Origin of the sequence: Streptomyces alanosinicus (assembly GCF_014650595.1) — a bacterium.
GTDB lineage: Bacteria > Actinomycetota > Actinomycetes > Streptomycetales > Streptomycetaceae > Streptomyces > Streptomyces alanosinicus.
The window spans coordinates 1-114293 of the sequence record NZ_BMVG01000019.1; the positions used below are offsets into that span (position 1 = coordinate 1).

Consider the following 114293-nt stretch of genomic DNA (forward strand, 5'->3'; position numbering starts at 1 on the left):
CTGCCCCACATGTCACCGCAACATGCCGGAACCGATACCAACCTGACCAAGCACTACTAGAGCCTGTCTCTTTGATCACCTGCGGGCCCAAATGAGGATGGCCGCAAGGCGGAGAGCAGCCTGGTAGGCGACGGCGAGTTTGTCGATTCGCATGGCCGGGCCACGCCACTGCTTCAGACGACTGTGCACCGTTCAACGGTGTTGCGTTCCTCGTATGCCTCGGCGCTGAAGCCGGGCGGGCGGCAGCCGCGTGGGCCGCGCCGCAGCCGGTTGCGAATCTGGTGTATCGGCTGCGGGAGGACCGCGCGGATACGCCGGTCGCGTAGATGGGTGCGGATCGCACGGGAGGAGTACGGGCCATCCACGATCGCTGAAGGCTATCCGCCATACATGGGAAGGGCTTCGCGGTCCGCTTAGCGGAAGGACGATCACCTGCGCGCGATTTGCTGCGGATCCTCCATTATCATGAATATGTACGGCTTGCTACACGCATGGACCGGGATGGTCGGAGGGCGGATAAATGCCTGAGACTGTTGAATCCGGAAACAAGTCGCGCACTGCGCTGACTATCGGCTTGTCGCTGATGTCGCAACATGAGGGCGATTTGCCGATGCTCGATGACCTGGATCCGCTGTGCGAGGCTCCCGCCCACGCCGCGTCCGTGTCCGAGGTACTCAGCGAGTTCGGTTACGTTACAGCTCCACAGTCCGACAGCGCCGCAGACCCCGGCGAGGAAATTCGCAAAGCTGTGACCTGCGCTGACACAAAAGTATTGGTCGTGCATGTCGTCGCGCACGGCCGACTTGCCGAGACTGGTGACCGCGACCTGCACGTAGTGGGTAGCGATGGGCAGGATCTGGACGATCCAGTCTCCGCTTGGATTAGCCTGATCGAATCGCATCGCGGCAAGCCACGTCCTTTGACGCTGTTCATCTTGGACTTGTGCCACTCAGGCGCCGCAGCGACTTTGCACTGGCATCAGGAGATGCCGGTGGACTGCCGGCGTGCCTGGGTGATTGCCGCCTCCGGACGAGAGGGCAAGGCGTTCGATTACCGGCTGAGCCGAGCGACCGCCGAGGTACTGCGGAAGTATCGCGACGAGACCCTGCGAGTGGACGCTTCCTATTCGCATATTCCACTACCGACTGTCGTTCATGAGATCGCCCGCGTGGTGACTAAGCTCAACGCGGCTGAGGGCTTCAAGCAGCTGATTGAGGGCAGTCGGGTCCCGTTCTTCACCAGGGACCTGGACCTGCCGTTCTTCCCCAACCCTTGCCACCGGCCTCAGGAGAGCGCGCTGTCGCATGTCGACGCCGGCGTCGCCTCCCTACTGGACGAGGCCTTCGACCCCCGGCATTTCATGCTCCGCGGCGCTGGCACAGAGCCACTGGATCGCGGCGTGGGGCAAGGCTACTTCCGCGGTCGGGAGCGGGAGGTCATCACGCTGACTGGCTGGCTCAACGGCCAAGGCCCAGGTTTCCGCGTGGTCACGGGCAAACCCGGCGTCGGTAAGTCCGCGCTGCTCGGCGTCCTGGTCTGTGCGGCACACCCTCAGCTGCGTGATGTCACGCAAAGCCTGTGGTTTTCACTGCCGGTCAAACCGGCCCGCAACGACCGGCTGGCCGTAGTCCACGCTAGGCGCCGTGACCTGGAGCAGATCGCTGACTCGCTCGCCCGCCAACTGGGCGCAACTGAGCAGGACCGTCCGTTGGGCGGGTGGGACGCATATAGCCTGATCCAGCTCACGCAGGCCACCGCCAGCGCCCCGTACACGCTGGTGATCGACGCCCTGGATGAGGCGGAACGGCCTGAGGACATTGCCCAAGTCCTGCTCCTGCCTCTGGCCCGCGCTGCTCTCACCACTACCTCGGGCCTGCGGCTGCTGGTCGGCGCCCGCCCCGAGCCGCGCTTGACCACCCTGATAGCCCTGGCTGATGACACCGGAGGGTTGCTCAACCTCGACCACGCGCAACCTTCGGACATCGACCGGGCCCTGAGGCAATACGTCGGTGACCTGCTCGCGGTCGACACGCCCTACGCCGCATGGGAGGCGGCTGGCGCGGCGGCAGCCCTCGCCGAAGGCATCGCAGCCCGCATGACCGGCATCAATGACCCCAACCGAGATCAAGAGGAGACCAAGCCTCTGGGGTGGGGCGAGTTCCTCGTCGCTGGCCTTTACCTGCGCCACGTCCTTACCCTGCCCACCCAGTACGACCCCGTTGCAGCTCGCGACCTCGGCCTCGCCGCTCCGGTGGACCTGCCCGAACTCCTTGAACTCGACCTCGCCCGCCGCACCGACCAGCCGTACCTGCGCCCTCTCCTGACGGCCTTGGCTCATGCCGAGGGCCTCGGCATGCCCGAGCGGGTCCTCGCACACGTCACCCCTGCCTTCGTCCCTCCCGGATCCGGAGAAGACCCACTTCCGATCGATGGCGTCAGGGCCGCCCTTGCGCAGGCTCGCTTCTACCTGCGCCGTGACGTCGACATCGACGGCACCACCCTGTACCGGCTCTTTCACGAAGGACTCGCAGAGCACCTTCGGGCCTTCCCGCATGGCTGTTCTGGCGAGGAACAGACCCCATGAACACTCACACACCCATGCCGTACGCCGAGCATGTCTACGGGCGTCTTCTGCAGTCCATGCCCGTGGCAGACGATGGCAGGCCCGCCTGGCAAGTGGCGGATCCCTACTTGGTGCGGCACGCTGCTCAGCACGCTGCGCACGTCGGCAGGGCGGACGAACTTCTGCAAGACACCCAGTTCCTCATATACGCCGACCCAGAGGCGGTCAACGCGATCCTCCATGAGGCAAACACCGACCGCGAACAGCTAGCCGCTGCCGTCTACCGGACCTCGTATACCGTTCACCGCCTCCTTGCGCCCTTTGAACGCCAACAGATTCTCGCAGTGGACGCCGCCCGATTCCGCGCCAGGGAACTCGCCGATGCCTTCGCCCACAAGGCCGACTGGGCACCCTTGTGGGCCACCGGCTCCCAGGTATCAGCAGCAAATACCGCCGTCCTCACTGGCCACACTGGCCCGGTGCACTCAGTGGCGACCGCGGTCATGGACGGCCGCCCGGTCGTGGTTACCGGGGGCGAGGACTGCACAGTGCGGGTATGGGACCTGACCATCGGCCACACCATCGCCGTCCTCACTGGCCACACTGGCCCGGTGCACTCAGTGGCGACCGCGGTCATGGACGGCCGCCTCGTCGCGGTCACCGGGGGCGAGGACTGCACAGTGCGGGTATGGGACCTGACCATCGGCCACACCATCGCCGTCCTCACTGGCCACACTGGCCCGGTGCACTCAGTGGCGACCGCGGTCATGGACGGCCGCCTCGTCGCGGTCACCGGCGGTCAGGATGATGCGGTGCGGGTGTGGGACGTGACCAGGGGCCACCAGGTTGGCGCCCCTCTCACCGGCCACACCGGCCCGGTTTACGCGTTGGCGGCTACGGTCGTGGGCAACCGCCCCGTCGCTGTCGCCGGCAGCGAGGACTGCACGGTGCGGGTATGGGAGCTGGCCACCGGCCACACCACCGTCGTCTTCACTGGCCACGCCGGCTCGGTGTACGCGGTGGCGGCCACGGAGCTGGGCGGCCGCCCCGTCGCGGTCACCGGCGGCGGTGACTACGCGGTGCCCGTGCGGGTGTGGGACTTGGCCAGCGGCCACGAGGTCGGCGCCCCTCTCACCGGCGACACCGGCGCGGTGGTCGCGGTGGCGGCCAGGGTCGTGGGCGGCCGCACCGTCGCCGTCACCGGCACCGGCAGGGTGTGGGACTTGGACACCGGCCACCAAGTCGGCGAGCTCCATTTTGCCAGCCACGCTGGCTCGGTGTACGCGGTGGAGGTCACGGAACTGGGCGGCCGCCCCGTCGCGGTCACCGGCGGCGAGGACTGCACAGTGCGGATATGGGAGTTGGCCAGCGGTCACCAGGTCGGAGAGCCCCTCACTGGCCACGCCGGCTCGGTGTACGCGGTGGCGGCCACGGAACTGGGCGGCCGCCCCGTCGCGGTCACCGGCGGCGAGGACTGCACAGTGCGGATATGGGAGTTGGCCAGCGGTCACCAGGTCGGAGAGCCCCTCACTGGCCACGCCGGCTCGGTGTACGCGGTGGCGGCCACGGAACTGGGCGGCCGGCCCGTTGCCGTCACCGGGGGCTTTCAAGACATGGTGCGGGTATGGGACCTGGCCAGCGGTCACCAAGTCGGCGCCCTGCTCACCGGCCACAGCGACTCCGTGCGGTCGGTGGCGACCGCGGTCGTGGGCGGCCGCCCCATTGTCGTCACTGGGGGATTTTTCAGCATGGTGCGGGTGTGGGACCTGGCCAGTGGTAACCAGGTCGGTGAGCCCCTCACTGGCCGAGCGGGCTCGCTGTACGCGGTGGCAGCTACGGAGTTGGATGGCCGCCCCGTCGCGGTCATCGGCAGCGACCTCGACGAGGCGGTGCGGGTGTGGGACTTGGCCAGCGGTCACCAGGTCGGTGAGCTCCTCACGGGCCATGCAGGGTCGGTGTACGCGGTGGCGGCTACGCTTGTGGGCGGTCGCCCGGTCGCGGTCACCGGCGGCGAGGACCGCACCGTGCGGGTGTGGGACCTAGCCACCGGTCACGAGGTGGGCGAGCCCCTCACCGGCCACACCGCCCCGGTGCAGGCGGTGGCGGCTACGCTTGTGGGCGGTCGCCCGGTCGCGGTCACCGGCGGCGAGGACCGCACCGTGCGGGTATGGGACCTGACCACAGGCGCTTGCATCACCGCACTGCAGCTGGCTCGAAAGCCGAGGTGCGCAGAGATCCTGCAAGACGGCACCGTCGTGCTTGGCATGGAACACGAGGTCATCGCGCTCACGCTGGCACCGCTGCTCAGGAGACATCCATGAGCATGCATAGACGCGCGCCGTACGCTGAGCAAATTTATCAGCGTCTTCTGCAATCCATGCCGCTGGCCGACGATGGCAGGCCCGCCTGGCAAGTGGCGGATCCCTACCTGATACGCCACGCAGCCCAGCATGCCGCACACGCCGGCAGAGCAGACGAACTCCTGCAAGACCCCCAATTCCTGATCCACGGCGATCCCGACGCGGTGAACGCAATCCTCCGCGAGGCAGCCACTGAGCGCACACGGCTCGCCGCGGCCGTGTACCGGACGTCCTTTCCCGTCCACCGATCCCTTGCGCCCTTTGAACGCCAGCAGATCCTCGCCCTCGACGCCGCCCGATTCCGCGCCAAGGAACTTTCCGCGGCCTTCGCCCGCAGGGCCGACTGGGCGCCTTTGTGGGTGACGGGCTCGCAACTATCAGTAGCAAACACCACAGTCATCACCGGCCGCCCCAACTCGGTCGTCTCGGTGGCCACCACGGTCGTGGGTGGCCGCCCCGTGGCCGTCACTGGCGGGAGCCTCGACGGCACGCTGCGGGTATGGGATTTGGCTACTGCTCACAACATTACTGTCCTCAAGGGGCATACCGGCCCGGTGTACGCGGTGGCGACCACAAAGTTGGACGGCAGCCCCGTCGCCGTCACCGGCGACCGCGACAACTCGGTGCAGGTGTGGGACCTCGCCACCGGCAACCAGATCGGCAACCCCCTCACCGGACACACCGACTCAGTCACCGGAGTGGCGACCACACTGCCGGACGGCCGCCCCGTGCTGCTGAACGGCCACCCCGTCGCCGTCACCAGCAGCTACGACAACACGGTGCGGGTATGGGACCTGGCCGCCAGCCACCAGTTCGGCGACCCCCTCACCGGACACACCGACTCAGTCGCCGGAGTGGCGACCACGCTGCTGGACGGCCGCCCCGTCGCCGTCACCCACAGCGCCGACTGGACGGTGCGGGTGTGGGACCTGGCCACCGGCCACCAGATCGGCGGTCCCATCGGCCGGCCGCGTTCGGCCACACGTCGCCGGCTTGCGGCAGCGCGCCCAGGCCGGCCCGCCCACACAGGCGACTCGGTGTGGGCGTTGGCGACCACGCTGCTGGACGGCCGCCCCGTCGCCGTCACCGGCAGCTTCGATAACACGGTGCGGGTGTGGGACCTAGCCACCGGCCACCAGATTGGCGACCCCCTCAGCCGCACTCAGGCGGAGGCGGTGGCGACTGCCGAGCTGGATGGCCGCCCCGTCGCCATCACGGGCGACCATGATGGCACGGTGCGGGTGTGGGAGCTGTCCGCCAGCCACCAGGTCGGCAACCCCCTCACCGGACACACCGACACGGTGTGGGCGTTGGCGACCACGAAACTGGACGGTCGGCCCGTCGCCGTCACCGGCAGCGCCGACGCGACAGTTCGATTGTGGGACCTGGGCGCTGGTCACCAGATCGGCGACCCCCTCACCGGCCACACCGACACGGTCTACTCGGTGGCGACCACGGTCATCGACGGCCGCCCTGTCGCCGTCACTGGCAGCCGCGACTGGACGGTGCGTGTCTGGGACCTGGGCACCGGCCACCAGATCGGCGACCCCCTCACCGGCCACACCAACACGGTCTACTCGGTGGCGACCACGGTTATCGACGGCCGCCCTGCTGCCATCACGTGCAGCGCCGCCGACACCTTGCGAGTGTGGGACCTGGCCGCTGGCCACCAGATCGGCAGCCCCCAAACCGGCCTGTCCGCAGTGGCGCCTGCGGAGCTGGACGGCCGCCCCGTCGTCATCACCCGCAGCGCCGACTGGACGGTGCGGGTGTGGGATCTGGCCGCCGGCCACCAGATCGGCACCACCCTCAGCCACACCGACAATGTGTACGAGGTGGCGGCCACGGTCGTGGACGGCCGCCCCGTCGCCGTAACCCGCAGTGCCGACGGCACGGTGCGCGTACGGGACCTGGCCACCGGACACCAGATCGGCGACCCCCTCACTCGCCACACCCATGACCTCTACACGGCGACTGTCGTAGACGGCCGCCCCGTCGCCGTCACTGGCAAGGCCGACGGGACGGTGCTGGTATGGGACTTGGCCACCCGTACGTGCCCGACCGCCCTGCGGCTTCCCCAGAGGCCATTCTGCGTCGAGATCATGCAGGATGGCACCGTCGTGCTCACCATGGACTGTGAGGTCATCGCACTCACGCTGGCACCACTGGTTAAGGGACGTCCATGAGTATCGCCGCGAACCAGCCCCTCAGTATCGTCGCCGTACACGGTGTGGGGTATCACAATCGCCTCGCCACAGCCGAACAGGTACGCGAAGCCCAACGCAACGACTGGACCCGGTACATCGCCAACGGGTTGGGACTGCCCACGAGCCGCTTCGACCTGGACTTCGCCTACTACGCGGCAGTGCTCAGCACCGGCCCGACGGCCCAGGGGCCAACCGACACCGAGGAACTGGAAGACCCGCTGGCAAGGGAGCTGTTGGCGGCGTGGCTCGAGGAACTGGAAGCCCCTCGGCCAGTTGCGCAGGGAGGGCTGACACTGCCTCTGCGCTATACCGCCTCCTGGGTGGCGGAGAAGTTCAGCCTGGGTGAACAAGCCACACAGTTCTTCATCCGGGTGTTCTTCCGCGAGGTGGCCGCGTATCTACGGGACGACGATGATCCGGCACGTGGGGCTGCCCGTAAAGAGGTTGAGACCCGGATAGACCAGCATCGTCCCCGGGTCGTGATCGCCCACTCATTGGGCACAGTCGTCGCCTATGAGGCACTCCATGCGCGCCCCGATCTTGGCGTGGAGCTTTTGCTCACCTTGGGCTCCCCTCTCGCCATGCCCCATGCCATCTTCGACCGTCTCACCCCCCGCCCCACCGGATCACCATCACCGCTCGGTGCCCGCCCCTCCAACGTGGCCCGATGGGTCAACATCGCCGACCCGGGAGATCCGGTAGCCATCCCGCCTCACCTCGCCCGCGCTTTCAGGGGCGTCGCGTTGGACCTCACCACCCCCATCCACGAGGCGTTCGGGTTCCACCACGCCAAGAACTACCTGGCCTGCGCGACCACCGCAGCCACATTGGGGCCCTACCTCGGGGCTTAGCGTGTCTCTTTGAGGGCTGGTCAGTTGATCGGATGTATCTGTCCGATTAGTGATCGCTGATGCGATGTGGAGCAGGATCGAGCCGCCGATGCCGGCCGATCCAGTTCGCGGACGGCGGTGGGCCGACCACCGCCGCACGCTCGAAGCCATCGAACTCGCGATCGCCTACCAGGCTGCACTCCACCTCGCGAGCATCCCCATCTGGACCCGACGCTGACCAAAGAGTCAGAGCCTAGTCGAGACCCCCAGTCTCTTGGATGTGCGCGACGAAGGCCGCCACGATCCGAGGAGGCGTGGCGTCGGGGAGGAGTGTGTGCTCGATGCCTTCCTCGATCCCCCACCCCGTGTTGAACATGACCGGGATGTCAGCCGGTGCCACGTTGTTCCGGAGCCACAGCGCAAAGCGCGCCGCCGAGTGGGCGTTGCAGTCCAGTACGGACACGCCCTCGGGTTCCAGGCTGGCCAGGCCTTCCAGGCCCTCGTCGTCGAGAGTGATCCCGAAGATCATCGACGCCCCGCGGACCGGTCCGTATCCCCCGTCATCGACACGGGTGAACGTGTCTGGATTCCGCTCCCGCAGGCGCGCCTGGAGTTCCTCGAAGGCAAGGCCCCAGCTCCGCCCGTGCGGTGGCGTGAAGACGAACATGGTGCGCAGTTCCGCGATCTCTTCCGGTTCCATGATGCTTCCTGTGCGTGCGGGCGAGGCCAGCCGCTGGTGCTCGTAGGGCTGGAGCCATCGATGCGGGACGTCTCACCCATCAGGTTCTGTCGATAGGCCCAAGGCGCTGCCGCCAGGGGTGGTCCGGGGAGGTTACAGCGATCGAGTCCGATAGCCATACGCGTTGTGGTTCGTCCAGTAGGGGAAGTACGGCTTCGAAGTCAGTTTCGTCCTTGTCCCGTGTCGCCTTCGCCTTGTAGAAGAGCTGCACCTCCGGCGCCAGGTAGGGGATGCCGGTCGGGCTAGTCCGCCCTACTCGCTCGAGCGGAAGACGAACCCGCCGGGTGCGCCGCGAGACCCAATGGGCGCCCTCGGCCTCGTCCAGCATGAGCTGCACTGACCAGGGCGCCTCAGGCGTGCGCCGGCACCAAATGTCGTGGAGGGGCTGTTCGAGAGCCTCTCCGGAACGCCATGGTCGTAACCACCCCACGCCAGGTGGGTCCGCGACGTGCATGTCCCAGTCGCTCAGCATGTCTCGTACGAGAGTTTGGTCGCGGCGGAGGACCAGGACGTCGAGATCGCCGTGCGGGCGTAGCTCGCGACCAACGGCCATTTCGATCGCGTACCCGCCGGCGATCCACCACGGGAAGTCGGCCTTGGCGAACATGACGGCCAGGTCTTCGGGACGGGCCGGCACCCAGCGCCCCAGTTCGTGACTACTCACCCGTCCATGCTCTCAGGGGACGAGGCTCGGGAAAGGAAGCCCGACGAAGCCGGCGAAACTGAACGGTGAGTTATGGGGTGAGCCGGTTCGGTCCGCGGAAGAGGAAGGTGGCTTCGCGGATCGACTCCAGGCCGAGCATCACCATCAGTACCCGTCCCAGTCCCATGCCCAGGCCGCCGTGCGGCGGGCACCCGTACCGGAACGCGTTCAGGTAGTGCTGCATCGGCTCGGAGCTCATGCCCTTCTCGGCGGCTTGCCTCAGCAACACCTCGTAGCGGTGCTCGCGCTGGGCACCGGTGGTGACCTCCAGTCCCTTCCAGAGGAGGTCGAAGCTCAGGGTCACGCTCGGGTCGTCGGCCGGCCGCATGTGGTAGAAGGGCCGGATGCTCACGGGGTAGTGCGTGATGAACACGAACTCGTGGCCCATGGCCTGCTGGACGTGGGTGCTGATGCGTCGCTCGCCCTCCGGGTCCAGGTCCTCCTTGACGCCTTCCGGGTCCCAGCCGCCCTCGCGCAGAATGTCGTGCGCCTCGGCCATGGTGATACGAGGAAAAGGCGTCACAGGGACGGTGATCTCCACGCCGCACTGCTCTCGAAGAGCCGCGCCGTGGGCGTCGGCCACCCTGGCGATGGCATGGGCGAGCATCTCCTCCTCGAACGCCATGACGTCCTCGACGCCGTCGATCCATGCCAGCTCGACGTCGACGCCGGTGAACTCGGTGGCGTGCCGGGAGGTGAAGGAGGGCTCGGCGCGGAAGACGGGGCCGATCTCGAAGACCTTCTCGATGCCGGCCGAGATGGCCATCTGCTTGTAGAACTGGGGCGACTGGGCCAGGTAGGCGCTGCGGCCGAAGTATCCGAGCTCGAAGACTTCGGCGCCGGACTCCGAGGCGGTGCCCATCAGCTTGGGGGTGTGCATCTCCGTGGCGCCCTGCGCGTAGGCGTACTCGCGCATCCCCTGCTCCAGGGTGGTCTGTACGGCGAACATCAGCTGAGCGGCGGGACGGCGGCGCACGTCCAGGAACCGCCAGTCCAGCCGGTGTTCGATACCGGTCTGTTCGTCGATCGGCAGGGGAACGGCGGCCGGGTTCAGGACCTCGACGGCCTCTGGGACGAGCTCCAGCCCGCCGAGCTTGACCTGAGCGGCGTCCGCGACACGGCCGGTGATCTTGACGGCGGACTCTGGGGTGAGGGCGTCGAGCTGGACTTCCAACAGCCCGCCGCCACGCTTGTGGGTCACCTGCACCAGGCCACTGTTGTCCCGGACGATCACGAACTGGACCTTGCTCATCAGGCGCAGGGTGTTCACCCATCCGCAGACGGTGACGGTACGGCCGATGTGTTCTCGCAGGTCGGAGACGTGGACGCGGCTTTGGATCATTTCGGTCCTCCGAAGGACGGTGTCATGATCCCTTGGGAGTGCGGGCGAGAAGGGCAACTCGCGGTACCACCGCACTTTCGCCGCCAGGTGGCGGCCTCATTTCGGGCCCGGTGACGGGGGCCGGCCGGCGGGGCATTGGGCCATCAGAGGGGGCCGTTCCTCCCCGCGCTCGGGAGGGTCTTCACCTCGGGGCGCGAGACCGCCTTCCCAGCTGCCGGCGGCTCTCTCGGCCCGCGTGATCCCTGGCTAATCGTCTCCGTCAACGCGTTGCCCGGAAGGATACGGACGCCGCGATCACGTCCGCAATCGAGAAACGGTTCGGACTGTCGGGCGCCCAGGGGCGCTCGGATGGCCACACGGCCTTGAAGCTATCGCTGTACCGCTGGAACCACTTCCCGCCGTCGGAGTTGCTGAGCTGGAGTAGCGGATTGGCGCTGGCCGGCTGGCCCCAGATGTGGGGCTGGAGGGAGTTTTCGGCCGCACACCGACAGGGCTGCGTCACCATCATGCTGGACCGTCTAACCTGCGGAGCATGATTCGTGCGGTGGTATTCGACGTGGGCGAGTGTCTTGTTGACGAGACCCGGGAGTACGGGACGTGGGCGGATTGGCTGGGGGTGCCGCGGCACACCTTCTCGGCGATGTTCGGGGCGGTCATCGCGCAGGGGCGCGACTACCGGGAGACGTTCCAGGAGTTCCGGCCCGGGTTCGACCTGACCGAGGAGCGGGAGAAGCGCGCGGCTGCCGGTAAGCCGGAGTGGTTTGGCGAGGGAGACCTGTACCCGGACGTGCGGCCCACGCTGGCCGGACTGCGCGAGGCGGGGCTTTGGGTGGGCATCGCCGGGAATCAGACCGTGCGGGCTGGCGGCCTTCTGCGGGGGTTGGACCTCCCTTCCGACATGATCGCCACCAGCGATGACTGGGGGGTGTCGAAGCCGGATGTGAAGTTTTTCGAGAGTGTCATCGAGGCGACACCTGCCGAGCCGGGCGAGATTCTGTACGTCGGTGACCGGCTCGACAACGACATCCGCCCGGCTGTGCAGGCGGGGCTTCTGACGGCCTTGATCCGGCGCGGCCCCTGGGGGACGATCCAGCAGCGTGACCCCGATGCGGATGCGATCACGACGATGCGCATCGACTCGCTTGCGGAACTGCCGGAGAAAATCGCCAAGTTCAACGCTGAAGGGCGCTGACCGTCGTGCTCCAGTCGTAGAGACGATCATCGAGGTCCCGGACGCATCGCTCGTTCTGCCAGGGGGCGAGCGTGCGCCGGACTTCGCGGATACGGTCCATGCCCATGGCGTACCAGGTGATCGCCAGCTGGTCGAGGGCCTGGATGGCGTACCTGCATGCCTCCTCCGGTCTTCCCTCGGCAGCTTCGACCGAGGCGAGATCGCCGAGGACGACGGTGCGCTGTTTGTCTGACTCGGGTGGCAGGCCGTCGAGCACCTCGTGAAGCGTCTGGCGCGCTTGTGGCAGGTGGCCGGCCTTCAATTGCGTGTTGCCTTTGAATGCGGCCAAGCGGACAGGGCTGAACCAGTCCAGCCATTCAGGAGTGGCGTGTTCGGAGCCTGTGGACAGTGTGTCTTCGGCATGACGAATCAAGCGCAGCGCCGCGTGTGGATCTCCGCAGCGGGTCTCGCATTCCGCTTCGACAGCATCCAGCCACGCCCAGAGCTCCGCTGATGCCTGTCCGCGGCGAGCGTAGGTACGAGCGGCCATCATGCGCTCGACTGCTGCCTCCCGGTCCCCCGCCCAGCCCGGGATGAAGGCCATGTGCGCGAGGACGGCTGCTCCGAGCCGCGGATCATCCGCTTCAGCGGCGGCCTGCAGGGCCCTCAGGAGGGTCTCCGAAGCATGGTCCGGCTGTCGTAGGTCGAAGAACTCGATACGACCGACCAGGAGGTAGGACTCGGCCAGTGCGGCCGCGAGGGTCCGGCGGGCTGGGTTGGCCGTCTCTGCAAGGAGGGCGCAGCCGAGACGAGCGTGTTCCAAGACCGCTGGGTGCAACACGGCAGGGGCCACGGACCAGTACAAGTGCCGATGTGAGCGTGTGACGGCCTCAAAGTCCCTGCCGACGGTCGCTGGCTGCGCCGTGGTCCCGCCTTGAGCGGGGACAGTCGCCAGCCGGGCTCCGGACAGGGGCGCGCGAGGGGTGTGGTCGATCGCCGCGCCGGGCTGGGGCCGCGTGCTTCCCCACGGAGGGGTGAATCCGAGGTCCTCCATGCTCTGGCCCAGGAGATGGGTCAGGACTCGGTGTACATCTGGCTGCGGCCAGGGCGGTGTGGCGGACTCCCAGCGCCGGATCTGCCGGACGCCGACAGCAAGTCCTCTGATGCCCAGCGTAGGCGCCGCCTTGGTGATGGCGTCTGCCAACGCCTGCTGGGAGTTGTATCCGGCGGCCAGGCGGGCGGCCTTGAGTCTGGTGTTGCCTGCGGGTCGGGACATGGGTCTCCTCCGGAGCGAGCTCTCGTCAGAGAGTGACACGCGATGTCCTCTGGCGACGCAAAATCATCCTCCAGGCCACACCAATGACCTGTACAAGTCCCTTTGATGACCTGTCAGAGTCCTCGAATAGGACCTCATGAGTCAGCATGATGTCACCGCGTCACAACGAAGCCATGTCCCACCTGGCTGCTCTGCACACCGCGGGGGCGCCAGGCTGGCGACAGGGGCGGCACCTCCGTGTCTTGTTGCCGCAGATCTGTTCAGCGCCGCCACACCAAGACCTCCCGAGTGGGGCGGCACTCACCGTTCTCCGGTGTACGCACGCGGTTGTTCCAGCACATCCAGCCGGAGAGTGCACGTTTGCACCGGTTCACCGATCAACTGATGGAGCCTCGTCATGCGCAATTCGGCGACCAGAACCCCCGTACCGACGGGGCCGTCCGCGATCACCACACACCCGTCGGACGACATACTGGCTGGCGCTTCCAACAGGCGAGGTTCCGCACTTCAGGCTGCATGCTCGACCGTCGAGGGCACAGCGCCTCTGGAGATTCACTGGCACGCCTTCCCGGGCGACCACGGGCGGTCAACGCCCACCCCTGCCGTAGATGCAGGCTTAGGGCATGACACCCGCCGGTGCCGGCACTGCCAATGCGTTCTCAGCCGGTACAACGAGGAGCCATACTGCAGCAGTTGCGTACGAAGGACGCGGTACCACCCTAGGCCCGCCCCCCGCGTGGCAAGCGAAGTGTGGTCCAGTACCGACGTTCAGGAAGCCTTGTTCGCCCGCGACTTCGGCAGGTTATGTCAACTGGTCCGCGTGGCTGGCCAATTACGGCAGAGCGACATGGCTGAGCTCACTGGGCTGAGCCAAGCATTCCTGTCCATGCTTGAGTCAGGTGCACGACGGTTAACCAACATCGACAAGATCATCGAGCTACTTGCAGGCCTCGACACTCCAGCAGCACTCACCGGCCCCATGCTCCGAATGCCGAACTCGAAGGGCGATGAGCCCGATGAGCGGCATGGCCTGTGCGGGTGACTGGGTAGCGTGCACCTGGCAGGTGAAGACCTCCAGAGCATCGGCCAGCGAGGCGGGTCTGGAGGTCTTGTGCACCTCTTGGAATGTGCGCTTCAAGGCTAACAGTCCCGGCAGCGTGGCCCTCGGGTACGGCTTTCGCCACTGCGGCAGCTATTCTGCTATGCCCCGGACGGTGGAGCATGAGGAAGGAGGCCGTCGTGGCAAAGCCGCTGATCGTGGGCCGCAAGGAGTTCGCGAAGATCTACAACGTTGCGCCGACGGCGGTCAGCGACCGATGGATCCCGGACGGGATCCTGTCCTACGAGGACGCCGTGATCGTGTCGGGCAAACCGTTCTGGCCGGGGGGCTTGGCGGTGGACTTCGCCTTGCCGCCGGGCAGCCGTGGCCGGCAGTTGGATGAGAAGCTCCTCGCCGAGCTGGAGAAGGAGCAGAAGGCGACGGTCCGCCCGAAGAAGAAGGGTGAGCTGCCGCCTCTGGTCGGCCTTCAGGAGTACGGGGCCCTGTTCGGTGTCAGCAAGTTCATCGCTGCGAATGCCCGCAACCGGGGCGGCGGAATGCTGCCAGCGGAGGACTATCTCCTCTCGGGCTCTCCACTGTGGCTGCTGGACACTGTTCTTGAAGCCGCGGAGTCGACGATGGAGAAAAGCCGCGGCGGGGTGTGGCAGTTGCAGCAGGATGTGGTAGACGCGCTGCGAGAAGGCCGGTACGACGGGCCAGGGTCGGTGATCGCAAAGCGAGGTAAGGCCGCCGTGAGCGAGTCCTGACTTTCACAGCAACCCGAAGCCCGCTCAGACCTCAGGGGTCGCGCTGGGGAGTTGACCCCCTCCATGATCATAGTAGAATTAACATTACAAGGTGAGGGGTGGCCACGCGGTCAGATTCTTCACGTGCAGAATAGGCTGCGATACATCGATCAGGGAGGGAAGTGATGACGGTACAGCTGGAGCTGCCCATCGCAGCCATTCGCCAGCCCCAGAATCCGGGCGACAAGCTGACGATCCAGGAGCGATTCGAGGAGTTTCACCAGCTCAACCCCTGGATCCTCACGCACCTGGAAGGCCTCACCGCCGACTGCGTCGAGCGCGGACTCAGGCGCATCGGCATCGGGATGCTGTTCGAGGTTCTGCGCTGGCAGTACGGCATCGCCACTCACGGAGAGCCCTGGAAGCTCAACAATGACTTCCGCTCCCGCTATGTGCGGCGCCTCATCGAGCTGCACCCCGAGTGGTCCCCCTTGTTCGAAACCAGGAAGATCCACACCGCCTAGAAATAGGTGAGTGCTCATCTTTCGATAGCTCTTGGAGATGTTCGTGTCCACCATGGCGGTGCCACCCCTGCGCACCCGCAAGCCCACCGGCATCGTGCCGTGGCCCAAGATCCTCATCGAGGGCCACGAGAAGGCCGGCAAGTCGTACGTCGCCGCTCAGTTCACCGGTTCCAAGAAGACCGGCCAGGCGTACTGGCTGGAACTCGGCGAGGACACCGCTGACGAGTACGCCCAGGTTCCGGGCGCGGATTATCTGCTGATCGACCACAACGGCACCTACCGCGACATCCTCGGCCAGATCGAAGCCGTCCACGCCGAGGCCAAGCGAGCGGCGGCCGCGAAGGAGCCGCCCGTAGTCCTGGTGATCGACTCGATCTCTCTGCTGTGGCGGATGCTCGTCAACTGGACCAATGAGCGCGCCCGGCGCTCCCCCAAGGGACAGAGGAAGCTGCGGCAGGACCCGGACGCCGAGGTCAAGCCCACGATGAACCTGTGGAATGACGCCTATGAGCGGTGGGCGGCCGTCATGTATCTCGTACGTACCATGCCGGGCATCGTCATCTTGCTGGCCCGGGGCAAGGAGATCGCCGCCGTGGACGGCAACGGCGACCCGATTCCGAACACGAAGGACTGGCGTGTGGAGGGGCACAAGTCCCTCGCCTACGACGCGACGGTGTGGGTGCGGCTGCAGCGTGACAGTGATCCGCAGATCATCGGGGCGCGGTCGCTGAAGTTCGAGGTGCCGCGCAGCGGGCAGCCTAAGACGCTGCCGGACTTCACCATCGAGCGCCTCGTATTCGATCTGATGGGCTGCTCCGTCCACACTCAGCCCAGGGTCACCCCGGAGCTGAGCGGGGATCTCGCGCAGCGGTGGTTGCCGAAGGTCAAGCAGGCCGCCAAGGACGGTCTGGATGAGCTGAAGAAGCTGTGGACGGAGGCAAGTTCGGACTCGGATCTTTCCCGCGAGGAGATCCGGGTCGTTAAGGCCGCGATCGAGCGGCAGGCCGCGGAGTTGAAGAACCCCGAGCAGCTCACCGATCCGACCAGCGACGCCGCGAAGCTCCGGGCCGCTGCCGCCGCCGCTGAGCAGGACTCGGCCGCCGAGGACGCCGTGGATGAAGCGCCGGCCGACGAGTTCACGGCTGCCTGAACGACCTCTTGTGACCTCAATTTTCTTGCCGGGGCCCGCTGCCCACGTGGCCGGGCCCCGGCATGCCCTCTTGGAGTTCCGTGTGAGCACGCAATCCTTCGCCCCGCCTGCGTCAGTGTCGATCTGGGACGCGGCGCACGCCGCTGACGCTCGTCGGCCCCGCTCTCGCCAGAGGCAGTTGGGCGCCTCGGACACCATCTGCTCCCGCAGAGCCGGATACATCCTTCACGGCGTGGAGCGCACGCACAGCCCGGATATGCGTGCAGCCATCCTCGGCACCTACATCCACCAAGGTCTGCTCGAGGACGCACGTCGTGAGTACGGTTGGCTCGTCGAGCGCACTGTCACCGATGAGGTGCTGCGCGGCCACATCGACATCGTCCAGCTCGACGCTGCGACCGCCGCGCGGCTTCCCAAGCGCCATCGGCCTGTTCAGCCCGCCGACGTCGTGACGGTGGAGGACGTCAAGACGAAGTCGGGTCGGATCTGGGACCGCGTCGTCCGCTACGGCCCGACGGCGGCCGAGATGCGGCAAGTCCTCTTGTACGCAGACCTGTTGCGCACCGTCGGCTTCGCCGACGTGCCTGGCCAGCGGTACCTGCACCGCCTCGGCCCGATCGACGTACAGCACATCCGCTTCAGGTTCGTGTGCCGCGACACCGGCGAAGAGCACGTGCAGGAGTTCGCCTTCGACCCGTGGCTGGCCACCGAGGCCCGCTGGTGGGTGGACCGCGTCCTGGAAGCTCCCACGCCTGAGGATCTTCCGCGCGATCACGACGGCCCCGGTTTGAGCGTCATCTGCGATAACTGTGCGTTCCGCGGCACCTGCTGGCCTGGTGTGCCGCCGGGGATGCCGGCCCAGACCATTCTCGTGCACGACGACGCCGACCGCGCCCAGGCGCTGGCGGACTATGTGCGCGGCCACGAGATGTATCGGGAGGGCAAGCGCCTGAAGGAGAAGGCGCGGGCAATGCTCGCCGACTCTCCGGAGGGCCGCTACGGCGACAACGAGCTCGGCTGGAGCGGCGGCAACCCCAAGCAGGAGGTGGATGTCGCGGCGATGGTGGAGCAGTTCGAGGATGCCGATCTCGTCGTGCCGATGCTGCCTGATGCCGAGGCCATGGTCGAGGTCCTGCGTCGGGCCGGCATGACGGTCCCGATGCGCAAGGCGGCTGGGCAGAGGACGCCCCGCTCCATCAAGGTCAGCCCAGCCCGCCCGACCGCCTGACGGCCCTTGTAAGAGCCCCGCGCCCTTTACGCGGGGCCTGGACCTCTGCTGTTGATCACTAACTCTTCTGCACCGCCCTGGAGGCTCTTCCGTGACGATCCTGCGCCGCCACCTCAGCACTGGCTTCACTGTGCTGCCGACGGCCACCATCGAAGACTCACGGCTGTCGTTCCGGGCACGGGGCATTCTTGCGTTCTTGCTGGCGAAGCCGGACAACTGGAAGGTCCGCTCAGAGTCGATCGCCGCAGCGGGGCAGGAAGGTCGGGACGCTGTACGCAAGGCCCTGCGGGAGCTGCGGACGTACGGCTACTACCGGGTGGTGACTGAGCGGCTGGACGACGGGACGCTGGTGCGGGTTACCGAAGTGCATGACACAGCGCAGGAGTGGGCGTCCGAGGAGTACAGCCGACAGGTGGGTCGGCGGGTTGCACGCAGGCTGCAGCGAGACATGAAAGAGGCCCCCGCCGACGCGGGCGAGGAAGACGAGCAGGCCGAGGACGGGTTTTCAGGCGTCGGTGAACCAGGCGTCGGTGAACCAGCCGCCGGTTCTTCAGGCTTTCTAGTTAGTAACCAGAACCAATACACAGAGAAGAACCCCCCTACCCCCACAGCTGGCGCTGCGGGGGAGCCTGACGATGCCGCGGTTGAAGAGGGCAAGCCGCCGTCGTGTCCAAGGCATCTGGATGGGCTGGGGCGTTCGTGTCGTGGCTGTGGGACGAGTCCGCGGCAGATGAGGGAGCGCGAGGAACGGGCAGAGAAGGAGCGGTTCAAGTCCCGTGAGCGGGAGGCGAATGAGCGGGTGCTGGCGCAGGTGCAGCGCAAGCCTGGGGTGGAGGGGCTGTCCGAGGTGGCTCAGCAGCAGCTCGCGCAGATGAGGGAGGTGAGGCGGGCGGCTGCTGTGCGGGGCGAGGGGGTAGAGTCACCCCGGCAAATAGGTTGATGTAAAACTGAGCCTCCGAGTGGCGGCTCGATCGACTTGCCGCCCCCATCAGACAGAGTAGAATTAATCATATGGACAGGAGGGGCCTGCTGACCACCTCTTGGAGGCATTGTGATTGCAGCATCGATCACCGGCGGAATGGCCGAGATCGCCGAAATGGATCCCACTTGGGCACCGATCAGGCTCGGCGCACTGAAGGTCACCAGTGCCGGCGACAAGGTGACGGCGTGGGGTCGTCGCGACGACGGCCTGACAGTGAGGGCTCAACACCTCCAGGGTGAGGACTGGGTCGCGGTCTCACTGACACCGAGGGAAGTTGGGCGGCCTGTGAGGACAGGGCTACTGATGCGGGAAGTCCCCGACTATGCGCGAGTGCGACTGAACGACCTGGTGCGCCAGCTCCAGGGCAGGCTCGGGGAGCAGTTCGACGAATCCCTGATGGTACGACAGGGCTGACCTCTCGATGGTTGCGCATCGCGAAAAATAGGCTGATGTAGAACACCAGCAGGATTGGATCGGATACTCATGCTTGATGTCGCCGCCGAGGTGGCCACCATCCGTGCCGCCTACGGGCCGGACGAACGGCGCGTGCTCGCCGCGTACGGCGACGTCCACGCTGCCCTTGAGGCGGCGGGGCTGCGTCCCTACGTGGAGACGCGCGGCGGGCTGGCGGTCTGTGCTTACGCCGAAGACGGAACGCTGCTCGTTCTCGCCTGCGAGGACGCCCTGCCGCTGAATCGCGACGCGCTGACGGGCTGGCATCTCAGCCATGTTCCCGAGGATGAGCCAGGCGCCGCGTGGCGGTGCGTTGTCTACGACTCCGTGCCTGCGGACCCCGGTAGTGGTGAGGTCGGCGACCTGCGCCTGCTGCCCCTGGTCGACGCTGCGAAGGCACACCTGGCCACATGCTCGCGCACTGCGAGGGCCGCATGAAGCTGACCGACGACGACGTCCAGATGGCCGTGCGCGACTTCTTCACACCCGCCCGGCTCTTGGAGTTCATCGACCTGCCTGATCCCCTCGCCCGCATCCGGTGGGGCGAGAAGCAGTTCGATGAGAGTGGGCACAGGCATAGCGTTCGGCGCCTTGAAGGAGAGCCGGACGCCGGCTGCGTGACGCGCTGGTCGGTCACGCCCGGCGGGTTCCGCTACGAAGTCGATGCTCCTGGTGGAATGCGGTCCGGTTTCGTGTACTGGCATGACGTCTACCAGGTGGTGAATTTCCATCTCACCCCGGTGCGTTACGGCACATTGCGTGCCGCCGTCGAGGCTGTGGCTGCACACGACGCCGCGTACCTGCCGGGCCCGGTGCCGTTCAGCACGCCCGAGGCGTGGGCGGCGTACTTCCATCGTCCCTGGGCGCGGCGGGCCAGTGAGCTCGCGCTCAAGGCCGCTGCCGCGCTGGATGCCATCTGTCCGGCCGTCAAGGCCCAGCCCTCTTTGTTCTGATTCCACGCGACCGCGAGAAAGCTCCGATCTGTGATCACCTCCACTTCTTCCGCAGCCTGGACCAGCGCCGCTCCGTGCGCCGGCGTCGACGGGTACGTGCCCAGTGAGGAGCTGATGCGCTCCAAGCCTCGCGAAGTACTGGAGGAGTGCGTGCCGCTGCTGGAGGGTTGCGTTGAGCTCTGCCCGTTCGTACTGCGGTGCTACGAGCGGGTGCGACCGGAGGCAAGCCGGTTCGACGGGGTGTGCGCGGGCCGCATGTGGGTCAACGGGAAGGTGGTCGCAACCGCCGAGGGCGCGCCGGTGCTGCCGAAACTCTTGTCGCAGGCGGGTACGTGCGGGACGAGCAGTGGGGTGAAGGCGCATCGGCGGCTTGGGGAGCCGTTGTGCGGGGAGTGCCGGGTTACCGCTCAGCGGGCCGGGGTGCGGCGGGCGGGTGCGGCGAGCATCCGCAAGCGGGCCTCGCGCAGTGACCGCCGGACTCGCGTCGCATCGTGAATCGACGCATCAGCAGGCAGCTTCCGAGGCTCTGACCTGCATAAACGCGATTGACACCCCCTCCATGCATAGTAGAATTAACTTCAGTTGGGAGAGGGTCCTCCCAACCACCGCTTGGAAGTACGAGATGAGGAACTACCCCCCATGCACACGATGACGCCGGATCCACTCGCCGTTCTTCAGGTCGCCGCCGACCACAGCATCTCCGAGGAGCAGGCCGCAACCGCCATCGAATGGGCAGCCCACATGACCGTGCACGCATGGGAGAGCTACGCGGACACGCTGGGCCTGGCCAAGCACGACGGCGATGCAATGGAGGCATGGTTCCGCTCCCTCCCCCCGGGCGCCCAGAACGCCGTCCTGGACGACGCGGTCACCGTAGTGGTCGGTGCCGACAACGTGCTCGCCGAGATCTACCGCAAGCAGGACGCCAAGCAAGCCAGCCACAGGCGCGTCATGCGCACCAACCGGCCGCGCGTACACATCCGCTGACACCCACGCGATCACCGGCCCGCCTCGAAGCGAGGCGGGCCGCCTGCTGCCGTCACTACCGGCGCAGGAGAGGACGGCTGGCTGCTCTTCCGCCTGCCCGCGCACTGACCGACAGCCCCGGGACCGCACCGTAATGCAGCCCCGACCGACACACGCGTGTACCTCTGGAATCCCGAAAGACGATCAACACCGTGCTCGACAAGCACCTGCCACTGGACGCCGCCGCCGACATCATCGGTGAACTCGGCTTGAACGGCGGACAGATCAGACACACCAACAAGACCATGCAGCGCATCGTCCGCAACGCCTGGAACCGGCTCCCCGCAGCACGACGGCCGTCCACCTTCGATGAGTTCGCCGACACTGTTCCGGCCCACCACTGGGCGCTGATGTTCGAGGTGTGCGCACTCAGCGGACTGGGTCGCACCAACGAAGCATGCGCACTGATCAGCACAGCCCGTCGCCTTCGAACCATCCACAGCGACTGCGCCCGGTGACCGGGCAGATCAAGACCCGGCACCCTCTGCCGAACGGCACCCGCGTCACCCACATCAACCAGGAGTGGGCCCGCCGCCTGCCAGGCGGCACCGCCACCATCCTCGACCGCCAAGGCCCTTGGCCGGACGGCTCATGGGAGTACCTGGTGCGCACGACCGGTGACTTCTCGCGCCAGCCGAGCCCCGACAACCCCGAGTCCCGTACGACGTGGTGGCCGTCCTACGCCACCACTCCCGCAACAACGAATCGGATACCCATGAACGACCGCACACCCGCCACAGACAGCACCGAGCAGGAGGCCCGCTCGCTCCACGAGTTCCTCACCCACGGCCTGACAACCTTCGGAGGAGACGCCCAGCAGGCCCGCATCACCTACGGATTCTCGTCGCTCTGGGCTTTCAGCAGCCCGGAGGTACGCCGGTACCTGCTGCTGCTCGTGGCCTGGGAAGCGCGCGACACTGCCGCGAACGACAACCAGTACCCGTCGACCGCTGGCCAGTATGCGCAGGCGTTCACCCAGTACGCCGCAGAGTGGGCCCGGCAGAATCCCGGCAGTACAGCAGATGCTTTCTGCACGGGCCAGCACTCGGCGTACATCGCCGCTGGTTCCCTCGCTTTTGACCGGGACGACCTCGAGGTGTCCCTTGAGACCGCGCTCCTGCTGTCAGCTCGTGCGCCCCAGACGGGGGCCGGGCAGTGAAGACGGGCGACCGCGTATGGCTGCGCGGCAACCCTGGGCGTCACCTGTCCGACGCTCGCGGTGACGCCATCGCCTTTCTTGTCATCGCGATCGAGACCCTGCCCGGCCATGGCACCTGGTACCAGCTGCACACCGCGCACCCTGCCGCGCAGGAGATCTTCGGCGGCTGGCACACCGGCCTGACTCTCACCCGCATACCCCTGACTGACAGGTCTTCGGGCGCCGCAGCGCCGAGGGGGGTGAACGCCGAACTCGCGGCTGCCGCACCCCCGTAACTCCGATCTGACCTGGGCATTCGCACTCGACCCCACCCCTACCCATAGTAGAATAGTTATTACGAGGAGGGGGGTTGAAGCTGGGCTCCACTTCACCCCCCTCGCCACACCCCAGCGCCCGAACCCGCAGAGGTCCACGAACTGCTCGGCGCTGCGCTTCTTCAGAAAGCACTCCATGCCATACGACACCAGCCTTGTCCCCGCACGTCTGCTCACACTCGCCACCGATACCGCGACCGCGCTCGGCCCCGAATGGTCTGTGACCGGCCTGCTGAGCACCGCGATCCTTGTCCATCCCTTCGGCCTGCGCATTCAACTGCGCCTGCACGCAGACGGCTTGCGCATCAGCGCCCTCACCGCCATGAGCAGCACCCCTGGCAACCCTGACGAGATCAGGGCGACGGCGCCGATCACGGAGGCGACGGGTCACAAGGCAGCGGAACTGATCCATACTCGGGTGCTGCCGCCCCTCGGCCAGCGCGACGCCCACGCGGCGCTGCGGCTGTTGAGCCTGCCCCCTGCGTAGCGCCGGCATACCGGCCGTCGCCCAAGCTCAGCGGGATTCCGCCAGCATCGTCCTGAAGAACAGCGACGACGGCGTCCCCGTCATCAGTGTTCACATCCTTGCCCCCTACGACGGCACGGTGGCGCTCTTGCTGGACCAGCTCCCTGTCAGCTGGGCCATCCGCTGCGCCCGGGCGGCTCTGCCCGAGCCGTCCGCCGCCCCCGAGCACGCCACGGCGGCGGACTTCGATCCCCCAGTGCATGCCGTGCTCGACGCGCTCCCTGTGCTGCGCGCCGCGCCGTCGCTGGCCGGGCCCCGATTCACGATTCTGTGCGCCCCTGACCAGCAGGTCACGGTTCGCCACGACGCTAACGCCGCAGATCCCACCGCACCGATGGCTCTGTTTCTGCCGACGGCCCCGATCGCCACGGCTTACGCCGTGCTGCGCGCGTACACCGCATGACCGCCACCTATGGATCAAGGAAAACATGACTTACGAAGCACCCCGAATAGCCCCTCGCAACTGGCGCACTGAACAGGATCTTGGCGCCTATCTCGCCGGGCTGAGGCCTTCGGCCCGCAATGTCACCTCGGCCGCCCTCGCTGTCGCCCGTATCGACGAGCTCGGCTGGGCGCCGCTGGGCGGCTATCCGGGCAGCGACGTGCTGTGGCCGGTCGCCTGCCTGATGTGCGGCTGGTCCGGCACCCGCTTCTACAGCCACCTGCGCAGGGCACGCCCGGCCATGCGGCACCGCGGCTGCCTGCCGCAGAGCGAGCATCCGAGCCTTCTTTCGGCGCTATCCGCGTACGCGGCAGACACCTGCCGGTGCCGACGGGGGCACCCCACCACCGTTCATGAAGTGGCGGACGTCCTTGTCGCCCTTCAACGCGCCGTACGCGAGGACGACCACGGCCAAGTCGTCGCTCATGTCCGTGCGCTCACCGGTCCATGCCCGGCCACTGCAGCCCGCGCCCAGGCCGTGCGAGCCCTCCACAAACCCCCGAAGTAGCCGCCATCAAAAAGGAGTTGGTTTCCATGAACGAGTACGAGCGCGGCGATCGTGTTGCCGTCCTCTACCTGTCGAAGACGAACGGAACCTGTCTGGCGTACAACCGCACCGTCATCGACGTCGAACCGCACGAAAAGCACGGTCAGCGCATCTGGGTCAACATGCCGGCCGATGCCGCGAGCGGCAGTCCGCACGACTTTTTCGCCAACGACCACGAGGGCATCTGGCCCATGGAGGACGAGCCGATCGAAGAGCAGCTGCCGGTGCGGCTGGCCGCGAACCTGGACTGGTACATCGAGGCTGCCGCACCCAGCTCCAGCCGCCTCACGTGGCCTTCTGGCCGAGGGCATCTGCCGGTCCGGGTCTCGTTCACAGAGAAGGCCCGCGCCCTGCACGCCCGCATGGCCTGGCTCTACATGGACCAGTTGCGCGTCGCCGATCCGCGGGCCTTCGAGGAGTGGGTGGCCCGGTATAAGCCGCTCTCCGCTTCCCAGTAGGTGCAGCCCGTGCACCGGCCAGCCAGAACAGCACAACCAGCAAGGAGAACAGAGGCACATGCGGGGCCTGTGGAAGGTGACGTACGCGCACCCGGAACGCACGAACACGACGTGGAACTACCTGATTCCGGTGTGGGACGCCCGGACGGAGAACGCCGCGCGGGAGCGCGCCCAGGCGCGGCACGACGGGAACGTGGCCCACATGCCGGCGCGGATACGGGCGGTCGAGGCCTCCGAACTAGAGGTGCTGGCAGTGGTCTTCCGGCCCGCGGTGCTGTCTCGGGAGCGGGCGGTGGCCTGGATCGCACTGCAGCAGCACGGGGCGATCACCGAGCAGGGGTGGCCGCTCGCGCAGGAAGGCCAGGAGCGTGGTCGTGACGAGTGGTGGCGTGGCGATGTTGGCGAACTCCACATGAATCTGCGTGAACGAATCCACGGGTTCGGAGTATCGGTGGCCGAGATCCTTCAGGTGCCGGACACGGCCGCGTCGGCAGCCTGGGCCGTCGAGGCGCACACTGACCGCTTCGGTCGGGTGTGGTGGGACAGAGTCCGAGCCGAGATCCACAAGGCGGGGCTGTCCTGGCTGTGGCAGACCCCGTACGGCATGGCCTGGATCGACCAAGCCTAACCCGGCCGCCCCCACTTGACCTGCATGTTCGCAGTTGACCCCATCCTTATACATAGTAGAATTAACTCAACAAGGGGGAGGGAGAACCTCCCTTCGACCGTTACGCCAAGCACAGAGAAGAGACCGTTCGTGAATCGCGAAGAGCTGCTCAACAGCTGCCGCTGGAAGGTCAGTTACAGCTACGCCTGCACTTGCCGCCCGCAGTGCTACTGGACCACCATCCGCGGTCGCCACAGCAACTCGGTCGGCACGTTCCTCAACAACGGGGAAGAGCTGCTGGGGGCGGAGGCCGCGGCGGCGCTCATCGCCCAGCGGTTCGGTCACCAGGAGATCGCGGATATCCGCATGTGGCAGGAGAGCGCCGAAGAGCGCGACGCCCGCCTGGCGCGGGATCGCCGCGAGGCGGCCATGGCGGCCCGTGGCATCCACTGGGCGATGGGCGGCGCCAACTAGGAAGTGCATGCGCGCCGTTCAGGCGCCCCTCATGCCACCCCTGCCCGCTCCCCACCTCCCTGAGAGCGGGCCCCTGTCTACCGGCACCCCTTCACGGAAGGTGACTTCTACGTGACTCAGCAGCTCGACTTGTTCGCAGAGGTAGCCGAGCCGATACCCGCTGCGTTCACCGCGGCACCGAAGCCTGCGCCGTCCACACCGAAAGCCACGGCATCGAGGCAGGTGCGGACGGCCGCACCCTGCACCCCGCGCATCAGGCGGGCGCCCCGCCCGCACCCGGTGAGCGATCCGCACCGGCGCGCCCTGGAGATCGGCGAAGCGGTGGCCGAACGGTGGCACAACCGGCACGGCGGCACCGCCATCGAGGTGCCGATCGGCGTGGTCGCGACCCTCGCCCTCATCAGGGAGAAGGACGCGAACGGCCCGGACCTCAAAGCACAGCTCCTCTCCCAGGACGGCCCGCAGCTGATCGCGATGCTCCGTGAGATCTGGTCGATGCACTGGCTTCACCGGCCCGACCTGATCGAGCGTGCACGGATCCTGCACGAGTGGCTGAACGATGACGTCGACGAGTACCGGATGCACGCGGTGCGCGCTGTCGCCGAAACCGCCCTCAAGCGCGGCCTGTTCGACCTGACCGCACACGAGGACCCATTCCTGCGCTCGGCCACAGACGTGCTGTCGCCGGTGATGATGTGCCTGCGTTCCCAGGGCGCCCGGCAGGGGCTCGGCGAGTATCACACCCCGGCGCCGGTCGCTGACGCCATGTCCGAGGTGCTCGCTGCGGGACAGATCATGGAAATCAACCTCGCAGCCAATGAGCCGCGTACGGGAGAGCACATCCATGACCCATGCGCCGGCAGCGGAGGGCTGCCGCGCTCGGCCGCGCAGTACATCCGCGAACGCGGCCACGACCCTGCGGATTTCCAGTGGTCGATGGTCGACATCGACCAGATAGCCGCCGCCTGCGCCTCGGTGAACGCGATCATCTGGGGCCTCGGCCCTCGTGTCACCGTCGCGTGCGCCGACGCGCTGGCAAACCCGAACGCAGTCCAAGACGCAATGAGGGAAGCGCGGGCCGTCTTCAAGCATCGCGACGAGGCACTTGGCAAGGCTCGGCTCATCGCCGCCGTCCGCCAGGTGCAGCAGCTGGTGGATACGGCCCTCATGCACGCCGCCTGAGCCCACCCCACCCCCTGTGACCTGCGTAAGCGCAGTTGACCCCACCCCCATGCATAGTAGAATTAACTCAACAGTTGAGGGGGAAGGCCCCAGCCTCAGCCCGATCAAGACCAGGAAGCCGCCGTGCCCGACACCGTCCACACCCTGCTCGTCGCCACCGACGGCACGATCACAGACCTGCACCTGAGCACGAACGACACCGCCCAGCTCACTCAGATTCACCGAGCCCTCGGAGACGACGCCGAGGCCCTCCACTACGTGCACGGCACGGACGGCGCAAACACCGTTGCCTTCGTCGCCGAGATCCGGGAAGGCCAGCCGCCGAATCTGTACGCGGCCCTCGCCCTGCACTTCCTCCTCCCCCAGGCCGCCATCACCGACGTCCGCGGCCCCGTCGTCTTCGCCGGGTTCACCCGGGAGGGCCGCCTGGCCAATCTGAGCGAAGACGCGGTCCGCGCCATCCGCGCCGTCGAGCCGGAAATCCCCGGAACCTTCCCCGCCATCGTCCGCACCGCCCACTGACTCACCGCGAACAGCAGCACCCCGAGATTTACGCACCTCTTGGAACAGGAGCACACCCGTGACCAGCACCGACACCATGGCGCCTGACACCGTCGACACCAACGGCGTGGAAGCGGAAGCCGACGAGGAAGCGCAGGCGACCATCCTCAGCGAGATCGACCTGTACTTGCTGTCCAAGCCCATCGCCGAAGCCCTCGGCGACGGCTGGAGGGAAGACCCCGAGGACACCCCCGCAGGCTTCGCGGACAAGTCGATTCGCCTCATCCACCCCGACGGCCGCTCCATCGGCGTACGGCACCTGTGGCAGGGCAAGGCCGTACAGACCTTCGCCATCGGCGGCCCTGCTCCCAAGCGATCGGCCGGCCCGGAGCGTGAGAACCGGCTGCCCAAGGGGATCCGCTACAGCAAGGGAGTCTGCTTCACCACCCACTCGCCGCTTCAGGAGATCCTCACCGTCATCCGCACCAGCCTGCTGCCCGCCTTCGACGGCCACCGGCCCCGCCTGCGCGCCGACGGGACACCGATCCCGCCCGCCGTCGAGGCTCCCACCGAGCAGAGCCAGAACGCCACGGCCGGCACGGCAGAACCCGCCCAGAACGCGGACACCGCCCCGCCGACGACCAAGAGCAACGCGAAGTCCACCGGCCGGGTGAAGGGCACGGGGCACCGCACTGCGTCGGCGAAGCGCACCACCAAGCGCCGCACCACCCCTGTGACCGCCTGACTCCGCCGACAACGCATCCCGGGCGGGCGCAGCCGCCGTGTGCCCGCCCCTGGCGTGAAGGACCACGACCATGAGCACCACCACCGACGCCCGTCCCGCCGCCGTCGAAGGATTCACCGGCCGCTTCGCCTGGGTCGACCCCCACGACCTGGTCATCGACCCGTACAACCATCGCAAGCACCGCGACGGCGGGGACGACGAGGACACCACACAGCCGGATGCGGAACTCCAGGCCAGCGTCGACGAACTCGGCGTCCTCACCCCGCTCGTGCTGCGCCCGCAGACCGGTGAGCACGAGGGCAAGCTCGGCATCATCTTCGGGCAGCGCCGAAACAACGCTGCCTTGGCCGCCGCGAAGAAGGCCAAGGCGAAGAAGAAGCCCTACCGGCTCATCCCGGCGATCATCCGCGACGATCTGACCGGCGTGGACGACGCGGCGCTGACGGTGTCGTTCATCGAGAACAAGCACCGCCGCCAGGCCACGATCCGCGACGACATCGACGCCGCCAAGCAGCTCTCCCTCATGAACATCCCGAAGACCCGCAAGAACCGGCATGCCCGCGCGATGGGCTTCAAGCCCGCCGAACTGGCCGCCGCCACCAAGGCATCCCAGCTGTCCGACGAAAACCTCACCGAGGCGGTCGACGAGGGCTTCAACCTGGTGGAGCTGGCCGAGTTCCAGGAAGTCGAAAGCGTCGACGATGCCTTGTGGACCCTGCGGCGCGCCAAGAGCCGCGACATACGGGAGGGCAACCACAAGCGCGGTCACTGGAAGCACGCCCTGGCCGAACTGCGCGCCGAGAAGGAACTCGCCGACACATGCGCCAAGCTCATCCAGGAGCTGACCGCCGAGGAAGTCACGGTCGTGGACTGGCGCTGGAACTGGTCGGGCACCAGCACCCGCCCGCTCACCGATCTCCTTACCGACGACGGCCAGCCCCACACTCCCGACACTCACCAGGACTGCCCCGGGCATGCGGCCTGCGTTGACACACGCGAGGCCGAGGTGATCTGGCTGTGCACCGCCTGGAACCGGTATGGCCACCCCCTCACCCCTCAGGCAGCCAAGAAGGACAAGCAGCAGACAGGCCCGGACAAGGAAGCGGCCAAGGCCGAGCGGCGGCTGGTGATCGAGAACAACAAGGCATGGCGGCAGGCCCGCACCGTGCGCCTGGACTTCATCAAGGACCTGTGTCACCAGCCCGAGGCCAGTATCCGAGTGTGGCCACTGATCCTGTCCATGATCACCGGCACCAGCTACGCGTACGACAACTTCATCGATCGCAAGCGCACCGATCTGCCCGCACACTTCCTCGGCGTCGAGGACCCCAACAAGGACCGCTCCCAGTGGAACCGCGTCAGCGATCCCTTTGGCCAGGTGATCACCCGCACCAGCCCCGCCAGCGCCTGGCGCATCCTGCTCGCCCACGTCGCAGCCGCCCACGAGAGCGAGCACATGGACGACGCGGCCTGGCGTAACCACATCGACCCACAGACCGTCGCCTGGCTGACGTTCCTCGAGGCGGAGGGCTACGCGCTCAGCACCATCGAGGCAGAGACGGCCGCCAAGGGGCGCGCCCAGCAGCAGGAGAAGGCGCGGCAGGACGCCGAGCGTGAGCAGCCCACCGCCAACACAGACCCGGACGAGGCCCACGCGAAGGAGCTGGTGCCGGCCGCAGCCTGACTGCCCCATGGGAGGCCCGCCACACGGGGCCTCCCATGCCCAGCCATCCCTGCCCTGCTCCCGCCTCGAAGCAATCGCGACGCGCACTCGGCGAGCCACCGCTGACGCCGTCACGCATGAACAACACGGAACGCCTATGAAGATCAATCGCCGCAAGGCCACCTGGTACCCGAAGATCTCCTCATCCACCTTGCAAGCCGTCACCACCAGCAGCGCATGGACCCAACGCCTCGAAGACGACGCAGTCGTGCCCACCAAGTTCGCCCTGCGTAACCCGCACATCGTCGACGCCCTGCCCGACGGCCAAGTCTTCGTACGGCACGTCAACCTGGTCACTGTCCATGAGGGCCGCCAGCTGATCACCGAAATGACGCCCGGCTACGCCCAAGACCTCGGCCACATGTTGATCGACCGCAGCGCGCAGGTCCGCTTGGCCAACCACACCCACGCGGACGGACACACCAGCGACCAGCAGCCGCTGACCTCCGCAGTCGCCGCTCACAAGCGAGCACAGCAGGCCGCCGTCGACCGGGCAGTGGAACTGGTCCACATGGTGTGGCCCAGCCTCCAGCTCCGGTACCGGCAGCACCTCGCGCTCGACAGCAAGGGGTTCGGCCGCTGGTACATCGTGATCAACGACGAGGGCGCGCGCGCACGCGTCGAAGCCCGCGGCGTACCGGCCCGGGCATGGGGCACGTTCGTCACCGAAGCCGTGGATCGCGCGTGGTTCCACAAAGGCCGCTTCCGCGGGGCGGACGACTGGGCACGGGCACGGCCCGGCCAGTACGAGGCGCAGTCGCACCGCGCCCAGTACAGCGACCGCCTACAGATCGGCGCCGACGGCGAGGCGATTGAACTGGTCCTGTACGCCGTGGAGGTGCGCAAGCTCGCCCGCGGACTGACGCACATGCTCGCCGGCGGACGGTCCGCAGATGGCCAGGCGATCTAAAAGGCGCCAGGCCGCCTCTTCTCCCCCACACCAAGGACACACGATCATGCCCTCCAGCGACCGCACCATACGTGTCGGCACCATCGACGTCACCGTTCGCACCAGCAACAGGACCACGCTCGCCGTCACCGTCACCCGGCGAGGCGGCATCATCGTCCACGGCCCGCACACCACGACCGATCTGGACGCCGCCGCCCTCGTCGAACGGCGCCGCTCATGGATCTACCAGCGCCTCACGCACCTCGCCGAAACCGCACCCGACGACCCGCTCAAGGAACTCGCCCCCGGCTCAGGATTCAACGTTCTCGGCCGACTGCACCGCCTGCGAATCGTCGCCGACAGCGACCAGAACAAGCCACTCACCCAGCTGCGGAACACCCCGACCGGCGGCTGGCTCCACGTCCGACGCAGCACAACACTAAATCCGGACGAAGCACGGTGAACCCTCATCAACTTCTATGCCGAAACCGGCCGCGAATGGCGGGAATTAAACCATCCGCAGTTCGCCACACACATCCCAAACAAGGACCTAACAGTCACCTTCTCGACCCGCATGCACACCACCTGGGCCCGCCACCACCCAAGGCGCGGACTCACCCTGCACTGGGCCACAGCCCAACTCCCGCCCACCCTCCTCCGCGAACTCATCCACCGCACCCTCAACCTCCACACCATCGCCAGCAACCACGACCTCAACAAGGCACTCCGCGCACTCTGGCTCGGCAAACTCACCACCCCCACCAACCCGGACCCCCGAACCCGCCTCACACCAACACGCCAGGACAGCTGCCCTGACTGCTCCGCCTCACCCGGCACACTCCACGCCGACCGATGCGACATCGCACGCTGCGCCTTCACCGGCCTCCAACGCACCCACTGCCATCCCGGCAACACCTGCAACACCGTCTGGACCGGCCAAATACCCGGCGAAGCAGAATGCATCGAATACGGCTTCTACTGCCGCATCGGCCCGGGCGGCTACGAACCATGCAACGCCGATGACGCCGACGCCGCCCCCGACTACAACCGGCTGTACCGCGACTGCCGCTGGGACCCCACCACCCAACGCATGACCTTGCCCTCACCACCCGCTCAGAGCCGCCCCGACGCCCCGCGACGAGGAAGGACACCAGCCGTGACGGCGAGCATTCCGCGCGCCACCGTACTGCGGCCGGACCTTGAATGACGCTCACCGCCGTGCCCGAGGGCGCCGCGCCCGGAGCCAACTCCACCAGCACGGCCGGGCTTACGCACCTCAGTCGGACAGACAAGGAACCCATCCCATGACCGCACCCGACGCCTACAGCAAGGGGGATCGCGTCACCGTCCTCGGCACCGCCGGTACCGGCGCCGACACCATCGGAGCCATCGCCGGACCCGACGCCACCGGAACCATCTCGGGCCCCTTCTACCGGGACCCCTCGACCCTGCCGTGGCCGGGCGGACGGAGTAGCGCATTCACCCCAAAGAGGGCACGTCGTCGGTAAGCTGCCGTAGCCTCACGTTGCTCCGGAGGCCCAGCATTCACTCGAGTTCGCTCATCGTGACGGCGATTCCTGAATCGACCAGCGTGGATCTTGTTCCTCAGTGGATTCGGACATCAAGGGCCTGAGGACGTTGGTGGACTGCTCGGGTCGCAGATCTTGATCGTTTTGGGCTTGCGGCCGGCTCGTCGGCGCCGCCAGGATCGGCTGCATGATCAAGGGTGTGATGTTCGACTTCTCCGGGACCCTCTTCCGGATCGAATCGGCCGCGCAGTGGCTGCGCGCGGTGGCAACGAAGGCTGGTCTGGACGTGCCCGAGGGTGAACTCGACGCGTGCGTCAGCCGGCTGGAAGAGTTCGGCGCTCAGCCCGGAGGGGTTCCTCCGCGCACAGTGCCGCCCCACCTGGAGGCACTGTGGCGGGAGCGCGATCTGACCGCCGAACGACACCGGGCTGCCTTCACAGCCCTTACCCGGGAAGCGAAGCTGCCTGCGGCCGACCTGGCCGAGGCCCTGTATGAACGTTCCCAAGTGTCCGGGGCATGGCTGCCTTATCCCGACACCGAGGAAACCCTCCGCGCCCTACGCGCGCGAGGCATCCCGGTCGCTGTCGTCAGCAACATCGGCTGGGACATGCGCCCTGTCTTCCGCGACCACGGTGTCGATGCCCTCGTGGACGCCTACTTCCTCTCCTTCGAGCGCGGTGTGAAGAAGCCCGATCCCCGGATCTTCCAGATGGCGTGCGACAAGCTCGGAGTGGCACCCGGCGATGCACTCATGGTGGGAGACGAGCCTGTTGCGGACGTCGGCGCTGCCACGCTGGGGTGCCGGGTCCACCTAGTCGAACCGTTGCCCGTCGACCAGCGACCCGGCGCGCTGGCCGAGGTGCTCCAGCTCCTCTGACGCGGCCCGACCGGGGCGACTTTCGACGCGATGTTGAGGGCCCGGGGACCGAACACCGTCCAGTCCTCGGGCTCGATACCGCGCAAACGTACCCGCTTACCAGTCCAGAACGAAGTCATCCCCTATCCGATCACGCCGCAAGATGCGATGCGCGGGCCCTCCTGACCCTGGCCTGAGCTGTCTTGTCGTACCAGTGGAGCCAGATCAACTTGGTACGTAGCCCCGAAACCCTGGTGCGCTGGTGCCCAAAGAAGTGCTTACAAACATCCGGAGCGACCGCGTGTCTTTGGCGAGATGAAACGGTCGCTCCGGGACCACAAGCCGGCGAGCTGCGGCTGTATGGCGGTCCACCTGCGGTGTCCGGTGCGCGGTCGCAGGGTCCAATTCCGACCGTTGGAAACGCCGTGCCGCTCATACCAAACGGTGTTCATGCCGTACATGAGCATGGTCAGGCCGTTGCCGTTGAACAGGGTCAGGTAGCCGAGGTTGTACTGACCGAGCAAGCCGTCCACGAAGTGGCCCACGTCGTCCACGCCGTCGCCCGGGAGGTTGCGGTTGCGCACGAAGGGGTCGGGACACATGAAGACCGGCAGGCGCCCGTAGCCCTCCCAATCGACCATCGGGTAGTCGATGGCCTGAGCAACCCAGCCGATCCGGTCCTTTCTGCTCGCGTCCGCGACATGCGAGTCCCAGGACTTGAACTCAACGCCGAGCGCCACCTGCGGGTTCTTCCAAACCTGCGCGTCGCGCGGCCTGAGCACTGCGTCGATCCGGCACGGGCGTCCGGTGGGGTGCCTTCCGGGTACCTCGCGCTGAATGTGAAACCAGGGAGCCAGCCGACGTAGTACGGCCTTGGCCAGCGCGGCTTCATCGGCGAAGCCCGCCAGGGGCACCTGCTCACCAGCGAGCGGGTAGCCGACGGGCGGTCCGAAAGGGGAGGGCTCCCCTGCGAGCGGTTGGAACGAAGCAGCTGCCCGCTGGAGAAGTATGGCCGTCTCCTCGCTGGTGTCCGTGGTCACTGAAGGGTCCTCCCACGTCGTTACGGTCCGGCAGGCCAGGCTGCGGAAAGACGGCTCCAACATGAAGTACATGAAGTAAGGGGTGCCCCCGCCAGTTGCAGCCTGTGGGCGCAGCAAACCTAGTCAACTACCCATCGTTCGACGGCGTTTGGCACCCGGCTGGAGCCCTAATGTGATCGTGGAGCCTGCTTCGCGTCCGCTCTGGGAGACGGGCAGACTTGGCTGCCGCCTCATTGACAGTTCCGCCACGCTGTCCCCCAGCAGTCTCCTGCGCCAAGGCAGATGGCGAGCATGGCTACGCCGTCCTACTGACACCCAGGTCGTCTCGGTCTCGCAGAGGTTGGTCTGGCTCAAGGCCCTCTCGCTCGTCCAGCACGACAACCGCCTCCTCTTGACCACGATGGGTCGACGATGCAACATCCGCCCAGACATCGCGAACTCAAAGCGGCAGTCAACCGAATCCTCCACCATTCGCCACCTGCGGCTGCGGACACGCCCCAGGCCCGGCTCGCGTGACGTGCTAGTCCCGGGGGATGCCCGGGGGACAGGCGGGGGACAGAAGGCCAAGGACGATCAAGGGAGGAGACGGAAAGACAGGGAACAAATCCGTCCAGACCGGCGGCAATGTGTCGACCGTCAGGCGCCACTTCACGAGCCATCAGACCCCCCGCTGCCGCAGCGTAGACCCCCCTCTCCCCTTCACCACCTCCAGCTGCGCGTGGATCCTTCGCCGCAGGTCAGGGACGTGGCTGACGATGCCCACGCTCCGGTCCCGCTCCCGGAGGGAGTCGAGGACGTCCAACACCTCGTCGAGGGTCTGGTCGTCGAGGCTGCCGAAGCCCTCGTCGATGAAGAGGGTGTCGAGGCGGACGCCGCCGGCCTCGTCGGTGACGACGTCCGCGAGGCCGAGCGCGAGGGCGAGGGAGGCGAAGAAGGTCTCGCCGCCGGACAGCGTCGCGGTGTCGCGTGCGCGGCCGGTCCAGGCGTCGACCACATGCAGCCCGAGCCCGCTGCGGCCGCGGCCGGTGCGGTCGTCGGAGTGGACGAGGGTGTAGCGGCCCGAGGACATGCGCTGCAGCCGGGCGGTCGCGGCGGCGGCGACCTGCTCCAGCCGGGCCGCGAGTACATACGACTCCAGGCGCATCTTGCGTTCGTTGTCGGCGGAGGTGCCCGCGGTGAGGGCGGCGAGGCGGGCGACCCGGTCGTGCTCCTCACGCAGCGGGGCCAGGCGGCGTACGGCCTCGGTGGCGTGCGCGGAGAGGCGGTCCAGTTCGGCGCAGCTGCGGGCGGCGGCGTCCCGGGCGGAGGCCGCCGCCCGCAGCCGGTGTTCGTCCCTTGTCGCCCTGTGCTCGGCCGCGGCCGGGTCGGCTGCCGGGCGCTGGGCCGCGGCCGCGGTGTCGGCCTCCGCGAGCATCGCGCGTACGGCGGCCTCCTCCGTCTGCCAGGCGTCCAGGCGCTGCTGCAGCTCTCGGTGGGCCGCGGCGTCCAGGAGGGCGGCGGCCGCGGCCTGCGGAGTGTCGAAGCCGGCGCGGTAGGCGGCGTCGGCGAGGCGGGCGTCGGCGTCCTTCAGCCGCTGGGCGGCGTCCTCGGCGGTGCGTGCGGCGTCGGCGGCGTCGGTCAGCAGCGTGACCTGCCGTTCCAGCTGTGCGGCCCGCGCGGCGACGCTGCCGGAGCCGCCGCGCGCCATGGCCAACTCGCCTTCCAACTGGGCCTGTTCACGCTCCAGGGTCTCGCGCCGGGTGAGCCGGGAGGCGGTCCGCACGGCGGCCTGCTGGCGGTCGGCGAGGCGCTGCTCGCGTTCGTGCTCGGCGCGTCGCAGCTCCTCGTGGGCGGCGTGCAGGGCGGAGGCGTCGCGCCGGGCGCGGGCGTACTCCTGCTCCGACTCGGCCGCTGTCGCTTCGAGTTCGGCGGTGGGTGTGTCGCCGGCCTCGGCGGTGGCGGCGGCCAGGGCCTCGCGGACGACGCCGAGCCGCCGCGCGTCCTCGGCGCGCCGCTCCTCGGCGTGCTGGTGGGCGGCGAGGGCGCGGTCCTCGGTCGCACGGTCGACGTGCCCGGCGACCTTGCGGGCCGGTGCGGGGTGTTCGGTGGCTCCGCAGACGCTGCAGGGCTCGCCCTCGGTGAGGTGGCCGGCCAGCTCGGCGGCGATGCCGTTCAGGCGCTGTTCCTTGAGGTCGAGCCAGTGGGCGCGGGCGTCGAGGGCGCGCTGCTCGGAGGCGAGCGCCAGGCGCTGCGCGTCCCGCAGGTCCGCGGCGAGCGCGTCGCGGGTGCGGGCCGCGCCCAGCCGCCTGCGCAGGGGGTCGCGCTGGACGGCGAGCTGCTCGGCGCGGGTGGCGGCCTCCTGGGCGGCGTCGACGCGGGACTGCAGGGCGGCGCGGGTGGCGTCCCAGGCGGCGAGCCAGGTCTCGGCCTCGCGGAGTACGTCCTCGTCGGCGCGCTCCTGGCGGTCGAGCCCGGTCCGCTCCTCGGCCAGGGCACGGAGCCGCTGCTCGGCGCGGCGGGCCGCGTCCAGGCCGCCCAGTTCCCCGGCGGCCCGGCGGGCGGCGGAAGCGAGTCCGGCGGCACCTGCGTCGGCGTAGGAGTCGGGGAGCATGCCCCGCGCGTGTGCCTCGGCCCGGCCGGCCCGGCGGTGCTCCGCCTCGGCGGCCTCCCGCAGCTCCAGCGCGGGCAGGGCGGCCTCCGCCTTGCGGGCCCGCTCCATCCGCTGCCGGTCCTGCTGATGGGCACCCGCCCGCTCCTGGAGCCGCTCGGCGCGCTGCCGGGCCTCGGCGGACCGGCGCTGCAGCCGGGCGAGTTCGCGTACGTCCTCCAGGGCGCGCCGGGTCCCGGCATGGGCGGACTCGGCGGCGGTGAGGCGGCAGTGGGCGACGGTGAGGTGTTCGCGGGCGGTGGCGCGGGCGACGGCGGCGGCGCCGAGGACGGCGGCCGCCAGGCCGGGATCGCCGGGGGCCAGCTGGGGCAGCTCCATGGCCTCGCCGGCCTCCTGCTGCATGCGGTGGGCGTCGGCGAGCAGCGCCGTGTCGCCTTCCCGCACGCGTGCCTCGGTGGCGCGGCGGCGTTCGGCGAGGCGCTTTTCGACGTCGGCGAACCGCCGGGTGTCGAAGAGACGGCCCAGCAGCCGGCCGCGGGCCTCGGCGTCGGCTCGTAGAAAGCGGGCGAAGTCACCCTGGGGCAACAGCACGACCTGGCAGAACTGCTCACGGCTCATGCCGAGCAGTTGGGTGATCTCCTCGCCGATCTCCTGGTGGGAGCGGCTGCGGTCCTTCCAGGCACCGGCCGTGGCGTCGTACTCGCGCAGCCAGGTCTGGGCCTTGTCCACGGTGGTGCCCGTGCCGCGCAGTTTGGGCCGCTCCCAGGGCGGCTGCCGGGTGATCTCCAGGCGGCGCCCGGCGACGGTGAGGTCGAGGCGGATCTCGGTGCGGGTGCGCGGCTCGGCGTGGTCGCTGCGCAGGTTCATGCCCTGGCCGCTCTGCCGGGCGCCGGGGGCGGTGCCGTACAGGGCGTAGCAGACGGCGTCCAGGACGGAGGTCTTGCCGGCGCCGGTGGGGCCGTGCAGCAGGAAGAGACCGGCGGCGGACAGGGCGTCGAAGTCGACGCTGCGGGAGCCGCCGAAGGGTCCGAAGGCGGTGATGTCGAGCCGGTGCAGCCTCATCGGGCCACCTCGCCCGCGGCGTCGTCGGCGCGTACGGCGTCGAACGCCTCGCGCAGGACGGCCCGCTCGCGGTCGCCGGGGACGGCGCCGCGCACATGGGCGACGAAGTCCTCGGCGATCTGCTGGTCGCTGCGGCCCGCGAGGCGCCGGGCGTACGACGCCGAGGGGTCGTCCGGGGTGCGCTCGGGGGCGAAGACGAGGCTGAGGGTGTGCGGGAAGCGCTCGGTGAGCCGGGCCATGGGGTCGGCGGGGCGGACCGGGTCGGTGAGGGTGGCCTCGATCCAGGCGTCCTCGTGCCGGGCGAGGTCCGGGTCGGCGAGGAGGCCCTCCAGCCTGCCCCTGATGCGGGCGAGCGGGTGGGGCACCGGGCAGTCGAGGCGCTCGGCGGTGACGGAGCCGTCGGCGCCGAGGTCGATCAGCCACATGCTCTTGCGGTGGTCGGCCTCGGAGAAGGAGTAGGCGAGCGGGGAGCCGGAGTAGCGGACGCGCTCGGTGAGGCTCTGGCAGCCGTGCAGATGGCCGAGCGCCGCATAGTCGACCCCGTCGAAGACCCCGGCGGGTACGGAGGCGACCCCGCCGACGGTGATGTCCCGCTCGCTGTCGCTGGCCCGGCCGCCGGTGACGAAGGCGTGGGCGAGGACGACCGAGCGGGTGCCGGGCGCGCGGGTGGCGAGGTCGGCGCGGACGCGGTCCATGGCGGCGCCGAGCACGGCCTCGTGGCCGGCCTCGTCGACCGCGAACTCGTCCTTCACCAGCGCCGGTTCGAGATACGGCAGGCCGTAGAAGGCGACGGCGCCGTGGGCGTCGGCCAGCAGGACCGGGGTGCCGGCGGAGGCGGGTTCGGTGCGCAGGTGGATGCCGGCGCGGTCGATGAGTCCGGCGCCGACGCCGAGCCGGCGGGCGGAGTCGTGGTTGCCCGAGATCATCACCGTGGGCACGCCGAGGTCCGCGAGGCGGTGCAGGGCGTCGTCGAACAGCTCGACCGCGGCGAGCGGGGGGACCGCGCGGTCGTACACATCGCCCGACACGACCACCGCGTCCACCGCGCGCTCGCGCACGGTGGTGACGAGGTGACCGATGAACTCGGCCTGGGCCCCGAGCATGCTCACCCGGTGGAAGGCCCGGCCGAGATGCCAGTCGGACGTGTGCAGGAGTCTCATGATGCCCGAGACTAACGGCCGGGTCTGACATCGCGGACGGTTGTTCCCGTAGCGGCGACTGTGTTCCCGTAGCGGCGAATGTCCCGTAGCGGAGAACACTGCGGCCCCGGTAGCCGCTTGCGGCGAGGGCCGACGAACGGTCGGATCGCTCAGCGACGGATCAGGTTCGGCTAATTTCAGCCAATGTGAGAAGAAGCACTCCGGCGCCGCTCGATCTCGCCTAGATTGACTGCCCTGTTCGGGGCGGGATTTCGGGGGAACGCGATGGATCCGGTGACGGCCGTGGCAGCGGCGGGCGTGGCGCTTGTGGTCAAGGGAGCGCTGGAGACGGCAGGGCAGGAGGCCGGCCGCTCGGGCTGGGCCGGCGGTGCCCGCCTGCTCGAACGGATCCGCGCGCGGTTCCGGGGCAATGCGGACGCGGAGAACGCCCTGGACCGGCTCACCGGCTCCCCGGACGACGAGACCGCGCAGCAAGCCCTTGAGCGGCAGCTCGCCGCCCACATGCTGCTCGACCCGGACTTCGAGGCGGAGATCCGCCGGTTCGTCGACGAGGCCGTCGCCGCGCAGGGCCGGTCCGGTGCCCAGATCAGCGCCGCGCTCATCAAGAACGCCCAGGTGTTCAACGGCAAGGTCGACGTACAGGGGAACTGGACGACGTCGTAACGCCACCCCTGCCGCCGGACGGGCCGGACGCCCGTCGCGCGGCCGCGTATCCGTCTTCTCTCTCCCCCACGTGGCCCCGAGCACGCGCGCGCGAGGCGTCCGCCCTGTGCACGACGGCCACCGCACCGCCCGCACCGCTGATTCGAAAGCCGAAGAAACCCGATCATGAGCGAGGCCAGCGTTTCCGCAAGCCCCCGGTCCTTAGCCGGCGCCGCCGACCGCCCGGGCGATCCGCCCCCGCACAAGGAAGGGGAACCCGCCGAACCGGGCTCCGGCGCGGAGGCGGGTAAGGCGGAGTCCGCGAAGGACCCCACGGCGCACACCGAGCCCCCGCGCGGGGACGTCGAGGAGCACGACGGCCCGGTCAGCGAGAAGGACGCTCTGCGCTCCCTGGCCGAAGGCAGTCGACGTGACGACGCCGAGCGGTCCGAGGCACTGCGCGCCGGGGCCATCGCCGACGAGATCGCCCGGCGGCTGAACGCCGACACCTCCGGGACCCGCATCGGCACGCTCGCGCTGTTCAACGCGGACGTGAGCTTCGGCGGCGGCTTCCACACCGGCGGTGCCCGACCCGGCGGACCGCGGCCGGGGGGCGTGTCCGTGCTCGCCATGGCCGCCGCCGACATCGCCGACCACACCGAGCTGTTCGTCGCGCCCGAGAGCTACGGCGAGGCTCTGGACGCCCTGTGCGAGCAGCGGGTGCTGGTGCTCACCGCCGCGCCGGGCAGCGGCCGGGAGGCCGTCGCCGTGAACCTGCTGGGGGAGGCACTGGCCATGGAGGGCGGCGGTGCGGGCTGCCACCTGCTGCTGCGACCCGCGGCCGTGCTGGAGGCGGACTGGGAACCACCGGTGAAGAACTCCGGCTATCTGGCGGCACTCGACGACGGGCCGGGCGCCGACTCCACGGTCACCTCCGCCTTTTCCGGAGGGCACGCCCCCGGCACGGTCCAGTGGGCCGCGATCGTCGCCGCGCTGCGCGCCTCGGGCTGCTTCCTGATCCTGACCGGCGGTCACGACCTGGATGTCCTCGCGGCCGGAACGGGCGGCGACCAGGTGGCCCGGCACGCGCTCGTCCCGGTCGACCCCGTGGCCATCGTGGAACGGCGGGTGCTCGGCCACGGCGGCACCCCGGACGCGTACGCCGATCTGCACGGGCTGCTGGAGCGCACCGGTGCCGCGACGGCGCTCCGGGAGCAGCCGACGGCCCGCAGCGCCGCCCGGCTCGCCTCCGTGATCCGCGCGGACGGCGATGTGACGGCCGAGGTGGCCCGGCTGCGCGATCCGAGCGAGCAGGTGCGGGACTGGTTCAACCGGTACCGCGCACCGGACGCGGTGGCCTTCGCGCTGGCGGCCGCCGTGCTCGAGGAGTGCGGCTACCTCACCGTCGCGGATGCCGCGGTGCAGCTGCGGCGGGCCCTGGTCGCACCGGAAGCCGCCCCGCCCGACCTCCGGTTCGGGGACCGGCTCGGCCACGAGCAGCAGTGGATCCGGCTGGACGCGCCCGCCGAGGGCGGCTTCGCCCCGCCCCGCGTCCGGTTCCGCAACGCGCTGCTCAGCCAGGCCATCATGGCCTACGCCTGGAACCTGCTGGACGGACGTCGCGACGCCGTGCTCGGCTGGCTGCGCGGCCTGCTGAACCACCGTGACCTGCAGGTGCGGGCCCGAGCCGCGGTCGCGGCCGGCGTGCTGGCACGGACCGATCCGCAGTACGCGGTGCACCGGTTCCTCACGACCTGGGCGGGCAGCACTTCCTGGCCGCTGCGGCAGGCCGCCGCCACCGCCCTCGGTGTGGCGGGCAGCCACCCGGAGACGGCGGACGCGGTCTGGGAACTGCTGCACCAGTGGGCGCGCGGCGACGCCTCCGCCCACCAGCGCCGGCTGGCCGGCACGGCGGCGAACGCGGTGGGCGGGCTGCTCGGCCGTGCCGCCCCGGACCGGGCCGTGGCCGTCCTGCGCGGCGCGCTGGACCGGGAGGACGACTGGGGCACCCTGCCGTCGGTGGCCTGGGGCGGCATCCACCTGATCCACCAGGGACAGACCACGGCGGTCCTGGAGGCCTACCTGGACTGGTCCGCACCGCAGGACCTGTCCCCCATGGTCGTCAAGTCGCTGTCGGCGTTCGTGTTCGCTGTGTCCCAGCCGTACGAGAAGCCGGTCATCGACACCCCCGATGACCGCGGCCACACACGGGTGCCCGGCGTGCCCGTCCTGCTCAGCGACCTGCCTCGGTACCACGACCGGCTCACCGAGCTGTGGGTGCGCGCCCTGGCCCGCCGGCCGGTGCAGGACTCCGCGCTGGAAGCCCTGCACGCGTGGATCGACGACTACGCCGACAAGACCCCGGGCTCCCTGCACGCCATCGGCGCGCTGCTCAGCTCTGTCGCCCGCCGGCCGGGACAGCACGGCGAGCGGCTCACCTGGTGGCTGGAGAAGTGGGCCCACGACCGGGACAAGCCCTCGGCGGGCTCCGCCCGGCTGCTCCGCACACTCGACCGCGCCCGGTGACGGCCACCGCGCAGACGCCGCCCGCGACAGCGCCCGAAGGAGAGGGTGAGACATGCAGGAAGAGACCTACGACCCGGTCCTGAGCTGCGACGACGTGCCCAAGTGGCGGCTGGTGAACCCGCTGCGGCCGCCGGCTCCGGGCCGGGCCCTGGTCCTCGTCCGGGACAGCGGCCCCTCGCTGACGATCCGCAGCGGCGAGGAGATCCCCTCGGCGCGCTTCGGGTCGTACCGTGCCGTGTTCACCGTCGACATGACGGAACACCGGCTGATCCTGGACATCCCGCTGCTCAGTCGCGACCCCACGTTCTCGTTCCGCAGCCGGGTGGACCTCGTGTGCCGGGTCGCCGACCCCGCCCAGGCGGTCGCGCGCGGCATCCGCGACATGAGCGGCGCGCTCTACGGCTATCTGCGCAAGCGGCTGCAGTCGGTCGCCCGGGACTACGACATCGCCGAGTTCCATGAGACGGAGACGGCGCTCAACTCCGGGCTGGCCGGGTTCAGCGGCGACGACGCTGTCCGGCTGCGCAGCATCCAGATCGAACTCCTCGTCGACGAGGAGGAGATCGCCACCAGCGGGCGCGCGTACCGGGACGTCGTGCGCGAGACCCGGCTGGAGGGCATGCGCCGCAGACGGCACTTGGACATGATCCGCGAGGAGGGCGTCGACGGTCTGATCGCCGAGATCATGGAGAAGGAGGGCCCGCGCGCCGCCCTCGCCTGGATCGAGAAGGGCGAGGCGGAGAAACGGGAGGTCCGGCGCGAGGTCATGCGCATGGTCCTGGAGCGCGGCGACGCGGACCGGGAACCCTTCGAACAGGCCAAGCTGGAACGCGCCGTGCTGGAGGAGGTGCTACGGGACGGCGACGGCCTGTTCGATACGGCCGCCCGGCGCGGGCGGCTGAGCGGCAGCCTCGCCCGCGCCTTGGAGCCCGGTGCCGACGACCGTGCCGCCGGGCGTGACGAGCACCGGGGCGGGCACGGCGGGGAACGCGAGCCGCTCAAGGGTGAGGTGCTGCGGGACCGGTACGACGACGGCGACCGGGGCGCCGGCGGTGCCCGTCCGCGGGAGGAGAGCGCGTCCGGCTCGCGGCTGTCCGGCACCGGCGGCCGCCGTCCCCATCGGGAGAGACCCGCGGGACCGCCCGAGGACGAGCCGCTGCCCGGCACCGGGGGCGGTCGGGTGGCCGACGACCGCCATGCGGGGGCGGACCGCCGGGACGAGCGCCGTGCGGACCGTGGCGCGCCGGCTGATGATCACGACGACCGCCGTACGGAACGCGGTACGGCAGCCGACCACCGCGACGGTCCCCGCGTCGGCCGCGGCGCAGCAGCGGATCACCACGCCGAGCGATCCGCCGACCGCGCCACGGCGGACCGGCCCGGTGTCCGCGGCACCGGAGGCGGAGCGGGCGGCACCGGAGGCGGAGCGGGCGGCGACCGCGCCGACGACGGTACGGCCGAGCGCCGTACGGACGGCGCCGCCCCCAGGGTGAGCCGCGTACGCGGGACCGCCAAGAGGCACCGCCCAGACACGTCCGACAGCAACGGGGAGCGCCGATGAGCGGGCACCAGGAGCACACGGCACAGCCTCCGGCCCCGGTCGGGGCGCCGACGGGGTACGTCCCGCCCGGGCAGGGGTCACGAGCCACCGCCCAGCCGTACCCGGCGTCCGCGTGCGCGTTGTCCCCGGCCGTCGCCGCGCCGCCGGACGGCGCGCGGCCCGGACCGGGCGGCCGACCGGTGCCCCAGCGGATCTGGTGCGTGGACCACGACCGGATGGGACTGCTCGCGATGTCCGTGTGGACCGAGCGGGTGCCGGGGCGCGGCGAGGACGCGGAGCCGTTCGTCGCCCACCACATGGACAGTGGCCAGGGCATGCTCGCGGTCTTCGACGGGTCGGGCGGGGCCGGCGCGGCTCCCGTCTGGCAGGCGTCCGACGGGGAGAGCCGTACCGGCGCCTGGGTGGGCGCGCGGGTGGCCCGGCTGGCCGCCGACCACTGGTTCCACGATGTCGCGGCGGAGGGCGAACCGGCCACGCCGGAGACCCTGTGCAGCTATCTGCAGTTCTTCCTCGGCAGGGCACCGCAGCGCCGGAGCAAGATCAGCGGCACCATGCGCCGCCAGCTGCCCACCACCCTGGCGGCCGTGCACTACCGCCTGGTGTGCCCTCAGGCCGAGCCGCAGCTGGAGCTGCAACCGCTGTGGGCCGGTGACTCGCGCGCCTACGTGCTGCGTCCCGGCACCGGGCTGCAGGTGCTCACCCGCGACCACACCCGGGAGAGCGACGCCCTGGAACTACTGCGCACGGACCCACCGATGACCAATCTGGTGTGCGCGGACCGGGACTTCGAGATCGACGGCCAGCGGCTGATCCATTCGCTCCCGTGTGTACTGGTGACGGCGACCGACGGATTCTTCGGCTATGTACACACCCCGGCCGACTTCGAGACCCTGCTGCTGAGCACCCTGCAGGACGCCGCCACGGTCGAGGAGTGGGCCGACCTCATCCGCCGGGCGGTACAGGCCTGCACCGCGGACGACGCCTCGCTCGCCCTCGTGGCACTCGGCTACGGCGGCTTCAAGGATCTGCGCGGGCAGTTCGCCGCACGTCTGGAGGAGCTGACCGACCGCTATGTCCGCACCCGGCCACGTGGCCTGGACCGTCTCCCCTCCGCCGCCGGCGGCGGGCCGGGGTCCGGCGCTTCGGCCGCGTCGGAGGATCTCGCGGATCTGCCGGCCCGGGTCCGCAGCTGGCAGGACAGCACCTGGCACGCCTACCGCCCCGGCTACGAGACCCATCTGCCTCCGGCACTCGAGGAGTACGCATGAAACAGGGCGATGTCATCGGGGGCTACCGCATCATCAGCGAGCCCACGAACGCCAACGGCGGTAAATGCATATGGGCGTTCGGCGAGAAAGGGGGGCACCAGTACTTCGTCAAGCGGTTCCTGGAGCCCAAGCGGCCCCGTGACGACGCGGCGGACTCGCCGAGCGTACGGATCCGGCGCCAGCTGGCCCGCGAGTTCGAGGACCGGCACCGCACGATCATGGATCGGCTGCGCCCGGACGCACGCGGCGGCGGCAATCTGGTGCTGGCCACCGACTTCTTCCACGAGGGCAGCACCTACTACAAGGTCACCGAGCGGATCGACACCACCAGCCTGGAGAAGCCGCAGGCTCTGGAGCCTCGCAACAAGACGGTGCTGCTCAAGACGCTGGGCAACAGTCTGAAGCAGCTGCACGACATCGACGTCGTGCACGGCGACCTCAAACCGCTGAACGTCCTGGTGCAGAAGCGGGACGGCGCCGCGTTCCACACGGCGAAGCTGATCGACTTCGACGACTCCTACGTCTCGGGGAAGCCGCCGGAGCCCGACGACATCGCGGGCGACTCGGTCTACGGCGCCCCGGAGTGGCGCCGCTACATGCAACGCGACGACTCGGTCGGCCCCCAGCACCTGACCTGCGCGGTGGACGTCTTCGCGCTCGGACTGATGACCCATCTGTATCTGACGGGCGAACTGCCGCACCACGACAGCCGGTACGGCTCGCCGGCCGACGCGGTCAACGCGGGTGACAGCCTCGACCTGGACACCCGGCTGTCGGACGAGATCCTGGGCCTGCTGCGTGCCATGACCGCTCGTGCCCCGGGCAGCCGCCCGCGGATCGCGACGTTCCTCAAGGCGCTGTCCGACCCGAAGGTGTGCACCCTGCAGCATCGCCGACCGGGGACCGGCAAGGCCAAGCCCGCCGCGGGCCCGCCGACTTCGGCGCCGGGATCCGCGAAGCCCTCCGGTCCGGGCGCGCGCACCAGCCGGATCAAGGCCAAGAACCTGACCTCGGCATCGGGTCCCCGTCCCAAGACGCCCCCGCCGGAGCGGCCCCGCACACCCACCGAAGCCGACAGACCCGCGACGCCCGCGGCCCCTGCGACGCCCTCGACCCCTGTGGCTCCCGCGACTCCCGCGTCGCCGGCGCCGCCCCCCTCGCCGGCCGGCGACGCCCCGGCGGAACGCACCTCCCGCGTGCGCATCAACCTCGGCGACCGGCGCCCACGCCCTGGCTCGTCCTGACCCCGGTTCCACCGGCGAACGACGCACCCCGCCCGTACCACCCAGGAGACTCCGTATGAGCAACATCGAGCAGTACCAGGGGAATCTGCAGTACGCAGTCGACATCGTGCTGTGCATCGACGCGACGGGCAGCATGTTCCCCGTGCTCGACAACGTGAAGTCGAGTGCGCTGCAGTTCCACGACCGGCTCAACGACGTGATGGCGAAGAAGGGCAAGGCGATCAGCCAGCTGCGGCTGAAGGTGATCGCCTTCCGCGACTTCGGGGACGACTACTCGAACGCCATCCAGCAGACGGGCTTCCTCCACCTGCCCGAACAGGCCCGGAGCTTCGAGGAGTTCGTGCGCGGCATCGACGCCACGGGCGGCGGCGACATCCCCGAGTCGGGTCTGGAGGCGCTCGCACTGGCCGTCAACTCGCCCTGGGAGCAGGGCCTCGACCGCAGGCGTCATGTCATCGTGATGTTCACCGACGCCCCGGCGCATGCGCTGGGCAAGCACGCCTCCGCGCAGTCGTATCCGGCAGGCATCCCGGGCAGCCTGGACGAGCTGTTCGAGCAGTGGGGATACGCACGCAGCCAGACCGCGGTGATGGAGCAGTCGGCGAAGCGGCTGGTGCTGTTCGCACCGGACCAGGCGCCGTGGTCCGATCCGATCGCCGAGGAGTGGGACCTGACCCTGCACTTCGCGTCCAAGGCCGGCCAGGGACTGGAGGAGTTCGAGATGGACGAGATCATCGAGACGATCGCGAACAGCCTGTGAAACTCGACCTGCCTGACTTCGAGCTGAACTGCGACGAAGCGGGCCGCCTGACCTTCTTCTGGCACCGTTACGGCAAGGTCAGTTCGCACGTGGGCAACTGCTCCCAGCTGCGGTTGCTGCCACAGGGCTCGGACGGGCTGTCCCAGTGGGTCTTCCATCTGCGTTTCCCCGAGGGGCCGACACCCGGATTCGTGATGGTCCGGGTGGACGTCCCCGCGGACCGGCAGGAGGAAGTGCAGGTCTTCACCGACCTGCTGCGACGGTGCTTCAGCATCCCTGAGATCCCCGAGGTGCCCGAGCCCGCGACCGACACCGCCGAGGAGTCCGGGCTGCAGCGGGTGCCGCTCGACACCGCGGAGTGGCTGGCCGCGCCCGCCTCCAGCGCGTCCGAGGAGCTGTTCGCCACGGTGACGGCCCGCGTCGACGGCGCCACGGGCTGACCGCACGGCCGGATGAACACGAGCGAGAAGGGGGCAGCACGACGTGGCGGCATCGGCCAACTGGCGTTGCGCGGACTGCGACACGTTCAACGCGCCCGCGGAGACGTCCTGTACGACCTGCCGCGAACCCCGGCGTGACACAACGCCGCCGCCGAGCAGGTCCGGGCCGAGGCCGGGGTCGAGGCCGGGGCCGAAGTCTGCCGCGACGCCGGGGCCGGCTTCCGGCGCGAAGCCGAGGCCGGAGCCGGGCGCGAAGCCCGCTGCGAGGAAGGCGGGGGCCGGCGGAGGTGCCGCACGCCCCGCCGCCAAGCGGCCCGGCGGGGCCGGACGCCCGCCGGGCCCTTGGCGCTGCTCCGACTGCGACACGAACAACGCGCGTACCGACCTGTCGTGTCTCGGGTGCGGTACGCCCTGGAAGAGCGCGCGGAGAACCACCCCGAAGCCGCCGTCGTCCGGGAGCACAGCCGCCAAGAAGCCGGCGCCCGGCAAGACAGCGCCGAGCAAGAGCACGCCTCGGACCACGCCGCGCAGTACGTCCTCCTCGTCCTCTTCATCCTCCTCGTCGTCGTCGTTCTCGACGCCCCGGACCACGCCGCGCAGCACCCCCTCCTCCCCCTCGACGCCCCGGAGCACACCGCGGGCGTCACGTCCGGGTGCGTCCGGAGCGACAGGCGGGCGGGCCGGCACGACGCCGGGCCCCTATCGGCCGCGCACCGAGGAGGGCGTCTTCTTCCCGTCGGCCCCCACCACCGGCTACCGGCCGACGGCACCGCACGTCCCGCCTCCGCGTCCGGCGCCGGTCCGCACCCCGCCTCCCAGAGCGCGGTACGCCCCGCCCGCCAGGAAATCCAGTACCGGTGGCTGCGTGAGCGGCTGCATCGGGGTCTTCTTCGTGCTCGTCCTCCTCGGCCTGGTGTCCCGGGGCTGCGCCGACTCGTCGGGATCCGGCGGCTCGAGCGACACCGGCACCCGCAGCGCGCCGTCCTGCCCGGACCGGATCGCCGCCGAACTGCCCGACGGGGACGGGGCCGAGCTGGTCCAGGCGTTCCGCACGAAGAACAAGCAGATCACCCTGTGCCGTACGTCGGCGGGATCCCTTTACTACTACGGCGAGTTCAGCGACGGCCGGGAGAAAGGCATCGCCATGGAGGCGGAGACGACGAGCGACGGTTACGAGGCCCGCAACGGCGAGTACCGCTACGTCATCCACGGCAGCGCCGTGACGGTGTACGAGTCGGGCAGGCGGATCGGCAGGGAGCAGCTGGCCCCGGAGCCGTCACCGTCCTGACTCACGCGTCGCCGTACGCCTCCCCGCCCAGTTCGAATCCCGCCGTGCCCGCCGTCGCGTCCGCGAGCCAGGCGCGGAAGGTGTCGACGTCGGCGTCGGGGAGGCTGATCTCGATGGTGACGGCCTCGTCGTAGCGGACGTCGCGCACCTCGCGTCCGGTGGCGCGCAGATCGTTCTGGACCTTGCCGGCGCGCTGGTGGTCGACGGTCACCGTGGCCAGCCGGAAGCGGCGCCGGGTGAGTGTGCCGAGGGTGTCGAGGGCCTCGCCGACGGCGCCGCCGTAGGCGCGGATGAGTCCGCCGGCGCCGAGCTTGACGCCTCCGTAGTAGCGGGTGACGACGGCGACGACGTAGCGCATCTCACGGCGCAGCAGCATCTGGAGCATGGGGACGCCGGCGGTGCCGCCCGGTTCGCCGTCGTCGCTGGCCTTCTGCACGCGGGCGTCGGCGCCGATGACGTACGCCCAGCAGTTGTGGGTGGCGTCGGCGTGCTCCTTGCGCACGGAGGCGATGAAGTCCTGTGCCTCCTGCTCGGTGGCGGCCGGGGCGAGGGCGCACAGGAAGCGGGAGCGGTTGATCTCGGTCTCGTGCACGCCCGCGCGGGCGACTGTGCGGTACTCGTCCTGCATCCGGTCAGCCTATGCCGCGCGGGGAGCGGGGCATGCGCGCGTGGCGTCACTCCTTGCCGCCGCGCGGCACCGTGAACGAGGTGAGCAGCCCCTCGCCCGGGGCGAGCGCGGGCCAGCCGGCGCCGTGCCAGGACAGGACGGCGATCGCGGACGTGGGGAACTTCGTCCGCACCCGGTCCAGGGTGTCGTCGAGTCCGTCCCGCGCCAGCTCCAGGACCAGCTCCTCCAGCCCGGGGTTGTGCCCGACCACCAGCAGCGTCTCCACCTCGGGCGGCGCCTCGCGGACCACCTCCAGCAGCTCCGGTACGTCGGCCCCGTACAGCCGCGGGTCGTAGCGCACCGGCGGCGGGGTGCCCCACTCGGCGGAGGCCAGCTCCCAGGTGCGGCGGGCACGCTCGGCCGTGGAGCACAGGGCGAGGTCGGGCAGGCAGTCGGACGCGGCGAGAGCGCGTCCGGCGGCCGGGGCGTCGCGCAGACCGCGCGGCGCGAGCGGTCTGCGGTGATCCTCGACGCCCTCCGGCCAGGCGGACTTCGCGTGCCGCAGCACGATCAGCCGGCGCAGCGGGCCGGTGCCCGCCCGGGTGATCATGCGAGGCTCCCGAGGTCGCGGGCGAGGTCGAGGGCCAGCAGCCGGTCGGCGTAGACATATGTCTCGAAGCGGGCTCCGTCGGGCAGGCCGGGGGCGTCCGCCACGTCCCGCAGCACGTCCAGCACGGCGGGCAGGTCCAGATCGTCCTCCCACGCGGAGCGCAGCCGCGCCCGCACCGTGTCGGGCACCGGCCGCGACGGCTGCCGCGCCCACCCGGCCACGGCCCGCCGCCAGCGCGCCAGCCGCCCCGCGGCCGCCTCCAGCGCGTCGGGGTCCAGTCGGGCGGGTTCACCGCGCGGAACGGAGAGCAGGGCGAGCCGGAGGGCGGCGGGGTCGGCCAGCAGGGCCGGGAGCACCGGGGGCGTGGCGGGGTGGGCGGCGGGCCACGGGGGGTGACCGGTGGTGTCGGGTTCGGGCGCGTGGGTGCCCGCGGGCAGCTGTGTCCACTCCGCCGGCGCGACCTCCACCACCGGTCCGCCGCCAGGGACGTCCGTGCCCTCGGCCGCCACCTGGATCGCCTGCGCCTCCCCCAGTCCCGACGCCAGGTCGTGGCCGTCCTCGAAGGGGCGGATGGACAGGGCGGTCGCCGCTGTGCGCAGTTCGGCGTGCCGGCGGGGGGCGGACAGGATCGTCCAGACCGGGGTGCCGCCCAGTTCCAGGGCGCGGACGAGGAGGTCGGCGGTGAGCAGTACGCGCAGGGCCGTCGGGTCGAGGCCGGAGGCACGGGCTTCGATGCGGGTCAGGCCGCGGCGGGCGGGCGCGGCGGGGACGGGCTCACCGGTTCGGGCGTCGAGGATGTGCAGCACGGCCCGAGCGTAGGCGGGCGGACGGCCGTACGCGGGCATCTTGCGCCGATTCCGGACATGGCGGCGGGACGGGAATCCGGACCCGTCGGGGTGCTGTTGCCGTGGGGGACAGTTCCCCGCAGCCCGAGGAGGGGCCATGTACGGCGACGAGGCGACGGTCCGCAGGATCCTGACCGAGCTGGGCGACACCTGGGCGGTGGTGGGCCTGTCCGCCAACCAGAGCCGGGTCGCCCACCGGGTGGCGCTGGTGCTCCAGCGGTACGGCAAGCGGATCGTGCCGGTGCATCCCCGGGCCGAGACGGTGCACGGCGAACCGGGCTACGCCTCCCTCGCGGACATCCCGTTCGACGTCGACGTGGTAGATGTCTTCGTCAACAGCGAGCTGGCAGGCGCGGTGGCCGACGAGGCCGTGGCGAAGGGGGCGCGGGCGGTGTGGTTCCAGCTCGGTGTCGTGGACGAGGCCGCCCACGAGCGGACCCGGGCGGCCGGCCTGGACATGGTGATGGACCGCTGCCCGGCCATCGAATTTCCCCTGGTGAGGTAGCCAAGCTCAGCGAATCTCTCCTTCTACTTACAATTCTGCGCTGAATATTGACATTCGGAGTAGGCATCTGACCTGTGACAAGCCCGTGACCGCCTGTGGGCCCAAGACACCTAAGATCCTGGGTCAAGTTTTGGTTAACACTCTTTTGCTGGCTCGGAAAGCGTCTCTAGCCTATGGCGACCTTGCTCGTTAATGCTGCGTTTATGTTCTGAGAGGCCACTTGACATGGCGAATGTCGACCAGGCTGCACCGGTAGCCACAAGCGACACCGGAGGTCTGCGCCGGGACGTCGGACTGATCGGTCTGATGTGGGCTTCGGTGGGCTCGATCATCGGGTCCGGCTGGCTCTTCGGTGCCGAGAAGGCCGTCGTGGCCGCCGGCCCCGCGGCGATCATCTCGTGGGTGATCGGTGCGGTCGCGATCGTGCTGCTGGCGCTGGTGCACGCCGAACTCGGCGGTATGTTCCCGGTGGCGGGCGGTACCGCGCGCTACCCGCACTACGCCTTCGGCGGTCTGGCCGGGATGTCCTTCGGCTGGTTCTCCTGGCTGCAGGCCGCGACGGTGGCCCCGATCGAGGTCGAGGCCATGATCGGCTATGCCAAGCACTGGCACTTCGCCGACGGGCTGCAGAACGCCAACGGCACGCTGACGACCAGCGGCATCGTCGTCGCGGTCCTCCTCATGGCGGTCTTCGTCGCGGTGAACTTCCTCGGTGTCCGCATCCTCGCGCACACCAACAGCGCCGCGACCTGGTGGAAGATCGCGGTCCCGCTCGCGGCGATCTTCATCATCGCGATCGGCAACTTCCACCCCGGCAACTTCACCTCCCAGGGCTTCGCGCCCTTCGGCGCCAAGGGTGTCCTCACCGCGATCAGCTCCAGCGGCATCATCTTCGCGCTGCTCGGCTTCGAGCAGGCGATCCAGCTGGCCGGCGAGAGCCGCAACCCCAAGCGTGACCTGCCGCGCGCGACGCTCGGCTCGGTCGCCATCGGCTCCGTGATCTACCTGCTGCTCCAGATCGTGTTCATCGGCGCCCTGCCGCACGCCTCCTTCGCGAAGGGCTGGGCGAACCTGGCCTACGCCGGCATCAGCGGCCCCTGGGCGGGTCTCGCCTCGCTGGTCGGCCTGGGCTGGCTGGCCTGGGTCCTGTACGCCGACGCGATCATCTCTCCCGGCGGCACCGGCTTGATCTACACCACCGCCACGTCCCGTATCTCCTACGGCCTGGCCAAGAACGGCTACGCGCCGAAGATCTTCGCCAAGACCGACGCGCGCGGTGTGCCGTGGTTCGGCCTCGCGATGTCGTTCGTGACCGGTGTGATCTGCTTCCTGCCGTTCCCGAGCTGGCAGACGCTGGTCGGCTTCATCACCTCGGCGAGCGTGCTGATGTACGCGGGCGCTCCGCTGGCCTACGGCGTCTTCAAGGACCGGCTGCCGAACCACGACCGTCCGTACAAGCTGCCCTTCGGCAAGTTCATCTCGCCGCTGTCGTTCGTGGTCGCCAACCTGATCATCTTCTGGTCCGGCTGGGACACCCTGTGGCGCCTGGGCTGCGCGATCCTGATCGGCTATGTGCTGCTCGGCTCGTACGCCGCCTACGCGATCAGCAAGGGCCTGCCCGACGCGCCCCGGCTGGACTTCAAGGCCGCGCAGTGGCTGGTCCCCTACCTGGCGGGCATCGGCATCGTCTCCTACCTGAGCACCTTCGGTGGTACCGGTGACCTGCCGCTGTGGTGGGACATGCTGGTCGTCACGGTGTTCTCGCTCGGCATCTACTTCTGGGCCAAGGCGACCGCCTCCCGGCCCGAGGCGATCGAGCGCAGCATCGAGGAGGTCGTGGTCACGGACGCCCCGGCGCACTGACCCCGCTCCTTTCCCGGTGTCCCGTCGGCCGACCACGGCTGACGGGACACCGTCATAATGCCGGGGTGATCTCCCCCTCCCCCCACCTCGCCTCCGCGCCCGAGGAACGCCGTACGGTCGTCATCGTGGGCGCCGGGCCCGCCGGGCTCACCGTCGGCGCCATCCTGCGGGCCGCCTCCGTCGACTGTGTCGTCCTGGAGACCGAGAGCAGGCAGTTCATCGAGACGCGGCCCCGCGCCGGTGTCATCGAGGAACGGGCGGTGCGCGAACTGGACCGGCGCGGGCTGGCCGACCGGCTGCTCCGGCGCGCCGAGCAGCACGGCGTCTGCGAGTTCCGCTTCGGCGGCGAACGCCACCGCTTCCCGTACGCCGAACTCACCGGCAGCCATCACTACGTCTATCCGCAGCCGCTGCTGGTGACGGACCTGGTGCGGGAGTACGCCGACGTGCGCGGCGGCGACATCCGCTTCGGCGTCCGCGACGTCATGCCGCACGACCTGGACACGGACCGGCCCGCGGTGTCGTACCGGTGCCCCGAGTCGGGTGAACGACGGCTGCTGCGCTGCGACTTCGTGGTGGGCAGCGACGGGGCGCGCGGGGTGACACGGGACGCGCTGCCCGCCGAGCGCCGCCGGATCGTGCGGCGGGACGACGGCATCGGCTGGCTGGCGCTGCTCGCGGAGGTACCGCCGTCGACGGACTGCGTCGTGTTCGGCGTCCATCCGCGCGGTTTCGCCGGGCAGATGCCCCGCAGCCCCGAGGTCACCCGGTTCTACCTCCAGTGCCCGCCCGGCGACGATCCGGGGAACTGGTCGCACGACCGGGTCTGGACCGAGCTGCGCGAGCGGCTGGCCGCGGCCGGAGCGCCGCCGCTCACCGAGGGCCGGCTGGTCGAGAGACGCGTCCTGGACATGCACCACTACGTCGTCGAACCGCTCGTCCACGGGCGGCTGTACCTGGCCGGGGACGCCGGTCACCTGGTCGCGCCCATCGCCGCGAAGGGCATGAACCTCGCCCTGCACGATGCCTTCCTGCTCGGCGACGCGCTCAGCGCGCACGTCACCCGGGGTGACGACAGCGGCCTGGCGGGCTACTCGGCGGCGAGTCTGCGCCGGGTCTGGGACTACCAGGAGTTCTCGCAGTGGCTGTCGGACATCTACCACGGTGTCGCCTCGGGCGATCCGTTCCGTGCCGGTACGACCCTGGCCCGGCTGCGCCGGCTGTTCACCTCGCCGGCCGCGGCGGCGGCCTTCGCCGAGCAGTACCTCGGCACGGCGGCCGCCTACTGATCCGCGGTGTGCCGATCGGCGAGGTGGTGGTCCGCCGTCTTCAGGGCCTCCTCCACCAGCCGGCGCAGATGGCCGTGCGGGAGCGAGTAGATCACCCGGCGGCCCTCCTTCCGGGTCCTCACCAGGCCCGCGAGCCGCAGCCGCGCCAGATGCTGGCTGACAGCGGGGCGGGCCGCGCCGCACGCCTCGGTGAGCGTGGTGACATCGGCCTCTCCTGAGGTCAGGGCGTGCATCAGGGTGAGCCGGGTGCGGTCGCCGAGCAGGGCCATCAGCTCGGCGGCGAGCGCGAACTGTTCCTCGCCCGGGGTGCGCGGATGCGCATGGTGTGCAGGTGACAGGTGCATGCGTGCGCTCATACGCACATAATGGTCCTGTGGGCGCCCCGCGTCCACTCCCGCACACCGGAAGGGGACCTACGTGAACGACCGGCACACGCGCGGGGACGGGCACGGGCACGGCCATCGCCAGCACGAACACCACGACCACCCGCACCCGCACCCGCACAGCAGCCGTACCCGCGCCGCCGCCCTGCGGCACCGCCTCGCGCATGTCCTCACCCCGCACTCCCACGACAGCGCCGACAAGCTGGACCCGGCCATGGAGGCCTCGGCGCGCGGGATGCGGGCGCTGTGGGTCTCGCTGGCCGTTCTCGGGCTGACGGCGCTGGTGCAGGCGGCGGTGGTGACCGTCTCCGGGTCGGTGGCACTGCTCGGGGACAGCGTGCACAACGCCGCCGACGCCCTGACCGCCGTACCCCTCGGCATCGCCTTCGTGCTGGGGCGGCGGGCGGCGACCCGCCGGTTCACCTACGGCTACGGGCGCGCCGAGGATCTCGCGGGGCTGGTGATCGTGCTGACCATCGCCGGATCGGCGGCCTTCGCGGCCTGGACGGCCGTGGGGCGGCTGCTCGATCCGCGCCCGGTGACGCAGCTGCCGGCGGTCGCGGTGGCCGCGCTGACCGGGTTCGCCGGCAATGAGTGGGTGGCCCGGTACCGGATCCGGGTGGGCCGGGAGATCGGCTCGGCCGCGCTCGTCGCCGACGGGCTGCACGCGCGCACCGACGGATTCACCTCGCTGGCGGTGCTGGTGGGCGCGGGCGGGTCGGCCCTGGGGTGGCAGGCGGCCGACCCGGTTGTCGGGCTGGTGATCACCGTCGCGATCGTGCTGGTACTGCGGGACGCGGCCCGGGAGGTGTTCCGGCGGATGCTGGACGCCGTGGATCCGGCGCTGGTGGACCGGGCCGAGCGGGCGGTGCGGGCGGTGCCGGGCGTGCGCGAGGTGGGTGAGCTGCGGCTGCGCTGGATCGGGCACCGGCTGCGGGCCGAACTCTCGGTGGTGGTGGACGGCGAGTCGACGCTACGGCAGGCGCACGCCGTCGCCGTCGAGGCCGAACACGCCCTGCTGCACGCCGTGCCCCGGCTCACGGCCGCCCTGGTGCACGCCGACCCGGCCCCGGCCCCGGGTGAGCGGGACCCGCATCTGGCCCTGGCCCACCATCTGACAGCCTGACTGGACACCGTCAGCGCACCGGCGGCACCGAGACGGCCATCACCATCTCCATCGGTACGTCGGCCTCGTTGCCGTAGGTGTGCTGGGTGCTCGCCTCGAAGGTGGCGCTCGCGCCGGTCGGCACGAGGTGCTTCACCCCGTCCACGGTGAGGGTCAGTTCGCCGGCCGTGACATGGACGAGTTCCACCGTGCCCGCCGGGTGCGGCTCGGAGGGGCTCTGCTCGCCGGGCATCAGCCGCCAGTCCCACATCTCCAGCGGGCCGGGGGCTTCCGTGCCCGCGAGGAGGCGGTTGTAGCTGCCGGCATCCGTGTGCCACAGCCGTACGGCCCGCTCGGCGGGGACGATCCGGACGGTGGGGCCCTGTTCGTAGTCGAGCAGGGTGGTGATGCTGATGCCGAGCGCGTCGCCGATCTTGACGACGGTGCCGATGCTGGGGTTCGTCCGGGCCTGCTCGATCTGGATGAGCATGCCGCGGCTGACCCCGGCCCGCGCGGCGAGCACGTCCAGGGTGAAGCCGCGCACCGCACGCCAGTGCTTGACATTGCGCGCCAGGGACAGCGTCAGCAGTTCGAGGTCCGACACATCACGTCCATCGAGAGGGGATTCAGCATATTGAATGGGCGAGTTCATCGACATGAACTGCGGTGGGGTGTACCCGATCGTTCACCGAACTGTACTCGCAGGCCATCGCGGCGACTCGGCACGGTCGTCGGCGGATCAGCCCTCGCTGTCCAGCTCCGCGAGCCGGGCCATGGCGTCCTCGTCCAGTTCCGCCAGCGCGCGCAGCCCCTCGGGGGTCATCCCGTCCGGGATCGGCACCGGGGCCGGGGTCCGCAGCGGCGGCCGCCAGCCCTCCTCGGGCGTCCAGCGCCGCACGACCCGGGCGGGCGCACCCGCCACCACGGCATGGTCGGGCACCGTGCCGCGCACCACCGCACCGGCCGCGACGACCACGTTCCGGCCGATCCGCGCGCCCGGCAGGATCACCGCACCGGTGCCGATCCAGCAGCCGGGCCCGATCTGTACGGGTTCCATGCGCGGCCACTGCCTGCCGATCGGCTGGTGCGGGTCGTCGTAGGAGTGGTTGGTGGAGGTGACGTAGACGTACGGGCCGAAGTAGCAGTCGCTGCCGATGGTGACCGTGGTGTCCGCGATGACATGGCTGCCGCGGCCGAGGACCACGCCGTCGCCTATGCGCAGGATCGGGTCCGGGCCGAGGTCCAGGTCCGGCATCAGGCCCGCGGTCAGCGTGACCTGCTCACCGATGATGCAGTGGGAGCCGAGGTGGATCCAGGGCTCGCCGAACACCGTGCCGAGCGGGAAGGCGAGACGGGTGGCTTCGCCGATCGAGCCGAAGCGGAACCCCGCCGGGTGCTCGGCCGTGACGGAGCCCGTGCGCTGGACCCAGGCCCAGGCCTGGTGGACGACACGTTGCGCTATGCGGCGTCGCCGGAATGAGAACGTGTTCTTCCGCTGGGGCACGGGGTTACGTTACTAAGCGGGCGCTTTCGGCAAGAGGGCCGCCGCCTGTGATCTTTGCCCCAACCCGTGTCGTACCGTGCGGGGTACTTACGACACGAGGAGTGCGGTCATGACGCAGCAGGCGCTGATTGTGGGCATCGGCGGCAAGGAACCCCAGGTCGATCCCGAGGCGTTCGTGGCGCCCACGGCCGCGGTGATCGGGGATGTCACCCTGCGTGCCGGGGCCAGCGTCTGGTACGGGGCGGTCGTGCGGGGTGATGTCGAGGCGATCACCGTGGGCGCGGGCGCGAATGTGCAGGACAACGTGACACTTCATGCCGATCCCGGGTTTCCGGTCTCGATCGGCGAGCGGGTTTCCGTCGGGCACAACGCCGTCGTGCACGGCGCGACCGTCGAGGACGACTGTCTCATCGGGATGGGGGCGACGGTGCTCAACGGTGCGGTGATCGGGGCGGGATCGCTGGTCGCCGCGCAGGCGCTGGTGCCGCAGGGGATGGTCGTGCCGCCCGGGTCGCTCGTCGCCGGTGTGCCGGCGAAGGTCCGGCGGGAGCTGAGTGAGGAGGAGCGGCAGGGGGTGACCCTCAACGGCACGGTGTACACGGAGCTGGCGAAGACGCACAGGGATGTGCATCACACCGCCCCGAGCCCCTCGGGGAACGTCACTCCCCGGCGCTGATCGCTTCCGCTTCCCGGTCGCTGTGCTGCTGGGCCTTCTTCGCCTTGCGCTTGACGATCAGCAGGGAGGCCAGGCCGATCAGGACCGCGGCCGCGAGGCCCACGTAGGAGAACTTCTTCAGCCAGTCCTCGGCGACGACGCCCACGTAGTAGATGACGGCCGTGGTGCCGCCCGCCCAGCAGATGCCGCCGAGGACGTTGGCGATCAGGAACTTCCAGTACGGCATGTGGAGGACGCCCGCGAGGGGGCCCGCGAAGATGCGCAGCAGCGCGATGAAGCGGCCGAAGAAGACCGCCCACATGCCCCACTTCTCGAACGACCGCTCAGCGGTGGCCACATGGCCCTCGCCGAAGTGTCTCGGGAACTTCCCGCCCAGCCAGGCGAGCAGCGGGCGGCCGCCCTTGCGGCCGATGGCGTAGCCGATGGAGTCGCCGATCACGGCGCCGGCGGTCGCGCACGCGCCGAGGACGACCGGATTGATGTCGGAGTGCTGGGAGGACATCAGCGCCGCCGAGACCAGGACGATCTCTCCCGGAAGCGGGATGCCCAGACTCTCCAGACCGATCACCAGGGCCACCACGGCATAGACGGCGGCCGCGGGCACCGAGTCGAGCCATTCCTGGACGTGCACCGCCGGTTCCTCCCCTGTCACTGTCCTTGCCTGCCGGGCGCCGTGTGTAAAGGGCGTCCCAAGGGAAGGCTACCCGGTCGGCGGCGAACAGCGGCCGGCGCACACCTCCGCCACGGCACCGTCCCGCCCCCGGGCCTTGGGTTTTCGGACACCCCGATGTCACGCGGGCGGGGAAAACTCCCCCGGTATCGCCCGAACCGCCTCCCCCAGGTCCCCGCCGTGGGACCCGACGCGGAAGGACGACGTCCCCGTGTCCTCACCGTCCCCCTCCTCGCTCTCCCCACTGCCCCTGTCGCCGGCCTCCTCGCCCGCGGCCGTCTCGCTCACGCGGGCAGCCACTCCGCCCCGGCCCACGTCTTTCATGGCGGGCCGGCCCGTACGGCTGGCCCTGTGCCTGGCCCCGCTGCTGCTCGCCTGCGGCTGGGCGCTCGCCAACCGGCCCGTGGTGTACGACGGGTTCCGGCGGCTCGTCGTCGCCGATCCCTGGTGGCTGCTGGCCGGTGGCGGATTCACCTGTCTGAACTGGGTGGCGGCCTCCTGCGCACGGCAGGGCGCACTGCCCGACCGGGTGCCGCCGGGACCGCTGCTGGCCTCGCAGTTCGCCGCCGGTGCCGCCAACCACGCACTCCCCGCCGGGCTCGGTGCCCATGCCGTCACCGCGCGCTTTCTGCGCGCGCACGGGGTGCCGCTGGACCGTGCGACCGCGTCGATCGGGCTGTACTCGCTGGCGAAGTCCTCCGCCAAGACGGTGGTGCTCGTGGTCTTCCTGGCCGCGTCGCCGGCCTGGCGGCGCCTCGGCGAGCTGGTCCCGGACGGGCGGCTGCTGGTGCCGCTCGCCGCGGTCGCGGGCGGCGCCCTCGCGATCGCGGGCGTGCTGCTGACGGTCGTACGGCCGTTGCGGCGGCCGGTGTCCGGGCTGCTGCGCTCCGCCCTCGCCGACGCGCGGGAGGTGCACACACAGCCCTGGCGGGTGGCCGCGCTGTGGGGCGGGGCGGTCGCCATGCCGCTGCTGCAGGGGACCACGCTCGCCTGTGTCAGTGCCTCGCTCGGACTGGGGCTGCCCTGGGCGCATGTGGTGCTCGCCTATCTCGCCGCGGGCACGGCCGTCGGGGCGGTGCCCGCGCCGGGCGGACTCGCGGTCGACGCGGCGCTGGTGTGGACGCTGGTCACCTTCGGCTCCTCGCCGGCGCCGGCCACCGCGACGGTGATCGGCTACCGGGTGCTGACCGACTGGGTGCCGCTGCTGCCGGGCACCCTGACGATGTCGGCGCTGATCCGCGCCAAGGCGCTGTGAGTACGGGTCATTCGCGGCGGGCCACCAGACGGTAGGCGTTGGACAGGCCGAGGCGGTGGGACAGGGGGCGTACCGCGAGCCGGTCGAGGAGCGTCGCGGTGAGCAGCGCGGGCACTCCCGCGAGGAGAAGGGCGGTGCGGGCGGCGCGGCGCAGGGCGCCGGGCGGCTCGGGCAGCCAGGGGGCGTCGTCGCGCGGGGCGGTGTGGTCGAGGCCGAGCCAGACGGCGGCGAGCAGGTCGACCGGGTCGTGCGCCTCGGCGTGCTGCTCGGCGACCACCGTGAAGCCGCGTTCGGTCAGCCGCCGCCGGAGGTTGGCCACCGGCATGAAGTGCAGATGCTGGGGCTGGAGCCAGGGCAGCCACCAGCGGCCGAGCAGCCGGGCGTAGCGGCTCTCCGGGTCCGGCACCTCGATGAGGAGGTGACCGCCGGGACGTACGGCCTCGTGGGCGGCGCGCAGTTCCCGGTCGGGTTCGGTGCTGTGTTCCAGGTAGTGGAACATGCTGACCACGTCGTAGCGGGCGGTGAGTTCGGGGGCGAGGTCCGGGAAGGCGCCGCGGTAGGCGTGGTCCACGCGGCCCTCGCGGGCGGCGAGCTCGACGCCGTCGGTGAAGTCCAGCCCGTCGAAGGAGGTGCCGGGCAGGACGGTCCGGGCGGATGCGCAGAAGTGGCCGTGGCCGGTGCCGACGTCCAGCCAGGTCTTCGGGGCACTGTCGTGCGGCAGCATCGCCTCGGCGCGGCCCCGGTACATGGCGTCACGGCCGCCGAAGGTGCCGCTCATCCGCTGTTCGCCGAGGCCGTCGTAGAAGTCCCGGTAGTAGAACTCCAGCCCCTCCTCGGTCAGTCGGGGGTTCTGGAAGGTGTGGCCGCAGTCGGCGCAGCGGTCGAGGGTGAAGCGGCCGGGCTTGTGCTGGAGCAGGTCGGTGGTGCGCAGCCGGGTGGCGAGCTGGGCCGAGCCGCACCAGGGGCAGTCGGGGCGGCGGGCGGCGAAGAAGCGGTCCGGGCCGGCGGCCAGGTCCTGCTGGTAGACGGGGCGCAGGGCGGCGACGCGCGCCGCCTTGTCACTCTTGCTTCTCTTGTCACTCTTGCTGCTCTTCTCACTCTTGTCGTCGGTCATCGGCTCTCCGCTGCGAGGTCTGCGAGGTGTTCGAGGTGGGCCGCCGCGGCCCCGGCACCGCCCGCCGCGCGGAACGCGGTGCGGATCCGGACGGCGGCGGCCCGGTGGGCGGGGTCGGTGAGGACGGTGTCGAGGGCCACGCCCAGCTGGGCCGCCCGGGCCCGGCCGAACCGGACCCGGACACCGGCACCCGCGTCCACGACCTGTCCGGCCACCACGGGCTGGTCGTCGCGGATGGGCGCGACGACCAGCGGGACGCCGTGCCACAGCGCCTCGCACACGGTGTTGTGCCCGGCATGGCAGATGACCGCGTCCGTCCGTGCCAGCAGCGGGAGTTGGGGCACCGACCGGAGGACCAGGACGTCCTTGTCGCCGGGCGGCACCGCGAGCAGGCCGCCCGGGTCGGCGAACACCGCCTGGACGCGGTCGGCGCGTTCCCGCAGCGCGGTGCGGCACTCGGCGAGGAACCGGCCGCCCGCGTCGGCGTTCGCCGTGCCCAGGGTCACCAGGACCGTCGCCCGGCCCTGGTCCAGCCGCTCCCAGGGGAAGCCGCCGTCGGCCGGGCGGTCGCCGACGGACGGGCCGACGTAGTGGATGTGGGGGGCCAACGGCGCCTGGGGGCCGATGAGTTCGGGGGTGCTGAAGATCAGCAGGAGGTGCGGGGAGAAGCGCGGGTCCGCCGTGCCGGACGGGGCACCGATCCGGGCCCGCAGCCCGGCAAGGCTCGCGCGCAGCCACTCGGCAACCTTCGGCAGTCCGTCGTAGGCGCCGGAGAACTCCGCCGAGGTGGTGGCCGAGGTGGCCCACGGCAGGCCGAGGTGTTCGGCGACCAGGGCGCCGGCGAAGGCCTGCTGGTCGGCCACGACCACATCCGGGCGGAACGTCTCACATGCCGCACGGACGCCCGCCGCCATGGCGTCGGCGAGCGGCAGCAGGTACCACTCCCACAGGAACTTCAGCGCCTCCGCGCCCCGCAGGTCCGGCGGTCGTACGACACCCTCTGCGCCCGGCACCGGGCCCGCGCAGCCGAACACCTCGGCGTCCGCACCCGCGAGCCGCCGTACCAGCGCCGGGTCAGCGCAGACCCAGGCCACCCGGTGCCCGTGCGCGCCCAGCCGGGCGGCGACACCGACGGCCGGGTTGACATGCCCGGTCAGCGGCGGCACCACGAAGAGGAAGGAACTCATCCGACCCCCGCCCCGGCGCCGATCAGGTCCAGGATGTGCCCGCCGACCGCGGCCGGCGCCTCCACCAGCACCGAGTGCTCGTGCCCGGGCAGCACGACCGCCCGGTACTCCGTCAGCAGCGCCTGCTTCAGCGGCACCAGACCGGCGAGGTCCGACTCGCCGCCGTACACACCGAGGACCGGGCAGCGTACGGCGCTGATCTGGTGCTCGGTCAGCACCCGGCTGGCGGGGATGTCCCGGCCGAGGCTGGTCTCGCGGGCGAGCCGGGCCGCGCCCTTGGCGAGCCGGGCGGTGTTGTGGCCCCGGTGCGCGATGATCCAGGCGATCGCGTCGGGCTCGTTGTGGGCGAGCTGGGTCATGACCCGGTCGAGGATGCCGCCGAGTTTCGCCGCCCAGGCCGCGGTCGCGGGCTCGGACTCGATCAGCGTCAGCGTGGCCGTGCGCTCCGGATGGCGGGCGGCGAAGCCGAAGGCGATGGTGCCGCCGTAGGAGTTGCCGACGAGATGGACCGGCCCGGTGACCGCCAGCCGGTCGAGGAGCGCCTCCAGGTCGTCGATGTTGTGGTCGAGGGTGTAGCCCGCCGGCGGGCGCTCGCTGCGGCCGTGCCCGCGCAGGTCGTACATGACGACATCGAGTCCGGCCGCGGCGAAGCCGGGCGCGACGGTGAAGTAGTAGCTGGCCAGGCTGTCGGTGAGCAGCCCGTGCACCAGGACGACGGTGCCGTGCGGGACGCGGCCGTCGGCCGGGCCGGTGCGCTGGACGTGCAGCCGGATCCCGCCGGCGTCGACCATCGCCACCGCTCAGCCCGCCTGCGTGGTCTTCAGGCTCCACACCACGTGCTCCACGAGCCGGCCGACCGTCAGCTCGATGATCTCGTCGAACTCCATGCCGGCGAGGAACTCGGCGAGGTTGACCCGCTGCCCGTACCGCTCCTCCAGCAGTCCGGCCAGGGTGACGAGGTCGATGCTCTCCAGCTCCAGGTCACGGTTGAAGGTGGTGGACATGCCGATCAGCACGTCGTCGTCGCCGTACTCCGCCAGCACCGTGCGGAGCATGCCGGTGACATCGGCGAGCACGGTGTCGGCGGTGGGCTGCGCCGGGGCCGGCTGGGTGGGGTTCATCGGGGGTACTCCTCGGCTGCTTCGTGGGGGTGTCCGTCGTCGGCTCCGGGCCCGGTCGTCCAGGCCGCGACATAGGCGCGCCGCGGCAGGGCGGGCGGGTTCGGCACCGACGCGCAGTGCACGGTGTAGAGGCGTTCCAGGCGGCCGGAGACCAGCAGCCGGCTGCCGTCCGGGGTGGTCTCCCGCACCGCGAAGTCCCGTGGCCGGCCGCCGAGTCCGACTCCCTCGGCCTTGGCGACGGCCTCCTTGGCGGCCCAGAACCGGGTGAACCACACGGCCCGGGCATCGGCGTCGTCCGTCGCCCGGGAGTGCAGCAGACGCAGTTCGGCCGGGCCGAGCGCGGTGGCGAGGGTGGCCGGATCGCGCTCGGTGACCTCTTCGATGTCGATGCCGGGGCCGGGATGCGGGCTGTGCGGCCGGACGATCGCCACGCCCGCCTCGGCGCGGTGGGCGAGCGAGACATCCAGCGGGGGCAGGGCGCGGCCGTGTACGCCGGTGACGAAGGGGCGGCCCAACTCGTCGTTGTGGACGCGGAGTTCGGCGGGAAAGACGGGGCCCTCGCCGTGCTGCCACAGCCACTGCCGTACGGCGTCCTTGACGGCGATCCGGCCGAGCAGCCACTGCCGGCGGCCGCGCGGCGGGCGGGCGGCGTACGCGGCCCGCTCGGCGCCGCCGAGGGAGTTGCGCATGATCAGTTCGCGCGAGGCGAGGTCCGGCCAGCGCTCGTGCACCAGGGCCCAGCCGCCGGGCATGGCCTCGGAGAGGGTGTGGCGTTCGGGGAAGCGTTCCACGGGCCGGGTGGTCGGGTCGTTGTCGAAGCGGCGGTCCTGCCAGCCGTCGATCACGGCCCACACCCGCCCGCCGACGGTGAGCTCGGCGTCGGCCTCCAGGACGGTGTCCGTGAGGGAGGTGATCCGCAGGACGCAGTGCACCTCGGTGCCGGGGGCCGGGTGCGGCCCGTGGAAACGCAGGCGCCGCATCCGCACGGGGAAGACGACCGTCCGTTGGCTGCGGGTCGCCATGATCCAGTAGCCGAGGAGCTGACCCACGTTGTCGAGCAGGGCGCCCGGTGCGGCGGGCGCGGTGATCACCCCGCGGATGTGCCGCTCGCCGAGGGCGGTGAGGTCGGTCAGGCCCTGGAACCCGGGGCCGTGGAACATCCAGCGTTCCCGGTAGATCTGGGCGGCGGTGTGCTCGGGGCGGCGCTCGGCGGCGTCGGGGAGCGGGGCCGGCGGGGGCGGTCCGGGGTGCTGCGGGGCGAGTTCGACCGTGGCGCGGGCCGTGGGGCCGAAGGCGACGGAGACGCGGCCGGGGCTGCTGGGGTCCGGTGTGACGGTGACCGGTACGTCGACGGGGGGTGTGGCGGTGAGCCAGCGGTCGAAGCGGGCCTCGTGCACGGCGACCGCCCGCAGTCCGGGCGCCGCCGCCTCCGCCGCGTCCATCAGGTGCCGGACGATGGTGGTCGCGGGAACCACCGGCCAGCGGTCCTCGACGTCCGGCCAGCCGGCGCGCTGTGGGAAGAAGCAGTGGTCCAGGAGGTGCGGCATGGTCTGCGGGGAGACGTGGAGGGTGGTGGTCGCCGGGGTGGGGGCGGCCGGTACGGGGGTGGCCGGTACCTGTGTGGCCGGTGCGGGGAGGGGGGACGCGGTGGGGGCGGTGCCCGCCGGGGTACGGCCGGCGGTGATCAACTGGGCCGCCGTGCCCGCGGTGTCCCGCAGCAGGGCGGTCAGTTCGGCGGCGACCGGGAAGCGTGCGGCGAGGCCGTCCAGTTCACCGAGGCCGGGAGCGGCCGGTCCACCTGGAGCGGCCGCTCCACCGGCACCGGCACCAGCACCGGGACGGTCGGGGCGGGGCGGGGCCGCCGCGGGCGCGTGCGGGCGCAGTTCGGCGCGGAGGGTGGTGAGGGTCGGCGTGTCCAGGGAGACGAGGGCGCTGCCGAGGTCGAGGCGGACGGGCGGGCGGCGCCGTCGGGAGGGCGCGGGCGGCGCGGTACGGGCGGGCAGTGCGGGCACCGTCGACGCCCCGGCCGTCCACAACGCCGTTGCCACGCGGCGCAGTTGGGCCATGCCGTCGCGCTCGGGCGCGTTGGCGGCGACGGCCAGGTGATCGCGGTCACCGAGGGTGTCGCCGATCAGAGAGGTGAGCCGGCCGGGGCCGGCCTGCACGAAGACGCGGTGCCCGGCGCCGTAGAGCGCCTCGGTCAGCTCGCGGAAGCGGACGGGCTCCAGCAGGTGCCGCACGAACAGCGCGCGTACCGCGTCCTCCGCCTCCGGGAAGGGCGCCGCGGTCGTACCCGACCACACCGGCACGGTCGGCGGATGCAGCCGGAAGCGTCCGGCGGCCTCCTCGATGGGCGCGAGGTACGGCTCCAGCATCGGCGTGTGGAAGCCGGACCGGAAGGGCAGCACCTGGCAGATCACGCCCTGGGCGCGCAAGGACCGTACGAACTCCCCGACCGCCGGGCCGGGTCCGCAGACCATGGACTGGCGGGGCGCGTTGTCATGGGAGAGCACGATCCCGGAGTCCGCCCAGGACTCGGCGAGCGCGGCGCGGACCTGCGCGGCGGAGGTGCCGAGGGCGGCGAAGGCCAGACCGGGGACGGTGACCGCGTCCGGGTCGAACTCGGCCATGAACGCGTCGACCTGGTCCGGTGCGTACAGTCCGGCCGCCGCCATGGCCGTCCATTCGCCGACGCTGTGCCCGGCGACCGCGTCCGGTACGACGCCCATGCCGCGCAGCGCCCCCTCCAGCAGGCGGCCCACGCCGACGACGCCGAAGCCGTGCCGTGCGACGTCGCCGACCCGGACGTCCGTGGCGGGCGGCGGGGTGAGGCCGAAGTGGGCGGCGATGTCGTCCGTGCGGGGTGTGAAGTCGCCTTCCAGGCCGGGGAAGACGAACGCCAGCCTGTCGCCGGCCCGGCCGAGCAGCGGGCCCGGCCGGAACCACACATCGCCGCGGCCCTGCCAGGCGCGGCCCTTGGCGACCGCACGGCGGGCCAGGGCGAGCCGCTTGGCGGTCGGGGCGACGATCCCGAGCCGGACGGGACCGGCACCGGGATCCGGCCGGGCCGGGTCGAGCCCGGCGGCGAGCACGGCCGCGTCGTCGGAGCCGAGCAGCGCGGCGAGGTCCGCCACACTGCCGGCGGCGAGCAACAGGATCGGCTCGACCTCCCTGACCTGCGCGGAAGCGTCAGCGGAAGCAGAGCCGGGAACAGGAACGGAAGCGGAAACGGAAGCGGCGGGGGCTGAAGCGGCGCCGGGGACGGGCGCGGAGCGCGCACGGGCCCTCGCACGGGTGCCCGGCGCCTCCTCCAGCACCACATGCGCGTTGATCCCGCCGAAGCCGAAGGCGTTCACGGCGGCGCGGCGGACCGGCTGCCGGGCGTCGGTCTCCCAGGGCCCGGACCGCTCCACGGTGCGAAAGCGGGTGGCGGCCAGGGCGGGATGGGGTTCCTCGCAGTGGAGGGTGGGCAGGAGGGTGCCGTGGTGCAGGGCGAGAGCGGCCTTGACGAGGCCCGCGACCCCGGCGGCCGGCATGGTGTGGCCGATCATCGACTTCACCGAGCCGAGGACCGGGCGGAAGCCGTCGGCGCCGCGCACGGCCGGTCCGAACACCTCGGCCAGGGTGGCGAGTTCGGCCGCGTCACCGGCGGGGGTGGCGGTGCCGTGCGCCTCCAGCAGGCCGAGGGAGTCCGGTGCGGCGGGGTCGAGCCCGGCGGCCTGCCAGGCCTGCCGTACGGCGCGGGCCTGTCCGCCGGGGTCGGGGCTGGCCAGGCTCGCGGTGCGGCCGTCGCTTGCCACGCCGGTGCCCCGGATCACCGCGTACACGCGGTCACCGGCGCGTTCGGCGTCCGCGAGGCGCTTGAGTACGACGACGCCGGTGCCCTCGCCGATGAGGATGCCGTCGGCGCCGCGGTGGAAGGGGCGGATGCGCTGGCTCGGGGACAGGGCGCGGAGTTGGGCGAAGACGCTCCAGAGGGTGATGTCGTGGCAGTGGTGCACTCCCCCGGCCAGCATCAGGTCGCAGCGGCCGGTGGTGAGTTCGGTGACCGCCTGGTCGACGGCGACCAGGGAGGAGGCACAGGCCGCGTCGACGGTGTAGGCGGGGCCGCGCAGGTCGAGCCGGTTGGCGATGCGGGAAGCGGCGAGGTTCGGGACCAGGCCGATCGCGGACTCCGGGCTGTCCGGGCCGAGCCGCTCGGTGAACGCCGCGCGGATACGGTCGAGTTGGCCGGCGGAGAGGTCCGGCAGCAGCTCGCCCAGGGTGCGGGTCAGCTGTCCGGCCGTACGGACCCGCTGGTCCAGACGGACCAGGCCCGGGGTGAGATAGCCGCCGCGCCCGAGCGCGACGCCGATCCGGTGGCGTTCGGGCAGCCGTTCCGCACCGCCCGCGTCGGCGAGCGCGGCGGCGGCCACGTCGAGGGCGATGAGCTGATCGGGTTCGGTGCCGGGTACCGAGGCGGGCATGATGCCGTACCGGGTGACATCCACCTCGGCCGGCCCGTCCACGAAGCCGCCGCGTCGGCAGTACACCTGGTCGGGGGCGGCGGGACCGGCGGCCGTACCGGGCCGGTAGTAGTCGGCGTCCCAGCGGTCCGCGGGGACGTCGCGGACCGCGTCGACGCCGTCGCGCAGGTTGCGCCAGTAGGCGTCGAGGCCGGGGGCGCCGGGCAGCAGCACCGCCATCCCGACAATGGCGACGGGGGTATGACGCTCCGTCATGTCACCAGCCCGACGCGGTGTAGACGACGGCTCGGGCCGACGGCTCGCCCCAGGCGAGTTCCCGGAGCAGGGCCGCGGTGCCCTCGTCCGGGTCGATCAGCTCGATGCCGCGCCGGGCGTATGCGCGGCCGAGTTCCGCGCCGACCATGCCGCTGTGCGTGCCGGACGGCGCCCAGGGTCCCCAGTGGACGGTCAGCGCGCGGCCGCCGGTGCGGGCGGCCCAGTCGGCGCCGAGCGCTTCGAGGGCGTCGTTGGCGGCGGCGTAGTCGGCCTGGCCGCGGTTGCCGAGGACAGCGGCGATGCTGCCGAACAGCACGGTGAACGCGGGCGTGCCGGGCAGGTCGTCCAGGGCGGCGAACAGCGCGGCCGCCCCGGCCGTCTTCGTACCGTAGACCCGCTGGAAGGACTCGGGGGTCTTGTCGGCGATCAGCCGGTCCTCGATCACGCCGGCGGCGAAGACGACTCCGTCGAGGCGGCCGTGTTCGGCGTGGATCTCCTTGACCGTCTGCAGGACGGCGTGCCGGTCCCGGAAGTCCACCGGGCGGTAGCGGGCCTCGCTGCCGAGTGCGCCGAGCTCCGCGAGGGTCGTGGCGATCTCCCGCTGGGCGAGGATCAGTTCGGCGGCCCGGTTGATCTCGGCGGGCTTCGGTGCGCCGGGCCCGGCCGCGAGGGCCGCGCGCAGCTCCTCGGGGGTGCGGGCGGCGGCGGTGCGCGGGTCCTCGGCGGCGGTGGGCGCGGGGGTGCGGCCCAGCAGCTCGACCCGGCAGCGGCAGGCGCCGGCCAGCGTGGCCGCGAATTTCGCGGTGATGCCCCGGGCACCGCCGACCAGCAGGACGACGGAGTCCCGGTCGAGGCCGAGCGCGGCCGCTTCGGCGGCGCCGGGTCCCGCCGGTCCGGCGCCGGTGGCGGCGAGCGGGCCGAGCGGTGCGGGCACCAGCTCCAGTCCCTGCCGGGCGCCGGCCGCGGTACGCAGGACGACGGATTCCGGGCCGGGCGCGCGCAGCTCGGTGAGTACGGCGTCGGCGACGGCCACCGGGGCGGTGTCGGCCGCGGCGACGACCCGTGCCGTCAGGTCCGGGTACTCGCGGCCGACGCTACGGAACAGGCCGTCCAGACCGGCGGCGCGCAACGCGCCCGCGGGACCGGCGGCCCGGACGGCGAGCAGCCGGCGCGGGTCGCGGGCGAGTGCCGCCCGGAGCACCGGGAAGGCGTCGGGCAGCACCGGGAGGTCGGGGCCGGGCAGCGCGCCGAGGTAGACGACGCCGTCGACGGGGCCGTCGGCATCGGCGAGGAGGTGCGCCCGGTCGAGGGTCACGGTGCCGGCGCCGTGTGCCGCGAGCCGCGCCGCGACCTCGGCCGCCGTGCCGTCCCCGCCCCCCAGGAGGGCGAACCGCCGTCCGGCCAGCGCGGGGTCCGGGCCAGGGGCCGGTTCAGGCTCCGGCTCCGGCAGGGGCACAGGCTGGAGCACGCACCGCCTGGGAGCGACACCCAGTGCGGGCAGGTCCGCCGGCGCGGGCCGCGGCTCGGCTCCCCCGTCCCGGTCGTCGGTGAACGTCACCTCGGCCGACCGGCCGGCTTGTCCGCCCCCCTCACCGGATCCGCCGCTCTCGCCGGTTCCGACGCTCTCGCCTGGTCCGTCCCCCACACCTGGTCCACCTTCCGCACCGGGTCCGCCGCTCTCGCCGGGTCCGTCCCCCTCACCTGGTCCGTCTCCCGCACCGGTGTGCGTGCCGATCCGAGCCGTCAGCCAACCCGTGACGGCCGCCGCCGTACGCGCCTTGGCCAGTTCCTCCAGTTCGGCGTCGTCCAGGACCTGGGCGCCGTCCCCGATGCCGAGGCGTCTGGCGAGTTCGCCCGCGATCTCGGCGCGCTTGATCGAGTCGATGCTGAGGTCCGCCTCCAGATCGAGATCGGGCTCGATCATGTCGACGGGGTAGCCGGTGCGCTCGCTGATGATCTCCAGGACGACCCGGGCCACGTCAGCCACCGGCTCCGCACGGTCCGGCTCGGCCAACTCCTCGGTGACCGGCTGGAGTTCGAGGATCGGCACCGCAGCCGCCGATATCGGCGCGGGTGCGACCGGGGCCGGTGGCGTGGCGCCGGCACCGGCGCCGAAATAGGTGAGGAGGACATCGCGCTGGGCGGCGATCATCTCCCGGCTGGTGCGCAGGAATTCGGAGATGAGCGCGTCCCGGTCGGCCGGGGCGCCGTGCGGCTGGTCGGTGGTCACGGTCGTCTCCACGACTCGTCGGGCCGGTGCGAGGGCACCGGGCAGGAGTGCTCCGTCGGCGGTGCGGACGAGCTGGCCGTCGACCGTCCAGCCGGGCCGGGCGGGCGCCGGGGTGCGCAGGGCGTCGACGGCGTCGCGGCCGCGCAGCAGCCAGGCGGTGCGCACCGGCTGTCCGGCGACGGCGAGCCGGGCGAGGGCGTCGAGCCAGCCACGCAGCCCGCTGTCGGCGGCCGGTTCGCAGGCGACCGTGCGGTGCGGGCGGTCGCCGAGGATCCGTCCGACCAGCCGGGTGAGGACCGTGCCGGGGCCCGCCTCGACGAAGACGCGGGCGCCGGCCTCGTACATCGCCTCGATCTGGGCGGCGAAGGCGACCGGGGCGCCGATCTGGGCGGCGAGTTCGGAGCGCACCGCGTCGGGGCCGGGCGGATAGGGCGCGGCGGTGCGGTTGGCCCAGACGGGGAACTCGGGCGTGCGTACCGTCCGGTCCGCGAGCACCTTGGCGAACCGCTCGCCCGCCGCGGCGACGACCGGGCTGTGGAAGGCGCAGGCCACGGGGATGCGCCGGGCCCCGAGGCCCGCGTCCCGCAGCAGCCGCACGGCCGTGTCGACATCCGCCGTGGGTCCGGAGATCACGGTCTGGTCGGGCGCGTTGAGGTTGGCGACGACGACCGAGCCGGGCGCTCCGGCCGAGCGCAGGGTGTGTACGACGGTCTCGGCTCCGGCGCCGACGGCGGCCATGGTGCCGGGGTCGTCGCCCGCCGCCGTCAGGATCGCGCCGGCCCGCTCGGTGCTCAGCTCCAGCAGGGTCTCGGGGTCGAGGGCGCCGGCCGCGGCGAGGGCGACCAGTTCGCCGTAGCTGTGCCCGGCGGCATGGTCGGGGTGGACCCCGGCCGAGGTGAGGAAGGCGTGGGCGGCGAGGCCCGTGATGCCGAGGGCGGGCTGGGCGACCCTGGTGTCGGTGAGGGCCGCGCGGCGGCGCTCACGGGCGGTGTCGTCGAAGGCGGCCGGCGGATGGACGGTGTCGGCGTGTGCTCGGCCGAGGTCCAGGTAGTGCCGCAGCTCGGGGAGGTGGACCAGGAGGTCGGCGAGCATGCCGGGGCGCTGGCTGCCCTGCCCGGGGAAGAGGAAGGCGGTCTGGCCCTCGGCAGAGGCCTCGGCAGAGGCCTCGGCAGAACCCCCGTCAGGGTCCGCGGCATGGATCCCCGCGGCCGGATCGTGCTCGCCGGCGAGGAGCCGCCGTAGCTGCCCGGCGAGTTCCCCGGTGTCGCGGGAGACGACCGCGGCCCGTACCGGTTCGTGCGAGGTGTCGGCGCGGCGGGCCGCGGCCAGGGCGAGGTCGCGCAGGCGCCAGGGGCGGCCGTCGGCCTCGGCGGCCCGGAGGATCTCCGCGGCCTGCCGGTGGGCGGCCGCCGTGTCCCGCCCGCGGAAGAGGAACAGCTCGGCGGGCCAGTCGTCCAGGGCCTGGCGGGGCGCCACGGCGTCGGCGTGCGCGGCCAGCACCGCATGGAAGTTGGTGCCGCCGAAGCCGAACGCGCTGACTCCGGCGAGGCGTTCGGCGGCCGGTGCGGTCCACGGCCGGGCGCGGGTGTGGAAGGCGAACGGGCCGGCGCCCTCCGTCCAGGCCGGGTTGGGCCGCTCCAGATGCAGGGTGGGCGGGGTGATCCCGGTGTACAGCGCGAGGGCGGTCTTGATCAGTCCGGCGAGTCCGGCGGCGCACTTGGTGTGCCCGATCTGCGACTTGACCGAGCCGAGCGCACAGCCGCCCGTGTCGGCCCCGGCCTCGTCGAACACCTCGGTGAGCACGGCGAGTTCGGTGCGGTCGCCGACGACGGTGCCGGTGCCGTGCGCCTCGACGAGGCCGACGTCGGCGGGCGAGACACCGGCGTTGCGGTACGCCCGCTCCAGGGCCGCCCGCTGGCCTTCGGGGCGGGGTGCGGTCAGGCCGAGGGAGCGGCCGTCGCTCGCGGAGCCGAGGCCCTTGACCACGCCGTAGATCCGGTCGCCGTCGCGTTCGGCGTCCGCGAGCCGCTTGAGGACCACGCAGGCGACGCCCTCGCCGAGGGCGATGCCGTCGGCCGAGGCGTCGAAGGCGCGGGAGCGTCCGGTCGGGGAGAGCGCGTGGACGGAGGAGAACAGGACGAAGTCGTTGATGCCGTTGTGCAGGTCGGCGCCGCCGCACAGCACGGTGTCGCTGGCGTGGGAGACGAGTTCCTTGCAGGCCACGTCGAGGGCGGCGAGGGAGGAGGCGCAGGCGGCGTCCACGGTGAAGTTGGCGCCGCCGAGGTCGAGCCGGTTGGCGATGCGGCCGGAGATGACATTGGCGAGCATGCCGGGGAAGGAGTCCTCGGTCAGCCGGGGCAGCTGCTCCTCGATGCCGGCGGGGACCTCGCCGTAGTACGAGGGGAGGACGGCGCGCAGGGTGGCGGCGTTGGACAGGTCGCTGCCCGCCTCGGCGCCGAAGACGACGGCGGTCCGCGCCCGGTCGAACTCCCGCCCCTGCTCGCCGTACCCGGCGTCCTCCAGCGCCCGGCGGGCCGCTTCCAGGGAGAGCAGCTGGACGGGCTCGATGCTGCCAAGGGAGGCGGGCGGGATGCCGTAGCGCAGCGGGTCGAAGGGGATCCGGGGCAGAAAACCGCCCCATTTGGACGCCGTGCGGCCGGCGGTGTGGTGCACGGCCGGATCCCAGCGCTCCGGCGGCACCTCGGTGACGGCGTCGCGGCCGGTGACGACGGTGGACCAGAAGGCGGCGAGGTCCGGTGCCTGGGGGAACATGCAGGCCATACCGACGATCGCGATGTCGAGCGGCGCGGGCGCAGCCGGCTCGGCGACGGAGGACGGACCGGGCCGGGCGGCCCGCCGGGTCAGGAAGTCGGCGGCGCCGTCGGTCACCGCGTGGTGCAGCTCCGCGAGGGTGGTGGTGGCCGAGCGCAGCACGGCGACCTCGCCGGCCATGAACATCCCGTCCGTGAGCTGCCGTTCCTCGTCGACGGCCGTCAACGCGCCGTCCGCGGCGCGCTCGACGCCCTTGCTGGCGATGCGCAGCCGGCCCACGTTGAGCCGCTCCAGGCGCTCCCAGATGTCGCGGTCCGGCAGGTCCTGCGCCCGCAGCGCGGCCTCCCGGGCACGGTAGTCGGCGGTGAAGGGGCTAGGGACGCAGCGGGTGACGTGGCCGGGGGCGGTCTCCAGCAGGGCGGTCGTGGTGGCGGCGAGGACCTGCCGCTGGAACAGCGGCCGCACGGCGCCGTGGGCGACCGCCTCCTCGGTGAACAGGTAGGCGGTGCCCATGAGGACGCCGACGGCGGCTTCCCGGTCGGTGAGCGGCGCGGCCAGGGCCGCGACCATCGCCGCCGACCGCTCGTCGTGCACACCGCCCGCGAAGAACACCTCCAGCCGCCGGGCCTGCGCGTCGTCGGCCTCGGCCAGGAAGTCCTCCAGTACGGCGAGTTGGGCCTCCCACAGCGGGAAGGACGCCCGCGGTCCGACATGGCCGCCGCACTCGGCACCCTCGAACACGAACCGGCGCACGCCCGCGTCCAGGAACTGCCGCAGCAGACCCGGCGAGGGCACGTGCAGGAAGGTGCGGATCCCGGCCCGCTCCAGCGTCTCGGCCTGGGCGGGCCGTCCGCCGGCGACGATCGCGTGCGTGGGCCGCAGCTCCCGTACGGCGTCCAGCTGGGCGTTCCTGATCTGCTCGGGTGCGAAGCCGAGCACCCCGACGCCCCAGGGCCGTCCGTCCAGCACGGCCCGCGCCTCGGTGAGCAGCGACCGGGTCCGCTCGCCGTCGGCGAGGGCCAGCGCGAGGAACGGCAGCGCCCCGTCCCCGGCGACGGCGGCGGCGAATCCTGCCTGGTCACTGACCCGGGTCATCGGCCCCTGCGCGACCGGGAGCCGGGTACCCAGTGCCCGGCTCATGACCGACCCGGCCCGCAGCGCGCCGGCCGGCCCGGCGGTGGTGCGGGGGGTGGTCGGCGGCGGCGCCGGGCTTGTGGCAGCCGGCTCGTGCGTCTCCACCCGCCCCGGCTGCCCGTCGGCCACGCCGTGGATCGCCGTCGTCACCGCCCGCACCACCCGCCGTATGTCTCCGTACCGTTCGGCGAAGCGGGAGGCGAGGAAGCTGTCCTGGCCCACCGGGAGGAGTTGTGTCCGTGGATCGCGGGTGCCCAGGAGGGACGCGACGGCGTCGGGGTCGTCGGCCGGCGGTCGCGGGGCGTCCGGTCCGCGGCGCCGCAGGACCCGGTGGCCGCCCAGCATCACGGTCTCCGAGCCGTCCAGGGGACGCAGCAGCGCCCGCACCGCCTCCGGCAGCGCCGATTCGGGGAGCAGCGCGAGCTGGGTGTCGAGGACGACCCCGGCGGCCCCGCCGGTCACGGCGGCGGCCGCCGTACGGGGCCCGATGCCACCGCACGCCCAGACCGGGACCGCGCCCGACTCCTCGTCGGACAGCAGCTGTTGCAGCAGGACGAAGGTGCTCAGCTCGCCGACCCGGCCGCCGCTCTCGGCGCCCCGGGCGATCAGCCCCCGGGCACCGGCGCGTACGGCCGCTCGAGCCTGTCCGAGGTCGGTGACCTCGGCCAACACCCGACAGAATGCGGCGAGTTCGGTGAATTTCCAGGATGCGTCCGGGGTGAGGACCACGGTGTCGGGGGTGTCCCCGACGTCGGCCGGGGTCAGGGCGCAGCGCCCCGTCACCCGTATCCCGAAGGGGCCCGTCGCGGCGCGTCTCAGCCGCGACAACTCCTCTCGTGATCTCCGGTCGCCGCTACCGAGGTCGAGGATGCCGAGCGCCCCGGCGGCGCCGGCGGCGGCGGTGAGACCTGCGTCGGGTTCTCCGCAGGGGGTGAGGCACAGGACGAGGTCATGGGCGCGCACAGGCGAGGTCATGATGCTCCGGCACGATCGGCGAGACAGCACGGTGGGGGTGTGTGCGGCGGAACGATCTGGTGCGAGGGCACCGGAACCTAGCCGTGACCTACTCACGGGTCAATAACGACGCGGCCTTTTCACGGCCGGCGACAGCGATTCGGCCAGGTGGTCGAATTCCGCGCAAGAACCGGGAAAAGCCGTCATTCAGCTCGCGAGTGCGAGCGCGGGACCCTTCGGGTCCACGCGCCACACCACCACAACCCCGTCAAAGCGGCCGACCGCTTCACCGTGCAATTACCCGGCCGCAACGCGCCGGGACATTCCCGCGACGTCTGTAAATTCCGCATGACTTCGGCGCTGTGGCTCGAACGCGATCAGGCGTGCCGGAGCCGGCTCGCAGCACGTCAGCGCGGCAGTGTCCGCACCGCCGTCGCCAGCAGGGCGGCGACCGGGCCGGCGATCGGCAACCGGACGCCGTGCGCCACGCGCACCGCCGCGCCGGCCAGGACGGGCGGGACGGGCGGGACGGGCGGGACGGAATCACCGCGGCGCCGATGGCGCTCGGCGCGGACCTGAGCGATCCGGGTCCGGTCGGCCGGGCCCGACGCACCCGGCTCCCCCGGCCCGCCGCCCGCGCCGTCGTGCCCCTCGCCCGCGGCAGCGCCCTCCGGGTCCCCCGGCCGCCGGTCCCCCGGTGGCCCGCCGCCGTCCGAAGCGTCACCACGACCGCCGTCCGCACCCGGACCGGCCGGAGCCACCGGCGCCCCCGGACCGCCCGGAGCGCCCGCCCCGCCCGGCGCCGCATGGGGCCGCCGTATCCCGTCCCCGTTCCCGTCCGCGTCCGGGTCCAGCGCCCAGCGCTGCTCCGGCGAACCGTCCCGCGGTGCCAGCCCGACGCCGGCGGAGGCGCCGCCGGAACCGGAGCCGGCGGCGAGCGCGAGGCCCGCCCGCCCGCGCGGCAGGATCTCGCCGCGCACGGTGAAGTCGTACGTCACCTCTCCGGGGTGTACGACGCAGCCGGCGAGCACGACGCTCTTCGTACCGGGGTCGGCAGCCAGGCACCGGGCCGGGTCGGCGGCGTTGCGCAGCAGTCCGTCGTCCCGGTACGACCACTGCTGCGTGGCCGCGGACGAGCACGGTACGAGCCCCACGCCCGCGGCCGGTCCGGCGAGTTCCCCGCGTACGTCCAGGCAGCGGCCGGAGCGCAGATCGCGCAGGCTGCCGTGGGCGACCTCGACGGGGTCGCCGGCCGAGGCGGCGGTGGGGGCGGAGGGGGAGGTGACGGAGCGGGCGTCCGCGGTGCCGTTCGGGCGGGTGCTGCGGCCGGCGGGCGCGCCCCAGGTGGCGCCGGGTGCGGGGACACCGTTGTCATCCGACCAGCTGCGGACGACGAGGACGGTGGCAAGCAGCGCGAGCGAGGTCAGTGCCACGCCGAGGGCCAGGGCGGTGCGGTGGCGGCCGCCGGGCGCGGTGCGATGCCGGCCGCCGGGCGCCGCTGCCACCGGGTCGGGCACGGGCGCGGGCGGTATCTCCTCGGCGGCGCCGCGCCCGGGACGCGAGTCGAGGTAGCGGCGGGCTCCCCAGCCGAGCACGGTCTCGGCGAGCAGCTGGCCGAGACCGTCGTCGAACAGCGCGAAGGTCTCGGCGGCGCTGCGGCAGTACGCGCAGACTGTCAGATGCTGCCGTACATCCGGCAGCAGGACGCCGCCACGGCGCAGCGGGACGTCCAGGAGCCGGTTGTAGAAACGGCATTCCCTGGTGGGCGCGAGTTCTCGGTGGGCGCGTACGCAACCCGCGCGGAATTGCTCGCACGCCCGTTCCAGGGCGGCCGCCGCGGTGGCCGGGGCGATACCCAGCAGACCAGCGGGTATGTGAATGGGTTCGGCTTCGACCTCGGTGTGCCACAGAAGGCATTGCGAGCCGCCGGGAAGGGCCCGGAAAGCACGTTCGGCGAGTTGTCGTCTTTCCGGCGTTCCGGGCTTTGTCGCCCGCAGTCCGCGACCACCGGTGGGCCGGCGCAATTCCGGCAGGGTCGCACAGGCGATGCCGTCCGCCGCCCAGGCGCGGACGCTGTCGCGGACGGCGGTCAGGAGCTGGGGACGCAGGGCGCCGCCGATCGCTCCGCCCGCCAGCCGGCCGAGGACCTCGTGGAAGGCTGCGGTGGCGACGAGTTGGGCGGTGGGACCGGCGGAGGCCAGGCAGACGATCGCGTAGTCGCGGGCGGCCCGCCAGTGGCGGGCCAGCAGCAGGGCGACGGCGTGATGGTGGATGTGGTGCGGGCCGCCGAGTCCGGCGACGAGATCACGGTCGGACTCCCCGGGCGATCCGGGCAGGGGCGGGTACGGCGGGCGTGGGGGGTGTGGGGACTGCACGGAACCATTTCCTTTCCAGCCGCAGGACCGCACGCGAAATGCCGTCCTGTCGGAAAGCAGTACCGATGTGGCGCATACCTAGATCTGGTACGTACCTAAAGGGCCGGCCTTGGCGCTCAGGCGCCCGCCTTTGCCCTCCCGCGGGGAGGCTCACGATCGCACATGCGCCTCACAGGAAACAAGAAGTTCGATTGACACGACTTCAAAGTCGGCGAATTACCGCACAGTTACCGCCGGTATCACTTCACAGCCGGTTCCCATGCTTGGCGGTCGTACCGGCCGGCACAAGCGCGCCATCGAGGACCACTTCGACAACGCCTTCGAACTGGAGCAGGCGCCGGCCGCCAGGGGCGACACCGTACGCCTGGACGCGGTGCGCGATCCGGCCCGGCCGATGGAGGTCACCCCGGAGCAGGCCCACCTCTACGGCTGCGCGGTGGTGGAACCGACGGACGAGCGGGGCGTCGTACGGGTGAGGGGCCCGGCGGAGAAGCCGGCGCCCGGGACCGCGCCGAGCCGGTACGCGGTCATCGGCCGCTATGTCCTCGACCCGGCCGTGTTCGACGTCCTGGAGCGCACCGCGCCGGGCCGCGGTGGCGAGATCCGGCTGACGGACGCGCTCCAGGACCTCGCGGCGGGCGGCACGGTGCACGGGGTCGTCTTCGACGGTCCGCGCTACGACACCGGCGACAAGGCCGGCTATCTGCGCACGGTGGCCCGCCCGGCCCGTGCGCGCCCGGACCTCGGGCCCGAATTCAGCGACTGGCGCAAGGAGTTCGTGCATGCCTGGAGGACGGCGGGCCCGCCGCCCGGGACGACCGCCGGGCCGCCTGAGACCCCGCACACACGGCCGGGCCGCCTGAGACCCCGCACACGACGAGCGGGGCCCTCGAAAGGGCCCCGCTCCCGCATGCCTTGCCCGCCCTCAGCCGTTGGGACGCAGCGTCCACACGACGGTCATCTCGCTCGTCACGGCGCCGTCCGCGCGCCGGATCTCGACCGCCACGGGGAACTCGGGGCGCTGCCCGGCGTCCAGTTCGGCGACGACCTCGGCGGCCGGGCGGCCCAGCGTGGCGGTCGCGGTGACGGCGCCCATCGCCAGCTTCTTGTAGGCGATCTCGGCGCGGACGGCGAGCGGCACCGCGCGCGCGAGCTGGTCCCCGAAGGCGGCCAGCACGATGGCGCCGCTGGCCGACTCCCCGAGCGTGAACATCGCACCGGCGTGCGGCCCGCCCACGTGGTTGTGGTAGGCGTCCTGGTCCGGCAGGGCCACCACGGCCTTGTCCGCCGTGGTCTCGACGAACTCCAGGTTCAGCGTCCGGGCCATGGGCACGGTGGCGGCGAGCATCTCGCCGATCGACATCTGGTCTGCGCTCATGGCCGTAATGTTACTCGCGGGTAGCAGAATCTGACCAGCCCCAGCGGCCGCCGACCCCGTATCGCTACCACCCTGACAAGGACCGGTGACCCAATCGTGTCCGTGACAGCACTAGGGTTGCTGGCCATGTGGCCAGATCAGCAGCCGCCAGGGGGCGTGCCAAACCCGCAGAACAACCCGCAGCAACCGCCGCAGGACAATCCGTATCAGCAGCCGGGTTACCAGCAGCCGAACCCGTACCAGCAGCCCGGATACCAGCAGTATCCGCAGGCCGGGCCGTACGGTCAGCAGCAGCAGTGGGGGCAGCAGCAGCCACCCACCGTGCCCGTCCCGCAGCCCCCGCAGGGCGGCGGCCGCGCCAAGCTGATCGCGATCGTCGCGGCCGCGGCGGTCGTGGTCGCCGCCGGTGTGACCGGCTATCTCGTCCTCGGCAAGAAGGACGACAAGAACGACCAGGCCGGTGGCAAGGGCGGGCAGCATGCGAGTCAGTCGCCCACCTCGCCGCCCTCGCCCTCCGCATCGGTGACCGACGACCCGCGCGGCACCCAGACGGAGAAGCCGACCATCCCCGGCTGGAAGGTCGTGGTGAACCCCCGGTGGGGCGTCGCCTACGACGTGCCCGCGGACTGGGAGATCCAGTCCCCCGGCCTCGACATCGGCTTCGACCTGCCCAAGAAGAAGAACGGGCAGATGGACAACATCATCCAGTCGGGCACCGCCAAGGACCAGCCGAAGTGGTGCAGCTCCGACGACGACAAGGACGGCCACACCGACGACACCCCGCTGGCGGTCGTGGGCTCCAAGGGCGCGAGCGGTGCCAAGAGCACGGACGAGATCGCGGTCAACACGCCGGCCTGGTGGGTCTACGGCGGCTACACCCAGCCCGACAAGAAGAGCATCTCCTTCGACAAGAAGGGCACCCCCTTCGTCACCGCCTCGGGCATCAAGGGCAGTTACGGATGGGCCCGGTCCTCCCACACGCCCCGCAAGGGCAAGTGCGCGAGCGACGGCAAGGCGCTCACCTTCGGCTTCCAGAACTCGGTCAACGACTATGTGTCGTTCAACTTCTACGGGGCCAAGGGCGTGAAGGACGAGGTGCCCGAGGCGACCATCATGAAGATCCTCAGCTCGGTCCGGCTGCACGGAGACCCGACGAACCAGTGACCCCGCACGGCCCGCGCAGGCCCTCCTGGGCGGGCCGTGACCATTCCTTGCTGACCACCGCGGCCGCGTCAGCCGATGCCGAACGCCCCATCGGGGGGCTCGGGTGACGGCACCGCGTCGGTGTCCTCGACCGGCCGCGCGGAGCCGGTGAACTCCCTTACCGCCGTGCCATGTTCGACCCGTGCCGGAAACGCGTCCGATGCGGCGCGGCGGGCCAGGGCGGCCGTGTCGAGCGGCCGGTGCGAGGCGACGAGCACCGCGTTCCCGAACCGCCGGCCGCGCAGCACCCCCGGCTCGGCGATCAGCACCAGCTCCGCGAAGTACCCGGCGAATGTGGCCAGTTGGGAGCGGAGGAAGCCGAACGGCGCCGCGTCGGCAAGGTTCGCCAGATAGACCCCGCCCGGCCGCAGCACCCGCTCGGTCTCGCGGGCGTAGGCGAGCGTGGTCAGGTGCGCCGGCACCCGCGACCCGCCGAACACGTCGCCGATCAGCACATCGGCCGAGTCGTCCGGGGCCGCCTCCAGCCAGGCTCGGGCATCGGCCGTGTGCAGCGCGATGCCCGAGCCCGCCGGCAGCGGCAGGTGCTCGACGACCAGCTCCAGCAGTGCGGCGTCGGCCTCGACGACGTCCTGCCTGGAGCCGGGCCGGGTGGCCGCCACATAGCGGGGCAGGGTCAGCGCCCCTCCCCCGAGATGCACCACGTCCAGCGCCCGCCCCGCCTCGGCCACGGCGTCCAGCACAAAGCCGAGCCGCCGCGCGTACTCGAACTCCAGATACGCCGGCTCGTCGAGATCGACGTACGACTGCGGCGCCCCGTCGACCGTGAGCAACCAGGCTCGCTCCCGGTCCACATCGGGCATCAGCTTGGCGATGCCGTGGTCGACGGTTCTGGTGACGGGTATCGATGCGTTCACTCATCCATTGTGGGGCGAGCGCGCAACGGTTCAGCCCACGGCGATGACGGTCCCCGCGCCGACGGTCCGCCCGCCCTCGCGGACGGCGAAGCCGAGCCCCGGCTCCAGCGGAACCTCACGCCCCAGCTCGACGGTCATGGTCACCGTCTCCCCGGGCCGCACGACAGCCTCCTCCCCCAGGTCCACGACCCCGACCACATCCGCCGTACGGATGTAGAACTGCGGCCGGTACCCGCTGGACACCGGTGTCGTACGGCCGCCCTCCCGCGCGGAGAGCACATACACCTGCGCGGTGAACCGGCGGCGGGGCGCCACGCTGCCGGGCGCGGCCACGACATGGCCCCGCCTGACCGCGTCCCTCGGGACACCCCGCAGCAGCAGCGCCACATTGTCCCCCGCCTGGGCCTCCTGCATCGGTTTGCCGAAGGTCTCGACTCCGGTGACGACCGTCTCGACCCCCGCGCCGAGCACCTCGACCCGGTCACCGACCCGGACCGTGCCGCGCTCGACGGCCCCGGTGACCACGGTCCCCCGTCCGGTGATGGTCAGCACGTTCTCCACCGGCAGCAGGAACGGCGCGTCCAGATACCGCTCCGGCATCGGCACATATGTGTCCACCGCGTCGAGCAGCGCCTCGACGGCCGCCGTCCAGCGCGGGTCGCCCTCCAGCGCCCGCAGGCCCGAGACCCGTACGACGGGCACGGAGTCTCCGGGGTAGCCCTGGGCGGTGAGCAGGTCGCGGACCTCCAGCTCGACGAGGTCGATCAGTTCGTCGTCGTCCGTGCCGTCCGCCTTGTTGAGCGCGACGACGATGTGGTCGACGCCCACCTGCCGGGCGAGCAGCACATGTTCGGCGGTCTGCGGCATGATCCCGTCGAGCGCGGAGACGACGAGGATCGCCCCGTCGAGCTGGGCGGCGCCGGTGACCATGTTCTTGACGTAGTCGGCGTGGCCCGGCATGTCGACATGGGCGTAGTGCCGGGTGTCGGTCTCGTACTCGACGTGCGCGATGTTGATGGTGATGCCGCGGGCGGCCTCCTCCGGGGCCCGGTCGATGCGGTCGAACGGCACGAACGTGCCGGTCCCGCGCTGGGCGAGGACCTTGGTGATGGCGGCGGTCAGGGTGGTCTTGCCATGGTCGACGTGGCCCATGGTGCCGATGTTCAGGTGCGGCTTGGTGCGCACGTATGCCGTTTTGGACATGGCTGTACCTCGAAGCCTCTCAGCGTTCAGGAGAAGTGGGACCCCGAGGACTGGCCGACCCTCCCCCTGCGGGGTCCGCCGGATTCTCCGGAGAGGGTCAGCTTCGGGCGCCGTCGACAGCGGCCGTGAGGAACGGGACGGCAGCCTTCGGCGCATCCGCGTCGGCGGATGCTGCGAGGAGGAAGGCGTACCGGAACATGACGTCGATCATCGCCGAGCGGATGTCCGGCGTCGAATGATTTTTCACCGTACGTGAGTCGGGGCGCTTCGTACGTGAACCACGGCGCTCTCAGGCGCCGATGTTCTTCAGCGCCTCCCGCACGGTCAGCGGGGCGAACCGGCCCCGCTCCCGCGCCAGGAAGGCCCGTACGGCCCCGGGATCGGTCTTCGCGTACTCGCGCAGAACCCAGCCGATCGCCTTGCGGATGAAGAAGTCGGGGTGCCCGGACTGCAGCAGGCAGTACGTGAACAGCCGCTCGGTGTCAGTGTGTTCCTTGCGGGTGAGCTGGTGGAGCAGTGCCGTACGCACCAGCCACAGGTCGCCGTCGGTGATCCAGGCGTCCATGTCCTCGGTGAGCGAGCGGTCGGCGGCGACCAGGCCGCCGACCACGTGCGCGGCGAGCAGATCGACCGTGTCCCACCAGGGGACGGTGGTGACGAGGTGCCGGGCGACCGGCAGGAAGCCGGAGGAGAGCCGGCCCGCGTGCCGGCGCAGGAAGTCCACCGCGAAGTAGTGGTACTCGCGCTCGGGCAGCGCCCAGCAGCGCAGCGCGACCGCGGTGCCGTCGGCCTCGTCGGGCCGGGGGGTGCCCGCGAGGACCGTGCGGGCCAGGGCGCGGCGCGCCGGGGTGGGGATACCGAGGAAGGGCGCCACGTCCTTCATGTACGCCCGCATCGCGCCGGCCCGCCCGGGATCCGCGGCGGCCGGGAACACGGCCGTCACCCGCGCCAGCACGGTGTCGGCGAGCGCGCTGCGCGTCACGTCCGGCGGGGTCGCGGCGGTGACGGTCATGACACGGACCATGCTGTCGAATATACGTTCGCCCTCGCGTCGTCCGCGACGGCACGGCGCCCCGCCCGGCGGGGCTTGCCACCGCTTCCGTACCGGCGTTACCTGGAAAGTACCGGCGGTGAAGCGGGCGCATGGGGCCACGGCACAGTCCGAGGGCCCGCGCCTTCCGAGTGCGTCCCTCCCGCAGCGGCCCCTCCGTGCCGCCGTCGTCCGACGCTCGACGCGGAGGTGACTACAGGTGAGAGCCGTCGTCTATGAAGAGCCCTTCAGTGTGGTCGTGAAGGACGTCCAGGATCCTGGGATCCAGCACCCCAACGATGTGCTCGTACGCGTCACGTCGACCGCCATTTGCGGCTCGGACCTGCACATGTACGAGGGCCGCACGGCGGCCGAGTCCGGCATCGTCTTCGGGCACGAGAACCTCGGCATCGTCGAGGAGGTCGGCAGCGGTGTGACCTCCCTGTCCAAGGGTGATCGCGTCGTGATGCCGTTCAACGTCGCCTGCGGCTTCTGCAAGAACTGTCTCGCGGGACGGACCGGCTTCTGCCTGACGGTCAATCCCGGCTTCGCCGGCGGGGCCTACGGCTATGTGGCGATGGGCCCGTACAAGGGCGGCCAGGCCGAGCTGCTGCGGGTGCCGTACGCCGATTTCAACTGCCTGAAGCTGCCGCCGGGGGAAGAGTTCGAGACCGACTTCGTGCTGCTCGCCGACATCTTCCCGACGGGCTACCACGGGTGCGAACTCGCCCAGGTGTCCCCGGGTGAGAGCGTGGCCGTCTACGGCGCCGGACCGGTGGGGCTGATGGCCGCCTACTCCGCGTTGCTGCGCGGTGCGGCGAAGGTCTTCTCCGTCGACCGGGTGCCCGAGCGGCTGGCCAAGGCCGCGGAGATCGGAGCGATCCCCGTCGACTTCACCAAGGGCGACCCGGCAGCTCAGATCAAGGAACAGACCGGAGGTGAGGGAACCGACAAGGGCGTCGACGCCGTCGGCTACCAGGCCCAGTCCCACGACGCCAGCCACGAGGAGCCCGCCATCGTCCTGAACGAGCTGGTCGAGACGGTACGGCCGACGGGCATGCTCGGCATACCGGGGCTGTACGTGCCCGCGGACCCGGGCGGTCCCGACGAGCACGCCAAGCACGGCCAACTGCTGGTCTCCATCGGCAGGATGTTCGAGAAGGGCCAGCAGATGGGCACCGGTCAGTGCAACGTCAAGCGGTACAACCGCCAGCTGCGCGACCTGATCATCGCCGGGCGGGCCAAGCCGAGCTTCGTGGTCTCCCACGAGCTGCCGCTGGAGCAGGCACCGCTGGCGTACGAGAAGTTCGACAAGCGGATCGAGGGCTACACCAAGGTGGTACTGCACCCTGGTCACGCACTCGCCGCGTGAACGCACGGGGCCGGACGCCATGGGCGCCCGGCCCCACCCTTGACGTCGATCACACGCGGTCGTCGGCTAGTGTCACCGGATGCTCGATGCCAACCGCTCTGGCACCGCCACGGCCTCTCCTCGGGCCGCCGCCACGGAGCTGTCCGTCGCCCCGGCCGCCCCAGGGCTCGTCCCGCCTGTGCCACCTGTGCCGCACGCGGGATCCACCGGCCGGTGCGCGCGGGCGCTGGCCTCCCCCTATGCGCGTCTGTCGCTGCTGCTCGCCCTGCTCGCCGGCGCCGGCGCGGGCGTGCTGGTCTTCGAGCCGCAGCGGCTGCTGACCCACGGCTGGCCGCCACAGCTCGGCGGGGCCGCGGCGGCCGTCGTGTTCACGGTGGCGTACGGGCTGTGCACCGTGGCGTTCGTGCCGCGCCCCCTGCTCAACCTCGGCGCCGGCGCGCTGTTCGGCTCCCAGCTGGGGCTCGCGACCTCGCTGGCGGGCACGGTGCTCGGGGCGGGCGTGGCCTTCGGGCTCGGTCGGGTCCTCGGGCAGGACGCGCTGCGTCCGCTGCTGCGGGGCCGCTGGCTGAAGGCGGTCGACGGGCAGCTGAGCCGGCACGGCTTCCGGTCGATGCTGGCGGCCCGGCTCTTTCCCGGTGTGCCGTTCTGGGCGGCGAACTACTGCGCGGCCGTCTCCCGTATGCGCTGGTGGCCGTTCCTGCTGGCCACGTTGATCGGGTCGGTCCCGAACACCGCGGCCTACGCGGTCGCCGGCGCCCGCGCCTCCGCGCCGACGTCCCCCGCCTTTCTGATCGCGATGGCCGCCATCGCCGCACCGGCGCTGCTGGGCTCGGTCGTGGCCTGGCGCAAGCGGCATCACCTGCGCCCGCGGTAGCCGCCCCCAAAGGGGCGCGATGCCGTGTCTGACATGCGGCTCCACCGCGTGGGCGCGACCAGCCACAACGGCGCGGCAGACGATCGACGGCGCACCGCGCCGCCCCTCGCTCAGACGGCTTCCAGCACCATCGCGTTCGCCAGCCCACCCGCCTCGCACATCGTCTGCAGGCCGAAGCGGGCGCCACGACTCCGCATGGCATGGACCAGCGTGGTGGTCAGCCGGGTGCCGCTGGCGCCGAGCGGGTGGCCGAGTGCGATCGCGCCGCCGTGCACATTGACCTTGGCGAGGTCGGCGCCGGTCTCCTGCTGCCAGGCGAGCACCACGCTGGCGAAGGCCTCGTTGACCTCGAAGAGGTCGATGTCGGACACCGTCAGCCCCGCCTTGCGCAGTACCTTCTCGGTCGCCGGGACGACCCCGGTGAGCATCAGCAGCGGGTCGGAGCCGGTGACGGCGAAGCTGTGCAGCCGGGCGAGCGGGCGCAGGCCGAGGCGGGCCGCGGTCTCGCTGGAGGTGATCAGCACGGCCGAGGCACCGTCGTTGACCGGGCTCGCGTTGCCCGCGGTGACGTTCCACTCGATCTGCGGGAAGCGCTCGGCGAAGCCGGGGTCGTGATAGGCGGACCTGAGGCCGGCGAGGATCTCCGGGGTGCTGTCGGGGCGGACGCTCTCGTCGCGGGAGACGCCGTCCAGCGGCGCGACCTCGGCGTCGAAGAGTCCGGCGCGCCACGCGGCGGCGGCCTTGTGGTGCGAGGAGACGGCGAACTCGTCCATCCGCACCCGGGTGAGGGACCACTTGGCGGCGATCAGCTCGGCGCTGACCCCCTGCGGGACCAGGCCCTCGGGATAGCGCTCGGCGACGCCGGGCCCGAACGGGTCCTTGCCGGCGGGCACGTTGGACCACATCGGCACCCGGCTCATCGACTCCACACCGCAGGCGACCACGAGGTCGTAGGCGCCGGAGATGACGCCCTGCGCGGCGAAGTGGACGGCCTGCTGGGAGGAGCCGCACTGGCGGTCCACGGTGGTCGCCGGGACCGTCTCGGGGAAGCCCGCGGCGAGGACGGCGTACCGGGTGGTGTTCATGGCCTGCTCGCCGACCTGGTCGACGGTGCCGCCGATGGCGTCGTCGATCAGCGCGGGGTCGACGCCGGAGCGCTCGACCAGGGTGCGCAGGGTGTGGGCGAGCAGCTGCACGGGGTGGACATGGGCGAGGGCGCCGTTCGGCTTGCCCTTGCCAATGGGGGTGCGTACGGCTTCGACGATCACTGCGTCGCGCATGGCGCGGGCCTCCTTGGCCGCTTGGCTGTCCGCAGCGGGCTGCGGCAGTTACCAGTGAGTAGGAAATTCAAACTCACAATAACTCCTTGAGTTGGAAAATCAAACCCTCCTCTAGACTGGCCTCATGGCCGCCACGAAAGACCCGCGCCCCTGCTCGATCGCCGACGCCCTCGCACTGGTCGGTGAGAAGTACTCCCTGCTCGTCCTGCGCGAGGTGTGCCTCGGCAACGGCCGCTTCGACCAGCTCGTGCGCAACATCGGCGCCCCTCGCGACATCCTGGCCGCCCGGCTGCGCCGACTCGTGGACGCCGGGATCCTCACCAAGCGCGTCTACAGCGAGCGGCCGCAGCGCTTCGAGTACCGGGCGACGCCGGCCGGCCTGGAGCTGGAGCCGGTGCTGATGACACTCAAGGAGTGGGGCGACCGGCACATCCGCAAGGGCGCCGACCTGCCCATGGCCGTCGAGCACAGCTGCGGCAGCGACCTGGTACCGGTCGTCACCTGCCAGGCCTGCGGCGGCGAGGTGCGCCACGAGGACCTCAAGGCCCACCCTCAGGTCCCGGGCTGGGCGGTCACGGGCCCGACGGCGGCCTAGGGCCTCCCCCTCCCCCGCACACCGCCCCTGTTGCCGTGCTGTCACCCGGGCCCGCTAGGCTGACCTCACCATTTGAGCAGTTCTTTACCCGACAGCACTGGACGCATTACCTCCATGTCTTGGTTTGAATCCCTCGTCCTCGGACTCGTCCAGGGGCTGACCGAGTTCCTGCCCGTCTCCTCCAGCGCGCATCTGCGGCTGACCGCGGCGTTCTCGGGCTGGGAGGACCCCGGCGCGGCCTTCACGGCGATCACCCAGATCGGCACGGAGACCGCGGTGCTGATCTACTTCCGCCGGGACATCGGCCGGATCGTCTCCGCCTGGTTCCGCTCGCTCTTCGACAAGGGGATGCGGCGGGACCACGACGCCCGGACGGGCTGGCTGGTGATCGTCGGCTCGATCCCGATCGGTGTGCTGGGCCTGACGCTCAAGGACCAGATCGAGGGGCCGTTCCGCGATCTGCGGGTCACCGCCACCATGCTCGTCGTCGTCGGTCTGGTCATCGGCGTCGCCGACCGTCTCGCCGCCCGCGACGAGAGCGGCGGCCGGCACCGCGCGACCGAGCAGCGCAAGACGCTGCGGAATCTGGGCGTCCGGGACGGCCTGGTCTACGGCCTGTGCCAGGCCTGCGCGCTCATCCCCGGAGTCTCCCGCTCCGGCGCGACCATCAGCGGCGGCCTGTTCATGGGCTACCAGCGGGAGGCCGCCGCCCGCTACTCCTTCCTGCTCGCCGTCCCGGCGGTGCTGGCCTCGGGCGCCTTCGAGGTGAAGGACTCGGTGAGCGAGGGCCATGTGACCTGGGGGCCCACCCTGTTCGCGACGGTCGTCGCGTTCGCCTCGGGGTACGCGGTCATCTCATGGTTCATGAAATGGATCTCCCACAAGAGCTTCATGCCGTTCGTCTGGTACCGCGTGGCCCTCGGCATCGTCATCATCGCCCTGGTCTCGGCGGACGTCCTGAGCCCGCACGCGGCGGAGTCGGCGAGCTGAGCGGAGATCGGGGCGACGGCGGGCCGCCGACCGCCGCCGCTGTTTCCGGACATCCCCAGCGCCCCGGACCGAACGGTCCGTCACGGCATATGCCTGGTGGCCTGGATCGACTGCGGATCGCGGCCGCCCCCGACGGTGACCAACCCCATACCTTCTGGGTAGTGGAGCGGTAGCGCAGTGTCAGTGCTTGCCCCTAGGCTGTCGACATGTCCCCCGATTCCCTACCCCCTGGTTCCGTGCGGTCTGCCGCCGAGGTGAACGAGCAGATCCGAGCGCTGTGGCTGCGCGCGGGTGGCACCCTGTCGGCCCAGGAACGCGTGGAGTACGAGCTGTTGGTGGTCGAGTGGGCCGCGGCGATCCGCGGCACGGTGATCGAGGCGGCCTGACCCACACCGGGCCGCCCGGCACGCCGACGCGCCGCACCGCAAGCGGCCCCACGGCATCCGGTCCCACGGCGACCGGATGCCCCGGGCCCGGAAGTCAGGCCCGCAGATGCGCGAGCACCTCGTCCGGGATCGGACAGGGCCGCTCGACGGGCAACAGCGCGGCCGCCCGCTCCACTTCACCCGCCCGCACCCGCGCGTGCACCTCGGCGGCCAGCGGGGTCACGTCCTCGATCCCCACGACCCACTCGTCGGCATACCGCGCCGTCGCCTCTCCGGCGAGGCCGAGCTGCAAGGACCGGTGGGGCAGCGGAGCCAGCCGCAGATCGCGCTCGGGGTCCCACTGCACACGAGCCGGGGCCTGCCGCAACCGCCGCTTCCAGGAAGCCTGGTCCTCATGCAGGTCCGGCACATAGTGCGACAGACAGGCATGGCGCAGGGCCCACTCGAAACCGGCGCGATCGATCTCGACGGCGAGGACGGTCTCCTGACCCTCCTTGGTGCCCCAGCCGCAGCGGTACATCATCCACAGGAAGGACGGCTTGATCCAGGTCATCCGGTCCCGCTTCCAGGAGGACGGGAAGCGTCCGGTACGGGCGGCCGGGCGGCCGATCTCCGGCCGGTAGGCCTGGTAGACGGTGATCGTGGAGTCCGTGTACCGGGCCCGGACCCGGAACTTCGGTTCGGGCTCGGCGGATCGGGGCCCATGGGGATGATCGTTCATGGGAACAGCGTCGGGTCTCGGCCAGGTCCCGCACCACCGAATATCCCGGGAACGTCCCGGCAACATCACGGCGCACCCGAATGTCCCCGCGCGCCTCTTGGCTCCGCGCCCGCCATGCCCAAAACTGTGCCGATGACGCAGCGTGCGGAGCTGGCGACCGTGCTGGACCGGCTGGCCGTGGACGAACTGATCACCGGGTACGCGGTGGCGGTGGACGACGGCGACTGGACAGCGTACCGAAGACTGTTCACCTCGGACGGGCGGGCCGACTACCGGTCGGCCGGCGGCATCGAGGGCGACGCGCGGCAGATCGCCGAGTGGCTCGCCGAGAGCCTGGCGCTGTTCGCCATGCGCCAGCATCTGATCGTCAACCGCCGGGTGCGCTTCGGCACCCTGGACCACGACACCGGCGACACCGCGTCGGTCCGGGCCGACTACCTCAACCCCATGCGTTTCGCGAACAGGGGCGCTCCCACCGCGCCGGACCTGGTGTGCGGCGGGCGATACGACTTCGCGCTGCTGAGGACACGGGAGGGCTGGCGGCTGCGCCAGGTCACCGTCGAGGAGAAATGGCGCAGGCTCCCGGCCGAGGCCCCTGCGGTTCCCTGAGGCGCGGGGTACCGCGCACACTGGAATCAGCGCAGGACAGGGAGGGTCCGCATGAGGACGATCAACCACTGGCCGGCCTCCCCCTGGCGGCGGTCCGCCGTCGCCGCCCTCGCCGGTGCCCTGCCCGTGCTCGCCTTCCCCGCACCCGCGCTCTGGTGGTTCGCCTACGTCGCCCTGGTCCCGTGGATCCTGCTGGCCCGCTGCGCACCGACCGGCCGGCGCGCGGCCTACGACGGCTGGAGCGGCGGCTTCGGTTTTCTGCTGGCCGTGCACCACTGGCTGCTGCCGAGCCTGCACGTGTTCATCTTCCTGATCGCCGCCCTGCTGGGCGCGCTCTGGGCGCCCTGGGGCTGGCTGGTGCGCCGTTTCCTCGGTGAGCGGCCCACGCCGGGCCGGGGTGCCGCCGCGCTGCTGGTACTGCCCTCGGCCTGGCTGCTGGTGGAGCTGGTGCGGTCCTGGCAGGGGCTCGGCGGGCCGTGGGGCATGCTGGGCGCCAGCCAGTGGCAGGTGTCGCCGGCACTGCGGCTCGCCTCGGTCGGCGGAGTGTGGCTGCTCAGCTTTCTGGTCGTAGCCGTCAATGTGGCGGCGGCCGTGCTGATCTCCGTACGGGAGGCGCGTGTGCCCGCCGTGGCCTCGCTGGTCGCCACGGCCGCCGCGACCTCGGCCGTGTGGGCGTGGGCACCCCGCCCGGAGGTCGACGGACGGGCCCGGATCGCCGTCGTACAGCCGGGGATCCTCGACGGGCAGGGCAGCGGAGACCGGCGTTTCGCGCGGGAGGAGCAGCTGACCCGGCGGCTCGTCGGACAGCACGTCGACCTGGTCGTGTGGGGCGAGTCCAGCATCGGCTTCGATCTGGGCGACCGGCCGGATCTGACCCGGCGGGTCGCGGCGCTCTCCCGCGCGACCGGCGCGGATGTGCTGGTGAACGTGGACGCCCGCCGCTCCGACCGGCCCGGTATCTACAAGAGTTCGGTCCTCATCGGCCCGGACGGCCCGACCGGCTCCCGGTACGACAAGATGCGGCTGGTGCCGTTCGGCGAGTACATACCCGCGCGCTCGCTGCTCGGCTGGGCCACCTCGGTCGGCAAGGCCGCCGGCGAGGACCGCAGGCGCGGCACCGAGCAGGTCGTGATGGACGTCGGGCACGGGCTGCGGATCGGCCCGCTGATCTGCTTCGAGACGGCGTTCCCCGACATGAGCCGGCACCTGGCGAAGGACGGCGCCGATGTGCTGCTCGGCCAGTCCGCCACCTCCACCTTCCAGGGCAGCTGGGCGCCGGAGCAGCATGCCTCGCTGGCCGCGCTGCGGGCCGCCGAGACCGGCCGCCCGATGGTGCACGCGACCCTCACCGGGGTCTCGGCCGTGTACGGGCCGGGCGGACAGCGGCTCGGGCCGTGGCTCGGCACCGACGCGAGCACCGCCCATGTGTACGACGTACCGCTCGCGCACGGGATCACGCCGTACGTCCGCTACGGCGACTGGCCGGTGCGGGGCGCGCTGCTGGTCCTGGCCGCGCTGGGCGCGACGGAGGGCTTCAGGGCGTTCAGGCTGCGGCGGAGCGGTCCCGCACCGCTCGTACCACCCGCTCGCACAGTTCATGGGTCGCCAGCGCGTCCCGGGCGCTGAGCACCTTTCCCGCGCGCACGGCGTCGAGGAAGGCGAGGACCGCCTGCTCGATGCCGCGCTGCCGGGGAACCGGCGTCCAGTCACCGCGCCGGCGCACGCTCGGCTGGCCCTTGTGGTCGATGACCTCGGCGAGGTTGAGCACCTGCCGCTTGGTGTCCTGGCCGGAGACCTCCAGGACCTCCTCCGTGGAGCCGCTGAGCCGGTTCATCACACCGATCGCGGTGAAGCCCTCGCCGCCGAGCTGGAGCACGACATGGTGCAGCAGCCCGTCCACGACCCGGGAGTGCACGGCGATGTCGTCGACCGGGCCGGGCACCAGGAACCGGAGGGCGTCGACGACGTGGACGAAGTCGTCCAGGATCATCGAGCGGGGTTCCTCGGGCAGACCGACGCGGTTCTTCTGCAGGAGGATCAGCTCGCGCGGATGCTCCAGGCACTGCGCGTACCCCGGGGCGTACCGTCGGTTGAAGCCGACGAAGAGGGAGACCCCGCGTTGTTCGGCGAGGTCCACCAGCCGTTCGGAGTCGGCGAGTTCATAGGCGAGGGGCTTGTCCACGTACGTCGGCACATCCGCCTGGAGCAGCCGGGTGACGATCTCGGGGTGGACGGCGGTCGGCGCGTGCACGAAGGCCGCGTCGAGGCCCTCGGCGAGCAGCGAGTCCAGCGTGGTGTGCCGTCGTCCGGCCGGCAGATGCAGGGTGTCCGCGACCCGGTCGAGGGTGGCGGGCGTCCGGGTCTGCAGATGCAGCTCGACCCCCGGTTGCGTGCCCAGCACCGGCAGATAGGCCTTCTGCGCGATGTCCCCGAGTCCGATGCAACCGACCTTCACGTGTTCTCCCTCTCCCGTCTGCCCCCGTGCCCTTCCTGGGCAGCATACGGGGGCCGCCAGTCGGCGATGCCGTCGAAGCCGCGCAGGAACAGGGCCGGTCCGAGCGTGGACAGCGCGGCGATCGCGGTGTCGCGTACGGCGACCACGGCGGGAGTGCGGGCCATGGTGAGCCGGGCGACCCTGACGGCCTGGCGGGCGACGGCGGTGGTGCGCGGGAGCCGGGCGGCGCTGTAGGCGGCGAGGTCGTCGGCGTGGTGGGCGAGGACGACGGCGTCCTCGACGGCCTGGTTGCCGCCCTGGCCGAGCGTCGGGGGCATCGCGTGGGCGGCGTCCCCGAGCAGGGCGACGCGGCCCAGATGGTGGGCGGGCAGGGGCGTGGCGAGGTGGTGCACGTCGTGCCGGAGCACGTCCTCGGGGCGGATGGCGGCGAGGACGGCCGGGACGGGTTCGTGCCAGTCGCCGAACCGGCGCAGTAGTTCGGCCTTCTCGTCGTCCGGCGCCCGCTCGCCCGCCGGGGCGACGGCGGCCGCGTAGGCGTAGACGCGGCCGTCCTTGAGCGGGTGCGTGCCCCAGATCCGGCCCCGGCCCCAGGTCTCGTGCGAGGCGAACCGCGCGCCGGGCACCTGGATCAGCACCCGCCAGGTGGTGAAGCCCGCGTACACCGCACCGGGGTGGAGCGGGAACAGGGCTGTGCGGACATGGGAGTTGATGCCGTCCGCGGCGACCACCAGGTCGGCCTCCCGCTCCTGTGCGCCGGTCCGCACCCGGGCGGGGCGCCGGCTGTCGCCGGGGTCGGCGAGGGTCGCGGCGGCCGCGGTGCGGACGGCGCCGGGCGGGAGCAGCGCGGCGAGCCGGTCGACCAGGGTGGCGCGGGCCAGCAGGACCAGCGGGCCGCCGAAGCGGGCGGCGGCGGCCTCGGCGCTGGACCGGGACAGCCAGCGCCCGCCGGGGGTGCGCAGGCCTCCGTCGCCCTGCCAGGCGGCGAGGTCGCGGATCTCCTCGCCGATGCCGAGCACGTCCAGGGCGCGCAGGGCGTTCGGGGCGAGGGAGATGGCCGCGCCGGCCGGTTCCAGGGAGGGGGCCCGCTCCAGGACGGTCACGTCCCAGGCTCGCCGGTGCAGGGCCGCCGCCGCGGCCAGGCCGCCGATTCCGCCGCCGATGACGAGCGCGCGTGCCGAGCGTGCCATGACTCCTCCTGGATCCCCGCGGACTACATCTGTAGTGAACGGGACGATACTACGTCTGTAGTGCCCCGGGTAGGGTCGCCTCATGTCCGTACGCACCCCCAGCGCCTCCCGTGCCGATCTCGTCGCCGACGCCGCGCTCGCCCTGCTCGCCGAACGCGGGATGCGCGGGCTGACGCACCGGGCCGTGGACGAGGCGGCCGGGCTTCCGCCCGGCTCGACCTCGAACGTGGCGCGCACCCGGCAGGCGCTGCTGGAACTCGCGGTACGACGGCACGCCGAACGCGAGGCGCGGGTGCTGGAGCTGGCCGACATCCCGGATCCGGACGGCGGGCCCGACGCGCTGGCCGACGGGCTGGCCCTGGCGGTGCACCGCTCCCTCACCCAGGGCCGCGAGCTGCTGATCGCCCGCTATGAACTCGCCCTGGAAGCCACCCGCCGCCCCGAGCTGCGGGCCTACTACGACCGGACCGGCGCCGTCTTCGAGGCACAGCTGACCGCCCTGCTCACGGCCGTGGGCTCACCCGACCCGGCCCGGCATGTGCTGTCCCTGATCGCCTGGGCGGACGGGCTGATGTTCTCCTGCGCGGCGGGTTCGTTCAGCGCCGAGGTGCCGGGCCTCAAGGATGTGCGGGCGGGCCTGCGGGAGTTGCTCGCCGGAATGCTGGGGCGGTGAATTCCGCTGGTGGCACGCGTGGCCGTCGGCGAAGATACGGGCATGACAACGGAACGCCGAGAGCCCGCCCCGAACGCCGGTGAACGCGCCATGCTGGAGGGCTGGTTGGACTACCACCGCCGGACGCTGGCCGAGAAGTGCGCGGGGCTGACCGACGAGCAGCTGCGCACCGCGGCCGTGCCGCCCTCCGGGCTGTCCCTCATGGGACTGGTCCGGCACCTGGCGGAGTGCGAGCGCGGCTGGTTCCGCAAGGTGCTGGTGGGCGACGACCCCGGCCCGATCTACTACACCGAGGAAGACCGCGACGGCGACTTCCATGTCACCGAGGCCGACACCTGGCAGGAGGCGTACGCGACCTGGCAGGCGGAGATCGAGATCGCCCGGCGCAACGCGGCCGGATTCGCACTGGACGGTCTGTCCGAGGGGACGAACAGATCCCGGGACACACGGTTCAACCTGCGCTGGATCTACACCCACATGATCGAGGAGTACGCCCGGCACAACGGCCACGCCGACCTGATCCGCGAGCGGATCGACGGCTCCACCGGCGACTGAACGTCACCTTCCGTACCGGGAATCCCTCCGTACGGGGCACGAGATCACCCGTGCGGGGGCGTCGGCATCGGCTCCCTGCTGCGGGGCCGGTGGCCGACCCAGCAGAGTTGCGCGGGTGCATCGAACGACGACCACCGCAGCGCTCCTGGCCACCGTGGCCGTCTCGGCCCTCGCCGGCTGTGTGACGGTCCGGCACCCGGCGACCCCCGCGCCGTCCCGGGACACGGCACCCGCACTGCCGACGGCGCCACGGCCGGACGGCACCGCCGAGCCCCGGGTGGTGCAGGCACCGGCACGCGAGGCACTGGAGATGACCGGCCCGTCCCGGCATCCGGGACACCCGTCGCCGAGCGCCGCGCGGCATCTGTCACCGTCCGCCCCGCGGCACCCCGTCGAGGCGCCCCCGCTCGCCCACCGTCCGCCCGCGGCCCCGCCCGCTCCCCCGCGCCCGCGCGAGCACCCCCGGCAGCCGCACACCACCGCCCCGGAGCGGCCGAACCCGGTCCCCAGGGCCCCGGGCGTGTGCGCCCTGGGCAGGCAGTACGGCGGCTGGAGTGAGAACAGCCCCGAGTCCAGGATCTGCGACCAGACCTACGGCCACTGAACGGGGTCAGTCCCCCAGCCTCAGCTCCAGACGTCCGATCGCGGCTCTGACCCCGTCTCCATAACCGTCGTCGGCCAGCGCGCCGGCGGCCCGGCGGGCGCGGCGCAGATGGCTGCGGGCGGCCTCGGGGCGGCCGAGTTTGACGTAGTCCGCGGCCAGATTGAGATGCAGCGAGGGGAAGAAGCCCCGGATGCTCAGCGGGTCGCCGTCGGGGCCGCCGGGCCCGTCGGTCACCTCCTCCGCCGCGGTCAACGCCCTGAGGTCCCAGGCCAGTTCGTCCTGCGGGTCGTCCTGGGTGTCCGCCAGATAGTGGGCCAGGGTGCAGCGGTGCAGCGGGGCGCCGTCCTCGCCGACCTCGGCCCACAGATCCAGGAAGCGGCGGCGGGCCTCCTCGCGGTCACCGCCGTGGTGGAGCATCACGACCTGCCCGATCCGCGTCAGCACGGCATCCGGTGCCGCCTGCTCCTGTTGCTCCGCCACGGTGCCCTCCGGGGGTTTGCGGGGATATCCGCTCCCGACGGTAATCGGCAGCGTTCGGATTGCCGGTCAGGCTGCGCCGTTGCGGTGCCGCCTGTGGGCCGCCGGAGGTCCGTCGTGGCCGGTCGCGCAGTTCCCCGCGCCCCTGGGGAGTTGCCGTCGCCGTCTGCCCGAAGTCGGCCCTCAGCCCAGATCCGGGATCCGCCAGTCGATCGGCTCGTGCTTCTGCAGGGCGATCGCCTCGTTGATCTGGGTGAAGGGGTGGGAGCCGAAGAACTTCTTCGCGGAGAGGGGGGAGGGGTGCGCGCCCTTGACCACCACATGGCGCTTCTCGTCGATCAGCGGGAGCTTCTTCTGCGCGTAGTTGCCCCAGAGGACGAAGACCGCCGGGTCGGGCCGGTCTGCGACGGCGCGGATCACGGCGTCGGTGAACTTCTCCCAGCCCTTGCCCTTGTGCGAGTTCGCCTCGCCGGACCGGACGGTCAGCACCGCGTTCAGCAGCAGGACGCCCTGCTCGGCCCATGGCATCAGATAGCCGTTGTCCGGGACCGGCAAGCCCAGCTCCTCCTTCATCTCCTTGTAGATGTTCCGCAGGGAGGGCGGGGTCTTCACTCCGGGACGGACCGAGAAGCACAGGCCGTGGCCCTGGCCCTCGCCGTGGTAGGGGTCCTGGCCGAGGATCAGGACCTTGACCTTGTCGTACGGCGTGGCGTCCAGCGCGGCGAAGACCTCCTCGCGCGGCGGATACACGGCGCCCTTCGCCCGCTCCTCCTCGACGAACTCGGTCAGCTCCTTGAAGTAGGGCTGCTGCAGCTCGTCGCCCAGAGCTCCGCGCCAGGACTCGGGCAGCATGGCGGTGTCGGTCACGTCAACGTCCTCACAGGTGAATCAACTACGGCGTGCGGTCACTTGCAGGCTTCAGAACCTACAGGCGACCACTGACAACCGCTGCCACGAGCCCGGTTCACCAGCTGGTCTTGCGGTGCAGTGCCCACATCGTCATGATCGTCGACGGGTCGAGGGCCTGTTCGCCGCCGGAGATGTCCTCGTTCGCGGCGATGAACTGCCGGCCCTGCCACAGCGGGATCAGCCGGGCGTCGTTCACCAGGATCTGCTGGGCGTCCTCCATGTCCTTGACGGTCTTGGCGCGGTCGCTCTCGGCCCGCGAGTGCGGCAGCAGCTTGCCGGTGATCTCCTTGGCCGGGTAGGGCGTACCCAGTGCGTTGTGCTCGCCGACGAACGGGGCGATGAAGTCGTCCGCGTCGGGGAAGTCCGGGAACCAGCCACGGCCGAACACCGGGTACTCGCCCTTCTGGTAGCCGACCACATAGGTCTTCCAGGGGCGGCTCTGGAGCGTGATGGTGAACAGGCCGGAGGCCTCCAGCTGCCGCTTCAGCTCCTGGAACATCAGCGCCGTCTCGGAGCCGTAGCGGTCGGTGGTGTACCAGAGGGTGAGCGGGACGCGCTGGTGGATGCCCGCGTCGCCGAGGATCTTGCGGGCCTTGGGCACGCTCGGGTCGCCGTAGTCGTCGAAGAAGTCGGTGGTGTGCCCGGTCAGGCCCTTGGGGACCATCGAGTACAGCGGGTCGACGGTGTCCTTGTAGACCTTGTGCGCGATGGCGCCCCGGTCGACGATCTGGGCGACGGCCTTGCGCACGGCGGGCTCCTTGGCCCAGGGGTCCTTGGGGTTGAACACCAGGTAGCTGATGTCGGTGCCGGTGCCGTCGACCAGCTGGAGGTCGGTGGTGCCGCGCTGCTGGAGGGCGAGGATGTCGTCGGCGGCGAGGCCGCGGTAGGTGACGTCGATCTGCTTGGCGCGCAGCGCCTTGACCATGCCGGCCGAGTCCTGGAAGTAGCGGATGGTCACCGCGTCGTTCTGCCGCTGGGCGAAGCCCTGGTAGTTCTTGTTGCCGACGAGGACGGCCTCCTTGTCCTCCTCGTACGACTTCAGCTCGTAGGGCCCGGAGCCGTAGACCTTGTCGTCCTTGCGCAGGGAGTCGGCCGGGTAGTCGTCCGGGTCGACGATCGACATGGCGGGGGTGGCCAGCACGAACGGGAAGGTGGCGTCGGGCTGGTTGAGGTGGAAGACGACCTCGCGGTCGCCGAGCGCCTGCACCCGGTCCAGGCTGCCGAGCAGACCGGCGGGGCCGCCCGGGGCGTCGATCCTGCGGATGCGGTCGATGGAGTGCTTCACGGCCTGGGCGTTCAGCGTGTCACCGTCGGCGAACTTCAGGCCCGAGCGCAGCGTGCAGCGGTAGGTGCGGCTGGCGGAGTCGGTGAAGGAGCAGCTCTGGGCGGCGTCGGGCTGGGGGGTGGTGGCACCGTTGGGGTAGGCGAGCAGGGTCTGGAAGATGTTGCGGTACAGCTCCCAGGAGCCGTCATAGGCACCGGCGGGGTCCAGCGTGCTGGGGGCGCTGGTGGTGCCCACGACGATGGGGCCCTTTCCGCCGCCGTCCCCGTCGGACAGCAGACCGCAGCCGGCCACCAGGGACATGGACGCGATCGCCGCGACTCTCCGCAGGAATCGGTTCCGGTTGAACACGCGCACGCTCCTCGATCTGCCATACCAAGGGTCGGCAGACCATACCGCAGCGTTCGGCCCGCTGAACCGCCCCTGGAGCAGGGCTTCTTGATCGATTTCACGATGACGACGTTGTCAGTCCGCTGGCCGGATCCCCTGGGGTGTTCCGGGCGCCGATCCGTCCGAAAATCGGCGCCCGGAAGTTGGCTCAGCCCACGCCGGCGTTGAGGAAGATCCCGCCGTCCACGACGAGCGTCTGACCGGTGATCCAGTCGGACTGCCCGGAGGTGAGGAACGCGGCGGCCCCGCCGATGTCGGAGGGCACGCCGAGCCGGCCCAGCGGGTAGGCGGCGGCCGCCTCCTCCTCGCGGTTCTCGTACAGGGCCTGCGCGAACTTGGTCTTCACGACGGCCGGGGCGATCGCGTTGACCCGCACCTTCGGCGCGAACTCGTGCGCCAGCTGCTGGGTCAGGTTGATCATCGCGGCCTTGCTGACGCCGTAGGCGCCGATGAACGGCGAGGGCGAGAGGCCGGCGACCGAGGCGATGTTGACGATCGCGCCGCCGTTGTCCTTCTGCCAGGCGTGCCAGGTCTTCTGGGCGAAGCCGAGCGCGGAGATCACATTGGTCTCGAAGACCTTGCGGGCGACGTTCAGGTCGAGGTCGGCGATGGGGCCGAAGACCGGGTTGGTGCCCGCGTTGTTGATCAGGAAGTCGACGCGGCCGAAGGCCTCCATGGTGCGCTCGACGGCCTCGGCCTGGTGGTCCAGGTCGTGCGCCTTGCCGGCGACGCCGATGACCCGGTCCGAGCCGAGCTGCTCGACGGCGTCCTTCAGGGCGTCCTCGTTGCGACCGGTGATGCACACGCGGTCACCGCGGGCGACGAGCGCCTCGGCGATGCCGTAGCCGATGCCGCGGCTGGCGCCCGTGATGAGGGCGGCCCGGCCCGAAAGCTCGGGGAGTTCAGCGGAAGTCATGTACCTGTTCCTCAGTTGAGCGGTCCGCCGGCGACGTACAGCACCTGGCCGGAGACGAAGCCGGCCGCCTCGCCGGTGAAGAAGGCGATGGCGTTGGCGATGTCCTCGGGCTCGCCGACGCGCTGGACCGGGATCGCGCCCGCGGCGGCCTTCTTGAAGTCCTCGAAGTCCATCTTGACGCGGTCGGCGGTGGCCTTGGTCATCTCGGTGGCGATGAAGCCGGGGGCGACGGCGTTGGCGGTGATGCCGAACTTGCCCAGCTCGATGGCGAGGGTCTTGGTGAAGCCCTGCAGGCCGGCCTTGGCGGCGGAGTAGTTGACCTGGCCGCGGTTGCCGAGCGCCGAGGAGGAGGAGAGGTTGACGATCCGGCCGAAGCCCGCCTCGACCATGTGCTTCTGAATGGCCTTGGTCATCAGGAACGAACCGCGCAGATGCACGTTCATGACGGTGTCCCAGTCGGCGACGCTCATCTTGAACAGCAGGTTGTCGCGGAGCACGCCCGCGTTGTTGACCAGGATCGTCGGGGCGCCCAGCTCCGCGGCGATCCGGGCGATGGCCGCCTCGACCTGCGCCTCGTCGGACACGTCGGCGCCGACCGCGATCGCCCTGCCGCCGGCGGCGGTGATCTTCTCGACGGTGTCCTTGCAGGCGGCCTCGTCCAGGTCGATCACGGCGACCGCGCGGCCCTCGGCGGCCAGCCGTACGGCGGTGGCGGCGCCGATGCCGCGCGCCGCGCCGGTGACGACCGCGACCCGCTGTTCAGTGGTGGACATTGCTTCTCCTCGCCCTTGAGAGAACCCGCGGCGCGGTGAGCGACCGCTTAGTACCTTCAGCACAGGTGACGCTAGAAGCCCTGGCACCCGGTGTCAACGGGACACCGGGCGGGTGTGATCCATTACCTCACCAGGAGGTCCAGGAGACGCTCCGTTTCGGCCGCCGGGTCGGCGGTGAGCCCGGTGTGCACGGGTCCGGGCCGGACGACGGTGGAGCGGGGTGCGATCACCCAGCGGTAGCGGCGCCCCGCATCGTCCCCGGCTGCCTGTCCGGCCTCTTCCCCGCCCGCGCAGTGCCGCTCGATCGCGCCGAGCGCGGCCCGCACGCCGGCCACGTCGGCCGCCGGGTCGAGGGCGAGCAGTCGCGCCTCGTCGAGATGGGTGAGGGCGCCGACGTAGGCCTGGGCACGGCAGTAGAGGACGACGCCGGCGTTGATGCACTCACCGCGCTCCACACGCGGTACGACCTGGATCAGCGCGTACTCGAACACATCCCGGTCGCCGCCCTGCCCCGCGCGGGTGATGTGGCGCTCGGTCACATGGCCGGCCATGTGGATGTGGGTCTCGCTCACTTGCCCTCCTCGATGCCGGTGATGCGCTCGGCGATGACGGCCGCCCGCGCGAGCAGCGGCCGCGCGTAGGCCCGGCGCAGCTCGTCCGGGGTGTCGAAGCCGGGCTCGTCGGCGAGCCAGGCGTCCGGGATCTCCGCGGTGACCTCGGCGAGCAGGTCCTCGGTGACGCGGGGCGCCAGCTCGGCCGCGGCGGCGGTGACGTCCGGGGCGAAACGGGCGAGGGCGTGCTCGGCGGCGTCGTAGGGACGGGCCGCGGAGGCCTCGACGGAGGGCCAGTTGTGGTGCCAGATCATCGTCGCGCCGTGGTCGATGAGCCACAGCTCGCCGCGGTGCACGAGGAGGTTGGGATTGCGCCAGGAGCGGTCCACGTTGTTGATCAGCGCGTCGAACCAGACGATCCGGCCGGCCTCCTCGGGACTCACCGGGAAGGCGAGCGGGTCGTAGCCGAGGGCGCCGGAGAGGAAGTCCATGCCGAGGTTGGTGCCGCCGCTGGACCGGAGCAGGTCCTGCACCTGCTGCTCGGGCTCGCCGAGTCCGAGGACCGGGTCCAGCCGAAGGGTGACCAGGCGGGGCATCCGGAATCCGAGCCGGCGGGCGAGTTCGCCGCACACCACCTCGGCGACCAGGGTCTTGCGGCCCTGTCCGGCGCCGGTGAACTTGATGACATAGGTCCCGAAGTCGTCGGCCTCGACGAGTCCCGGCAGCGAGCCGCCCTCACGCAGCGGCGTGATGTAGCGGGTCGCGGTGACTTCCTTGAGCATCGCCCCAGGTTACTGGGGCGGGCGGGTGGCTCGGCGGGCCGGGCCTGACAGCCGGCCGACAGCTGTGGCTTACGGCGGCCTCATGCCCGGGCGGCAAGGATCTGGGTGCCCGGCTGAACGGGTGGCGTCCGGGCGCCGTACCCCTGGACGGATCACGAGAAGCTCCGCGGAAGGGAACCCACATGACCAGCGCATCGCCCCAGCATGCCGCGGGACCGGCCCGCCGTACCGTCGTGGCGGCGGCCGGCGCGGCGGGGCTCGCCGCCGCGCTGACCGCCTGCGGTTCGAGCGACAGCTCGGCCGGCTCGGCCGGCGCCGGGTCCGGCGCCGCCGGCACGACCGGCTCCACCGGGGGCACGGCGGGTACGGGCGGCACCGGCTCCACGGCGACGTCGCAGAACGCCGGCGGCTCCGCGCTCGCCAAGACCTCCGACATCCCCGAGGGCGGCGGCAAGATATTCAAGGACCAGGGCGTGGTCGTCACCCAGCCGACGGCGGGCACGTTCAAGGCGTTCTCGGCCAAGTGCACCCACCAGGGGTGCGCGGTGGGCAGCGTGACCGGCGGGGCGATCGTCTGCCCGTGCCACAACAGCCACTTCTCCGTCGCGGACGGCAGCGTGAAGCAGGGTCCGGCGACCCAGCCGCTGCCCGCCGCGAAGATCACCGTCTCCGGCGAGGACATCAAGCTGACCTGAGCCGCGTCAGCCGCGCCCGCCCGGCCGCCTGAGACAGCCCAGCACCTCGTCGGTGGTCGCGACCGTGGCGACCAGCGCGAGGGTGTGTCTGATCATCGCGGAGGTGTAGTCGGCGGGCACCCCCGCGACGGCGTCGGCCGGGACGACGGCGGTGTAGCCGAGGTTGACCGCGTCGAACACGGCGTTGGGTATCGCCACGTTGGCGGAGACCCCCGTGACGATCAGCGTGCGGCAGCCGAGGTTGCGCAGCAGGGCGTCGACAGCGGTGCCGTGGATCGGGGACAGGCCGTGCAGCCGGCGTACGACGATGTCCTCCTCGGCGACCTCGATCGGTGGCGCGACCCGGACCGCGTGGGTGCCGGACAGCTGGAGCACCGGGAGCCGTTCCGCGGCCCGGAACAGCCGGGCGTTGCGGCTCGCGCCCCGGCCGTCCGGGCGGCGTTCGGCGATCGCGTGGACGACCTGGACACCGCTCGCATGGGCGGCGGCGACCAGCCGGGCCACATTGCGCAGCGCACCGGAGAAGCGGGCCTCGCGGGCGAGTTCGGGCAGCGCGCTGTCCGGGCCGACGACCCCCTGCTGGCACTCCACGGTGAGCAGCACGGTGCTCACGGGGTCGAGGAGTTCGCTGAGCTGTTCGTACGACGGCATACCCATTTCCTTTTCTGACGCGATGTCAGAGGATCTCCAGAACACGATAGTTCTCTGGCACGACGTGAGAGAAGAGGGGCCGCATGACCGTCACTCAGCAGCGCCGGGGCCGGAAGATCATGATGACGCCCGGCGAGCTGGACGAGTTCCTCACCTGTCAGCGCACCTGCCGGGTCGCGACCGTCTCGGCGGACGGCGCCCCGCATGTCAGCGCCCTGTGGTTCGCCTGGGACGGCACCTCGCTGTGGCTGTACTCGGTGGTGCGCAGCAGGCGTTGGGCACAGCTGCGGCGCGATCCGCGGGTGGCGGTCGTGGTCGACTCGGGCGAGGAGTACGACCAGTTGCGCGGCGTCGAGCTGTACGGCCGGGTGGAGTTCGTGGGCGAGGCACCGCGGGTCGGAGAGCTGTGCGCCGAACTCGACACGGCCGAGACACTGTTCGCACGCAAGAACTTCGGCCTGGACGAGATGCCGCACGACGGCCGGCACGCCTGGGCCCGGCTGACCCCGCAGAAGATCGTCACCTGGGACTTCCGGAAACTGGGCGGAGCCTAAGTCCGGCCAAGCTCAGCCGAAGGTCCGTGCCGCGGTGCGCAGGGCGTCCACGGCGGCGCGGATCGAGGGGCGGCGGTCGGCGTCCGCCCGCCAGACCACGTACACATGCCGGCGCACCCGCTGTCTGAGCGGCACCAGGGCCACGCCCTCCGGGACCGGGTGGCGGCCCAGCAGCGGGGCGATGCACACCCCCAACCCGGAGGCGACCAGGCCGAGTTGGGTGTGGGTCTCGCCGGCGCGGTGGCCGACGATCGGCTCGACGCCCTTGGAGCGCAGGGTGAACATCAGCCACTCGTGGCAGAACTCGCCCTCGCCCCAGGTGATCCACTCGTCCTCGGCGAACTCGGTGAGATCGACCTCGTCCCGGCCGGCGAGCCGGTGCCCGACCGGCATGGCGACGTCGGCCGGGTCGTCCAGCAGGGGCGCCTTGACCAGGCCGTCGGGCACGGGCATCGGCTTGTTGTACCAGTCCAGCACCACCGCGAGGTCCAGGTCGCCGCGGACGACTCCGGCGATGCCCCGCTCCGGCTCCAGCTCGCTGGAGCGCACCCGCAGCCCGGGGTGCTCGGCCCGCAGCGCGCCGAGCGCGGCCGGGAAGAGTCCGCGGGCGGCGGTCGGGAAGGCCGACAGCCGCAGTTCGCCGACGACCTGGCCGCGGTGCGCCTCCAGATCGGACTGGGCGAGTTCGACCTGCGAGAGGATGCGCGCCGCGTGCTCCGACAGCAGCCGGCCCGCGTCCGTGAGCCGCACGCCCCGGCCGTTCTTGGCGAGGAGCTGCTGGCCGATCTCGCGCTCCAGCTTGCCGAGCTGCTGGGAGACGGCGGACGTGGTGACGTGCAGCGCGTCCGCGGCCGCGCTGACCGAGCCGTGCCGGGCGAGGGCGTCGAGGGTGCGGAGGCGCTCCAGGTTCAACATGTAAGTGATTCTACGAGATACCGGGCGGGAAATCTCGATTGTGCTACGGAGTTGTCTCCCGCATCGTTGAGGCCATGAGCAGCACAGTCACCCCGGCCCGAACCCGGTCCTCCGCCCCTGTCCACCCTCGCCCCCGCCCCCGGCTCGACTGGCGGCTTCGCTTCTGCGCCGTCTCACTGATCTGGGGCTTCAGCTTTCTGCTGATCAAGGTGGGCACCGAAGGGTACGCACCGTTCCAGGTCACCCTGGGGCGGCTGGCGTTCGGTACGGCGGTGCTGGCGGCGACGATGGCGGTGAAGCGGGAGCGGCTGCCGCGCGGGGCCCGGCTGTGGGGCCATATGGCGGTCGCCGCGTTCTTCCTGAACGCCCTGCCGTTCTCCCTCTTCGCCTATGCGGAGCTGACGATCCCGTCCACGCTCGCCGGTATCTGCAACGCGACGTCCCCGCTGTGGGGCATGGCGCTGTCGCTGGTCGCCCTGTCCGAGGACCGGCCGACCAGGGTCCGGGTGGCCGGACTCGGTCTCGGCTTCCTGGGCGTGCTGACCGTGCTGGGCGCGTGGCAGGGCTTCCACGGCCTGGACGCCAGGGGCACGGCGATGGCCCTGCTGGCCTCGCTGAGCTACCCGGTGGGCTGGATCTACGTCCGCCGGACGCTGGCCGGCACGGGCCACTCCCATCTGTCGATGACGGGGGCGCAGCTGATGTTGGCAACGCTTCAACTGGCCGTGGTGACACCGCTGTTCACCAGCCTCCCCACCCGCTTCCCGTTCGTCCCGCTGCTGGCGATCGCCGCGCTGGGGGCGTTGGGGACGGGACTGGCGGTGCTGATCCAGTACGGGCTGGTCGCCGAGGTCGGTCCCACCACCGCACAGATGGTCACCTATTTCATCCCGGTGATCGCGACCGCCGCGGGGGTGGCTGTTCTCGGGGAGTCGCTGCGCTGGACCACCCCGGCGGGCGCGGTGATCGTGCTGGCGGGGGCGGCGCTCACGCAGGTGCGGGGGCGGAAGGGCGCCTAGGGCGTGTTGCGAAAGTCCCGTCGTCCGCCCGGAGGGCGGGCCGAGCGGCGTCTGGTGCGTGCTCTGGGGGTCCCCCCCGGCCGGAGGCTGGGGGAGTGCCGGGCGAAAGCCCTCGTACTGGGCGTACGTGGGTTTTCGCCCGGTGCGGCGAGAGGGCGTGCCAGGCGTCGGGCGGCAGGCGGGACTTTCGCAACACGCCCTAGTGGGGGACTTGGGGTTTCGTGCGCGTGTGCGGGCCGGATGGGGCCGATCGCGCAGTTACCCACGCCCCTGGTTCAGCCGCCGCTAGCCATAGACGCGCGCCGGAGACGGTCGTACCGCTGTCGCCACCGCGTCGGCCAGGGGGGCGACGTCCTCCTCCCTGAGCGTCGAGATCGTGATGCGGATCGCCTGGGGGCTGTTCAGGCGGAAGCGGGCGCCCGGGGAGACCGCCCAGCCCGCCTGCAGGAGACGGGCCAGCGCGCCGGTCTCGTCGGAGACCGGCACCCATACGTTCATGCCGCTGCGGCCGTGGGCGACAACTCCCCGGTCCGCCAGCGCGTCGACGAGCGCGTCCCTGCGGGTGCCGTACGCCCGCGCCACCGCCGTCCGGTCCACCGCGCCCTCGGCCCACAGCCGGGCCACGGCCCGCTGCAGCAGCAGGCTCACCCACCCGGGTCCCAGCCGCTGCCGGCCCCGCACCCGGTCGACGGTGACCGGGTCGCCGGTGAGGACGGCCACGCGCAGATCGGGGCCGTAGGCCTTGGAGGCGGAGCGGACGACGGCCCAGTGGTGGGTGACGCCCGCGAGGGGGTGCAGCGGGATGTCGACGATGCCGTGGCCGTGGTCGTCCTCGATCAGCAGGGTCCCGGGATGGTCGCGCAGGACCGCGCGCAGGGCACGCGCGCGTGTGGCGCTCACACAGGCACCGGTGGGGTTCTGGGCGCGGTCGGTGACGATGAAGGCCCGGGCGCCGGACTCCAGGGCGCGGCGCAGATCCTCGGCGCGCGGGCCGTCGTCGTCCATGCCCACCGGAAGGGTGCGCAGCCCCAGCGCGGGGACGAGATCGAGGGCGCTGCCCCAGCCGGGGTCCTCGACGGCGACCGCGTCGCCCGGCCTGAGGTGGGCGGACAGCACCCGCTCGATGGCGTCGAGGGAGCCCGACGTCACGGTCAGCGGGGCCTCGGGGACGCCCTCGGCGTCGAGTTCGGCGCGGGCGAGGCGGGCGAGCTCCGCGTCGACGGGGTCGTCGCCGTAGCGCACGGGCCGCGCGTCGCCCTCCTTCGCCGCCGCGGCCAGGGCCGGGGCGAGCCGGGGCAGCAGGGCCGGGTCCGGGTTGCCGGAGGCCAGGTCGCGGCCGCCCGCCGGGACCTCCACCCGCAGTTCCTCGCGGCCCGTGGTGGCCGGCTTGGGCCGGACACGGCTGCCCCGGCGGCCGGCGGTCTCGATCACTCCGCGCTCGCGCAGGGTGCGGTACGCGGCCGCGACGGTATTGGGATTCACGCCGAGCCGGGTCGCCAACTCCCGCATGGGAGGCAGGGATTGGCCCGGATCCAGGGCGCCGGCTGCGACCGCGCGCTCGACGCTGGCCGCGATCTCTGCTGCGCCACGCCCTTCGATGGGATACTCTCCTAGCACAAACAACATTATGCACTAGTGCAATGCCGACCGCCACTCGGCGTTGCCGCACTGCTCGCCAATGCCGCCACGGAGGGACCGCCATGCAGGGGACGACCGAGGAAACCCAGGCCGCCGCCTACACCCCGACCGACCGCACCGTGCCCACGCGCGCCGCCGCCCGGGCGTCGTACGACAAGGAGCTGGTACACGCGATACTCGACGAGGGCTATGTCTGCCACCTCGGCTTCGTCCGCGACGGCGCCCCCGTGGTGCTGCCGACGCTGTACGGCCGGGTCGGCGAGCGGCTCTATGTGCACGGGTCCACCGGTTCCCGTCCGTTGCGGCAGACCGGCGAGAGCGATCCGGGCCTGCCGGTGTGTGTGACGGTCACCCACGTGGACGGGCTGGTGCTGGCCCGCTCCGCCTTCCACCACTCCATCAACTACCGCTCCGTGGTGGTGCACGGCATCGCCCGCGAGGTCACCGACCCGGAGGAGAAGCGGGCGGCCCTGGACGCGCTGGTGGACCACGTCGTGCCGGGCCGCGCCGCCGACTCCCGGCCCGCGAACAAGAAGGAACTGGCCGCCACCGCGGTGATCCGCCTGGACCTGGACGAGGTCTCGGCCAAGGTCCGCACCGGCGGCGCCAACGACGAGCCGGAGGATCTCGCGCTGCCGCACTGGGCCGGCGTCCTCCCGCTGCGCGGCGGCTACGACGCCCCGGTCCCCAACGCCGACCTGGCGCCCGGCATCGAGCTGCCGGACTACCTGAAGCAGCGGTAGGAGGACCCCGATCGCCCGTCGAGGGCGTACCGCCCCGTGCCGGCGCCGGACCACCCGGTGCCGGCACGGGGCGCGTCGGTCAGACCGGGACCTGTGCCCGGCGGCCGGCCCCGCGGGCCTCGCTCACGGCGAGAGCCGCGACCGCGCCGAGCAGCAGCAGGGTGCCGGCCACGGTGGTCGCCGTCAGCCGCTCGCCGAGCAGGACGACGGCGAGCACGGCCGCGGTCACCGGCTCCAGCAGCATGATCACGGAGACGGTGGCGGACCGTACGACGGCGGCCCCGGCGAAGTACAGCGCGTACGCGAGGGCCGTGGGCACGGCGGCGATGTACAGCAGGAGCCAGAGCAGCCGCGCCGGGTGGGCGGTGTGCGGGAGCAGGCCCTCGTGCAGCGCGAACGGCAGCAGGCACAGGCCGGTGACCGCGAAGGCCCCGACGGTGGTGTCGGAGGCGTCGGCGCCGCCGTCCCTCCCCCACCAGCGGGTCAGCAGGGTCATGGCGCCGTAGCCCGCGGCCGAGACGAGCGCCAGCAGCACCCCAGCCGGGCGCACGGTCGCGGCCGAGCCGCCGAAGGTCAGCACGGCCAGCCCGGCGAGCGCCCCGGCGACGGCCAGCACCCCGCCGGCCCCGAGCCGCTCGGCGAGCAGTACCCGGGCGCCGAGCGCGATGAGCACGGGGCCCGCGCCGAGGGTGACGACGGTGGCCACGGCCAGCCCGGTCGACTCCACCGCGGCGAAGTAGGCGGTCTGGAACACCGCCAGTCCAAGGCCGGTGGCGAGCACCCGGCCGGCCCTGCGGGCCAGGGGTTCGGTGGTCGCGGCGCGGACGCGGGGCCGCAGCCCGCGGCCGGCGAGCAGCAGGATCAGGCCCAGCGCACAGCGCCAGAAGGACAGCCCGAAGGCGCCCATGTCACTGGTCCGGTAGACCAGGGAGGCGGCGGCGCCGGCCGTGCCCCAGGCGGCACCGGTGATGATCAGATAGAGCAGGCCACGCCCGACGGGCAGGCCGGAAACAGGGTTCGACTTCGACAAGGGAATCTCTCCGCAGAAACGCACACGGGGGTGCGGAAGTTCGGGGGCGGCCCGCTGGAGCGGGGCGCGCGGACTTCATCTGCGGGCAGCACCGTCCGGCCCGACGCGACTGCGCCGGGCGGGTGTTCCGGAGGCCCGCCTCAGGCGGCCGGGGGCGGAAGAACGAGCGTGGACGGCATGACCTGCACTTTAGGCGGACGTACGGTGCTCGGACAACTCCCGTTCCGGGCCGCCGCCGGCCACCGGTTCGGCGGCGGCCTTGGCGGGGGTCGAGGACTGGGCGATGAACGCGCCGACGAGGACGACGGCGCCGCCGGCGATCTGCGGCGCGGACAGGTGCTCGCCGAGCAGCACCCAGGCCAGCACGGTCGCGATGACCGCCTCCAGACAGGCGACGACGCCCGCGACCTGCGGGGACAGCCGGCGCACGGACAGCACACCGGTGACGTACGCGACGACGGTGGCGATCAGCACGATCCAGCCCAGCAGGACGGGGGCCGGTACGGCGGTGCCGTTCATGTCCGCGGTGCCGGTGAGCACCGACCAGCGCATGGTCCACGGGCGGGCGACGACCGTCAGGACGAGGGCGCCGACGAGCAGACCGTAGGCGATGACGCCGAGCGGGTCCGGTGCCTCGTCGCCCGCGTCGCCGCCGTGGTCGGCCAGCACGAAGTAGCCGACCTGGCAGCAGGCGGCGGCCAGGGCGAGCAGCAGGCCGAGGGCGTCGAAGCTCAGCCCGGACCAGACCTCCACCACACAGGCGAGGCCGCCGGCGGCGAGGACCACGCCGAGCGCGGCGGCACGCGTCACCGGCCGCCGCTGCACGAACCGCACCCAGCCCAGCACCAGCGCGGGAGCCAGGTACTCGATGAGCAGGGCCACGCCCACCGGGATCCGGGAGAGCGCGGCGAAGTAGCAGGCCTGGACGCCGGCGACGGCGAGCAGCCCGAAACCGGCGAGCAGCGCGGGCCTGCGGCGCACCAGCGCGCGGTGCCGCACGGCGAGCGGCAGCATGACGAGGGCGGCGCCGGTCACCCGCAGCCAGACCACATGGAGCGGGTCGAGCCCCGCCTCGATCAGCGGTTTGGCGGCCACTCCGGACCCGCCGAAGGCGAGGGCCGAGACGAGTGCGAGGCCGAGACCGACGCCCTTGCCACGGCTGCCCTGACTGCTCACTGACATATGCACCGGCACATGATGACAGGCGGCGTCATGAGCGTCACCCCCTATGACACCTGTCTCAGGGGCTGGACGTGCGGCGCTGTCAGCGGACCGGTTCGCCGTCGCCGGCGGACTCCTCGGCGCCGGCCGGGATCCGGGTGTCCAGGTCGTGGATGCCGGCGCGTTCGAGCACCTCGACGGCCCGGGATCCCGGGTCCGCGGTGAGCGCGGCGAGCAGGTCGATGCCGGTGACGCGCGGCTCGCCGCGCCGCCGGGCCCGCTCGCGGGCGCCGGTCAGGGCGGCGGCCGCCGTGGGCGACCAGCCCGCGGTGTCCCTGGGCTCCCGGGCGCCGGGAACGGCCGCGGCGGGGACGACGGTGAGCGCGCCGGAGTCCTCCACGCTGCCCTGCCAGCGCAGTCCGTAGCCGATGCTGCGCTGCACCAGGTAGCCGAGGAGCCGGACGAGCTGCGGCGGGCCGCCGACGGCGGCGCGCACCTCGGGGTCGTGTTCCAGGAGGGAGTGCAGCAGATGGGCGGTGTCGATCTGCCGGTCCCCGTCCCGGACGGCCCTGCGGCGGGCGCCCGCGACCACCGCCGCCAGCTCTGCGCCGAGCGCGGCATCGTCGTCCGGGTGCGCGACCGCCTCGTCATGGGCGGCCCGGCGGGCAGTACGGGGTTGCACATCCTCTACCCCATCAGCCTCAACGGACCGAGTCATCCGCGAGTGGAACCATCTTCGCGTCCCACACAGAGTGGACATCGACGGTCGGCATCTCATCCTTACGGAGGAGATCTGACCGATCCGGCCCTGAGGGCGCACGCCATCCTGCCATGCGCCCCATTCGCAACCGCCGCGCACGCACCCCCGTACGTCCCACACCCACATCGAGAGCGCCCTCCCGCGCGCGTGGGACCTGTTCGACGCGGCGGTGATACGGCGCCTGGGCTGATCCACGCCCGCCGGACCACACTCGTCGGCCCACGCCCACGGCCGCCCGTTCTGACGGTTCATCAGTATTGAATGTTCGCGCCCCTGCGGCTACGTTCCGCGACACCGTAGCCCGCTACGCCCGATCCGAAAGGGTGGTCCCATGGCCGAAGTCAGCGCGGAGTCACGCATCCAGGCACCGGCCGAGAAGGTGTGGGCGCAGCTCACCGACTGGCCGTCGTACGGGGAGTGGAACGCCACCCACACCGGTTTCCCCAAGGGCGGCCCGCGGACGCTGGCCGTGGGCGGGACGTTCCAGGAGAACATGAAGCTGATGGGCTTCCCGGCCGAGGTCGACTGGACCATCGAGGAGCTGGAGCCGGCGCGGGTGTTCGCCATCCGCGGCAAGGGCCCGATGGCGGTGACGGTCGCCACCCGCTACACCCTCACCCCCGACGGCGACGCCACGTCCGTGCGCATCGACGGTGAGTTCACCGGCGCGGCCGTGTCGCTGATGGCGGGCAAGCTGAAGGACTCGGCGACGGCCGCCCTGAACGAGTCGCTGCGCAAGCTGGCCGGCCTGGTGGTCTGAACCGGGGCGGGCCGGACACGGGAAGGCGCCCCGCGTGGCTGACCGCGCGGGGCGCCTCGCCTCACCTCACCCGTGAGCCTCAGTGCTCGTCGGCGAGGATCAGGTAGAGCTTCTTGCGGGCGTCGTTGATGACGGCCAGCGCCTTCTCACGCTGTTCCTTGCTGCCGGTCTTCCAGACCTGGCCGAAGGCCTCCATCAGACCGAACCCGGCCTGGCGGATCTCGCTGAGGGCCTCCCAGTCGACTCCGCGCGAGGCCTCTTCCCAAGGCGCGTCCGCGCCCTCGTCGGCGGCGCCGCGCCCGTCCTCGGTCAGGGCGAACAGCTTCTTGCCGCCCTCGCTCTCGCTGGCGATCAGGCCCTCGTCCTCCAGCAGCTGCAGCGTGGGGTAGACCGAGCCGGGGCTGGGCTTCCACGCGCCGCCGCTGCGTTCGGCGATCTCCTGGATCATCTCGTAGCCGTGCATGGGGCGGTCCTTGAGCAGGGCCAGGATCGAGGCCCGTACGTCGCCGCGCCGCGCCCGTCCCCTCGGGCCGCCGCGCCCCCTGGGTCCCCAGGGACCGGGGCCGAATCCGGGCCCGCCGGGGCCGAACCCCGGGCCACCCGGACCGAAGGGCCCGAAAGCGGCCCGTCGCCCGTCGAATCCACCCATGCCCCGCCGGCCGGGGCCCTCGTGCCCATGTCCACGCTCGAATCCGTGGGTACGCATGGCGATCACTCCATTCCATCGCTGATCAGTCACGTCTGCATCGCGTATCGTTCGCGATGCCTCAACGATATATCGGAACCGATCGCATGACAACACCCTTCCGGGACGGTCGTCTGTTGATCTCTCGCCACGAAGGTCGGGCATTGTCAGCGAAGATCGGTGGCCGTTAGGTTTTCTCGGCGAAGGCGTCGGCGGGATCGTCGGGTTCGGTTGTCCGGGACGAAGCCGCGTGGACGGTCGCTGTGGGGGGCGTGGTGACGGTGCGGGTGTTGGCGGGCCGATACGAGTTGGTCGGGCTCGTGGGCCGGGGCGGGATGGGAGAGGTCTGGGAAGGCCGGGACCGCGTCATTGAGCGACGGGTGGCGGTCAAGCTGCTCCCCCTTGCCGCCGGCGATGCCTCGGGCGCGGACCTGTTCTTCCGCGAGGCACGCACCGCGGGTGCGCTGAACCACTCAGGTGTGGTCACGGTGTTCGATCTGGGCCAGGACGAGACGGACGGCTCGCTGTTCCTGGTCATGGAGTTCCTGGAGGGCCGGGACCTGGCGTCGGTGCTGCGCGCGGATGGCCTGCCGCCGGTCGCGGCCGTGGTCGGCTGGGGCGTACAGGCCATGGCCGCGCTGGCCCGTGCCCACGGTGCGGGCGTGGTGCACCGGGACCTGAAGCCGGCCAACCTGATGCTCACCCCCGACGGACAGGTCAAGATCCTCGACTTCGGGATCGCCCGGTTCATGGAGTCGACGAAGAAGTCGAGCAAGATCATGGGCACCCTGGCGTACATGCCGCCGGAGCGGTTCGAAGGGCATCCCGGCGATGCCCGCTCGGACCTGTACTCCTTCGGCTGCGTCCTCAGCGAACTCCTCACCGGCCGACCGCCGTTCGACGCCGACGATCCGGTGGGCATGATGAGCGCGCATCTGCGCCACGCCCCCGCACCACCCGGCCGCACCCGCCCCGGTATACCCGGCGCCCTCGGCGACCTCGTCCTGGCGCTTCTGGCCAAGCAGCCCGACGACCGGCCCGCCACCGCCGCGGAGGTCGCCGACCGGCTCAGCGCCATCCACCGAGCCCTGCTCGGACAACCCGACGCAGGGCCGGACCGACCGCCCGCGTCGGCAGCGGCGGTTGCGGCCCCCGCGGTCTTCTCCGCCCTTCCCACGGAAACCGCCACCCCCCGTCCCATCGCCACGCCGTCCCCGGCGATCAGGCCTGCGCCCGGCTCCCGACGCCCGGCCCGCTACACCAGGCTGGGCGCCCCGTTGACCACGCATGCCAGGAACTCCGGGGCGGTGGCCTTCTCCCCGGACGGATCTCTGCTGGCCACCGCCGGAACGGGCGGGGCTGTGCTGTTGTGGGACTCGCAGACCCGTCGTCCGGTCGGCGAGCCTCTCGCCTCGAACGCCAAGCGCATCTTCACGCTTGCGTTCTCCCCGGACGGCTCGCTGCTGGCCGCTGCCCCCGGCGGGCCTGGCCGGGACAGAGTCATGTTGTGGAACGTGCGCACAAGGAAGGCGATCGGCGAGCTCATCGCCGACTCCGAGATCGCGAAGGTGGCCTTCTCCCCGGGCGGCTCCCTGCTGGCCACCGGCGGCAATGACGGGGTTGTGCTGCTGTGGGACCCGACCGCCCGGCAACGGGTCGGTCCTCCCCTCATCGCCAACGCCGGCCAGATCTGGGCGATGGCGTTCTCCCCGGACGGCTCCCTGCTGGCCACCGGTGGCAAAGGCGGGGCGGTCTCCTTGTGGGATACGGCGACCCGGCACAGGGTCACCTCACTCGCCGTGCAGCGCCGTACACGATGGCTGGGACGCCGTCAGACAGCACTCGACGGCGGAGTCTTCGCGATGGCGTT

Annotated in this window: 108 protein-coding genes and 2 pseudogenes (1 of these 110 running past the window's edge); 66 read left to right on the forward strand and 44 right to left on the reverse strand. The window is 71.3% G+C overall.

Annotated features, from left to right (window positions below; translation table 11 throughout):
• Positions 1-520 precede the first annotated feature (520 nt).
• The 5 genes and pseudogenes from IE277_RS29710 to IE277_RS49720 form a co-directional block, all read left to right on the forward strand.
• Entirely contained in the window at positions 521-2584 is a 2064-nt protein-coding gene (locus tag IE277_RS29710) for a P-loop domain-containing protein (protein ID WP_189956790.1), read from the forward strand.
• A gap of 323 nt (positions 2585-2907) precedes the next feature.
• Positions 2908-4884, forward strand: coding sequence for a WD40 repeat domain-containing protein (locus IE277_RS29715; protein ID WP_189956791.1), 1977 nt, complete (start codon positions 2908-2910; stop codon positions 4882-4884).
• Positions 4885-5087: 203 nt separating this feature from the next.
• A complete protein-coding gene (locus tag IE277_RS29720; protein ID WP_189956792.1) occupies positions 5088-7109 on the forward strand; it encodes a WD40 repeat domain-containing protein in 2022 nt (673 codons plus the stop codon).
• Complete coding sequence (locus tag IE277_RS29725; RefSeq protein ID WP_189956793.1) at positions 7106-7981, forward strand: serine peptidase; 876 nt, start codon at positions 7106-7108, stop codon at positions 7979-7981. The genes IE277_RS29720 and IE277_RS29725 overlap by 4 nt, the downstream gene beginning before the upstream one ends.
• Positions 7982-8045: 64 nt before the next feature.
• Positions 8046-8182: pseudogene (locus tag IE277_RS49720) on the forward strand (IS5/IS1182 family transposase); the annotation flags it as partial.
• 31 nt (positions 8183-8213) lie between these two features.
• Here IE277_RS49720 and IE277_RS29730 read toward each other — a convergent pair.
• The 3 genes from IE277_RS29730 to aspS form a co-directional block, all read right to left on the reverse strand.
• Positions 8214-8660 carry a hypothetical protein gene (locus IE277_RS29730; RefSeq protein WP_189956794.1) on the reverse strand — a complete coding sequence of 149 codons (447 nt, stop codon included), beginning with the start codon at positions 8658-8660 and terminating at the stop codon, positions 8214-8216.
• Between the two features lie 79 nt (positions 8661-8739).
• Positions 8740-9306 carry a nucleotidyltransferase domain-containing protein gene (locus IE277_RS29735; RefSeq protein ID WP_189956915.1) on the reverse strand — a complete coding sequence of 189 codons (567 nt, stop codon included), beginning with the start codon at positions 9304-9306 and terminating at the stop codon, positions 8740-8742.
• Between the two features lie 127 nt (positions 9307-9433).
• The gene (gene aspS / locus IE277_RS29740; protein WP_189956795.1) at positions 9434-10744 is read right to left on the reverse strand and encodes an aspartate--tRNA(Asn) ligase; all 1311 of its coding nucleotides are present in this window, start codon (positions 10742-10744) and stop codon (positions 9434-9436) included.
• A 532-nt stretch (positions 10745-11276) separates the two neighbouring features.
• Here aspS and IE277_RS29745 point away from each other — a divergent pair.
• A complete protein-coding gene (locus tag IE277_RS29745; RefSeq protein ID WP_189956796.1) occupies positions 11277-11936 on the forward strand; it encodes an HAD family hydrolase in 660 nt (219 codons plus the stop codon).
• Here the strand turns inward: IE277_RS29745 and IE277_RS29750 are convergent.
• Positions 11917-13191: an NsdA family TPR-like regulatory protein gene (locus IE277_RS29750; protein ID WP_189956797.1), complete on the reverse strand. Its 1275-nt coding sequence runs from the start codon at positions 13189-13191 to the stop codon at positions 11917-11919. The two genes, IE277_RS29745 and IE277_RS29750, sit on opposite strands and share 20 nt — an antisense overlap.
• Before the next feature lie 736 nt (positions 13192-13927).
• On the opposite strand from IE277_RS29750, the gene IE277_RS47715 reads away from it, so the two are divergent.
• The 28 genes from IE277_RS47715 (at position 13928) to IE277_RS29890 (ending at position 33265) form a co-directional block, all read left to right on the forward strand.
• Positions 13928-14233, forward strand: a complete 306-nt coding sequence (locus tag IE277_RS47715) for a helix-turn-helix domain-containing protein (protein ID WP_229882058.1) — start codon at positions 13928-13930, stop codon at positions 14231-14233.
• Positions 14234-14430: 197 nt separating this feature from the next.
• A complete protein-coding gene (locus tag IE277_RS29760; RefSeq protein WP_189956799.1) occupies positions 14431-14997 on the forward strand; it encodes a hypothetical protein in 567 nt (188 codons plus the stop codon).
• 164 nt (positions 14998-15161) lie between these two features.
• A complete protein-coding gene (locus IE277_RS29765; protein WP_189956800.1) occupies positions 15162-15500 on the forward strand; it encodes a hypothetical protein in 339 nt (112 codons plus the stop codon).
• A 52-nt stretch (positions 15501-15552) separates the two neighbouring features.
• Positions 15553-16650, forward strand: coding sequence for an AAA family ATPase (locus IE277_RS29770; protein ID WP_229882068.1), 1098 nt, complete (start codon positions 15553-15555; stop codon positions 16648-16650).
• A gap of 232 nt (positions 16651-16882) precedes the next feature.
• On the forward strand, positions 16883-17878 hold the full coding sequence (locus IE277_RS29775) for a hypothetical protein (RefSeq protein ID WP_229882059.1): 996 nt from the start codon (positions 16883-16885) through the stop codon (positions 17876-17878).
• A 91-nt stretch (positions 17879-17969) separates the two neighbouring features.
• On the forward strand, positions 17970-18818 hold the full coding sequence (locus tag IE277_RS29780) for a helix-turn-helix domain-containing protein (protein ID WP_189956802.1): 849 nt from the start codon (positions 17970-17972) through the stop codon (positions 18816-18818).
• 138 nt (positions 18819-18956) lie between these two features.
• Positions 18957-19274 (forward strand): hypothetical protein, encoded by a 318-nt coding sequence (locus IE277_RS29785; RefSeq protein ID WP_189956803.1) that lies wholly within the window; start codon positions 18957-18959, stop codon positions 19272-19274.
• A 69-nt stretch (positions 19275-19343) separates the two neighbouring features.
• Complete coding sequence (locus tag IE277_RS29790; protein ID WP_189956804.1) at positions 19344-19751, forward strand: hypothetical protein; 408 nt, start codon at positions 19344-19346, stop codon at positions 19749-19751.
• A complete protein-coding gene (locus tag IE277_RS29795) occupies positions 19748-20266 on the forward strand; it encodes a hypothetical protein (protein WP_189956805.1) in 519 nt (172 codons plus the stop codon). The genes IE277_RS29790 and IE277_RS29795 overlap by 4 nt, the downstream gene beginning before the upstream one ends.
• Positions 20267-20905: 639 nt before the next feature.
• Positions 20906-21253: a hypothetical protein gene (locus tag IE277_RS29800; RefSeq protein WP_189956806.1), complete on the forward strand. Its 348-nt coding sequence runs from the start codon at positions 20906-20908 to the stop codon at positions 21251-21253.
• Positions 21254-21444: 191 nt separating this feature from the next.
• Positions 21445-21750 (forward strand): hypothetical protein, encoded by a 306-nt coding sequence (locus IE277_RS29805; protein WP_189956807.1) that lies wholly within the window; start codon positions 21445-21447, stop codon positions 21748-21750.
• Positions 21747-22451: a hypothetical protein gene (locus IE277_RS29810; protein ID WP_189956808.1), complete on the forward strand. Its 705-nt coding sequence runs from the start codon at positions 21747-21749 to the stop codon at positions 22449-22451. The genes IE277_RS29805 and IE277_RS29810 overlap by 4 nt, the downstream gene beginning before the upstream one ends.
• The gene (locus tag IE277_RS29815) at positions 22448-22726 is read left to right on the forward strand and encodes a hypothetical protein (protein WP_189956809.1); all 279 of its coding nucleotides are present in this window, start codon (positions 22448-22450) and stop codon (positions 22724-22726) included. The genes IE277_RS29810 and IE277_RS29815 overlap by 4 nt, the downstream gene beginning before the upstream one ends.
• A gap of 175 nt (positions 22727-22901) precedes the next feature.
• Entirely contained in the window at positions 22902-23252 is a 351-nt protein-coding gene (locus tag IE277_RS29820; protein ID WP_189956810.1) for a hypothetical protein, read from the forward strand.
• Positions 23253-23379: 127 nt separating this feature from the next.
• A complete protein-coding gene (locus IE277_RS29825; RefSeq protein WP_189956811.1) occupies positions 23380-23694 on the forward strand; it encodes a hypothetical protein in 315 nt (104 codons plus the stop codon).
• 25 nt (positions 23695-23719) lie between these two features.
• On the forward strand, positions 23720-24241 hold the full coding sequence (locus IE277_RS29830; RefSeq protein WP_189956812.1) for a hypothetical protein: 522 nt from the start codon (positions 23720-23722) through the stop codon (positions 24239-24241).
• Positions 24242-24267: 26 nt separating this feature from the next.
• Positions 24268-24738 (forward strand): hypothetical protein, encoded by a 471-nt coding sequence (locus IE277_RS29835; RefSeq protein ID WP_189956813.1) that lies wholly within the window; start codon positions 24268-24270, stop codon positions 24736-24738.
• Between the two features lie 58 nt (positions 24739-24796).
• A complete protein-coding gene (locus IE277_RS29840; RefSeq protein ID WP_189956814.1) occupies positions 24797-25366 on the forward strand; it encodes a hypothetical protein in 570 nt (189 codons plus the stop codon).
• A 129-nt stretch (positions 25367-25495) separates the two neighbouring features.
• A complete protein-coding gene (locus IE277_RS29845; protein WP_189956815.1) occupies positions 25496-25819 on the forward strand; it encodes a hypothetical protein in 324 nt (107 codons plus the stop codon).
• 279 nt (positions 25820-26098) lie between these two features.
• Positions 26099-27001 (forward strand): N-6 DNA methylase, encoded by a 903-nt coding sequence (locus IE277_RS29850; RefSeq protein WP_189956816.1) that lies wholly within the window; start codon positions 26099-26101, stop codon positions 26999-27001.
• A gap of 123 nt (positions 27002-27124) precedes the next feature.
• Positions 27125-27523: a type 1 periplasmic-binding domain-containing protein gene (locus tag IE277_RS29855; protein ID WP_189956817.1), complete on the forward strand. Its 399-nt coding sequence runs from the start codon at positions 27125-27127 to the stop codon at positions 27521-27523.
• A gap of 58 nt (positions 27524-27581) precedes the next feature.
• Positions 27582-28247 carry a hypothetical protein gene (locus tag IE277_RS29860; protein ID WP_189956818.1) on the forward strand — a complete coding sequence of 222 codons (666 nt, stop codon included), beginning with the start codon at positions 27582-27584 and terminating at the stop codon, positions 28245-28247.
• Between the two features lie 70 nt (positions 28248-28317).
• Positions 28318-29931 carry a ParB/RepB/Spo0J family partition protein gene (locus IE277_RS29865; protein WP_189956819.1) on the forward strand — a complete coding sequence of 538 codons (1614 nt, stop codon included), beginning with the start codon at positions 28318-28320 and terminating at the stop codon, positions 29929-29931.
• Between the two features lie 136 nt (positions 29932-30067).
• Complete coding sequence (locus tag IE277_RS29870; RefSeq protein ID WP_189956820.1) at positions 30068-30880, forward strand: hypothetical protein; 813 nt, start codon at positions 30068-30070, stop codon at positions 30878-30880.
• Between the two features lie 46 nt (positions 30881-30926).
• Positions 30927-31322 (forward strand): YgjP-like metallopeptidase domain-containing protein, encoded by a 396-nt coding sequence (locus tag IE277_RS29875; RefSeq protein ID WP_189956821.1) that lies wholly within the window; start codon positions 30927-30929, stop codon positions 31320-31322.
• 111 nt (positions 31323-31433) lie between these two features.
• Positions 31434-32066, forward strand: a complete 633-nt coding sequence (locus tag IE277_RS29880; protein ID WP_189956822.1) for a hypothetical protein — start codon at positions 31434-31436, stop codon at positions 32064-32066.
• 97 nt (positions 32067-32163) lie between these two features.
• The gene (locus IE277_RS29885) at positions 32164-32367 is read left to right on the forward strand and encodes a hypothetical protein (protein ID WP_189956823.1); all 204 of its coding nucleotides are present in this window, start codon (positions 32164-32166) and stop codon (positions 32365-32367) included.
• A gap of 208 nt (positions 32368-32575) precedes the next feature.
• Complete coding sequence (locus tag IE277_RS29890; protein WP_189956824.1) at positions 32576-33265, forward strand: HAD family hydrolase; 690 nt, start codon at positions 32576-32578, stop codon at positions 33263-33265.
• A gap of 257 nt (positions 33266-33522) precedes the next feature.
• On the opposite strand, the gene IE277_RS29895 is transcribed toward IE277_RS29890, so the two are convergent.
• From IE277_RS29895 to IE277_RS29905, 3 genes are all read right to left on the reverse strand, one after another.
• On the reverse strand, positions 33523-34284 hold the full coding sequence (locus tag IE277_RS29895) for a hypothetical protein (protein WP_189956825.1): 762 nt from the start codon (positions 34282-34284) through the stop codon (positions 33523-33525).
• A gap of 658 nt (positions 34285-34942) precedes the next feature.
• Positions 34943-37933, reverse strand: a complete 2991-nt coding sequence (locus IE277_RS29900; RefSeq protein ID WP_189956826.1) for an AAA family ATPase — start codon at positions 37931-37933, stop codon at positions 34943-34945.
• Complete coding sequence (locus tag IE277_RS29905) at positions 37930-39093, reverse strand: exonuclease SbcCD subunit D (RefSeq protein ID WP_189956827.1); 1164 nt, start codon at positions 39091-39093, stop codon at positions 37930-37932. Before IE277_RS29905 ends, IE277_RS29900 begins: the two co-directional genes overlap by 4 nt.
• A gap of 264 nt (positions 39094-39357) precedes the next feature.
• Between IE277_RS29905 and IE277_RS29910 the strand changes: the two genes are divergently transcribed.
• The 8 genes from IE277_RS29910 (at position 39358) to IE277_RS29945 (ending at position 48822) form a co-directional block, all read left to right on the forward strand.
• The gene (locus tag IE277_RS29910) at positions 39358-39756 is read left to right on the forward strand and encodes a hypothetical protein (protein WP_189956828.1); all 399 of its coding nucleotides are present in this window, start codon (positions 39358-39360) and stop codon (positions 39754-39756) included.
• A gap of 165 nt (positions 39757-39921) precedes the next feature.
• Complete coding sequence (locus IE277_RS29915) at positions 39922-42261, forward strand: amino acid adenylation domain-containing protein (protein ID WP_189956829.1); 2340 nt, start codon at positions 39922-39924, stop codon at positions 42259-42261.
• A gap of 52 nt (positions 42262-42313) precedes the next feature.
• Entirely contained in the window at positions 42314-43822 is a 1509-nt protein-coding gene (locus IE277_RS29920) for a hypothetical protein (RefSeq protein WP_189956830.1), read from the forward strand.
• Positions 43819-45090, forward strand: a complete 1272-nt coding sequence (locus tag IE277_RS29925) for a PP2C family protein-serine/threonine phosphatase (protein WP_229882060.1) — start codon at positions 43819-43821, stop codon at positions 45088-45090. The genes IE277_RS29920 and IE277_RS29925 overlap by 4 nt, the downstream gene beginning before the upstream one ends.
• Positions 45087-46334 (forward strand): protein kinase domain-containing protein, encoded by a 1248-nt coding sequence (locus IE277_RS29930; protein WP_189956831.1) that lies wholly within the window; start codon positions 45087-45089, stop codon positions 46332-46334. The genes IE277_RS29925 and IE277_RS29930 overlap by 4 nt, the downstream gene beginning before the upstream one ends.
• A 55-nt stretch (positions 46335-46389) precedes the next feature.
• A complete protein-coding gene (locus tag IE277_RS29935; RefSeq protein WP_189956832.1) occupies positions 46390-47094 on the forward strand; it encodes a vWA domain-containing protein in 705 nt (234 codons plus the stop codon).
• Complete coding sequence (locus IE277_RS29940; protein ID WP_189956833.1) at positions 47091-47534, forward strand: hypothetical protein; 444 nt, start codon at positions 47091-47093, stop codon at positions 47532-47534. The genes IE277_RS29935 and IE277_RS29940 overlap by 4 nt, the downstream gene beginning before the upstream one ends.
• An 865-nt stretch (positions 47535-48399) precedes the next feature.
• Entirely contained in the window at positions 48400-48822 is a 423-nt protein-coding gene (locus tag IE277_RS29945) for a hypothetical protein (RefSeq protein ID WP_189956834.1), read from the forward strand.
• Position 48823: 1 nt separating this feature from the next.
• Here IE277_RS29945 and IE277_RS29950 read toward each other — a convergent pair whose 3' ends face one another.
• The 3 genes from IE277_RS29950 to IE277_RS29960 are packed head-to-tail and all read right to left on the reverse strand — an operon-like array spanning position 48824 to position 50845.
• Positions 48824-49450, reverse strand: a complete 627-nt coding sequence (locus IE277_RS29950) for a YigZ family protein (protein ID WP_189956835.1) — start codon at positions 49448-49450, stop codon at positions 48824-48826.
• A 46-nt stretch (positions 49451-49496) separates the two neighbouring features.
• A complete protein-coding gene (locus IE277_RS29955; RefSeq protein WP_189956836.1) occupies positions 49497-50039 on the reverse strand; it encodes a SixA phosphatase family protein in 543 nt (180 codons plus the stop codon).
• Positions 50036-50845 (reverse strand): hypothetical protein, encoded by an 810-nt coding sequence (locus IE277_RS29960; protein ID WP_229882061.1) that lies wholly within the window; start codon positions 50843-50845, stop codon positions 50036-50038. The genes IE277_RS29955 and IE277_RS29960 overlap by 4 nt, the downstream gene beginning before the upstream one ends.
• Positions 50846-50981: 136 nt before the next feature.
• On the opposite strand from IE277_RS29960, the gene IE277_RS29965 reads away from it, so the two are divergent.
• The 3 genes from IE277_RS29965 to IE277_RS29975 all read left to right on the forward strand — a co-directional run bounded on the left by IE277_RS29965 (position 50982) and on the right by IE277_RS29975 (position 54541).
• Positions 50982-51389, forward strand: coding sequence for a CoA-binding protein (locus tag IE277_RS29965; RefSeq protein ID WP_189956838.1), 408 nt, complete (start codon positions 50982-50984; stop codon positions 51387-51389).
• Positions 51390-51614: 225 nt separating this feature from the next.
• Positions 51615-53252 carry an APC family permease gene (locus IE277_RS29970; RefSeq protein WP_189956839.1) on the forward strand — a complete coding sequence of 546 codons (1638 nt, stop codon included), beginning with the start codon at positions 51615-51617 and terminating at the stop codon, positions 53250-53252.
• A gap of 65 nt (positions 53253-53317) precedes the next feature.
• The gene (locus tag IE277_RS29975) at positions 53318-54541 is read left to right on the forward strand and encodes a 4-hydroxybenzoate 3-monooxygenase (RefSeq protein WP_229882062.1); all 1224 of its coding nucleotides are present in this window, start codon (positions 53318-53320) and stop codon (positions 54539-54541) included.
• Here IE277_RS29975 and IE277_RS29980 read toward each other — a convergent pair.
• The gene (locus tag IE277_RS29980; protein WP_229882063.1) at positions 54535-54897 is read right to left on the reverse strand and encodes an ArsR/SmtB family transcription factor; all 363 of its coding nucleotides are present in this window, start codon (positions 54895-54897) and stop codon (positions 54535-54537) included. The genes IE277_RS29975 and IE277_RS29980 overlap by 7 nt on opposite strands.
• 61 nt (positions 54898-54958) lie before the next feature.
• Here IE277_RS29980 and IE277_RS29985 point away from each other — a divergent pair, with 61 nt between their 5' ends.
• Positions 54959-56050 carry a cation diffusion facilitator family transporter gene (locus tag IE277_RS29985; protein WP_189956840.1) on the forward strand — a complete coding sequence of 364 codons (1092 nt, stop codon included), beginning with the start codon at positions 54959-54961 and terminating at the stop codon, positions 56048-56050.
• A 10-nt stretch (positions 56051-56060) separates the two neighbouring features.
• Here IE277_RS29985 and IE277_RS29990 read toward each other — a convergent pair whose 3' ends face one another.
• Positions 56061-56633, reverse strand: coding sequence for a helix-turn-helix domain-containing protein (locus IE277_RS29990; protein ID WP_189956841.1), 573 nt, complete (start codon positions 56631-56633; stop codon positions 56061-56063).
• A 135-nt stretch (positions 56634-56768) separates the two neighbouring features.
• Positions 56769-57533, reverse strand: coding sequence for an acyltransferase (locus tag IE277_RS29995; protein WP_189956842.1), 765 nt, complete (start codon positions 57531-57533; stop codon positions 56769-56771).
• 109 nt (positions 57534-57642) lie between these two features.
• Between IE277_RS29995 and IE277_RS30000 the strand changes: the two genes are divergently transcribed.
• Complete coding sequence (locus tag IE277_RS30000) at positions 57643-58209, forward strand: gamma carbonic anhydrase family protein (protein WP_189956843.1); 567 nt, start codon at positions 57643-57645, stop codon at positions 58207-58209.
• Here the strand turns inward: IE277_RS30000 and IE277_RS30005 are convergent.
• On the reverse strand, positions 58193-58840 hold the full coding sequence (locus IE277_RS30005) for a DedA family protein (protein ID WP_189956844.1): 648 nt from the start codon (positions 58838-58840) through the stop codon (positions 58193-58195). The two genes, IE277_RS30000 and IE277_RS30005, sit on opposite strands and share 17 nt — an antisense overlap.
• Before the next feature lie 250 nt (positions 58841-59090).
• Here IE277_RS30005 and IE277_RS30010 point away from each other — a divergent pair, with 250 nt between their 5' ends.
• Positions 59091-60134 carry a lysylphosphatidylglycerol synthase transmembrane domain-containing protein gene (locus tag IE277_RS30010; RefSeq protein WP_229882064.1) on the forward strand — a complete coding sequence of 348 codons (1044 nt, stop codon included), beginning with the start codon at positions 59091-59093 and terminating at the stop codon, positions 60132-60134.
• A 7-nt stretch (positions 60135-60141) separates the two neighbouring features.
• Here IE277_RS30010 and IE277_RS30015 read toward each other — a convergent pair whose 3' ends face one another.
• The 7 genes from IE277_RS30015 to IE277_RS30045 form a co-directional block, all read right to left on the reverse strand.
• A complete protein-coding gene (locus tag IE277_RS30015) occupies positions 60142-61248 on the reverse strand; it encodes a class I SAM-dependent methyltransferase (protein ID WP_189956845.1) in 1107 nt (368 codons plus the stop codon).
• Positions 61245-62435 carry a glycosyltransferase gene (locus IE277_RS30020; protein ID WP_189956846.1) on the reverse strand — a complete coding sequence of 397 codons (1191 nt, stop codon included), beginning with the start codon at positions 62433-62435 and terminating at the stop codon, positions 61245-61247. The genes IE277_RS30015 and IE277_RS30020 overlap by 4 nt, the downstream gene beginning before the upstream one ends.
• Positions 62432-63226, reverse strand: a complete 795-nt coding sequence (locus IE277_RS30025) for an alpha/beta fold hydrolase (protein ID WP_189956921.1) — start codon at positions 63224-63226, stop codon at positions 62432-62434. Before IE277_RS30025 ends, IE277_RS30020 begins: the two co-directional genes overlap by 4 nt.
• Positions 63227-63235: 9 nt before the next feature.
• The gene (locus tag IE277_RS30030) at positions 63236-63556 is read right to left on the reverse strand and encodes an acyl carrier protein (protein ID WP_189956847.1); all 321 of its coding nucleotides are present in this window, start codon (positions 63554-63556) and stop codon (positions 63236-63238) included.
• A complete protein-coding gene (locus IE277_RS30035) occupies positions 63553-68277 on the reverse strand; it encodes a type I polyketide synthase (RefSeq protein WP_189956848.1) in 4725 nt (1574 codons plus the stop codon). The genes IE277_RS30030 and IE277_RS30035 overlap by 4 nt, the downstream gene beginning before the upstream one ends.
• Before the next feature lies 1 nt (position 68278).
• Positions 68279-75388: a type I polyketide synthase gene (locus tag IE277_RS30040; RefSeq protein WP_189956849.1), complete on the reverse strand. Its 7110-nt coding sequence runs from the start codon at positions 75386-75388 to the stop codon at positions 68279-68281.
• A 386-nt stretch (positions 75389-75774) separates the two neighbouring features.
• Positions 75775-77742: an RICIN domain-containing protein gene (locus IE277_RS30045; protein ID WP_189956850.1), complete on the reverse strand. Its 1968-nt coding sequence runs from the start codon at positions 77740-77742 to the stop codon at positions 75775-75777.
• 238 nt (positions 77743-77980) lie between these two features.
• On the opposite strand from IE277_RS30045, the pseudogene IE277_RS30050 reads away from it, so the two are divergent.
• A pseudogene (locus IE277_RS30050) lies at positions 77981-78523 on the forward strand (sugar phosphate nucleotidyltransferase); the annotation flags it as partial.
• A 144-nt stretch (positions 78524-78667) separates the two neighbouring features.
• On the opposite strand, the gene IE277_RS30055 reads toward IE277_RS30050, so the two are convergent.
• Positions 78668-79120 carry a DUF4442 domain-containing protein gene (locus IE277_RS30055; RefSeq protein ID WP_189956851.1) on the reverse strand — a complete coding sequence of 151 codons (453 nt, stop codon included), beginning with the start codon at positions 79118-79120 and terminating at the stop codon, positions 78668-78670.
• 126 nt (positions 79121-79246) lie between these two features.
• On the opposite strand from IE277_RS30055, the gene IE277_RS30060 reads away from it, so the two are divergent.
• Entirely contained in the window at positions 79247-80284 is a 1038-nt protein-coding gene (locus IE277_RS30060) for a DUF8017 domain-containing protein (RefSeq protein ID WP_189956852.1), read from the forward strand.
• A 68-nt stretch (positions 80285-80352) separates the two neighbouring features.
• Here the strand turns inward: IE277_RS30060 and IE277_RS30065 are convergent, their stop codons facing one another.
• The 4 genes from IE277_RS30065 to IE277_RS30080 form a co-directional block, all read right to left on the reverse strand.
• Positions 80353-81198, reverse strand: coding sequence for a spermidine synthase (locus tag IE277_RS30065; protein WP_189956853.1), 846 nt, complete (start codon positions 81196-81198; stop codon positions 80353-80355).
• Positions 81199-81228: 30 nt separating this feature from the next.
• Positions 81229-82401, reverse strand: a complete 1173-nt coding sequence (tuf, locus tag IE277_RS30070) for an elongation factor Tu (RefSeq protein WP_189956854.1) — start codon at positions 82399-82401, stop codon at positions 81229-81231.
• A gap of 97 nt (positions 82402-82498) precedes the next feature.
• The gene (locus IE277_RS30075; RefSeq protein ID WP_189956925.1) at positions 82499-82648 is read right to left on the reverse strand and encodes a hypothetical protein; all 150 of its coding nucleotides are present in this window, start codon (positions 82646-82648) and stop codon (positions 82499-82501) included.
• Between the two features lie 42 nt (positions 82649-82690).
• The gene (locus IE277_RS30080; protein WP_189956922.1) at positions 82691-83413 is read right to left on the reverse strand and encodes a DNA alkylation repair protein; all 723 of its coding nucleotides are present in this window, start codon (positions 83411-83413) and stop codon (positions 82691-82693) included.
• A gap of 238 nt (positions 83414-83651) precedes the next feature.
• On the opposite strand from IE277_RS30080, the gene IE277_RS30085 reads away from it, so the two are divergent.
• Together IE277_RS30085 and IE277_RS30090 are read left to right on the forward strand one after the other, a co-directional pair.
• The gene (locus IE277_RS30085) at positions 83652-84803 is read left to right on the forward strand and encodes a glutathione-independent formaldehyde dehydrogenase (RefSeq protein ID WP_189956855.1); all 1152 of its coding nucleotides are present in this window, start codon (positions 83652-83654) and stop codon (positions 84801-84803) included.
• Positions 84804-84882: 79 nt separating this feature from the next.
• Positions 84883-85677: a TVP38/TMEM64 family protein gene (locus IE277_RS30090; RefSeq protein WP_189956856.1), complete on the forward strand. Its 795-nt coding sequence runs from the start codon at positions 84883-84885 to the stop codon at positions 85675-85677.
• Positions 85678-85787: 110 nt separating this feature from the next.
• Here the strand turns inward: IE277_RS30090 and IE277_RS30095 are convergent, their stop codons facing one another.
• Entirely contained in the window at positions 85788-86957 is a 1170-nt protein-coding gene (locus IE277_RS30095) for a thiolase family protein (protein WP_189956857.1), read from the reverse strand.
• Positions 86958-87081: 124 nt separating this feature from the next.
• Here IE277_RS30095 and IE277_RS30100 point away from each other — a divergent pair, with 124 nt between their 5' ends.
• From IE277_RS30100 to IE277_RS30110, 3 genes are all read left to right on the forward strand, one after another.
• Positions 87082-87552 (forward strand): winged helix-turn-helix transcriptional regulator, encoded by a 471-nt coding sequence (locus tag IE277_RS30100; RefSeq protein WP_189956858.1) that lies wholly within the window; start codon positions 87082-87084, stop codon positions 87550-87552.
• 114 nt (positions 87553-87666) lie between these two features.
• On the forward strand, positions 87667-88542 hold the full coding sequence (locus tag IE277_RS30105; RefSeq protein WP_189956859.1) for an undecaprenyl-diphosphate phosphatase: 876 nt from the start codon (positions 87667-87669) through the stop codon (positions 88540-88542).
• A 206-nt stretch (positions 88543-88748) separates the two neighbouring features.
• Entirely contained in the window at positions 88749-88928 is a 180-nt protein-coding gene (locus IE277_RS30110; protein WP_189956860.1) for a hypothetical protein, read from the forward strand.
• A gap of 94 nt (positions 88929-89022) precedes the next feature.
• Here IE277_RS30110 and IE277_RS30115 read toward each other — a convergent pair whose 3' ends face one another.
• Positions 89023-89649 carry a DUF4291 domain-containing protein gene (locus IE277_RS30115; protein ID WP_189956861.1) on the reverse strand — a complete coding sequence of 209 codons (627 nt, stop codon included), beginning with the start codon at positions 89647-89649 and terminating at the stop codon, positions 89023-89025.
• Positions 89650-89781: 132 nt separating this feature from the next.
• Here IE277_RS30115 and IE277_RS30120 point away from each other — a divergent pair, with 132 nt between their 5' ends.
• Both IE277_RS30120 and lnt read left to right on the forward strand, forming a co-directional pair.
• Positions 89782-90258, forward strand: a complete 477-nt coding sequence (locus IE277_RS30120) for a nuclear transport factor 2 family protein (RefSeq protein ID WP_189956862.1) — start codon at positions 89782-89784, stop codon at positions 90256-90258.
• A gap of 51 nt (positions 90259-90309) precedes the next feature.
• Positions 90310-91884, forward strand: coding sequence for an apolipoprotein N-acyltransferase (gene lnt / locus IE277_RS30125; RefSeq protein ID WP_189956863.1), 1575 nt, complete (start codon positions 90310-90312; stop codon positions 91882-91884).
• Here lnt and IE277_RS30130 read toward each other — a convergent pair.
• Positions 91802-92713 carry a Gfo/Idh/MocA family protein gene (locus tag IE277_RS30130; RefSeq protein ID WP_189956864.1) on the reverse strand — a complete coding sequence of 304 codons (912 nt, stop codon included), beginning with the start codon at positions 92711-92713 and terminating at the stop codon, positions 91802-91804. The two genes, lnt and IE277_RS30130, sit on opposite strands and share 83 nt — an antisense overlap.
• Positions 92710-93900 carry an FAD-dependent monooxygenase gene (locus IE277_RS30135; RefSeq protein ID WP_189956865.1) on the reverse strand — a complete coding sequence of 397 codons (1191 nt, stop codon included), beginning with the start codon at positions 93898-93900 and terminating at the stop codon, positions 92710-92712. Before IE277_RS30135 ends, IE277_RS30130 begins: the two co-directional genes overlap by 4 nt.
• Before the next feature lie 82 nt (positions 93901-93982).
• Between IE277_RS30135 and IE277_RS30140 the strand changes: the two genes are divergently transcribed.
• The 3 genes from IE277_RS30140 (at position 93983) to IE277_RS30150 (ending at position 95732) form a co-directional block, all read left to right on the forward strand.
• Positions 93983-94573 (forward strand): TetR/AcrR family transcriptional regulator, encoded by a 591-nt coding sequence (locus IE277_RS30140; protein ID WP_189956866.1) that lies wholly within the window; start codon positions 93983-93985, stop codon positions 94571-94573.
• A gap of 42 nt (positions 94574-94615) precedes the next feature.
• A complete protein-coding gene (locus tag IE277_RS30145) occupies positions 94616-95128 on the forward strand; it encodes a DinB family protein (protein WP_189956867.1) in 513 nt (170 codons plus the stop codon).
• A 115-nt stretch (positions 95129-95243) separates the two neighbouring features.
• A complete protein-coding gene (locus IE277_RS30150) occupies positions 95244-95732 on the forward strand; it encodes a hypothetical protein (protein WP_189956868.1) in 489 nt (162 codons plus the stop codon).
• 6 nt (positions 95733-95738) lie between these two features.
• On the opposite strand, the gene IE277_RS30155 is transcribed toward IE277_RS30150, so the two are convergent.
• The 7 genes from IE277_RS30155 to IE277_RS30185 form a co-directional block, all read right to left on the reverse strand.
• On the reverse strand, positions 95739-96212 hold the full coding sequence (locus IE277_RS30155) for a tetratricopeptide repeat protein (RefSeq protein ID WP_189956869.1): 474 nt from the start codon (positions 96210-96212) through the stop codon (positions 95739-95741).
• Positions 96213-96392: 180 nt separating this feature from the next.
• Positions 96393-97076, reverse strand: coding sequence for a uracil-DNA glycosylase (ung, locus tag IE277_RS30160; RefSeq protein WP_189956870.1), 684 nt, complete (start codon positions 97074-97076; stop codon positions 96393-96395).
• A gap of 97 nt (positions 97077-97173) precedes the next feature.
• Positions 97174-98751 (reverse strand): ABC transporter substrate-binding protein, encoded by a 1578-nt coding sequence (locus IE277_RS30165; protein ID WP_189956871.1) that lies wholly within the window; start codon positions 98749-98751, stop codon positions 97174-97176.
• A 187-nt stretch (positions 98752-98938) separates the two neighbouring features.
• Positions 98939-99706, reverse strand: coding sequence for an SDR family oxidoreductase (locus tag IE277_RS30170; protein ID WP_189956872.1), 768 nt, complete (start codon positions 99704-99706; stop codon positions 98939-98941).
• Between the two features lie 11 nt (positions 99707-99717).
• Positions 99718-100479 carry a 3-oxoacyl-ACP reductase FabG gene (gene fabG, locus IE277_RS30175; RefSeq protein WP_189956873.1) on the reverse strand — a complete coding sequence of 254 codons (762 nt, stop codon included), beginning with the start codon at positions 100477-100479 and terminating at the stop codon, positions 99718-99720.
• 122 nt (positions 100480-100601) lie between these two features.
• Positions 100602-101051, reverse strand: coding sequence for a DUF3037 domain-containing protein (locus tag IE277_RS30180; RefSeq protein ID WP_189956874.1), 450 nt, complete (start codon positions 101049-101051; stop codon positions 100602-100604).
• Positions 101048-101812 carry a HipA family kinase gene (locus tag IE277_RS30185; RefSeq protein ID WP_189956875.1) on the reverse strand — a complete coding sequence of 255 codons (765 nt, stop codon included), beginning with the start codon at positions 101810-101812 and terminating at the stop codon, positions 101048-101050. Before IE277_RS30185 ends, IE277_RS30180 begins: the two co-directional genes overlap by 4 nt.
• A gap of 182 nt (positions 101813-101994) precedes the next feature.
• Between IE277_RS30185 and IE277_RS30190 the strand changes: the two genes are divergently transcribed.
• Entirely contained in the window at positions 101995-102507 is a 513-nt protein-coding gene (locus IE277_RS30190) for a Rieske (2Fe-2S) protein (RefSeq protein WP_189956876.1), read from the forward strand.
• 6 nt (positions 102508-102513) lie between these two features.
• Here the strand turns inward: IE277_RS30190 and IE277_RS30195 are convergent, their stop codons facing one another.
• Positions 102514-103158: a cysteine hydrolase family protein gene (locus IE277_RS30195; RefSeq protein ID WP_189956877.1), complete on the reverse strand. Its 645-nt coding sequence runs from the start codon at positions 103156-103158 to the stop codon at positions 102514-102516.
• 83 nt (positions 103159-103241) lie between these two features.
• Here IE277_RS30195 and IE277_RS30200 point away from each other — a divergent pair, with 83 nt between their 5' ends.
• The gene (locus tag IE277_RS30200) at positions 103242-103712 is read left to right on the forward strand and encodes a pyridoxamine 5'-phosphate oxidase family protein (protein ID WP_189956878.1); all 471 of its coding nucleotides are present in this window, start codon (positions 103242-103244) and stop codon (positions 103710-103712) included.
• Positions 103713-103724: 12 nt separating this feature from the next.
• On the opposite strand, the gene IE277_RS30205 is transcribed toward IE277_RS30200, so the two are convergent.
• Complete coding sequence (locus tag IE277_RS30205; protein ID WP_189956879.1) at positions 103725-104627, reverse strand: LysR family transcriptional regulator; 903 nt, start codon at positions 104625-104627, stop codon at positions 103725-103727.
• A gap of 74 nt (positions 104628-104701) precedes the next feature.
• On the opposite strand from IE277_RS30205, the gene IE277_RS30210 reads away from it, so the two are divergent.
• Positions 104702-105646, forward strand: a complete 945-nt coding sequence (locus IE277_RS30210) for a DMT family transporter (RefSeq protein WP_189956880.1) — start codon at positions 104702-104704, stop codon at positions 105644-105646.
• A gap of 285 nt (positions 105647-105931) precedes the next feature.
• Here IE277_RS30210 and IE277_RS30215 read toward each other — a convergent pair whose 3' ends face one another.
• Positions 105932-107263 carry an aminotransferase class I/II-fold pyridoxal phosphate-dependent enzyme gene (locus IE277_RS30215; RefSeq protein WP_189956881.1) on the reverse strand — a complete coding sequence of 444 codons (1332 nt, stop codon included), beginning with the start codon at positions 107261-107263 and terminating at the stop codon, positions 105932-105934.
• A gap of 83 nt (positions 107264-107346) precedes the next feature.
• On the opposite strand from IE277_RS30215, the gene IE277_RS30220 reads away from it, so the two are divergent.
• The gene (locus tag IE277_RS30220) at positions 107347-108027 is read left to right on the forward strand and encodes a pyridoxamine 5'-phosphate oxidase family protein (protein ID WP_189956882.1); all 681 of its coding nucleotides are present in this window, start codon (positions 107347-107349) and stop codon (positions 108025-108027) included.
• Between the two features lie 79 nt (positions 108028-108106).
• On the opposite strand, the gene IE277_RS30225 is transcribed toward IE277_RS30220, so the two are convergent.
• The 3 genes from IE277_RS30225 to IE277_RS30235 all read right to left on the reverse strand — a co-directional run bounded on the left by IE277_RS30225 (position 108107) and on the right by IE277_RS30235 (position 110900).
• Entirely contained in the window at positions 108107-109057 is a 951-nt protein-coding gene (locus IE277_RS30225) for a DMT family transporter (RefSeq protein ID WP_189956883.1), read from the reverse strand.
• A 189-nt stretch (positions 109058-109246) separates the two neighbouring features.
• Positions 109247-110251: an EamA family transporter gene (locus IE277_RS30230; protein ID WP_189956884.1), complete on the reverse strand. Its 1005-nt coding sequence runs from the start codon at positions 110249-110251 to the stop codon at positions 109247-109249.
• 70 nt (positions 110252-110321) lie between these two features.
• Positions 110322-110900 (reverse strand): Clp protease N-terminal domain-containing protein, encoded by a 579-nt coding sequence (locus tag IE277_RS30235; protein ID WP_229882065.1) that lies wholly within the window; start codon positions 110898-110900, stop codon positions 110322-110324.
• Positions 110901-111309: 409 nt separating this feature from the next.
• On the opposite strand from IE277_RS30235, the gene IE277_RS30240 reads away from it, so the two are divergent.
• Positions 111310-111738: a type II toxin-antitoxin system Rv0910 family toxin gene (locus tag IE277_RS30240; protein WP_189956886.1), complete on the forward strand. Its 429-nt coding sequence runs from the start codon at positions 111310-111312 to the stop codon at positions 111736-111738.
• 79 nt (positions 111739-111817) lie between these two features.
• Here the strand turns inward: IE277_RS30240 and IE277_RS30245 are convergent, their stop codons facing one another.
• The gene (locus tag IE277_RS30245; protein WP_189956887.1) at positions 111818-112444 is read right to left on the reverse strand and encodes a PadR family transcriptional regulator; all 627 of its coding nucleotides are present in this window, start codon (positions 112442-112444) and stop codon (positions 111818-111820) included.
• 266 nt (positions 112445-112710) lie between these two features.
• On the opposite strand from IE277_RS30245, the gene IE277_RS30250 reads away from it, so the two are divergent.
• A protein-coding gene (locus IE277_RS30250) for a WD40 repeat domain-containing serine/threonine protein kinase (RefSeq protein WP_268252671.1) crosses the window boundary here: on the forward strand, positions 112711-114293 show its 5' portion. 325 nt of this gene lie beyond the right edge of the window; only the first 1583 of its 1908 coding nucleotides appear in the window; its start codon is at positions 112711-112713; its stop codon lies beyond the right edge, outside the window.

Excerpts from the sequence above, each read along its gene's own strand:
- IE277_RS29710 (WP_189956790.1), top strand. The coding sequence starts at position 521 with ATGCCTGAGACTGTTGAATCCGGAAACAAGTCGCGCACTGCGCTGACT.
- IE277_RS29725 (WP_189956793.1), top strand. The coding sequence starts at position 7,106 with ATGAGTATCGCCGCGAACCAGCCCCTCAGTATCGTCGCCGTACACGGT.
- IE277_RS29730 (WP_189956794.1), bottom strand. The coding sequence starts at position 8,660 with ATGGAACCGGAAGAGATCGCGGAACTGCGCACCATGTTCGTCTTCACG.
- IE277_RS29735 (WP_189956915.1), bottom strand. The coding sequence starts at position 9,306 with ATGTTCGCCAAGGCCGACTTCCCGTGGTGGATCGCCGGCGGGTACGCG.
- aspS (WP_189956795.1), bottom strand. The coding sequence starts at position 10,744 with ATGATCCAAAGCCGCGTCCACGTCTCCGACCTGCGAGAACACATCGGC.
- IE277_RS29745 (WP_189956796.1), top strand. The coding sequence starts at position 11,277 with ATGATTCGTGCGGTGGTATTCGACGTGGGCGAGTGTCTTGTTGACGAG.
- IE277_RS29750 (WP_189956797.1), bottom strand. The coding sequence starts at position 13,191 with ATGTCCCGACCCGCAGGCAACACCAGACTCAAGGCCGCCCGCCTGGCC.
- IE277_RS29765 (WP_189956800.1), top strand. The coding sequence starts at position 15,162 with ATGACGGTACAGCTGGAGCTGCCCATCGCAGCCATTCGCCAGCCCCAG.
- IE277_RS29770 (WP_229882068.1), top strand. The coding sequence starts at position 15,553 with ATGGCGGTGCCACCCCTGCGCACCCGCAAGCCCACCGGCATCGTGCCG.
- IE277_RS29785 (WP_189956803.1), top strand. The coding sequence starts at position 18,957 with ATGGCCGAGATCGCCGAAATGGATCCCACTTGGGCACCGATCAGGCTC.
- IE277_RS29790 (WP_189956804.1), top strand. The coding sequence starts at position 19,344 with ATGCTTGATGTCGCCGCCGAGGTGGCCACCATCCGTGCCGCCTACGGG.
- IE277_RS29795 (WP_189956805.1), top strand. The coding sequence starts at position 19,748 with ATGAAGCTGACCGACGACGACGTCCAGATGGCCGTGCGCGACTTCTTC.
- IE277_RS29800 (WP_189956806.1), top strand. The coding sequence starts at position 20,906 with ATGCACACGATGACGCCGGATCCACTCGCCGTTCTTCAGGTCGCCGCC.
- IE277_RS29820 (WP_189956810.1), top strand. The coding sequence starts at position 22,902 with ATGCCATACGACACCAGCCTTGTCCCCGCACGTCTGCTCACACTCGCC.
- IE277_RS29830 (WP_189956812.1), top strand. The coding sequence starts at position 23,720 with ATGACTTACGAAGCACCCCGAATAGCCCCTCGCAACTGGCGCACTGAA.
- IE277_RS29835 (WP_189956813.1), top strand. The coding sequence starts at position 24,268 with ATGAACGAGTACGAGCGCGGCGATCGTGTTGCCGTCCTCTACCTGTCG.
- IE277_RS29840 (WP_189956814.1), top strand. The coding sequence starts at position 24,797 with ATGCGGGGCCTGTGGAAGGTGACGTACGCGCACCCGGAACGCACGAAC.
- IE277_RS29865 (WP_189956819.1), top strand. The coding sequence starts at position 28,318 with ATGAGCACCACCACCGACGCCCGTCCCGCCGCCGTCGAAGGATTCACC.
- IE277_RS29870 (WP_189956820.1), top strand. The coding sequence starts at position 30,068 with ATGAAGATCAATCGCCGCAAGGCCACCTGGTACCCGAAGATCTCCTCA.
- IE277_RS29875 (WP_189956821.1), top strand. The coding sequence starts at position 30,927 with ATGCCCTCCAGCGACCGCACCATACGTGTCGGCACCATCGACGTCACC.
- IE277_RS29880 (WP_189956822.1), top strand. The coding sequence starts at position 31,434 with ATGCACACCACCTGGGCCCGCCACCACCCAAGGCGCGGACTCACCCTG.
- IE277_RS29885 (WP_189956823.1), top strand. The coding sequence starts at position 32,164 with ATGACCGCACCCGACGCCTACAGCAAGGGGGATCGCGTCACCGTCCTC.
- IE277_RS29890 (WP_189956824.1), top strand. The coding sequence starts at position 32,576 with ATGATCAAGGGTGTGATGTTCGACTTCTCCGGGACCCTCTTCCGGATC.
- IE277_RS29900 (WP_189956826.1), bottom strand. The coding sequence starts at position 37,933 with ATGAGGCTGCACCGGCTCGACATCACCGCCTTCGGACCCTTCGGCGGC.
- IE277_RS29905 (WP_189956827.1), bottom strand. The coding sequence starts at position 39,093 with ATGAGACTCCTGCACACGTCCGACTGGCATCTCGGCCGGGCCTTCCAC.
- IE277_RS29910 (WP_189956828.1), top strand. The coding sequence starts at position 39,358 with ATGGATCCGGTGACGGCCGTGGCAGCGGCGGGCGTGGCGCTTGTGGTC.
- IE277_RS29915 (WP_189956829.1), top strand. The coding sequence starts at position 39,922 with ATGAGCGAGGCCAGCGTTTCCGCAAGCCCCCGGTCCTTAGCCGGCGCC.
- IE277_RS29920 (WP_189956830.1), top strand. The coding sequence starts at position 42,314 with ATGCAGGAAGAGACCTACGACCCGGTCCTGAGCTGCGACGACGTGCCC.
- IE277_RS29925 (WP_229882060.1), top strand. The coding sequence starts at position 43,819 with ATGAGCGGGCACCAGGAGCACACGGCACAGCCTCCGGCCCCGGTCGGG.
- IE277_RS29930 (WP_189956831.1), top strand. The coding sequence starts at position 45,087 with ATGAAACAGGGCGATGTCATCGGGGGCTACCGCATCATCAGCGAGCCC.
- IE277_RS29935 (WP_189956832.1), top strand. The coding sequence starts at position 46,390 with ATGAGCAACATCGAGCAGTACCAGGGGAATCTGCAGTACGCAGTCGAC.
- IE277_RS29950 (WP_189956835.1), bottom strand. The coding sequence starts at position 49,450 with ATGCAGGACGAGTACCGCACAGTCGCCCGCGCGGGCGTGCACGAGACC.
- IE277_RS29955 (WP_189956836.1), bottom strand. The coding sequence starts at position 50,039 with ATGATCACCCGGGCGGGCACCGGCCCGCTGCGCCGGCTGATCGTGCTG.
- IE277_RS29965 (WP_189956838.1), top strand. The coding sequence starts at position 50,982 with ATGTACGGCGACGAGGCGACGGTCCGCAGGATCCTGACCGAGCTGGGC.
- IE277_RS29970 (WP_189956839.1), top strand. The coding sequence starts at position 51,615 with ATGGCGAATGTCGACCAGGCTGCACCGGTAGCCACAAGCGACACCGGA.
- IE277_RS29980 (WP_229882063.1), bottom strand. The coding sequence starts at position 54,897 with ATGAGCGCACGCATGCACCTGTCACCTGCACACCATGCGCATCCGCGC.
- IE277_RS30000 (WP_189956843.1), top strand. The coding sequence starts at position 57,643 with ATGACGCAGCAGGCGCTGATTGTGGGCATCGGCGGCAAGGAACCCCAG.
- IE277_RS30015 (WP_189956845.1), bottom strand. The coding sequence starts at position 61,248 with ATGACCGACGACAAGAGTGAGAAGAGCAGCAAGAGTGACAAGAGAAGC.
- IE277_RS30020 (WP_189956846.1), bottom strand. The coding sequence starts at position 62,435 with ATGAGTTCCTTCCTCTTCGTGGTGCCGCCGCTGACCGGGCATGTCAAC.
- IE277_RS30025 (WP_189956921.1), bottom strand. The coding sequence starts at position 63,226 with ATGGTCGACGCCGGCGGGATCCGGCTGCACGTCCAGCGCACCGGCCCG.
- IE277_RS30030 (WP_189956847.1), bottom strand. The coding sequence starts at position 63,556 with ATGAACCCCACCCAGCCGGCCCCGGCGCAGCCCACCGCCGACACCGTG.
- IE277_RS30035 (WP_189956848.1), bottom strand. The coding sequence starts at position 68,277 with ATGACGGAGCGTCATACCCCCGTCGCCATTGTCGGGATGGCGGTGCTG.
- IE277_RS30040 (WP_189956849.1), bottom strand. The coding sequence starts at position 75,388 with ATGACCTCGCCTGTGCGCGCCCATGACCTCGTCCTGTGCCTCACCCCC.
- IE277_RS30055 (WP_189956851.1), bottom strand. The coding sequence starts at position 79,120 with ATGAGCGCAGACCAGATGTCGATCGGCGAGATGCTCGCCGCCACCGTG.
- IE277_RS30060 (WP_189956852.1), top strand. The coding sequence starts at position 79,247 with ATGTGGCCAGATCAGCAGCCGCCAGGGGGCGTGCCAAACCCGCAGAAC.
- tuf (WP_189956854.1), bottom strand. The coding sequence starts at position 82,401 with ATGTCCAAAACGGCATACGTGCGCACCAAGCCGCACCTGAACATCGGC.
- IE277_RS30080 (WP_189956922.1), bottom strand. The coding sequence starts at position 83,413 with ATGACCGTCACCGCCGCGACCCCGCCGGACGTGACGCGCAGCGCGCTC.
- IE277_RS30090 (WP_189956856.1), top strand. The coding sequence starts at position 84,883 with ATGCTCGATGCCAACCGCTCTGGCACCGCCACGGCCTCTCCTCGGGCC.
- IE277_RS30095 (WP_189956857.1), bottom strand. The coding sequence starts at position 86,957 with ATGCGCGACGCAGTGATCGTCGAAGCCGTACGCACCCCCATTGGCAAG.
- IE277_RS30100 (WP_189956858.1), top strand. The coding sequence starts at position 87,082 with ATGGCCGCCACGAAAGACCCGCGCCCCTGCTCGATCGCCGACGCCCTC.
- IE277_RS30105 (WP_189956859.1), top strand. The coding sequence starts at position 87,667 with ATGTCTTGGTTTGAATCCCTCGTCCTCGGACTCGTCCAGGGGCTGACC.
- IE277_RS30110 (WP_189956860.1), top strand. The coding sequence starts at position 88,749 with ATGTCCCCCGATTCCCTACCCCCTGGTTCCGTGCGGTCTGCCGCCGAG.
- IE277_RS30115 (WP_189956861.1), bottom strand. The coding sequence starts at position 89,649 with ATGAACGATCATCCCCATGGGCCCCGATCCGCCGAGCCCGAACCGAAG.
- IE277_RS30120 (WP_189956862.1), top strand. The coding sequence starts at position 89,782 with ATGACGCAGCGTGCGGAGCTGGCGACCGTGCTGGACCGGCTGGCCGTG.
- lnt (WP_189956863.1), top strand. The coding sequence starts at position 90,310 with ATGAGGACGATCAACCACTGGCCGGCCTCCCCCTGGCGGCGGTCCGCC.
- IE277_RS30135 (WP_189956865.1), bottom strand. The coding sequence starts at position 93,900 with ATGGCACGCTCGGCACGCGCGCTCGTCATCGGCGGCGGAATCGGCGGC.
- IE277_RS30140 (WP_189956866.1), top strand. The coding sequence starts at position 93,983 with ATGTCCGTACGCACCCCCAGCGCCTCCCGTGCCGATCTCGTCGCCGAC.
- IE277_RS30145 (WP_189956867.1), top strand. The coding sequence starts at position 94,616 with ATGACAACGGAACGCCGAGAGCCCGCCCCGAACGCCGGTGAACGCGCC.
- IE277_RS30170 (WP_189956872.1), bottom strand. The coding sequence starts at position 99,706 with ATGACTTCCGCTGAACTCCCCGAGCTTTCGGGCCGGGCCGCCCTCATC.
- fabG (WP_189956873.1), bottom strand. The coding sequence starts at position 100,479 with ATGTCCACCACTGAACAGCGGGTCGCGGTCGTCACCGGCGCGGCGCGC.
- IE277_RS30185 (WP_189956875.1), bottom strand. The coding sequence starts at position 101,812 with ATGCTCAAGGAAGTCACCGCGACCCGCTACATCACGCCGCTGCGTGAG.
- IE277_RS30190 (WP_189956876.1), top strand. The coding sequence starts at position 101,995 with ATGACCAGCGCATCGCCCCAGCATGCCGCGGGACCGGCCCGCCGTACC.
- IE277_RS30195 (WP_189956877.1), bottom strand. The coding sequence starts at position 103,158 with ATGCCGTCGTACGAACAGCTCAGCGAACTCCTCGACCCCGTGAGCACC.
- IE277_RS30200 (WP_189956878.1), top strand. The coding sequence starts at position 103,242 with ATGACCGTCACTCAGCAGCGCCGGGGCCGGAAGATCATGATGACGCCC.
- IE277_RS30205 (WP_189956879.1), bottom strand. The coding sequence starts at position 104,627 with ATGTTGAACCTGGAGCGCCTCCGCACCCTCGACGCCCTCGCCCGGCAC.
- IE277_RS30210 (WP_189956880.1), top strand. The coding sequence starts at position 104,702 with ATGAGCAGCACAGTCACCCCGGCCCGAACCCGGTCCTCCGCCCCTGTC.
- IE277_RS30220 (WP_189956882.1), top strand. The coding sequence starts at position 107,347 with ATGCAGGGGACGACCGAGGAAACCCAGGCCGCCGCCTACACCCCGACC.
- IE277_RS30240 (WP_189956886.1), top strand. The coding sequence starts at position 111,310 with ATGGCCGAAGTCAGCGCGGAGTCACGCATCCAGGCACCGGCCGAGAAG.
- IE277_RS30245 (WP_189956887.1), bottom strand. The coding sequence starts at position 112,444 with ATGCGTACCCACGGATTCGAGCGTGGACATGGGCACGAGGGCCCCGGC.